The sequence below is a fragment of the Geodermatophilus sp. SYSU D00698 genome (assembly GCF_054050335.1).
On record NZ_JBJGZD010000005.1, the window covers coordinates 112296 to 226895 of the forward strand.

Consider the following 114600-nt stretch of genomic DNA (forward strand, 5'->3'; position numbering starts at 1 on the left):
GGACCCATGCGCCTGGAGAACTCCCTCGCCCTGCTCACCAAGGGCTACGCCTGGCTGCCCGACCTGCGCCGCGCCCGCGGCCGGCACGCCGTCGGGACGCGGCTGGGCGGCCTGCCCGCGGTCGGCATCGAGGGTCCCGAGGCGGCGCGGTTCCTCTACGACGAGGACCACGTGCACCGCGCGCACGCCATCCCCGAGCCGGTGCAGGGCACGCTGTTCGGCAAGGGCGCGGTGCACACCCTGGACGGCGAGGCGCACCGGGTCCGCAAGGCGATGTTCGTCCGGGTGCTCATGGACCCCGCCGCGATCGACGCGCTCGCCGAGCGGGCCGGCGCCGCCTGGGACGGCGCCGCCCGCGAGTGGTCCGGCCGCCCGGAGTTCGTGCTGTTCGACGAGTCGGCGCGGGTGATCGCCGGCGCGGTCACCCGCTGGGCCGGGATCACGGTCGCCGACGACGAGGTGCCCGCGCTGGCCCGCGACCTGCTGGCGATGGTCGACGGCTTCGCCACCGGCGGGCCGCGGCACTGGCGCGCGCGGCGGGCCCGCGGCCGGCGGGAGGAGTGGCTCGCCGGGATCGTCCAGCGGGTCCGGTCCGGCGAGCTGGTCGTGCCGGCGGGGTCGGTGCTGCAGGTCGTGGCCGCGCACCGGGACGCCGACGGCGGGCTGCTCGACCCGCGGGTGGCCGCCGTCGAGCTGCTCAACGTCATCCGCCCGACCACCGCCGTCGCCTGGTTCCTGGCCTTCTCCGGGCACGCGCTCGCCACCTGGCCCGACTACCGCGGCAAGCTGGCCGCCGCCGACGCCCCCTTCGCCGAGGCGTGGGCCCACGAGGTGCGGCGCTTCTACCCCTTCGCGCCGTTCATCGGCGGCCGGGCGCCGCAGCGGCTGGAGTTCGCCGGGCAGACGATCCCCAAGAACGCGATGGTGCTGCTGGACCTGTACGGGCAGAACCACGACCCGGACCTGTGGGAGGAGCCCTACGCCTTCCGCCCCGAGCGGTTCCTCGACCGGGGGATCGGCGAGTTCGACCTGGTGCCGCAGGGCGGCGGCGACCCGCGGACCAACCACCGCTGCCCCGGCGAGCAGATCACGGTCGCGCTGCTCGCCGCGCTGGCGCCCCGGCTGGCCCGGCTGCGGGCGGACTTCGCCCCCGGCCAGGACCTGACCATCCCGCTGCACCGCATTCCCGCCCTGCCGGCCAGCCGCGTGGTCATGCAGCCGCGCTGACCGGGTCCCTCCGCGCACGCTCGTGCTCTGCCCCGCCCGTGGGGGCAGAGCACGAAGAGAGGGCCGACGGGTGTCCCTCCACGCGCTCGTGCTCTGCCCCGTATGTGGGGGCAGAGCACGAGCGTCCGCGGAGGAGGGGTCACCGGGGGTCGAGCCACCAGAGCACGGCCTCGCCGTCGCAGCGGGCGGTCACCGCGATGCGGCCGTCGTCCCCGGCGTGCAGGTACCCGGCCAGCTCGTCGCACAGGCCGAGCGGCGCCCCCACCGCTCCCGTCCGGACGTCGACGACGACCACCGACGCCGCGGCCGACTCCTGCTGCAGCGTCAGCCACAGCGCCGTCCCGTCGAACTCGGCGTCGGTGACCGGCGTGCCGCGGAAGGCGCCGTCGGCGGTGAGCACCGTGGGCTCGGTCGCGCCCACGCCGACGGTCACCACGTGCTCGCGGTCGGCGCCGTCGGCGTCGGCGCCGCGGACCACCGCGTACACGGTGCCGTCTCCGACCACGACCAGGTCCTGGACCCCGGTGCGGACGAAGCCGGGCGTGAGGTCGACCGGCGCGCTCCGCGGCAGGAGGTCCGGCGTCAGGGGCAGCAGCAGGCTGCGGGCCGGCGCTCCCGTGTCGGGTCCCGGGGTCGTCGCGGCCAGGACCACGCGGGAGCCGTCGGGGGACACCGCCACCGCCCCGACCTCCGCGGAGGTGGGCTCGACCCCGTCGACGGCGAGGTCGACGTCCGCCGAGGCCCGGACCGCGCCGGTGGCCGGGTCCACGGCGAGCAGCAGCGGGGGACCGGCGCTGCGGGACACGGCCACGTACAGGACGCCGTCGGGGCCCAGGGCCGCGGCCGAGCCGGTGAGCAGCGCGTCCCCGGGGACGGCGACCGGGAGGGTGGCGGTGACCGTCCCGGTCGCCGGGTCGACGACCTGCAGCGCGTAGCCGACCGGTCCCGCGCCCGGCCACACCGGCCCGGCCACCACGGCCGCACCCCCGGAGCCGAACGCGGTGTCCGGGCGGGAGCCGGGCGCCAGCTCCGCCGTCGCCTGGACCGTCGTGCCGTCCGGGCCGACGACGGCCAGCGCGGCGCCCGGCGCGGTGCCGTCCGCGGTGCCGTCCGCGGTGCCGTCCGCGGTGCCGTCCGCGGTGTCGTCACCGGCCAGCACGACGAGCGTGGTGCCGTCCGGGCCGGCGGAGACCCCGCGGGCGTCGGTGCGGTCGCCGGCCGGGACGGTGCCGGGCGCGGACACGGTGGTGCGCGCGACCTCGGCCGCCGGCGTGGCGGACCAGGGCTCGGCCGCCGGGCCCGGGGAGCATGCGGTCGTCGCGAGCAGCGCGGCGGGGAGCAGGGCGGACACGGTCAGCAGGCGGGAGCGGGACACACCGTCCACCCTCCGGACCGCGCTTGCACCGCACTGCGCCCGCGGTTGGACCCCGCTAGGCCGCCTCGGCCGCCAGCCGGCCGAGCACCGCGGGCAGCGGGCCGGGGGAGAGCACGGTCAGCCGCTGGGTGGCGCGGGTGAGCGCGACGTAGAGGTCGTTGAGCCCGCGCACGCCCTCGTCCAGCACGCCCTGCGGGTCGGCGACCACCACCGAGTCGAACTCCAGGCCCTTGGCCTCGCCCGGGGTGAGCACCACCGGCCCCAGCGAGGAGTCCGCGCCCGGCCCGGACTGCACGTCCGGCCGCAGCGCCGCGAGCGCCGCGACGACGCCGGCGACCCGGCTCGGCGGCACGAGCACCGCCGTCGTCCCCTCCCGGCCGGTGAGGTCCGCGGCCACCGCGGCGACCCGCCCGGCCAGCGCGGACTCCCCGGTGACCTCCGCGACCGGCGGCGTGCCGCCGGTGCGCACCGACCGCGGCGGCCGCAGCCCGGTGCCCGTCGCGGCCAGCACGTCGGCGGCCACCGCCATCACCTCGGCCGGGGTGCGGTAGTTGACGGTCAGCTCCTCCAGCCGGAACGCGTCGCCGACGTGCGGGCGCAGGACGGCGTCCCACCGCTGCGCGCCGCCGAGGCTGCCGGTCTGCGCGACGTCGCCGACGACGGTCATCGACCGGGTCGGGCAGCGGCGCACCAGCAGCCGCCACGCCATCGGCGAGAGCTCCTGCGCCTCGTCCACGACGACGTGCCCGAAGGTCCACGTGCGGTCGGCGGCCGCCCGCTCGGCGGTGGTGCGCAGGTCCAGCTCGCGCTGCCGGTCGGCGAGGTCCTCGGCCGAGAGCAGGTCGCCGGCACTGAGCACCTCGGCCTCCAGGTGCTCGTCCTCCAGGTCCACCGACCGGGAGCCGTGCAGCACGTCGAGGGTCTCCTGGGCCCGCTGCAGCGCGCGGCGGCGGTCCCGGTCGGCGCGGGCGCGCTGCGCGCTGTCGTCGAAGCCGAGCAGCTCCTCGGCCTCCTCCAGCAGCGGGACGTCGGCCGGGGTCCACTGCACCGGTGACGCGGCGCTGCCGCGCGGGCGGTGCAGCAGCGCGCGGTCGGCGTCGGACCAGCCGGGGGTGGCCGCGGCGATCCGCGCCGGGTCGGCGAACAGGTCGGTGAGCAGCCGCTCGGGGGTCAGCACCGGCCACAGCTCCGCCAGCAGCGACCGCACGCCCGGGTCCTCGCTCACCTCGCGGCGCAGCGCGGCGACGTCCTCCCGGTCGAGCAGACCCGCGCCGCCGTCCACGTCCCGGCCGAGCCGGTCGGCGTAGCGCTTGGTCAGCGTGTCGACGACGCGGCGGACGAACACCGGCCGGGCCAGGTTGTGCAGCGGGTCCGCGCGGCGCGCCGCGTTCTGCGCGCGGGTGACGTCGATCGGCCGCAGCCGCAACGCGAACCCGTCCACCTCGACCTCCCGCGGCGCGGCGGGCACCACCTGCCGGTCGGCGATGGCGGCGCGCAGCACGTCGACCATCTCCAGCCGGCCCTTGACCGCCGCGCTCTCCGGCGGCTCCTCGCCCCGGGCATCCAGGCCCGGGCGCAGCTGCCCGAGCCCGGCCAGCAGCACGCCGGTCTCGCCGAGGGAGGGCAGCACATCGGCGATGTAGCGCAGGAAGGTCGGCGTCGGGCCGACGACGAGCAGGCCGCGGCGGGCCAGCCGCTCGCGGTGCGTGTAGAGCAGGTAGGCCGCCCGGTGCAGCGCGACGGCGGTCTTGCCGGTGCCCGGCCCGCCCTGGACGACGAGCACGCCCGCGGCGTCGCTGCGGATCACCCGGTCCTGCTCGGCCTGGATGGTGCGGACGATGTCGGTCATCCGCCCGGTGCGCGAGGCGTCGAGCGCGGCCAGCAGCGCGGTCTCGCCGGTCAGGCCGGAGCCCATGACGCCGTCGGTGAGCACCTCGTCGTCGAGGCGGACGACGGTGCGCCCGCGGGTGCGGATGTGCCGGCGGCGCACGATGCCCAGCGGCTGCACCGGCGTCGCGACGTAGAACGGCCGGGCCGCGGGGGCCCGCCAGTCGACCAGCGCCGGGTCCTGCGCGGGGTCGTCGCCGGGCAGGCCGATCCGGCCGACGTAGAGGGCGCCGCCGTCGTCGGCGCGGTCGATGCGGCCGACGACCAGCCCGGCCTCGGCGGCGTCGAGCGCGACCACCCGCTCGCCGTGGAAGCGGACGGTGGCGTCGCGCTCCTGCAGCGCCTGCGGGTCGACGGCCGGCCAGGTGATCGCCTGCCGCCAGCGGGTGCTGGCCAGCTCGCGGGCCGCGTCCAGCCGGCGGTACAGGTCGGTGACGTACTCCTGCTCGAGGGCCACCTCGGTGTCGAGGCCAGCGGTGTCGAGGCCTGCGGTGTCGAGTTCTGCGGCGTCGAGGTCGGGGTCGGGGACGACGTCGGACGGGCTCGCCGGCAATGCACTTCCCTCTGCTAGAATGGTCGGCAATCTCTCTTCGGTGCCATTCCGGCGCCATTCCTGACGCGCGCGGCAATCGACCATCCTGCGCCTGTCCACCCCCCGCTGTCACCTCTGCGCCGCGTGTCGGCGGGAGGGATCCACCACGGGCGCGGCCGGCCGGGCCCCCGTGGCCCCGGCCGGCCGGACTCCGGATGCGTGCGGTCAGAACAGGCCGGCCAGCTCGCGCAGCGCGGTGGTGACCGTGTCGCCGGTCCACTCGTGCGCGGTGTCCCCGGTGGCGGTGTCCCCGGCAGAGGTGTCCTGGGCGGCGGTGAACGTGCCGCCGTCCGCCGGCTCGATCCCGCTGTCGTCGGAGTCGGAGGTCAGGCCGTAGCCGTACTCGACCGACACCTCCCAGTAGATCCAGCCGTCGGCCTCGGCGAAGACGTAGGTCACCGACGCGTAGGCGTAGGAGGTCGGGGCCATCGGCTCGGACCAGTCGGCGTACCCGTCGTCGTCGACGTCGTAGGCGGCGGCGTCCAGGTAGCCGTCGAGGTCGGAGTCGGCGCCCCACACGTCGGGCAGGCCGTTGCCGGTGGTGTCGACGCCGACCTCCTCGACGTAGCCGTCCTCGTCGCCGTCGAAGGCGAAGGTGTCGGCCCAGCCGTCGAGGTCGGTGTCGACGGCGACCTGCTCGACGTAGCCGTTCTCGTCCCAGTCGACCGCCCAGGTGTCCTCGTAGAGGTCGCCGCTGTCGTCGAAGGCGTACAGGTCGACGTAGCCGTTGGCGTCGGTGTCGTAGGCGTTGTAGGCGACCGAGCCGGCCGACGCGGTGCCGGCGGTGGCGAGCACGGCGGCGAACGCGGTCGCGGGGACGGCGGTGCGCAGCAGGGTCCGGGTCAGGGCGGTGCGGGTCAGGGCGGTGCGGGTCATGGCAGTGCCTCCTCGGTGGTCGAGCCGCTGTCCGGCTCGCTGCGAGGACGCTCCCGCGCGCCTCCTGTACGGGACTGGGCACCGACTGGAGGCCCGGCTTGCACCCGCGTCCCAGTGCGCTGCCAGTGGCTCGTGGCGTGATCGGTGGGGAGCCGGGGGAGACCGTGCCGTCCCGCAACCCGCAGGACACCTCCCCGACATCCCGGCTGCCTACCGTCGGAGGCTCCCGGACGACAGGGGAGAACACCATGTCCACGACCACGACCGAGCGCCCCACCGAGCGGGCGTCCTGGACCTGCCCGAACTGCCACGGCGAGACCACCACGGCCAAGAAGCGCTGCCGGGACTGCGGCACGTCGCGCTTCTGACCCCTGCGGGAGCGGGCTCGTCGTCGCGCCCGCTCCCTCGGCCCGCCCTCAGTGCGAGGGCGGGGCACCCCGCAGCCGGACCACCGCCGCGCGGTAGCGCGCCCGCCCGGCCAGCCGCCAGACCAGCCGGGTCCCCCGGCCCAGCCCCGCCATCAGCCGCGCCTGCTCCGCCGGTGCGGCGTCCTCGAGGGCCAGCCCCAGCACCGTCAGCCGCTCGCGCGCCGACAGCGCCGGCCGCGCGGCGTGCACGATCGCCGTCCACTCCCGCGCCGGCAGGTGCGCCTCCAGCAGCGGCAGCAGCTCCCGCTCCTCGGCCGCGGTCTGCGCGTCCACGACGGCCGCGAGGTCCAGGCAGGCCAGCGCGAAGGCGTCGCGGGCCGGCGGCGTGCCGGCGACCGCCCACTGCCGGGCGGCGGTGGACAGGTCGCGCAGGCGGTTGTCGACGGCTGCGCAGCGGGTGGTCCACGCGGCGACCCGCGCCCGCGCGGGCCCCGCGGCGCCGGCCGGCACCGCGCGCTCCAGGGCCGGCCACAGCAGCTCGCGCTCCACGGCGTGGTGACCCAGCAGCACCCGCCCGACGAGGTCGGCGTGCCGGGTCAGGGCCGCGGTGCGCGCGGCGTCGCCGGGCGGCGCCCAGGTCGCCAGCTCGGCCAGGGTCCGCAGCTCCCGGCGGACCAGCCGGTGCAGGACGCGCTGGGAGTCGCCGGCCCGGGTCGCGGCGGGCACCTCCGCGGCGGGTGCGGGGGGACGCAGGGAGGTCGGGACGGCGGTCACGGGGCACCTCCGGTGCAGCTCACGGGGGGAGGGACCGGACCGGTCTCGTCCGGGACGGGGGCAGGGTAGGAGCCCGCCGGGCCAGGGGACAGGGGTCCGTGCGCGACCGGGCGGGGACAGGGACGCCCGCGTCCGTTACCGTCCCCGGGGTGACGGTGGTCACCCGGAACTGCGTGCGCGTGAGCGGGCCGGAAGGGGCCCGGCCGATGGTGCTCGCGCACGGGTACGGCTGCGACCAGACGATGTGGCGGGCCCTGGTGCCCGAGTTCGCCGTCGACCACCGGGTGGTCACCTTCGACCACGTCGGCGCCGGCGGGTCCGACGTCTCCGCCTACGACCCCGTCCGCCACGGCTCCCTGCGCGGCTACGCCGAGGACCTCCTCGACGTCGTCCGGGAGCTGGACCTGACCGACGTGGTCCTCGTCGGCCACTCGGTGAGCGCGATGATCGGCGTGCTGGCCGTGCGGGCCGACCCCGGCCGGTTCGGGGCGCTGGTGATGATCGGCCCGAGTCCGCGCTACGTCGACGACGAGGACTACACCGGCGGCTTCAGCCGGGCCGACGTCGTCGCGCTGCTGGAGTCGCTCGACAGCAACCCGGCGCAGTGGGCGGCGGGACTGGCCGCGGTGGTCGCCGGACCGGACCACCCCGACGTGGCCGCGGAGCTGGCCGCGAGCTTCTGCCGCACCGACCCCCGCATCGCCCGCGACTTCGCCCGCGTCACGTTCCTCTCCGACAACCGCGCCGACCTCCCCGCGCTCCGGGTCCCGACCCTGGTGCTGCAGTGCTCCGACGACGCCATCGCCCCCGAGCCCGTCGGCCGGTTCGTGCACGCGCAGGTGCCCGGCAGCGTCTTCACGCGGCTGGCCGCCACCGGGCACTGCCCGCACCTGTCCGCGCCCGAGGAGACGACCGCGGCGATCCGCGCCTTCCTCGGGGGCCCGGCCGGCCCGTGACCGACCCCGCACCGCCCCCGGACCGGCTCGAGCAGCAGCAGCCGGAGGGTCTCGCGCGGCTGCTGGAGGAGGACCCCGCCGACCTCTACGAGAACGCCCCCTGCGGCTACCTGTCGATGGTCCCGGACGGGCGGGTGGTCAAGGTCAACCGCACCTTCTGCACCTGGACCGGCCGGGAGCCCGGCGACGTCCGCGGCCGGCGGCTGCCGGACCTGCTCAACGCCGGTGGCCGGGTGTTCTACGAGACCCACCTCGCGCCGCTGCTGCGGCTGCAGGGGGCGGTCCGCGAGGTGGCGCTCGACGTCGTCCGCGCGGACGGGTCGGTGCTGCCGTGCCTGCTCAACGCGGTCGAGGTCCGCGACGAGGACGGGCAGCCGCTGCTGGTGCGCGCCACGGTGTTCGAGGCGACGTCGCGGCGCCGCTACGAGCGGGCGCTGCTCACCGCGCAGCGGGCGGCGGCCGAGTCGGAGGCGCGGGCGCGGACGCTGCACCAGGTCGTCTCCGAGCTGGCCGCGGCGGCGTCGGCCGAGCAGGTCGCCGAGGTCGTCGTCCGCCGGGCGCGGGCGGCGGTGGAGGCCGGCGGCGCCGCGCTGTGGCTGGCCGTCCCCGGGCCGGAGGGTGCGCCGCTGCCGGTCGCCCTGGCCGCCAGCGACCACGTGGCGCCGCCCCTGCTCGGCGAGCTGGCCGCCGCGGCGCGGGACGGCGCGGAGCTGGTCCGCACCGGCGGGGTGCGGTCGGTGCCGGTCGGGCCGGCGCTGCGCGACCGGTGGCCGGGACTGGCGGAGGCGATGGTCGAGGCCGGGCAGGAGGCGGTCGTCGTCGTGCCGGTGTCGGCCGCCGACGACCGGCACCTCGGCGCGCTGGTGCTGGTCCTCGGTGTGACCGACGACAGCGAGCTGATCAGCCTGACGGAGCCCGGCGCGCGCGGCTCCCTGGCGCCGGCCGACGCCGACCTGCTGGCCACCCTCGGCCGGCAGGCCGGGCAGGCGCTCGAGCGGGTCCGGCTGCACGAGGAGACCGTGCGGCAGGCGGCCCGGTCGACGTTCCTGCTCGAGGCCGCCCGGCTCATGGCCGCCGGGCACGGGGTCACCGAGACGATCGCGGAGCTCGCCGAGCTGACGGTCCGCCGGCTGGCCGACGTCTGCGTCGTCGACGTGCTGACCGAGCACGGGCTGGTCGAGCCGGTGGTCGCGCACGCCGACCCGGCCCGCCGCCCCCTGGTCGAGGAGCTGCGCGACGTCCACCTGCCCCGCCGCGACGGCTCCCACCCGAGCGTGCGGGCGATGACCCAGCACCGCACGGTCTGGCTGCGCGGCGGGGCCGACGCCGAGCTCGCCCGGGCCACCACGAGCCCGCGGCACCGGGAGGTCACCCGGGCGCTGGAGCTGGCCGACCTCGTCTGCGTGCCGCTGGTCGCGGAGAACCGGCCGCTCGGGGTGATCTCGCTCGGCGCCGACGTGCGCCGCGGCCCGTTCAGCGAGGCCGACGTCGAGACCGCCGAGCAGCTCGCGCTGCAGATGTCGCAGGGCATGGACGTGGCCCAGCGGCACGAGCTGGAGGAGCGGACCTCGCACACGCTGCAGGCCAGCCTGCTGCCGCCCGCGCCGCCGGAGGTGCCGGGGTACGCCGTCGCCGTCCGCTACCTGCCGGCCAGCCGCGGTGCCGACGTCGGCGGCGACTTCCACGACGTCGTGCCGCTGCCCGGCGGCGAGGTGGCGCTGGCGGTCGGCGACGTCGTCGGTCACGACGTGACGGCCGCGGCGACGATGGGCCAGCTGCGCAGCGTGCACCGCGCGCTGCTGGTGGACCGGCCGGGGCCGGCGGCGCTGGTCGACCGGCTGCACGGCAGCTGGCCGCTGCTGGGCCTGCCGCGGATGGCCACCGCGCTGTTCGCCCGGCTGCACCCGCCCACCGGCGGGCTGCGGATCGCCTCGGCCGGCCACCTGCCGCCGCTGCTGGTCGAGGACGGGCGGGCCGGGCTGCTCGACGTCCGCCCGGGCCGGTTGCTCGGCGCCCCGCCGGGTCCCGCTCCGGAGTGGCGGGGCCGGCTGCGGCCCGGCGCCACGCTCGTCCTGTTCACCGACGGCCTGGTGGAGAGCCGCACCGCCGACATCGACGCGGGGCTGGACCGGCTGCGCGCCGTCGCCGCCGCGGCCCCCGGTGACACGGACCCGGACGCCCTCTGCGACCGGCTGCTCGACGCCCTGGCCGGGCCCCGCCGCGCCGACGACGTCGCCCTGCTCGTGCTCACGCGGCTGCGGGTGGAGGGTCTGGCGGGCGGGGGTGAGGAGGCGGACCATCGCAGCCACCGCCCCACCGGCGGGGCCTTGCGCGAGGAGGCGGCCGTGGAGCAGACGCGCAGTGAGCTGACCGACGTGCTCGAGGGCGCGACCGGGGACGTCTCGGTCTCCGGTGACGCGATGCGCTGGACGCCGGGGCCGGCGGAGCCGCCCGAGCCGGCCCCCGGCTTCCCGGGGGTCGACGTCGCGGCGGGGCTCGGCTCCGTGCTGGGGCTGGACCCCGTCGCGGTGCGCCGGCTGGTCTCCGGCGCCGTCGACCGGCTGACGACGGTCGCCGGCGACGTGGCCGGCGGGCTGCGCCAGCTCGCCCGGGACGCGTTCCCCGGCGGCGACGACCGCGGCTGACGGCGTCCCCGCCCGGCGGCCGGAGGGGGTCCGACACACCCCGGCGCGGGTGTTCCACCGCTGCGCGCGGTAGAACCGACGCGAACAACTGCCACGCCGACGTGGGGACGTGTCCGTCATGAGCAGCAACCAGTTGACCCTGGCGCCCGCGCCACCGTCCGAGGCGGCCGAGCGGGTCCGCCTGGAGGTCCGGGAGTTCCTCGCGCAGGAGCTCGCCGCGGGGACCTTCACCACGCACGTCGACACCTGGCTGTCCGGCGTGGACCCGGAGTTCTCGCGCAAGCTCGGCGCCCGCGGCTGGCTGGGCATGACCTGGCCCAGGGAGTACGGCGGCCACGAGCGCACCGCGCAGGAGCGGTACGCCGTCACCGAGGAGCTGCTCGCCGCCGGCGCGCCGGTGGCCGCGCACTGGATCGCCGACCGGCAGTCCGGGCCGAACCTGCTGCGCTACGGCACCGAGGCGCAGCGCAAGGAGATCCTGCCGCGCATCGCCGCGGGGGAGTGCTACTTCGTCATCGGCATGAGCGAGCCCGACAGCGGCTCCGACCTCGCCTCGATCCGCACCCGCGCGACCCGCAACGCCGACGGCGACTGGGTGGTCAACGGCGCGAAGATCTGGACGTCGAACGCGCACCACTCCCACTACGGGATCGTGCTGGTGCGCACCGGCCCGCCCGGCGAGGGCCCGCGCGGCAAGCACCAGGGGCTGACGCAGCTGCTGGTCGACCTGTCGCTGCCCGGCATCACGGTCAACCCGATCCGCATCCTCGACGGCGGCCACCACTTCAACGAGGTGGTGTTCCAGGACGTCGTCGTCCCCGGCGACATGCTGCTGGGCACCGAGGGCGCCGGCTGGCACCAGGTGACCGCGGAGCTGGCCTTCGAGCGGTCCGGCCCCGAGCGGTTCCTCTCCACCTGGCCGCTGCTGGCCGAGTTCGGCCGCCGCGCCGCCGCCTCCGGCGACCCCGCGCAGCTGGCGGTGCTGGGCCGGCTGTCCTCGCGGGCGCTGGCGCTGCGCCAGCTGTCGCTGCGGATCGCCGCCGCGCTCGACCGCGGGGAGCTGCCCGACATCCCGGCCGCGCTGGTCAAGGACATGGGGACGACGTTCGAGCAGGACGTCGTCGACGAGGTGCGCCGGGTGGTCGACGTCCCGGCGTCGCTGGACAGTCCCGACCCGCTGGGCCGGGCGCTGGCCGAGGCACAGCTGCACGCGCCGGGCTACACGCTGCGCGGCGGCACCAACGAGATCCTCAAGGGGATCGTGGCGCGAGGGCTGGGGCTGCGCTGATGGCATCCGACCAGGACCTGGTGGTCGAGACCGTCCGGGACATCCTCACCGGGCACGAGCCGTTCGTCCTGACCGCCGAGCGGCCGTGGGACGAGGGCCTGTGGAGCACGCTGGCCGAGGCCGGGCTCACCGGCGTCGGGCTGCCCGAGGAGGCCGGCGGCTCCGGCGGCGAGCTCGCCGACGCCGTGGCGGTCGTGCGCACGCTGGCGGCCGGTGCCGGCGCGGTGCCGGTGGCCGAGCAGCTGCTGGTGGCCGGGCCCGCGCTGGTGGCCGCCGACCTCGACCTCCCCTCGCCCGAGGAGCCGCTGACGGTCGCCGTCGACGGGACGGTCACCGCCGAGCCCTCCGACGACGGCGACGGCCCCGGCCGGTTCACCCTCTCCGGCACCGCCACCGACGTCGCGTGGGCCGGCGTGGCCCGGCACGTCGCGGTGCTGGCCACCGCCCCGGCCGGGATCGAGGGCGCGGTGCTGGCCGTCGTGGACGCGGCGGGGCTGACGGCGTCGCGGGCGGTGAACCTGGCGGGGGAGCCGCGCGGGTCGCTGGTGCTCGACGGCGTCGGCGCGCGCGGTGCGCTGCTGACCCCGGCGCAGGCGGCGGAGGTCCGGGCCCGCTACGCGCTGGCCCGCGCGGTGCAGATCTCGGCCGCACTGGAGCAGGTGCTGGCGTGGACGGTGCAGTACGCCGGCGAGCGGCAGCAGTTCGGCCGGCCGCTGGGCAAGTTCCAGGCGATCCAGGTGGAGCTGGCGCAGATGGCCGGGGAGGTCACGTCGACCGCCGCGCTGGTCGACGCGGTCGTCCAGGCGCTGGGCCGCGGGGAGGCGACGGTCGGGCTGGCCGCGGCCGCCGCGAAGGTGCGCGCGGGGGAGGCCGTCGAGCGGGTGGCCAAGCTCGCCCACCAGGTGCACGGCGCGATCGGCTTCACCCAGGAGCACCGGCTGCACCACCTCACCCGGCGCTGCTGGTCCTGGCGCGACGAGGCCGGCAGCGAGCTGACCTGGTCGCGTTTCCTCGGCGCGGGCCTGGTCGCCGCCGGCCCGCAGGACGTCTGGCCGGCCTTCACCGCCGTCGTGTGAGCCGCCTGCCCGCCTCCCGTGTGGGAGGCGGGCAGGGCCCTCACACCGTCTCGGGCACCCTCAGGTGGGCGAGGACGAGGTCGAACTCCTCGGCGTCGGTGATCTCGAGCTTCATCGCCCGGGCGAAGTCGTCCCGGGAGGCGCGGGCGTGGGCGCGGCCGGCGTCCATGTCATCGCGGTCCTCGAAGGTCACCGCGGACGCGGCTCGGCCGCTCTCCCGGTCGACCATGAGGCTCACGCTGCAGAAGCCGGGGTAGTCCTCCATCCGCGGCACCATGACGCTGCGGTAGGCGTCCAGCACCCGGTCCAGCCCGGCGGGGTCGGCGCGCCACCAGGTCACCCGCGTGCACGCGCCCGACGGCGCCTCCGAGCGGCGGTGCATGACCGCGACCTCCCACTCCTGGACCGTGACGTCCCCGCCGAAGACCTCCGCGGCCTGGTCCCGGAGCGCGCGCACCCGGTCGGCGCTGGCCCGCATCGACTCGACGTCGCGCCAGGACGAGGTGACGACGGCCCGGCCGCTGGCGCGGTCGGTGAGCATCGACAGGCCCACGAAGCCGCGCATGTCGGCCAGCGCGGGCATGACCTCGTCGCAGACGAACGCGATCCCGTCGTCGAGCCTCTCGGGTGTGCCCGCGACGGAGGTCGAGCGTGCGTACATGGCCGCTCCTCTCTGGGGCGGCGCTGCCCGGGCGGCACCGCCGCGGGCGTCAGCCTGCTCCGGCGGCGGCCCGCCGGGAAGGGGGGCACCCCGGCGCGGGACGTCCCGGACCGTCGGTGAGCCCGCGGATACTGGGCGCATGCAGACCGCGCTCGTCCTCGTCCACGACGCCGACGCCTCCCGCGGGCACCGGCTGGTCGGCACCCTGCGGCCGGCGCTGGAGGCGCAGGGGCTGACGGTCGTCGTCGGGACGACGGTCGGCGACTCGCCGCTGCTCACCGAGCTGCCCGACCCCGCCGCGCTGCGGACGCTGGTGGTGATGGGCTCGGGCGCGGCCGCCTACGACGACACGGTGCCGTGGCTGGCCGCGGAGCTCGCCTACCTGCGGCGCGCCGTCGACGCCGGGACGCCGGTGCTCGGCGTCTGCTTCGGCGGGCAGGCGCTGTCGCGGGTGCTCGGCGGGGTGGTCACCCAGGCGCCGGCGGGCGAACACGGGTTCCTCGAGGTCGAGACCGCCGACCCCGCGCTCGTGCCGGCCGGCCCCTGGTTCGAGTACCACGGCGACCGGTTCACCGTGCCGCCCGGCGCGGTGGAGGTCGCGCGGACCGACCGTGCGGTGCAGGCGTTCACCGCCGGCCCGCACCTCGGCGTGCAGTTCCACCCGGAGATCGACCCCGGCGCGTTCTCGGCCTGGGAGGAGACCTGGGAGCTCACCGGCCCGCCGCCGCCGGAGGCCGCCGCGCTGGTGCCCGGGCTGCGCCGCGAGATCGCCGAGCGGGAGCCGGAGGCCGCCGCGGCCTGCGCCCGGCTCGTCGAGGCGTTCCTGGACCGGGCCGACCGCGTCCGCCCGGCGGAGGACGAGACGGCGGCCTGAGCCCGGGCGCGTTCGGCAGGATGGGCGCCCGTGAGCGCTGACCGGCACGGGCACACCCACCGCCTCGACCTCGCCGACGCCACCGTGCGGGAGTGGGACGCGACCGTCGTCGCGGCCGACCCCGAGCAGGGCATCGTCCTCGACCGCTCGGCCTTCTACCCGGGCGGCGGCGGGCAGCCGCCGGACGAGGGCGTGCTGCTGTGGGGCGGCGTCCGCACCCGGATCGCCGGCACGCGCAAGGGCGACGAGCTGTACCTGGTCCCGGTCGAGGGCGACCCGGTGCCGCCGCCGGGCACCGCCGTCCGCGGGGCGCTCGACGACGAGCGCCGGACCGCGCTCATGCGCACCCACTCGGGGCTGCACGTGCTCACCGGCGTGGTGCTGCGCGACTTCGGCGCCAAGGTCACCGGCGGCAACATGGAGCCGCTGACCGCGCGGATGGACTTCGACCTCGCCGAGGTGCCGGCCGACTTCAAGGACCGCGTGGCCGAGGCGGTCAACGCCGAGATCACCGCCGACCGGCCGATCCGGGTGCGCACGCTCCCGCGCGACGAGGCGTACGCGATCCCCGACCTCATCCGGACGGCGACCGACCTGCTGCCGCCCGACATCGAGCAGGTGCGGATCGTCGACATCGTCGGCCTCGACCTGCAGGCCGACGGCGGCACGCACGTCGCCTCGACGGCGATGGTCGGCCGCGTCGAGGTGGTCAAGATGGAGAACAAGGGCCGCGGGTTCCGCCGGTTGCGCATCCGCGTCATGTGATCCGGCGAGGTCCCGGTACGCCCCGTTGCCGTGATCGACGAGCATTCCGGATGGAGTCGTTCTACTCTTCGTCCGTGCGGGAGGGGACTTCCACACGGGGGTCGGTGAGCAGCGCCGGAGTCGCTGGCTGGCCCCGTCGGGTCCTCCTCCTGTTCGGCCTGGTGGCCGGCATCTACGCGCTCCTGGTGGTCGTCTCCTCCACGGCCCGTGCCGAGGAGCTGCCTGCTCCGGACGGGTCCCCCCTCGGCGGCGTGGTCGAGGAGGTCACCGCGACGGTCGACGAGGTCGCCGTCGAGCCGGTGGTCGAGCCGGTCGCCGACGTTCCCGCGGAGACGCCCGAGCCCGCTCCGGAGCCCGAGCCTGCTCCGGAGCCCGTCGCCGACGTTCCCGCGGAGACGCCCGAGCCGGTCAGCGCCGCGCCCCTTCCGGTCGTCGAGGACGTCGTCGCTCCGGTGGTCGAGACGGTGACCGAGCCGGTGGCTCCCGTGGTCGAGACCGTCGTCGAACCTGTCGTGGAGACCGTGACTGAGCCGGTGGCTCCGGTGGTCGAGCCGGTGACCGAGCCGGTGGCTCCGGTGGTCGAGACCGTCGTCGAACCTGTCGTGGAGACGGTGACTGAGCCGGTGGCTCCGGTGGTCGAGCCGGTGACCGAGCCGGTGGCTCCGGTGGTCGAGCCGGTGACCGAGCCGGTGGCTCCGGTGGTCGAGCCGGTGACCGAGCCGGTGGCTCCGGTGGTCGAGCCGGTGACCGAGCCGGTGGCTCCGGTGGTCGAGACGGTGACCGAGCCGGTGGCTCCGGTGGTCGAGACCGTCGTCGAACCTGTCGTGGAGACCGTGACCGAGCCGGTGGCTCCGGTGGTCGAGCCGGTGACCGAGCCGGTGGCTCCGGTGGTCGAGCCGGTGACCGAGCCCGTGGCTCCCGTGGTCGAGACGGTGACCGAGCCCGTGGCTCCCGTGGTCGAGACCGTGACCGAGCCGGTGGCTCCCGTGGTCGAGACGGTGACCAAGCCCGTGGCTCCCGTGGTCGAGACGGTGACTGAGCCCGTGGCTCCCGTGGTCGAGACGGTGACCGAGCCGGTGGCTCCCGTGGTCGAGACCGTCGTCGAGCCCGTCGTGGAGACCGTGACCGAGCCGGTGGCTCCGGTGGTCGAGACGGTGACCGAGCCGGTGGCTCCTGTCGTCGGGCCGGTCGTGCCGGTGGTCGAGGGCGTGGTCCCGCCGGTGGTCGAGCCGGTCGTGCCGGTGGTCGAGGGCGTGGTCCCGCCGGTGGTCGAGGTGGTCACCGGTCCTGTGGCCCCGGTGGTCGAGCCGGTGACGCCGGCGGTCGAGCCGATCACGCAGCCGGTCGTTCCGATCGTGGAGTCGGTCGTCGAGCCGGTCGTGCCGGTGGCCGAGGACGTCGTCCCGCCGGTGGTCGAGGTGGTCACCGGCCCAGTGGCTCCGGTGGTCGACGCGGTGGTCGAGCCGGTGGCACCCGTGGTCGAGCCGATCACAGAGCCGGTTGGCCCGATCGTGGAGCCAGCCGCGCCGATCGTGGAGACGGTGACCGACCCGCTCGTCCCCGTTGTCGAGGACGTCGTCACCCCGGTCCTGGGACCGGTCACTCCCGTCGTCGAGGACGTCGCCGCACCGGTGGTCGGCACCGTGATCGACCCGGTCGCGCCCGTCCTCGAGACGCTCCTCGATCCGGTCGCGCCTGTCGTCGACACGGTCACCACGCCTGTCGTTCCGGTGGTCGAGGTCGTCACCGGGGCGGTCGGCCCGGTCGTCGACGCGGTGGTCGAGTCGGTGACGCAGCCGCTCGTGCCGGTGGTCGAAGCTGTCGCGCCTGCGGTCCAAGCCGTCGCGCCCGTGGTGGAGACCGTCGTTGCGCCCGTGGTGGAGACCGCTGTCGAATCCGCGGCGGTGGCGGAGGCTGTCGCGCCGGCGACGGAGGTCGCTGCCCCAGTGGCGGAGGCCGTCACGCCGGTGACCGAGCCGGCCGCCGAGGCGGTGGCCCCGGCGGCCGCCGGCACCGCCACCGCGCAGGTCACGACCTCGTCCTCAGCTCCGGTCGCCGAGACCGCCCCCGCGGTCGGGACCGCGACCACCCAGACCGCGCGGGCTACCGGGCTCGCCGTCGCCCCGGCGACCGTGGCCGTCCTGCTGACCGCCCCGCGGGCCGAGTGCGGCGCGGCCGACGACGCCACCGCGGCCCCGGCGGCCAGGACCGTGCAGCGGCAGCACTCCACCGCTCCCCGGCCCGCCGCCCCGCCGCGCGGGAACGACCTCCCCACCGAGCCCACGGCGCCGGTGGCCCCCGAGCCGAGGCCGATCGCGCCTCCGGCGCCCACCATGTCGGCCTCCACCTGGCTGGCCACCCTGGCCGCGATCTGCCCGTCGGGCGTGCCGGCCACCGCTCTCTGCACCGTCCCGGCACCGGCGTCGGCCCCCGCCGTCGCCGCCGCCGTCCTGCGCGACCCGTCCTTCTCTCCCGACTGACCTCCCTGCCAGGCGCGCACCAGCCGCCGGCCGAGGTCGGGGACCCTCCCGCACCGCACCGCCGACTGGGCGCTGCCTTCCCGGGCGTGACCCCGACCTGGCCACCGCTGGGCCGGGGCCACCGGGCGGGGAGGTATCGGGGCTGGGGGTTACGCGCACCGAGCGGTCGCGCGGCACCCCTGACCTCCCCGCCCGACACTCCGGACGACGGGGGCGGTGGCGACACCGGCGCCCCGCCCCCGTCGACCGATCCGACCGCGACATCCGCGGGACGCCTGACGGCCACGTGCACGACATGTCCGTGTGCTAGTTATGACGTCATGACGACTCCGTGTGTGCTGCGCCCGCTGCCGGACCGCGCCACGGTCGTCGACGTGTACGGGTCCCGCTTCCTGCTCGAGTGGCTCGACCGGGACACCCTCGCCACCGCCGCGGCGACGGCCCGGTGCAGGGCCGAGGTGGAGCAGGTCGAGGTCCGCGCGGCGAGCTGAGGCGCGGAGATCACTGGCGCTCGGTCGACCTGTCGGGCACGGTGCCGCTCGTGCTCCCGTGGATCGTGATCGCCCTGGTCCTGCTCGTCTTCACCGCGATGTTCACAGCCGCCGTACGCGCCGCTCGGCGGGGTGGTGGCCGGCGCTCCGGCGGTGACGGCGGAGGCTGGTACGGCGACGGCGGCAGCTGGAGCGGTGACTCCGGCGGCGGACACCACGGCCACCACGACGGCGGCGGTTGGGGCGGCGACTCCGGCGGCGGCGGGGGAGACGGCGGCGGCGGAGGCGGCGGCGGGGACTGACCGGCTCGGCTCCTGCGGCGAGAGCTGGCGCCGCGGGCCGCGCCGGTCCACAGTTCACGCATGACAGCCCTGGCCGTGCTCGCCGTCGTGGTGGCAGCCGTCTTCCTCATGGCCTACGCGATGCAGCGCTCCCGAGCAGGAGCCGCGAGCCGTCGCACCGTCGGGGGGCACACCGGTCGCGCGCACGGCCCTGGCGTCGTCACCGCCGGTGGGTTCATCGCCGGCACGGACGCGGGCGGCGGCTTCGACGGCGGCTGCGCCGGCGACGGCGGCGGCGGGGGCGGGGGCTGCTGACCCCGACCTCCGGGCCCGCGCGGGCCCGTCCGTGACCGGCCGCTAGGGCCGGGGCCGGCGCTCGTCGTCGGGCCGGTGCCCTATGCCGCCGGGACCGTGCGACGCCGGCACCTCCTCGCCGGCGGCCACGGGCCCGGGCGGGGTCCCGTCGCCGAAGGGGGAGCCGCCGAGCTCCTCGCGCCCGTGCGGGGTCAGCCAGTTCGACGTGTCCGGCCCCATCGGGATGACCTGCGTCGGGTTGATGTCCGCGTGGACGACGTAGTAGTGCTCCTTGATCTGCGGGAAGTCGGTGGTGTCGCCGAACCCCGGCGTCTGGAACAGGTCGCGCGCGTAGCCCCACAGTGCCGGCATCTCGGTCAGCTTCTGCCGGTTGCACTTGAAGTGGCCGTGGTAGACGGCGTCGAAGCGGGCCAGCGTGGTGAACAGCCGGACGTCGGCCTCGGTGATCGTGTCGCCCATGAGGTAGCGCTGCGTCGACAGCCGCTCCTCGAGCCAGTCCAGCGCCGTCCACAGTCGCTCGTAGGCCTTGTCGTAGGCGCGCTGCGAGCCGGCGAAGCCGCAGCGGTACACGCCGTTGTTGACCTCGGTGTAGACGCGCTGCATCACCTCGTCCATCTCGTCCCGCAGGTGCTCGGGGTAGAGGTCGGGGGCGCCGTCGCGGTGGTGGGCCGTCCACTGCGTGGAGAAGTCGAGCGTCATCTGCATGAAGTCGTTGGTGACGACGGCCTTGGTCGGGACGTCGACCATCGCCGGCACGGTGATCCCGCGCGGGTACTCCGGGTCGCGGGCGAAGAAGGCCTCCTGCAGCCGCTCGTAGCCGAGCACCGGGTCGCGCCCGCCCGGGTCGAGGTCAAAGGTCCAGCTGCGCTCGTCGTGCGTGGGCCCGCAGATGCCCATCGAGAACGCCGGCTCCAGCCCCAGCAGCCGGCGCACGATCGCGGCGCGGTTGGCCCAGGGGCAGGCGCGGGCGATGACCAGCCGGTAGCGGCCCGGCTCGACCGGCCAGGGGCTCGAGCCGTCGGCGGTGATCCGGTCGGTGATGTAGTTGGTGTCCCGCGTGTACTCCTGGCCGCTGCTGACGTAGCCGGATCCCTGGTCGTCGCTCACACGATCAACTCTCGCCGACCGCGCCTCCCACCGCCCGGCGGACCGGGGTGACCCGCAACTCCTGTGCCGCCTGGGGCCGCGCCTCCTGCGGACCGGCACTCCGGCCCCACCCGTCCCACCCGGCGACGACGCGGTCGTCCCCTGCCCGGTTCCGTCCCGTCCCCGTGATGGCATCCGGAACGGAACGGTCCACGGACGACGACAGGTGGGACATGGGACTGAGCTTCTCGGTCAAGCTGGCGCCGGGTGTCCGGGTGCGCGCCTCCAGCCGGGGCGTGCGGACCAGCATCGGGCCGAGAGCGGCGCGCGTGCACGTGGGGGGTGGGCGCACGTCCTTCTCCACCGGCGCCGGGCCGTTCACCTACTCCACGTCGGCGGGAGGCGGCAGCCGCAGACGCTCGACGGCCGGCCGTCCCTCACCGGCCGCGTACCAGCGGCAGCTCGCGGCCGCGGCGAGGGCGGCCGAGGAGGCGGCGAAGGAGGAGGAGGCCCGGCGTCTGGCGGCGATGTTCGCGGAACTGCTGAGCGTGCACCGCGCCGAGTTCGACCGGACGCGGCACCCGGTCGCGCCGCCGGCCCCCGAGCCCGACGTCGACGCCGTCCGCGCCCGGCACCGCGAGGCGGCGACGGCCGGCCTCGGCCTGTTCCAGCGGGCCGCGAAGGAGGCGGCACGCCGGCAGGCGGACGTCGCTGCGGAGGCCGAGATCGCGGCCCTGCGGCAGGAGGCGCAGCGGGAGCGGGCCGACCTGCAGGCCCGTCTCGACGAGTGGTGGTGGGCGCTGTCCACCAACGACCCGGACACGGTGATCGCCGCACTCGCCGAGGCGTTCGAGGACAACGAGGCGGCCGCAGCACCTCTCGGTGTCGACGGCGACGAGGTGGCCCTGGTCGTCCTCGCGCCGCCGGAGACCGTCGTCCCCGAGCGCCTGCCGGTCACCACCCAGGCGGGCAACCTCAGCCTGCGCAAGCTGCCCAAGGGCGAGCGGGCGCAGCTCTACACCGAGGCCGTGATGGGGCACGTGCTGGTGACGCTCAAGGAGGCGCTCGCGGTCGCGCCCGCGATCCGCTCGGCCCGGGTGGTCGCGCTGCGCGCCGCGGGCGCCGACGCCTACGGCCGCCCGCGGCTCGACTGCCTGCTCGCCGGCCACTGGACCCGCGCCGCCCTCACCGGCGTGCAGTGGTCCACGGCGGACGCCTCCACGATCGCCCGGGACACCGCCGCGGAGCTGCTGGTCGACGTCAAGGCCAAGGAGCTGCGGCCGCTCGACCTCACCGGCCAGCCGGGCCTGCAGGCGCTGCTCGACGTCGTCGACGTCGACGAGCTGACCGCCTGACCCCTTCGCTCGTGCGGTCGTGCTCTGCCCACGACTGTGGGCAGAGCACGACCGCGCGCGGGACTACAGCCGGGACGTCGTCGCGTCGTCCTCCTCGCCGCCGAAGTACTGCTCCAGGACGGCGCGGAACACCGGCTGCCCGGGGTCGGCGTGCGCGAACAGCGTCATCGACGAGCGCAGCTTCACCGCGTCGACCGGCCCGAGCACCGCGGCGGCGTCGGAGCCGGGCAACTCGGTGAGCGCCTGCGCGGACTCGACCAGCCGCGGGCCGAGCACCGGGTGGACGAGGTAGGCGCGGGCCTCGTCGAGGCCGGAGATGGCGAACCGCTGCGCCGTCGCGCTGCGGCCGAGGCCGGCGACCTGCGGGAAGACGAACCACATCCAGTGGCTGGTCTTGTGCCCGGCGCGCAGCTCGGTGAGCGCCTGCGCGTACGTGTCGGTCTGCGCCTCGACGAAGCGGGCCAGCCGGTACGGGTCGTCGGCGGAGGAGGTCATCGGTCGTCTCCCGGGGTGGTGTCGGCGGGGTCGTCGGCGGTGCCGAGGGTGATGGCGGCGTTGACCAGCGCCAGGTGGGACAGCGCCTGCGGCACGTTGCCCAGCCAGTCGCCGGTGGCCGGGTCGAGCACCTCCGGCAGCAGGCCGACGTCGTTGGGCGCGGAGGCCAGCAGCTCCTCCATGAGCACGCACGCCTCCTCGCGCCGGCCGCACAGCGCCAGCGCGGAGACCGTCCAGAACGAGCAGGGCAGGAACGCGCCCTCGACGTCGGCCGCACCGGTGAACCGGTGCAGGTACGGGCCGGTGCCCAGCTGCGCGCGCAGCGCGTCCAGCGTCGAGCTCATCCGCTCCCCGCGGTCGAAGCCGCTGATCGCGTGCAGCACGATCGAGGCGTCCAGGTCGGTCGTGCCCGGGTACCAGACGTAGGCGCCGCGCTCGTCGTCCCAGGCGTTCTCGTCGACCCACCGCACGATCCGCTCGGCCTCGTGCCGCCAGCGGCCGGGGTCGCCGGGGATCTGCCCGCGCTCGGCGAGCTCCACGGCCTTGGTCAGCGCCTGCCAGCAGCCGAGCTTCGACGTCGTGTAGTGCCGCAGCTCCGGCAGCTCCCACATGCCCGAGTCGCGCACCTGCCAGCGGTCGCAGGCGAGGTCGGCGATGCCGGCGAGCATCCGGCCGGTCTCGGCGTCGAGGACGTGGCCGCTCTCCACGTAGAGGGAGATGAAGCCGAAGACGTCGCCGAAGACCCCGAGCTGCAGCTGGTCGGCGGCGGCGTTGCCCACCCGCACCGGGCCGATGCCGCGCCAGCCGGGGACGTCGGCCACGTGCACCCCGCCGCTGCGGCCGCCGTCGACGGTGTAGCAGACCCGCGGCTCGGGCCCGTGCCGGCGCATGACCGTCAGCAGCCAGCTCAGCGCGGCGTGCGTCTCCTCGCGCAGGCCGAACCGGGTCAGGGCGATCAGCGCGTAGGCGGAGTCGCGGACCCAGGCGTAGCGGTAGTCCCAGGTGCGCCCGCCGGCCGGGCCCTCGGGCAGCGACGTCGTCGGGGCGGCGACGATCGCGCCGGTCGCCGAGTGCAGCAGCTGCTTGAGGACGAGCGTGCTGCGGCAGACGGCGTCGGCCCACGGCCCGTCCCAGGCGAAGGTCTCCATCCACGCCGCCCAGTTGCGGACGGTGCGGTCGACACCGGCGTCGATCACCTCCGGCGGCGGGAGGAACAGCGGCTCGTCCTCGGTGCCGACGACGGCGAGCAGGTGCTGCGAGCCCTCCTGCGTGGTGAACGTGACGTCGATGCGGCGGTCGGCGGCGGTGACGTCGTCCGCGTTCAGGGTGCGGACGGCGAGGGTGAGCCCGGCGACGCGCAGCACCGGCCCGTGCGCGGTCTCGTGCACCCACGGGGCCACGGTGTTGAGGCAGGTGCCGGGGCGGACGGCGGCGCGCATGCGCACCGTGCCCTCCAGCCCCTCGACGCGGCGGGCCAGCTCCGACCACGGCAGCCGCCCGGCGACGCCGGTGGTCAGCGCGTCGGTGACGCGGACCCGGCCGGTGGGCGTGGTGAACGTCGTCCGCAGGACGTTCGTGTCGCCGGCGTAGCCGCGGCTGACGGTGAACTCGCCCTCGGGGCACAGCTCCAGGCAGCCGCCGTTGTCGGTGTCCAGCAGCGCGCCGAACACCGGCGGGCCGTCCATCTCGGGCAGCGGCAGCCAGTCGATCCGGCCGTCGCGGGCGACCAGGGCGAGGGTGCGGCCGTCGCCGATGGCGGCGTAGGTGCGCAGGTCGGCGTAGCCGAGGTCGTCGCGCTCGGTGACCGCCGAGTCCTCGCCGGCGCCCCAGCGCAGGCTGTCCACGCGGACGGCGCCGGGGCGCGGGACCTCGGTGCGGTCCGGGTCGACGCCGGAGTCCTCGGGCGCGGGCGGGATGCCGGGCATCGGGCGGGCGGTGGATCGCGCGGTGCCGGTCACGGGTCGCCGGTGCCCGGGCCGGGCCCGGGCGACACCCGGGTGGCCGCGCTCACAGGAGGACGATCGGCGCACGTGAGCTCGACCGTCTTCGACAGCACCGGCATCGAGACCGGCCCGGACGGCGTCCGCCGCTACACCGGCCTGGCGCCGAACCTGCCCGCGCTGCTGTCCGCCACCGCCGCCCGCGTCCCCGGCCGCACCGCCGTCGTCGAGCCGGGCGGGCCGTCGGTGACCTGCGCCGAGCTGGAGGTGCGCGCCCGGGTCGTGGCCGGCGGGCTGCGCGCGGCCGGCGTCGGGATCGGCGACCGGGTGGCGCTGCGCATCGGCAACGGCCTGGCCTGTGGCGCCGTTCGCGCGAGCGGCTGGCGGACGTCAAGGTGCCGCAGTTCGTGAAGGTGCTCGACGCGCCGCTGCCGCGCAACGCGGGCGGGAAGGTGCTCAAGCACCCGCTGCGCGCGACGACCGACTGGACGCCCGTCCCGCGGTAGGCGCTACCGCGGCACCACCGTCACGGGACAGCGGAGGCCGGGCGCCCGCGCGAGACGCCGGTCGGCCGTGACCACTGGGCAGCCGAGCGCCTCGGCCAGCGCGACGTAGGTGGCGTCGTAGGCGGTGAGGTTCTCCCGCAGCTGCCAGACGCGGTCGAGCAGTCCGGTGACGGGGTGCCGGGCGGCCCCGAGGCGGCGCCAGGTGTCGAGGGCGGCCCAGCCCTGAGCCGGCGTCACGGAGCCGGCCGCCGCGGCCCGCCGCAGCGCGCGGGCCACCTCGGCGTCGACGAGGTGGGGCACCTGGATCCGCTCCCGCCCGAGCAGGTCCCGGGCGGCGCCGGCGTTCAGCAGGCCGGAGACGACCGCCGAGGCGTCGGCGACGATCACCGCCCCGCGCGCTCGGCGCCCAGGTCGGCGACGACGTCCTCGGCGGGGACCCCGAGGTCGGGCAGCGCACCGAGGAGCGCGGGGTTGTCCGCGCGGCGGGACGCCTCGGCCAGCTCGCGCACCGCCAGCGCACCCACGGACGTCGCCTCGCGGGCGGCGAGCCGCTCCAGCCGCTCGACGACGTCGTCCGGGACGTTCCGCAGGTACAGCGTCCTCATGTCGCAGGATGCTAGCAACCTGCAAGCAGGGCGCGCACGGCTCAGGCGGCGCCGGCCTCCGCCTCGCGGTGGGCCTCGGCCTGCTCGGTGAGCGTCCGGGCGATGGCCCGCACCGCGGCGCCGGTGACCGGCACGCGGCGCCGCTCCACCCGCTCGGGTGCGCTCCGTCGCTCGGCCGGAACGAGGCGCGGGGCGGGGACGGCGGCGGGACCGGTGCCCCGCGGAGGGAGGACGTCGCGGCACCAGCGCTCGCAGTCGGCCAGCAGGTTCCCGGTGGTGAGGGGAGCGGCCATGACCGTCTCGAGCCGGGTGCGGGGGTGCATGCGGTCCTCTCGTCCCTGGGCCGTCGTCGCGCCCGTTCCCTACTCGTATCGGCAGGCCGGGCGTCAGGCGGAACGGCGCGCCGGTGCTGCAGTCGATCATCGTCCGTGTGCCGCTCGCACCGGCGTGTCCGCGCGTGTCGCGTGCACGCAGACGATGATCAACAGGCGGCGGCGGGTCACGCCGGCAGCAGCGCCTCCAGGCCCTGCTCGGAGTCGGCGGCGATCGCCCGGCCGACGGCGACCGCGTGGGTCATCCGCAGCGATCCGGACAGCCACAGCAGGACGTCGTGCAGCCGCACCCGGCCGAGCGGGCGGCCGAGCAGCCGCGCCGTCGCCGCCTCCAGTGCGGCGAACGCGCCGGCGTTGGCGGTGAGCTCGCGGTGGACGATCGCCGCGGCCCCGCTGTCGCCCTCGCGCAGGTGTCCCCACAGCTGGCGGCGGGTGTGCCCGTCGGTCAACGGCACCAGCGCGGGGGAGCGGTGGTGCAGCGCGGCGACGACGTGCCGCGCCCCCGGCCCCTCCGCCACCGACCGCAGCGACGCCCCGACCGTGCCCGGCTCCATCAGCACCGAGAACTCGTCGGCGGGCAGCTCCCACAGCGGTCGCCCGGCCGCGCGCGCGAGCGCCGCGGCGTAGTCCGGCCAGACGTCGTCGAGCCGGCCGCGCACCTCCCGCCACCCCGCCGGGTCGAGCCGGCCGTGCAGGCCCTCGGCGAGCAGGACGTCGCGGTCGGTGGGGCCGTCGCCGGTCGCGGGCGGCTGACCGTCGAAGCGGTCGAAGGCGTAGGCGAGCACCTGCACCCACCGGCCCTGCGGCACGCTGGGGGAGCGGAAGAACAGCGGACGGCGGCCGCGCGCGTACCCCAGGACGGCGGCCAGTGCGGTGGCCAGCGGGATCGGGTCGGGCCCCGCGCTCGGGAGCACGAGGGCAGCCGCGTCCGGTCCGACCGACACGGGCCCATTGAACTCCGTTGGGGGCTCGGCGCGGCCGAAGCGGGAGGACGCGCGCCGGGGAGTCGGTCGTACCCCGGCGCGCCGCTCATTCCCGGGGACGGCGGCGGTCTGCCCTGGCATGACGATCGACCTGGGACCCGCAGCGGCCGCCACGGCGGGGGTCGTGGCCGGGATCCGCGACGACCAGCTCACCGCCCCCACCCCGTGCGACGGGACGACCGTCGCCGGGCTGCTCGGCCACCTCGCCGGGCTCGCCTACGCCTTCCGCATGGCCGCGGAGAAGACGCCCGTCGACGGCACCGCCTCCACCGACCCCGCACACCTGCCCGCCGACTGGCGCACCTTCGTTCCCGCGCAGCTCGACGCGCTGGCCGCGGCCTGGCGCGACCCCGCGGCGCACGAGGGCATGACGGCGGCCGGCGGGGTGGACATGCCGGGGGAGGTGGCGGCCGTCGTCGCGCTCGACGAGGTCGTCGTCCACGGCTGGGACCTCGCCGCCGCGACCGGCCAGCGCTACGAGGTCGCCGACGCGGACGCCGACACCTGCCGCGCGTTCGCCGAGTCCTTCGGCGACGACCGCCCGCCGGACCTGTACGGCCCGGTCGTGCCGGTGCCCGCCGACGCCCCCGCGCTCGACCGGCTGCTCGGCGTCACCGGCCGCGACCCGAGCTGGAAGCCACCGGCCTAGCCGAACCGCCAGAGCACCGGCTCGCCGCGGCAGTCGCTGACCACCGAGGCGCGGCCGGACCCGTCGACGTCGGATCCGTCGACCGCGCCCGCGTCGCACAGCTCCACCTCGGCGACCACCTCGCCCGCCGCCAGGTCGACGCTGCGCTGCAGCACCCGCGGCACCTCGCCGTCGGCCACGGTGTCGACGAGCGTGGCCCTGTCCCCGTCGACCGTCACCAGCGCCGGCAGGTCACCGGGCACGGTGGCCAACACCTCGGAGCCGCGGGTGATCGAGACGTCGCCGGACCCGCCGACGGTCGCGTACACGTCGCCGTCGACGACGGTCAGCGGGCCGGCGGCACCCGGGCCGGTCGGCACCTCGCCGATCATCTGCAGCGCAGCGTCGACGATCACGACGGAGGCGCTGCGCCCGGTGTCCGTGGCGACGACGACCATGCCGTCCCCCGAGACGTGCAGGTCACGCGGCGTGCCGGGCAGCGCGACCTCGTCGCGGACGACGCCGCTCTCGGGGTCGACGGCGACCAGCCGGTGCGCGCCGTCGATGCCGCTGAGCGCGAGGAGCAGCACGCCGTCCAGAACGACGGCGTCGAGCGCCGAGACGTCGGCGGCCCCGAGCGTGCCGACCGGCTCCGGCGCGTCGACGCGCCGCAGGTCCGCCTCGACGAGGGCGACGCGCCCGGCGGCGAACCCGACGACCACCACGCCCTCGCCGTCCGCGGCGATGCGGGTGAGGCCGGGCCGCTCGGAGTCGAGGCCGCGGAGCGGGACGGCGGTGACGGTGCCGTCGGCGGCGACGTCGGCCAGGGTGAGCGGGCCGCCGGGCGGCGCCAGCAGCGCGACCGACCGGCCGTCGGCGGTGGCGGCCACGTCGAGCACCTCGGCGTCCGCGCCCGCGACGTCGGCCAGGGACACCGTCGTCGGCCCCGGGATCGCCGTGCCCGCGATCGCCCCGCCACAGCCGGTCAGCAGGAGAGCGGCGAGCACGAGCCCGGGGCTGGGGCGCATGCCGGCGAGTGTGTTCTCGACGTGAGGACGCCGACAAGGAGTCGTGGCGCGGCCTGGCGCACGAGCGGGCCTGTGAGCTGGTCAGTCGTAGGGGTTCGTGAGGACGGCGGCGGCCTCGACGACGTCGAACGTCACCGGCGGGCCGTCGGTCGTGGTGGTGCCGGGGACGTCGGCCGGCGCGCTGCCGTCGACGGTGAACGTGGCGCCCCAGGTGACGGTGAGCGACGCGGTGTACGTGCCCGAGCGGTAGAGGTGCTCGGTGGCCTGCTCGGGATAGGCGCCGCCGGGGACGGTCGTGGTGAGCGTGGGCGCGGCGGGGTCGCCGGTGCGCCAGGTGTAGCGCTGCGCCTCGGCGACGATGACGACGGCGTAACCGCGGACGTCGACGGTGAAGGTCTGGGTGGTCGGGGCGTCGGTCCAGAAGACGACCGGCAGCCCGGCCAGGCCGCGTCCCGGCGGCGCGTGCGAGGTGGTCAGCTGCGGCAGCGGCAGCCGCTGGAAGTAGGTGAACACCTCCTCCGGCGACGGCGGCGGGTTGAGCGCGGTGATGTCGATGCACGCCGTGCGGAGCGTCTCCCACGCGCCGAGCAGATCGCCAGGCCCGAAGCCGGGAGTCACCGGGATGACTGCTGTGCCGTCCGGACGCACGACGGGGCGCTGTTGGACGGAGAGATAGCGGACGACTTGCCCTGGTTCGGCGGGGCAGTCCTGGAAGTCGATGGCCGTGCAGGCGCCCTCGCGCTCGTCAGTCAAGGCGCAAGGCTGGATCAGTCGCCAGACGTAGTCCACGGCAGCGGCCCCACCACCGCTCACCAATTGGTTGACCGCTCCGCCGGAGTACTCGACAGAGGCCGCTCCGTCAGCCACACCGGTCGAGCCGCAGTCGTCGAATGAACAAGCCAAGGCTGATGACCCGACCGAGGCTGTCATCCACGCGACCAACGCAAGGACTGCGGTGATGACCGCCAGAGGACGTCTCACCCGAGTTGGAAGGACGTGACGCGCCACGAGCGGGCGCTCTCGTCCCACTCCAGGTAGAGACCCGAAGAGAGCCGCGGCGCCGGATCGGACTGCGCCTCAAGGACTGCGCCCGAACTGTCAACCAATGAGACGGGCTCTCGTCGTGCGCTGAAGGAGTACTGCGCAATTGGGCCGTCGAATGCGGGCTGAGCCACGGCGGTGATGGTCACCTCCCCGCCGACGTACCGGTTCCCTGCAGCGGCCGCCTCGTCGTAGTTGTTGGCGATGCGCCAGCACTCGTCGCACTCGGGACCGAGGTCCCGCAGTGGCTGCCCGGCCGGGATGGCGCGCTGCCGGTTGAGCAGGTCGATCCAGTAGCGGAGGAAGGCCTCGGCGCCGGCGGCGTCCTGGGTGCGGGCCTCGGGCGGTACGGGGAAGTCGGCTGGACCCACCACGGGCAGCGCCTCGGTGGTGGTCGCGGGCGCCGACGTCGTCGGCAGGCTCGTGCTCGGCGCCTCGTCGTCAGCAGCTGAGCAGGCGGGCAGCAGCAGCGCCGCGCCGACGACCACTGCGATGAGGCTCGTCCGTCCGGTGCCGGGGTTCCGCACGATCGCGGACGATAACCAGAACAGCACCGCTCCGGATCGCACCCTGGGGACAACCCACCCGAACGGCTACCCGAGCACGAACGCGGTGGTCGACGAGTTGTCCCCTCCGACGCACGCGCCGATGACGGTCAGCCGGTCGTCGGTGAGCGCCACCCGGCCGAAGGTGCCCTGCCCCTCGCACAGCCGGCCGGCCGCGAGCTGCTCGCCGCTGGACAGGTCGAGCGTGACCAGGCCGGACTCCACCTCGAACCCGGCCACCGCCAGGTAGGCGACCCGCCCGTCGGGGGAGAGGGCCAGGTCGGCCGGGGCGCGGTCGGTGCCGGGGATGGGGTGCGCGGCGGTCACCTCGCCGTCCTCGACGACCGTCACGCGGAACGGGTCGTCGCCGTGGACGGTGAGCGTGACGACCGCGTCGCCGTCGTCGGTCAGCCGCAGCGCGGACGGGATGCTGGCCGGGCGGTCGGAGGCCAGCTCGACGAGCTCGGCCCGCCCCAGGTCCTCGGTCCAGGTGCCCAGGACGGCGACGTCGGCCAGGTCGAGCGCGCGGGCGTCGCTCATGAGCGCGACCGGCCCGTCGGGTCCGGCGGCGAGGGTCTTGACCGTGAGGCCGGGGTCGAGGTCGGCGGTTGCCTGCACCGCGCCGGTGGCCGGGTCGAGCGCGGCCAGCCGACCCCCGCCGGTGACGTACAGACGGCGGCCGTCGGGGGAGAGGGCGGCGGTGTCCCCGTCGACGCCCAGCTCGACGGTGCCGACGCCCACGGTGGTCAGCCGGCCCGGGCCGAGGACGAGGACGGCGCCGTCGGGCCCCACGAACAGCTGCTCGCCGGGGCCGTCCAGCCGCTGCACGTCACCGACGCCGTCCCCACCGACCGGCGCCAGGTAGGTGACCGACGGGTCGGCGCTGTCGGCGAGCAGGACGAGCGCGCCGTCCGGACCGGCCGCCAGGTCGAGGACGTCCACGCCGGAGGGCGCGACGGCGTCGAGGTCGGCGGTGCCGAGGAGCTCGGTGAACGTCGTCGGCGCGGGGCTGGGGTCGCCCTCGACGCCGGTGCAGCCCCCAGCCAACAGCGCGACAACGGCGAGGACGGCGGCGGGGCGGGCGGGCATGTAAGAGCTCCGGAGGTGGGGAGCCGAGTGTGGGACCGGCCCGCGCAGGGCGGCAACACGGCGTCGTGGTCTGATGCCTGCGGATGGTCCCCGGGCCCGCGGGCCCCGATCCGGAGGTGCGCTCGTGGCTGACGCCGAGGTCCTGCTCGAGGTCGACGGCGGCGTGGCGGTGGTGACGCTCAACGCGCCCGACCGCCGCAACGCGCTGACGCCGCAGATGGCCGGCGAGCTGATCGACGTGTTCGACGAGGTGGACGCCAAGCCGGAGGTCGGGGCGCTCGTCGTCCGGGCGGTGGGGAAGTCGTTCTGCGCGGGCGGCGACGTCGCGACGCTGACGAACGCCGGCAAGGACCCGGCCGCGCCCGACGCCTACGAGGGCATGGGCCGCATCTACGACTCCTTCTACCGGCTGGGCCAGGTGAAGGTGCCGACGATCGCGGCCGTCCGCGGCTCCGCCGTCGGCGCCGGGATGAACATGCTGCTGGCGGCCGACCTGCGGATCGTCGCGAACGACGCCCGGCTGCTGGCCGGCTTCCTCAAGCGCGGCCTGCACCCCGGCGGCGGGCACTTCGTCATCCTGTCCCGGCTGATCGGCCGCGAGGCCGCCGCGGCGATGGTGCTGTTCGGCGAGGAGATCAACGGGACGAAGGCCGTGGAGCTGGGCCTGGCGTGGGAGTCGGTGGACGACGCCGCCGTCGAGGACCGCGCCCTCGAGCTGGCCCGCCGCGTCGCCGCCGACCCGGAGCTCGCCCGCGTGGCCGTGGGCAACTTCCGCAGGGAGGTCGTCAACGGTGCGGTGAGCTGGGAGGTCGCCACCCAGTTCGAGCGCCCGGCGCAGATGTGGTCGATGCGCCGGTCCGCCAAGGACTGAGACCGCTCACACCGCCTCGGGGACGTGCAGGTGGGCGAGGACGAGGTCCATCTCGGCGACGTCCACGATCTTGGCGCCCAGGGCCTGCGCGAACTGCTCGCGCAGGGACCGGGCGTGCCGGCGCACCAGCCCCGCGGCGTCGCGGTCCTCGAAGCTGGTGACGCTGACCGTCCGGCCGAGGCGCCGGTCGACCAGCATGCTGACGCTGCAGAAGCCGGGCAGCTCCTGCAGCTTGGGCAGCAGGTTGTGCCGGTAGGCGTCGAGCAGGTCGTCGAGGTGGTTCGGCGCGATGCGGGCCCAGGTGACCTGCGCGCCGGCGCCGTCCCCGGCCGGACGGTCCCGGTGGAGGACCGCGATGTCCCACTCCCGGACGTCGGCGTGCCCGCCGCCGAGGGTGTGCAGCAGGCGGTGCTGGACGGTGCGGTCCTCGGCGGCGGTGGCGCGCATGGCCTGCTCGTCCCTCCAGGCGGTCGCGACGATGCAGCGGCCGCTGGCGCGGTCGGCGAGCATGGAGAGGCCGACGCAGCCGTCGGTGTTCTGGACCATCGGCAGGACGTCGTCGCGCACGTAGGCGATGGCGGCGTCGATACCGGCCGTGTTGCCGCGGATGCTCGTGGACCGTGCGTGCATGCGCCGCTCTCCTGACCTTGCGGGGACGCCCCTGCGGCGTCACGGCTCAGCCTGTCGACGCTCGGTGCGCGAGGCAATGGCCCAGCCGTCGGGCAGCCTCCCCGCGCCGGTCCACGTCAGTGGACGGCGCGTTCCTGCCCGGCCCAGTAGGGCCGGCGCAACTCGCGCTTGAGCACCTTGCCGACGGGGGAGAGCGGCAGGGCGTCGACGACGTCCATCGACCGCGGCGTCTTGTACCCGGCGAGCCGGTCGGCGCAGAAGGCCCGCAGCTCCTCGAGGGTGACGGTGGCGCCGGCCGCCGGGACGACGACGGCGTGCACCCGCTCGCCCCAGGTCGCGTCGGGGACGCCGATGACCGCGCAGGTGGCCACCGCCGGGTGCTGGGCGAGGACGCTCTCCACCTCGACCGAGTACACGTTCTCCCCGCCGGAGATGATCATGTCCTTGATGCGGTCGGTGAGGTACAGGTAGCCCTCGTCGTCCATCCAGCCGGCGTCGCCGGTGTGCATCCAGCCGCCGCGCAGCGCCTCGGCGGTCTCCTCCGGCCGGTCCCAGTAGCCGAGCATCACATGGCCGCCGCGGACCACGATCTCCCCGACCTCCCGGCGGGGGAGCTCGACGTCGTCGGGGCCGACGACGCGCACCTCGGCGTGCGGGGCGGCGCGCCCGACCGAGCGCCGGTGCGCCGGGTCCTCGTGGTCCTCGGCCGTGAGCAGGGTGGCCACCGGGGCGACCTCGGTCATGCCGTAGGCCTGCAGGAACCGGGCGTTGGGCAGCGCCTTCATCGTCCGGCCGAGCAGGGCGTCGGACATGGGGGAGGCGCCGTACATCACCCGGCGGACGCTGGTCAGGTCGAACTCGTCGACCCGCGGGTGGTCGACCACGAGCTGGATCATCGTGGGGACCAGCAGCACGTCGGTGACGCCGTGCTCCTGGACGGCGGTCATGACCGCGACCGGGTCGAACACCGGGATCATCACCTGCGTCCCGCCGACCACGACGGCGCCGACCCAGTTGGAGAAGGCGGCGAGGTGGAACATCGGCGCCGAGTGCAGGCCCACCCGGCCGGGCGGGAAGTGGTCGGTGGCCAGTCCGCCCATGGACGACGTCAGCAGGTTGTCGTGGCTGAGCATGACGCCCTTGGACCGGCCGGTGGTGCCGCCGGTGTAGAAGACGCCGGCGAGGGCGTCGCCCCCGCGGCGGACGTCCTCGACCGGCTCGTGCGCCTCCACCAGCTCCTCGAAGGCGAGCATGCCGTCGGGGGTCGGGCCGTCGCCCGCGTGGACGACGTGCTCCAGGCGCGGGTGGGCCGCCCGGATGGGCTCGGTGTACGCGGCGAAGACGTCGTCGACGATGAGGACCCGGGCGTCGACCTCGGCGAGGGAGTCGGCGATCTCGGGGACGCTCCACCGGATGTTGACCGGGACGACGACGCCGCCGGCCCACAGCGTCGCGCCGAGGAACTCGTGGTAGCGGTCGGAGTTCAGGGACAGGACGGCCGCGCGCTCGCCGTCCCGGATCCCGAGCTGCTGGAGAGCGGCGGCCAGGCGGGCGATCCGGTCGACGGACTCGGCGTGGGTGCGGGTGCGGCCGGCGCAGACGGTGGCGATCTCTCCCGCGCGCTGCTGGACGTGGCGGTGCAGACCCTGGGTGACGTACACGGTGCCGACCTCCCGATCCGGGTGGGACCCGGAGCGTCGCGACGACGGGTTCCGCGGCGACAGAGGCGGATGGCCCTGGGGCCGCGGGACGGGCCGGGCGCGCGCCGCGGGAAGGCGCGGTCCCGCCGAGCTCGAGGCCACCATCGAGGAGGGCCGGCTCGGCGCCTCGACGTCGAGGGGTGTCCCGGTGGCGCAGCGTGTTCCGTCGGTAACGCTCGGCCGCTAGGGTCGCCGCGTGTGACCGCCGCCGTCCCGACGCCCCGCCTGCCCGACTTCGCGCCGGCCGGCGTCCCGCTGCCCGATCCGCGGGCGGCCGTCGCCGAGGCGGCTCGCCTGGCCGCGATCGCCAGCTACCGGCTGCCAGGGCACGCGGGGGTGTCCGACCTCGACGCCGTCGTCGCGTACATGGCGCGGACGGTGGAGGCGCCGATCGCGGTCATCGACCTGGTCGGCCCGGACGAGCAGTGCTTCCCGGCCGAGCGGGGCGCGGGCGTGCCGTACTCGCACGTGCCCGACGAGCTGTCGTTCTGCGCGTACGTGGTGGCGCTGCGGGCGCCGCTGCAGGTGACCGACGCGCTCGACCACCCGGTGTTCCGCGACAACCCGGCCGTGGCGGCCGGCGCGATCCGCTCCTACCTCGGGGTGCCGCTGGTCGACGAGGACGGCTTCGTCCTCGGCTCGCTCGGCGTCTTCGACGACGAGCCGCGCGCGTTCTCGCTGGCCGAGCAGGCGCTGCTGGAGAACCAGGTGCGGCTGGTGCGCAGCGTGCTGTCGTTGCGGCGCCAGGTGGCCGCGCACCGGTGGGACGGCGAGCTGCTGGCCGCGCAGGGCCGGACGCTGGAGACGGTGGCGGCCGGGCTGCCGCTTGAGTCGGAGCTGGACACGCTGGCGTCGTCGACGGCTGCGCTCGCTCCGGAGGTCGATGCCGAGCAGGCCGCGCGGCTCCAGGAGACGGTGGACCGGCTGACCGCGGTGGCGACCAGGGCCGACGGGTGGAAGCAGGCGCTGCTGCGGTCGGCGCGGCAGGACCCGCTGACCGGGCTGGCCAACCGCAGCCACCTGCTCGACACCGGCCGCGCGGCGCTGGCGGTCGGGGGAGCGGTGCTGTTCGTGGACGTCGACCGGTTCAAGGAGGTCAACGACCGCGGCGGGCACGCGGTGGGGGACCAGCTGCTCGTCCGGCTTGCCGACCGGCTGCGCCGGCACGTGGAGAGGGAGCTGCCGGGGGCGGTGGTCGGCCGGCTGGGCGGGAACGAGTTCGTGGCGGTTCTGCCCGGGGTCGATGCGTCGACGGCGGAGGCCATCGGGCACGGGCTGGCTGCCGTGCTCGTGGACGAGGTGGAGGTGGGACGGCGGACCGTGCGGGTGTCGGCCTCCATCGGGCTGGCGATGGCTTTGGCCGGGACGACGCTGGACGAGGTCCTCTCGCTGGCGGACCGGGCGATGTACGGCGCCAAGGAGCGCGGCCGCGGCGTCCTGCACATAGTCAGCGCTGAGGACGTGTAGGCCAGAAGGCCGACTCCCGCGAACTGACACTTCCGTCCAACACGGGATCCGTCCTTACTTGCTGTGCTGTGAGCGCCTTGGGCCCCAAAAGGAGCTAACCTCGGAGGTGCCGCGCAATGGAGTTCTTTCAGGCGAGAAATCGCCGATGTCGACGCCCCCCGACCAAGATTCTGTCCATCACAAAGCGCGCCAGATGAGCGGCAACTATTGTCATCCGGTCAGCGCTTCCAGCTTCTTGACCATCCGCTTGTTCTTGGCTCGACCGACCTGGATGTGAGCCATGTAGCACCTCGTGACCGATTCATGGAAGCCGTCGCTATGCCACGGGTGCGAACCCTTGCTAAGGATGCTGGACACCTGGTGGGCAAGCTGGCGCGGCAGCCATTTCCCTCGAAGCAGGGAAGACTGCTGCCCCGCCATGTACACTGCATCAATTTTGGCCAGAATTTTACTGCGTAGAGTCTCGAAAGCGTCAGCGCTAAGCACACTTGTTTGCTTGATCGCAACCTCTGCGGCCGCGAGTGCAGAGGGATTAGGCGTCCTGGCAAACCGCCCCGTATGCACCTTGCTTGTATCATGAGAAAATCCGACCCAGCATCGGGCGCGCGTTGCTTCGGCCACGTAGCAAAGCTCGATCCAACTGCGCCAATCGTTCGCTAGTTGGGTCCTCCAGTCCCCCAGGTTCCGCACGACAACCTCAGCGCTGCGCGCATCCAGCGAGGCGGAATTCGCCAAGGCGTTCACTTCGTGACTAGTGTGAAAAGCTTGCGCCTCCGTGTCTGCATATTCCGTATAAATCACGTGCGGTGAGCGTCGGCGACCACCAGTGATGTGCTGCGCGTCTCTATCGAGCACGAAGGCGACAGATCGTCGGCCTCGAGCATTGGACTGCGACAGTTTAGAAGAACGCTTCGCGTGGTCGAAGATTGCCAGCGCAGAAGTCTTCCCTCCGGCTGAGTTGTCGCCCAGGACTTGGCCAACCGTCCTCACCTCGAAGCCTCTTTGAGACAAGCGTGCACTGCCGTCGCAGAGCCGTTGAGTGAAGTAGCGGTCGTAGTTCTTGCCTTCCACCACTATAAAAATGGCGTACCGCTGACTCATGCGGACTCGCCGCAGAAATCCATCAATTGAGTAGTGTAAGCGTCGCTTTGAACTCATATCTCGTAGACGTACCTATCTGCCAGTCGCGCCATAACCTCGGGTGAGTGGGTCGCCATGATGAGTTGGGCGTTCTCGTTTACGGTCTGCAAACACTCGACGAGGCGACTTTGCCAGTCGACATGTAGGGATAGTTCAGGCTCATCGATAAGTACAGGGTTAGCGTCCGCAGCAAGGGTTTCCAGCAGCAGCTGCAAGAGTTGCTTTTCTCCACTGGAGAGCGATTCCAAAGGAATTGGCTCGCCGTCGAGGGTGATTCCCACTTCGCCCGACAGGGCAACGACCTTGCCTCCGCTATAGAGGTCGGACAGGAGGGACTCTATTCTGCGCTGGGGTTCCTGAGCTGACTTGATGCCGCGCTGCACTTCTCGAATCTCGGCTACCACGTCGGTGACTACCTGATTCTGGGTATAGCTGTCGCGGAAGTCGTCGAGCGAGAGTTGCAGGATGCGGCCAAGTCGCTGCGAGGCGAAAAACTCCTGGACAAGCTTGTATGCTTCCTCGGCCGTCTCTCTCTTCTGTCCTCGCGGTGGTAGCGCGTTGCCTCCTAGGAGAACGGACCGCAGAATTCCGGCCAGTCCCTGATCCTGCGCTTCCCTAATGCGCAACAGCGCACGGTGACTATAGGACCTCCACACTTCTTGAATTTGCTCCGCGAATAAGCGGTCGAAGGCCGCCTCATCGATCAGTTCACTTGCTGTCCGGCGCCGGCCACCTCGACCGCGGCCTTCGCTAACGCGAGAAATCGGTAGGTAGCCATGGCGGATATTGCTCGCGCCATCTATCTCGGACGAACTGTTCCAACGTATAGCGCTCTTGCTGTCGTCGACAGCGCCTTGGAATGTGAAGTAGAATTGACGAGCCGAGTCGTCGTCCACATCCACGGTCGGGCGTGCCGCTTCTAGTTCTCGTCGAGATATACGCCTCTTGACTTGCCGACTGCCTGTTCTGCCGCGACCTAATGAGAGAACTACCTCTGCCGAATCGAATGGTACGCGAAGCAGAGAAGTGGCATCGTTAACTAGTGCGCTATGAAGAATCTTTAGCAGTGAAGTCTTGCCTGATCCATTAAAACCCCAGATTACGTTGAGGTCTTGCTGGAAGTTGATCGTCAAGGGCTTTCTTCTGCCTGCGAGTCCATCAACGCGTGCGCTGAGTATCGATGCCATCAAGTCCTCATCTTGAGAAAGTGGTTAGGTTTAGCGGGGGCGGGGGCGGGTAGATATGCGAGAAGCATTGGGCGGTTCACGTCCGTGTATCCGCATGCTTGCGGCGTGCGGCCTTCCACGTCTGGGTGCTGATTATCTTCTGGACGGCATCGGCAAATCCCTCGTTCTCGAGGAGGGCCTTGAGGAGCTTGTTGGAGCTCTCCTGGTTGGCGAAGAGCGCGCCGGCGATGTCGTCCTTCTTGATGGTCATCGAGAACTGTTCCTCGGTGTTGTCCGCGGCGCGCTGCTGGACGTCCTCGTCGTCGGACAGCGTGCTGGGGACCCCGACGTAGATGAGCAGGCTCTCAGCCTGGCTGAGGTCGATGCCGTGGGCGGCGTTGAAGGTGTCGATCAGCTCCGAGAGCCGGATCATCAGGGCTTCCTCGAGGCTGCTGCCGCGGCCGGCGCCGGTGTAGGTCTCGATCTGGCCGTCGTCTGCACCGGGGGTGTTGCTGCCGCTGGTGACGGTGCCGGCCGAGTGGCCCACGAAGGCGAGCTCGGTGGCCCCTAGGTCGATGGCGCCGGACTCCCTGTTCGGGGCCTTCAGCTTGGCCAAGAGCAGCTTGCCGTAGAGGTAGAGGCTCTCCAACTCGTCGTCGGTGAAGAGCATGACCTGGCCGAGAAAGGCGTAGGCGCGCACAAAGGCCTTGAGTGCGTCGCGAAGGTCGTCGAGCTCGTGGTCGGGGAGGTTGCTGGCGCGGACGACGGCGGGGTCGACGTTGGCCGTCACCGTGGCGTGGGCGGCGTCGTGGCCGAGGAGTAAGGCGGCGACGGCCTTCTGCTGCTCCTCGGGGTCGATGACGTGGTGGTCCTCGATCCGGGTCTGCAGGTTGTAGAGCAGGTTCGGGTCGGTCTCCTCGGTCCAGCTGGACTCGTAGAACGGCGCGAACTGCTCCCGCATCTCCTCGGCGGTGTTGCGGAAGTCGAGGACGAACGTGTCCTCCTTGCCGGGGTGGATGCGGTTGAGCCGGGACAGCGTCTGCACCGCCTTGACGCCCTCAAGCTTCTTGTCCACGTACATCGTGTGCAGCAGCGGCTCGTCGAAGCCTGTCTGGTACTTCTCCGCGACGATCAGCAGCTGCCCCTCGTCGTGGAAGCGCTGCTTGGTCTGTGTCTCCGGGAAGCCGTTGAGCCCGGACTCGGTCACCGGGTCGCCCGGCCCGTCGGCGAGGCTGCCGGAGAAGGCGACCATCGCGCGGATCCCGGTGAGCTGTCTCTTCTCCAGGTACCGCTGCACGGCGGCGAGGTAGCGGACGGCGTGCAGCCGGCTGCCGGTCACCACCATCGCCTTGGCCCGGCCACCGATCTTGCCGGCGGTGACGGTGCGGAAGTGCTCGACGATGATCTCGGCGCGCTGGTCGAGGTTGTTCGGGTGCAGGTCGACGAACCGGGCCAGCGCGACGGCCGCCTTACCCTTCTCCACCTCGGGGTCGTCGCTGGTTAGCCCGTTGGCCAGCCGGTAGTAGCGCTTGTAGGTCACGTAGTTCTTGAGGACGTCGAGGATGAAGCCCTCCTCGATCGCCTGCCGCATCGAGTACAGGTGAAACGGCTCGTAGATCGTCGTCCCGCCCTCTTCCCGCGGCGTACCGAACAGTTGCAGGGTCTTGCCCTTGGGCGTCGCGGTGAAGGCGAAGAACGACAGGTTCGGGCTCCGCCCGCGAGAGACGGCGGATCCGGTGAGGACGGCGGCCAGCACGTCCTGCTCATCGGGCTGGGCGGCCTCGGCGGAGGTGGCCTCTGCCTCGGCGGCGGCGAGCGGATCACCGCCGCCGAGCACCTTCTTTAGGCTCTGCGCGGCGTCCCCGGACTGCGAGGAGTGCGCTTCATCAACGATGACCCCCACCCGCTTGCCCTCGATAGTGGCGTCCTTGATCACCGGGAACTTCTGCAGCGTGGTGATGATGATCTTCGTCTTGGCGTCGGCGAGGGCCCCCTTGAGCTGCTGGGAGTCCTGGTCGATGCGCTGCAGCAGGCCCTGGACGTGCTCGAAGCCGGAGATCGTCGCCTGCAGCTGGGCGTCGAGCACCCGCCGGTCAGTGATGATGACGACCTTGTCGAACACCAGCTCGTCGGTGCCCAGCCCGGCGTCCGGCGCGAGCTGGGCGGGGTCGCTGGGGGAGTGCAGATCGGCCAGGCGGTGGGCCAGCCAGGCAATCGAGTTGGACTTCCCCGACCCGGCGGAGTGCTGCAGCAGGTAGCTCTGCCCGGCCCCGTGGATGGCGGCATGCCCGGTGAGCTTTTCGACGACGTCCCACTGGTGGTAGCGGGGGAACAGGACCTTGCGGGTGCCGTGCTTGGCGATCTCCTCCTGCACGTAGCGGTGCAGCAGGTCCAGCCAGGTGTCACGGGCCCAGACCTGCTTCCACAGATAGGCGCTGCGCTGGCCGGACGGGTTGGGCGGGTTGCCCTCGCCGCCCCTGCGCCCGGCGCCGGCCGAGCCCTGGTTGAACGGCAGGAAGACCGTGTCGGGTCCGGCGAGCTTCGTGGTCATGAAGACCAGGTCGGGGTCGACGGCGAAGTGCGCCAGGCAGCGGCGGGCGAAGATCCGGTCGGCCGGATTGCGCTGCTTGGGGTCACGGTACTGCGCCTTGGCGTGCCGGACAGTCTGCCCAGTGAACTGATTCTTCAACTCGGCGGTGGCGACAGGGATGCCGTTGACCGACAGCATCAGGTCGAGCGACTGGTGCGGGCTGCTCTCGCTGTGGTGCAGCTGCCGGTACACCAGCAGCCGGTTCTTCGAATATTTCTCGACCAGCTCAGGAGTGAGCCCGTGCGTAGGGCGGAAAAAGGCCAGCTGAATGCGCTGGCCACGCTCCTTGACGCCCTTGCGGAGGACGTGGACGACGCCGTGTGCGTCGATCTCGTCGGCGATGCGCTTGGTGACCTTCTGGACGACGGCGCTTCCGTGCTGCTGCTCCAGCTTGACCCACACCTGCGGCTGGGTCTCCCGCACGAAGCCTATGAGCTGGACGGGGTCGAGACCGAGGTCCTTGTCGTACTCGGTGGGCGAGCCGTGCCGCCAGCCGTTCGCAAGGAGATGGGCCTCGATCGCGCTCTCGAAGTCGGACTCGGTGTGGCCTGCCATCACGCCACCGCCCGAGCCGCGGTGACGTCGAACTGCCCGCTGACGGCCGCTGTGATTAGCGCCTGTTTTCGTTCTTCGATCAGCGGAATATGCCTTTCGACCATCTGCCGAGCCTGATCCGCTTCCAGCCTGACCTTGTCAAGGATATCGACGATTACCTGCTGGTCCGGCAGCGAAGGCGCGGGAAGATGCACATCTCTTATTTTCCCCGCCTCCAGGTGTGGGTGCAGCGCTCCTGTGCGCTCGCGCAGCAGAATCTCTCGCCCCCAGTCGCTTTGCAATGTATGCCAAAGAAACCTTGGAACAACTAACGACCGATCAACGCGAGCGATGAGCAGTGCATGGCAGCTCGCACCGACGAACTCTTCGCCGACGAGTGCGCTTTCGCCCAGGGCCCCCGTTTGAACGATGAGTAGGTCGTCGATACGGAGCCGGATTCGTGGCCGCTGTGCAACCCATTCCTGCGGCACGTAGTAAGGCCGCCGATCAAAGTCGATGCCGCCGCGCTTGATGTGAAGTGACTGGAGATATGGGACTCCTTCGTCAACAAGCAGGTCGCGGGTAGGGCCCACGTATCCGTTCGTCAGTTGATCGAGAAGCTGACTAAGGCGTAGCCAGCCGTGCTCCTCTTCTGGGCGATCCAAGCCAGCCGGCTTGATGGCTGACACTTCCTGCAAGGTCTTGAGGTACTGCGCGTCCATCCACTGCGACAGCAGAGTTGCTTGCTGCTGGCGAAGCAGAAGTGCGCGGTCCAGTAGAGCCACCTGCTCGTCCAGGAAGTGGGCTAGGCGCCGCTGAATGTCGAGTGACGGCAGTGTCAAGGGGATCGTTCTGAACTGGTCCCAAGCAAGATCGAACTGCGCTGGGGGCATATACTTCGAGCGCCGACCCATCTCCATCAAGTAGGGCTTGCTGCGCAAGAGATAGTGAAGGAAACGGGGCTCTACGACACTTCGATCAGGCTCAAGCACCCAGTATGCGGGGCTGACGATGCCGGCGTACGGAGAAACGGCGAGAGCGCCGTCTCGAGCGGAGAGCTTGTTCACTACGAGGTCGCCCGCTTCGACACCTCGGTACCCCGTGAGATCCTCAGACGGAGCACGACCTTCGGATAAGTCCCGTGGGCGCACACCGAAGGCCGCGGACATCGACAAGAGTTGCCGATTGGGGACGTTGAAGAGTTCTCGGGACTTCAGGACAGTCCAAGCTGGCAACGCTGCCCATGCTTTGGGAGTCGGCAGGTTCATCGCTTGAGTCCTGCCAGGACCTGCTGAATCTCGGCCTCCACCGCTTTCAGCTCGGCGTCGATTTCTGCGAGCGGCCGCGGCGGAACGTACTTGTAGAAGAACCGGGTGAACGGGATCTCGTAACCGATCTTGGTCTTCGTGTGGTCGACCCAGGCGTCGGGTACGTGCGCCAGCACCTCGCGCTCGACGTACTCGTCGACGTCCTCGGTGAGCGGCACGTTCTCGCTGTCCCGCAGGTCCGGGTCGGGCAGCGGTGAGCCCTTCTTGTCCGTCACCACCGGCGCATCTGGGTCCGCAACCGCCGCCGCCGCGAGGACCGCCTTCTTCAGCGCGGGCGTCAGCCCGATCTGTCCGCGGGCGGTGCACGCGTTGAGCAGTCGCTTCGTGAACGCCGCCTCCGTCTCCTCCGAGACGCCCACCAGATCGGCCAACGCCCCGAGCACGGCTTCGTGGGTCTTGCGCGCGGCGTCGTCCCCGACCGAGAGCGCCACCACCGGCTTGGCCGCGCGGACCGCCTCAACGGTCTCCTCGGTCACGGTCCAGCGGCGGCGCAGCGGCCGCTCGACGGTGATCCGGCGGAAGCCGAAGGTGTCGTTGTCGAAGACCTTCCCCCGCTCGTCGTCCGCACCGTGCATGGCCTCGGTGTAGAGCTGGGTGACCTCGGCGATGTGGTGGTCGTCCAGGAACTTGCGCTTGTCACCGAGGGACTTGCGCATCTTCGACCACTCGCCGCGGGCGTCGACCAGCGCCACCTTGCCCTGGCGCTCGGGGCGCTTGCGGTTGGTGACGATCCAGACGTAGGTGCTGATCCCGGTGTTGTAGAAGAGCTGTTCGGGCAGGGCGACGATGCCCTCGAGCCAGTCGTTCTCGATGATCCAGCGGCGGATGTTGCTCTCGCCGGACTCCGCCGCACCGGCGAATAGTGGGCTGCCGGAGAAGACGATGGCGATGCGGCTGCCTCCGTCCTCGGCCGGCTTCATCCGGGCGATCATCTGCTGCAGGAACAGCAGCGAGCCGTCCGAGACACGAGGGAGCCCGGCGGAGAACCGGCCGCCCGGCTGCGCCGCCTCGGCCTTGATCGCGGCGGCCGACTTGTTCCAGTCGACCCCGAACGGCGGGTTCGCCAGCAGGTAGTCGAAGCGCTTGTCGGCGTGCCCGTCGGCGGTGAGCGTGTTGCCCAGCACGATCCGCTCCGGGTCCTGTCCCTGGATCAGCAGGTCCGACCGTGCGATGGCCCACGTCTCCGGGTTGAGCTCCTGGCCGAACATCTCCAGCCGGGCCTTCGGGTTCAGCCGGGTCAGGTACTGGTCGGCGATGTTCAGCATGCCCCCGGTGCCGCATGCGGGGTCGTAGATCGAACGCACCGGCGCCGTCCCGGTCAGAACGTCGGAGTCCTCGCCGAAGAGCAGGTTGACGATCAGCCGGATGACCTCGCGCGGGGTGAAGTGCTCACCGGCCGTCTCGTTGGAGAGCTCAGAAAAGCGCCGCAGTAGCTCCTCGAAGATGTAGCCCATCGCGTGGTTGGGCACGACCTCCGGCCGGAGGTTGAGCTCGGCGAACTTGCCCAGCACCAGGTAGAGCAGGCCGGCCTCGTCGAGGCGCGTGATCTGCTCGTCGAACCGGTACTTCTCCAGCACCTGGAAGGCGTCGGGGGAGAAGGCGCCGATGTAGGCGCGCAGCTGCTGCGCCAGGTTGTTCGGGGAGTCCAGCAGCTTGGTGAACGTCAGCGGGCTGGTGTTGTAGAACGGCACGCCTGCCGCCTGCTTGAGCAACAGGTCCGGGGTGTCGGTGATCCCCTTCAGCTGCTCGGCGCGGGCCAGCACGGCCGGCTTGGTCTCCTCCAGGACGGCGTCCAGCCGACGCAGCACCAGCAGCGGCAGGATCACCCCGCGGTACTCCGCCGGCTTGTAGTCCCCGCGCAGCAGGTCCGCGACCTGCCACACGAACTGGACCTTGCCCTCGAACCCGGTTGTGCTGTCGGACTGCATGTTGCTGTCGTGCTCCCCATGACGAGCGGTACGGCGACCGTCACGGACCGCCAAGGACACCCTGCCTGACCGCGGGCGCCGGACCAACATCATCACGACGTCGTTCCGAGACGAACGAGTGACGCACGGGCCATGTGCGACGCGTGACGCTGACGAGGTGGCGAGTTGTCACGAATAGGCGGCCAGGGGCGACGCGGATGCGACCGTCTTGCGCGTGGGCTTCCAGACGCCGCAGTACAAGCTGAGTGATCTCCTGCAGAAGGTCGGTGACGGCCGCATCCAGTTGCCCGACTTCCAGCGGGGCTACAAGTGGGACGACGAGCGCATCCGCGCCCTGTTGGTGACGATCACGCTCGGTCACCCGCTCGGCGTCGTCATGCTCCTGCAGACCGGCAACGACCAGGTGCGCTTCAAGCCCAAGCCGGTCGAGGGCACGTCCGTTGCAGCCGAGGTCGCGCCCGACCACCTGCTCCTCGACGGCCAGCAGCGTCTGACCTCCCTCTATCAGGCGCTCACCGGTGACGGCGTCGTCGCTACCAAGGACGTCCGCGGCAAGCTCATGGACCGGCGGTACTACCTCGACCTCCGGCTGGCGGTCGACGACCCCAGCCGGCGCGACGAGGCTGTTCGGTCTCTCCCGGGCGACGGGATCATCCGCACAAACTTCGGCAAGGACGTCGTCCGCGACGTCTCGACGCCGGAGAAGGAGCGCGAGCACGGGCTCTTCCCGTTCCGGCTGATCACCCAGCCCACCGAGGCCTTCGCCTGGCTGCTCGCGCTGAACGACGCGGACCTCGTTAACCGCTTCCACACCCAGGTCTTCACTCCAACGCAGAGCTACGAGATTCCGGCGATCGAGCTTGATAAGACGACGACGAAGGCAGCCGTCGCCACCGTGTTCGAGAAGGTCAACACCGGCGGGCTGCCGCTCAACGTCTTCGAGCTGCTGACCGCTGTCTTCGCTGGCGACAAGGCCTACTTCGACGAGTACGAGACGGACTTCCGGCTCAACGACGACTGGGCGGCGACGAAGGCCCTCTTCGCCAAGCACCCGGTACTGACCGGCGTCGCGAACACCGACTTCCTTCAGGCCGTGACGCTCCTGACGACTCACCAGCGCCACCGGGCCGACACCAGCGACCGCCCGGTGGCCATCTCGGCGCGCAAGGAGGACGTCTTCCGCCTAGGACTGCAGGACTACCTGACCTGGGTCGGGCCGCTGCGCGAGGCGTTCGTTTGGGCGGCGACCTTTCTCGCCGACCAGCACATCCACGAGTCCGCCTTCCTGCCGTACCGCACGCAGCTGGTTCCCCTCGCAGCGATCAAGGTGCTGCTGGGCGACGACGCCGACCTGGTCGGCGTCCGCAAGCGCATCGCGCAGTGGTACTGGTGTGGGGTCCTCGGGGAGCTCTACGGCGGCGCTGTCGAGACGCGGTTCGCCCGGGATGTCGAGCAGGTGCCCGCATGGGCCAGCGCCGCGCTGACCCCGGACGCACCCGTGGCCGCGCCGCGAACCGTCGCCGACGGCACCTTCGTGGAGTCGCGGCTGCTGTCGTTGCGCACCCGGAACGCCGCGGCCTACAAAGGCATCTACGCGCTGCTCATGGCCGGCGGCTGTCGGGACTGGAAGTACCAGCAGGCCTTCGACCAGGTTCAGTACGCCAACCTGGCTGTCGACATCCACCACGTCTTCCCGCGGGCCTGGTGCATCGCTAACGGCATCGACCCGGACCTGCGCGAGAGCATCGTCAACAAGACGCCGCTCGGTGCCGCCACCAACCGGTTCATCGGTGGCGCCTCGCCGGCCAGCTACATGCCGAAGCTGCAGAAGAGCGCCGGCATCAGTGCTGAGGAGCTCGACGAGCTCGTCGCAACCCACGAAATCGAGCCCGCGGCGCTCCGCAATGCCGACTTCACCGGCTTCTTCCTCGCTCGCCGGGCGGCCTTGCTGCGGCTGATCGAGGCCGCCATGGGCAAGACCGCGCAGCGCGACGTCGACGCGGACGTCCTGCTAGGTGGCGATGAGGCTCCGGCCGGATTCGAAGGTGAGCAGCTCGTCGAGGACGGCGACACAGATGACGCGGTTCTCGCCGACGTCTGACGACCCTTCGGTAGACGCGCCGGTGCATGAGGCCATGTGAACCTGAGCGGTCGACCGCTGAAGGCGTAGCGGCATGCGACCGCAGGTTGCGAGCGGGTCGACTCGCGTCTCCCGGCGCTCGGTGCCACACGGTCGAGTGAGGCCAGCGACGGCGAGGCAGTTGCGTCGGCGTCTGGCAAATACGGTCCAGTCAGTTTCGGGAGGTCGATGTGATTGCAGTCGGGGCGGCGGTCAAGCGTCGTGGGTCCGGTGATGTGGGTGTCATCGTCGGGTCGACGGCGGGAACCTTCCGCGTCGCCTTCGGCGGGTCAGTCGTCATGGTCGACGTATCGGAGCTGGAACTCGCCCCACGCAACCCTGCGGAGCTGCTGAGCGACGGCCAGCTCGGCGACTCGCAGGATCACGTCCTGCGCATCCAGGCGCAATATCTGCAGCACGCCTATCGGCACGATCCTCTGGCGAGCCTGACGAACGCGCGCATCGAGCCGCAGATGCACCAGGTGTTCGTGGCTCATCGCGTCACGAACAAGCTGCGCCCGCGGATGATCCTCGCGGACGAGGTCGGCCTCGGTAAGACGATCGAGGCGGGACTGATCATCAAGGAGCTGCGCGCGCGAGAGCAGATCTCGCGTGTCCTGATCGTCAGTCCGGCGAGCTTGACGCGGCAGTGGCAGTCAGAGCTCGCGTCCAAGTTCAACGAGCAATTCGAGATCATGGACGGCGATGCCGCCCGGTATCTCGGTCGAGACGGGGTCAACCCTTTCGCCGCACGCGACAACGTCATCTGTTCGCTCCCGTTCGTGGCGAACGAGAAGCGAGCGGCCCAGGTGATCGAGGCGGAGTGGGACCTCGTCGTCTTCGACGAAGCGCACCGGGTTCGCCGCACGCCGCAGAAGGAGACGGCCGCGTATCGCCTGGCCGACGAGCTCAAGGAACACGTGCACGGGCTTCTCCTGCTGACCGCGACCCCCGTGCAACTGCACCCATACGAGCTCTACTCGCTCATCCAGCTCGTCGAGCCCGGTACGTTCCGCAACGAGAGGGCCTTCGAGAAGCAGCGGCTCGAGATCCCGCAGCTCAACGACCTGATGAAGCAACTCGAGAAGTGGGAGACGCTCGACGCGGCTGAACGTGCTTCTCTCTTTCACCGAGAGAAGCGCCGACTCGGACGGGCCGGCTCTCACTCCCTGACCGACCTCGACGACGAGCACAAGCTCTCCGAGGTCATCGACCGTGTGGTCGGGCAGCACCCGCTGGCCAACGTCATGGTGCGCAACCGCAAGACCGAACTGGGACTCGCTGGACGCCGCAAGGCGAGGACAGAGCTCGTCGAGCTGACGGCACTCGAGCAAGAGCTCTACGCGGACGTGACGGAGTACATCCGGGAGGGATACAACCGCGCCCGCAACAACAAGAACAGCGCGGTGGGCTTCCTCATGGTCGCCTACCAGAAGATGCTCACGAGCAGCTCACATGCGCTACGTAAGAGCTTCCGTCGGCGGATCGAGGCCCTCCGCGGGGAGCAGAGCAAGGTCCTGGCTCGTGCGCGTGCGGCGGTCCGGGTCGTCGACGAGTTCGGTGATGACCCCCAGGAGTTGAGCCTCGTCAGCGACGACGCCGCGGGGGCCCTGGTCGACGCCGGCTACATCGACCTCGAGATCCGGCAGCTGACTGACCTGGCCGCCCGTCTCGACCACGTACGAGACAGCAAGATGACCAAGGCTGTGACCGTGTGTCAGCGGATCCTCGAGGATCCAGACGCCAAGATCGTCATCTTCACGCAGTTCGTGGAGACGCAGGTGTTCCTTGCGCAGGTACTCCAGACCAATGGCATCAGCACGGCCATCTTTAACGGCGCGCTCGACGCTGACGAGAAGGAGCGGGCTGTCCGCCAGTTCCGTGAGTCAGCCTCGGTGCTGATCAGCACGGAGGCGGGTGGCGAGGGACGCAACCTCCAGTTCGCCAGCCATCTCATCAACTACGACTTGCCGTGGAACCCGATGAAGGTCGAGCAGCGCATCGGCCGCCTCGACCGCATCGGCCAGAAGCGCACGGTGAACATCTACAACCTGATTGCCAGCGGGACGCTCGAGGAGCGCGTGCTCGAGGTCCTCGCTGACCGCATCCGCTTGTTCGAGGAGTCCATCGGAGCCCTCGATCCGATCCTCGGCAGCGTGGAGAAGGACATCGAGCGCCTCGCCCTCTCCGGCGAGGCGGAGATCGCGCGCGACTTCTCCGCGTACTCCGAAGAGCTGGAGAAGCAGGTGCGACAGGCCCAGGCCGTCGAGAAGCGCTGGGGCGACTTCGTGCTCGACAGGGCGAGCTTCCGTCGCGATCAGCTCAACGAGCTCCAGCAGCACGCCGCGATGGCGACCCAGGCTGATGTGGCGGCCTTCTGCCGCGGCGTTCTCGATCACCATGGCGGCTTCGTGACCGAGCACGACGATGGAGGCGACTCCGTCGTGCTGTCGGCGCGGGCCATGAACAGGCTCGGGCTCCAGCAGACCAGCTTCCGAGGCGTCTTTGACACGGCCGAAGCGCTTCGTCGGGACGATCTCGACTTCTTCGCGTTCGGGCATCCCCTGGTCGACAAGCTGGTCGCCTTCGGAGCTTCGCTCGACGACGGTGCGGTGGGTGCGCGCTACTCGACCACCGTGCCGGCAGGCACGTGGATCGAGGTCGTCTATGAGGTGCGCGTTCGGGGGCTCACCGACAGCGGGGCGCTCGTGCGGCACCTGGTCGGCGAGGACCTCGAGGTCCACAGCGAGCTGTTGACCCAGCGGCCGGACGACGCTCCGGCTCACGCCGACACACCCAACTGGGGGGCAGCCGCCGTGATGGCGAGCCAGAGCGCCTGGGATGCCGAGTTCAGTCGGCAGCGACAGCAGCGGCTGGTGGAGTTCGAGGAGGTGAGGCAGCAACTCCTCGAGCGTGAGGAGCGCTTGTACGCCTACCGGCGTGACCGGCTCGAGCTCCAGGTGACGCAGGACCGAGAATGGCTGGACGCACGGAACGGGCCGGACATCAGTCCCCGTGACCGCCGCGTCCTCCCTGCCCGAAAGGGAAAGCTCGCGAAGAACCTGGAGCGCCTGACGGAGCTCGAGGACCGTTTCCAGATCGCCTGTGACGAGATCCGGCAGCGGGAACTGCAGATGGACTCCAGCGTCGCTTGGGCCGCCGTCGTGGTCGGCTTATGAGCCGGGCGGTTGCTTACGGCATTGATTTCGGGACCAGCAACAGCGCCATCGCTGCCGCCTACCAGGACGGTTCGACGAAGGTCATCGCCACGGAACGTTCAGGGGCGCCGGCACTGCGTTCGCTCGTCTACCTGCACCGGGACGGCAACCGCCTGACCGGCGAGGACTCGGTACGGGCTTACCTCACGACGGCGACCGCACAGACGTCCTGCGGGCGCTGTTCCCTCGTCGACCACAGTCGTCACGGCACGTACACCAGCTGCCGGCAGCACCGCAGCGGAGGCAGTTGCCGCGACAGCCGACTCTTGGCTCAGGTCAAGCGTGACCTCTCGTCGGACCATCTCGACAGGACGAACAGCTGGTCACGGGACTTCCGGTTCACGGAGTTGGTGGCCGTCGTCCTCAAGAAGCTGAAGAAGACGGCTGATCGCGCGACCGGGCAGGATGTCCGCCGCGTCGCCATCGGTACGCCAGTCCGCTTCCCGGGGGTGGAGCAGGACCCCAAGCGACTTCAGGAGCTCGCAGAGGAGCGGTTACACCAGGCCGCGAGGCTCGCCGGCTTCACTCACGTCGATCTCATGCCGGAGCCGCAGGCAGCGGTGACGGTTGAGGACATCAGCGATGGCTTGATCGTCTGTACGGACTTCGGGGGTGGGACGTTCGACGTCGCCGTGCTGTCCAAGCGTCGCAACCGTGGAACGGTCCTGGCTCTGGGCGGCCAGGCCATCGGCGGAGAGTCCTTCGACAGCCGGCTCTTCAACCTCAAGGTCCGGTCCGCACTCGGCCTCGACGGACCAGCTAGCGCAGCGAAGCGGACAGGACTGCCGGGGTGGTTCCGCGCCAACCTGAGTTCGCTCTCCGGATGTCAGGACCTCCTGCATGACCAGCGAGTCGGCCCTGTTCTGCGGGACCTGTCAGCCGACGGTGGCCGAGCGACTGCCGAAGCGGTGCGTGAGCTCTTGTACGGCGGCCAGGCGTGGGCCATGCACCAGGCCGTCGAACAGGCGAAGATCGCGCTGTCGAGCTCTCGCAGCGGTCGCATCGTCCTTCGGCGGCCACCGCACCTCGACGTCGATGTGACGGTCGATCGGGCGGAGTTCGAAGAGGCAATTCAGGATGAGCTTTCAGCGGTTCGCGCTTGCATCCTGGACACCCTGGAAAGGGCTGGAGTAGCACCTGACCAGGTCACCTATGTGACACGCACGGGTGGCTCCTCGCGGATCCCCGCGTTCGAGAGGCAGCTGCAGGAACTGTTCGGGAAGAGCAACGTGGTCGACCGGGATGCGTTCACGACGGTGGTCACCGGCCTGGCGCAGTACGCGTACGGTTCGTGGAGCAAGGGTGCTCTGCGGTGACTGAGCCCTTCATCCCAACGGGCCTCGAGTTCGACGAGGGAGACCTCCCTATACAGGACCCGCTCCGACCGCCTGGAGTGAGCCCTGCGACTACCCATGAGGCCGCCGCACGCCGAGTCCGCGACTTCGTCCTCGATGTGAGCCCGTCAGTCGACGACGACCTCCGGGCCCCCTGATGCCGCAAAGGCACCGACGCCCATGTCGACGATGTCCAGCTAGTAGTGCGCTCACGATGACCCGTCGCCTCATCCGGAAATCGGTGCGACGAAGGCCCCATCAGCCCCACATTGCTCAATTGTCACGTTCGCCGTCCGCGGCCAGCCGGTCGCCATCTTATGCGGGCTTATCGGTACGGTAGGGCAACATGGCGGACCGATCGTTACCGGATCCCGGCCGGTCGGCACCGCGCTCCGCGGGTGACTCGGATCCCGGAGGCGTGCAGCGTTGAGCAGAACGGAGGGAGGCTCGTGTCGCCTGCATACATGGTCGTTAGTCGGGCGCTTCCTTCACTGTGCAGACCGTCCACTGTGGCAAGAAGGGTGGACATTGACACTGCTCAGTACACGCCGCCGGCTATCGAACTCTCTAGGCCTGGCTCACCAAGTCGCCTCACTTTCTCGCGCAACCCGGCGACGTCGGGTCCGGCAGTTTGACTTACTCTGGAACCGTTGCTTCGCAAGTCGCGGCTCAGCCGCCTATTGGACCTTCTCCGCCTGCGCAACAGGAGCTACTCCATGAGTGAACACACGCTTGTCGACATCCAGCCAACGCCCAACGTCCTCCTGGCGTTGACACGTACGCCCATCGCTCCACTTGATGCCTTGTGTGAGCTGATCGATAATGCTATCGACTCATTCCGGGCGGCTGAGCTCGAAGGTATAAAGGTCCCCTTCCGGCAGGTCTTTCTTGAGCTCCCAGGCCAATCCGAGGTGAGCCGGGGCGAAGGATTTCTGCGAGTACGGGACACCGGCTTGGGTCTGACGGAGAAGCAAATCGCAGACGCGTTGCGAGCTGGTTACTCCTCAAAGAACGCGTTCGACACGCTCGGCCTCTTCGGGATGGGATTCAACATCGCGACCGGCAAACTCGGGCGCGTTACGAAGCTCGTCTCCGCCCGCCAGGAAGACGAGTACGCACTGGAGGTCGTTGTCGATCTCCCCAAGTTGATCGAGCAAGGCACGTTCGAGGTGCCGGCGCGACGCGTCGACAAGCCCCATGGACTCGAACGGGGCACGATCGTTGAGGTTCGGGAGTGGTGGCCGTCCGGGGATCCGAACAACGCCTTCATCCGCAAGCTGGCCGGTATGGCCAAGGCTGTCGTGCGCCGCGAGCTGGCGCGCCGGTACGCGACTCTGATCCGAGGCGAGGATGGACCGCCTGCTCGGATCTCGGTGAACGGTGACCTGGAGCCAGCCTTTGAGCATTGCGTATGGGATGGAAGTCGCTTCGTTGAGCGAACTGGGTACGGCCGAATCCCCGCGCGGATCGACTTTGATGAAGAACTCACCACTTCGTCGCGCTGTCTTCGTGACGGCACCCTCCTAGGTGGTGCTGCGTCCTGTCCACGATGCGGGGGGACAGATGTCCGTGAGGTCTCCGAGCGCATCTGGGGATGGGTCGGCATCCAGCGGTATGACGACCAGAACAACTTCGGCATCGACCTAATCCGGAACGGGCGGGCGATCCGGATCGGCGAGAAATCGGCGTTTTTTGATTACACCGACGAGGACACCAAGCGGTCGGAAAAGGAATACCCTGTCGACCAGCAGTACGGTCGGATCGTCGGCGAAGTGCACCTCGATCACGTGCCAGTCGACTTCTCCAAGCAAGATTTCCAGCGCACCAGTGATGAGTGGCACGGCGCCATGCAGTACCTCCGGGGCGGATCGCTGCTGCCCAGTCGGTGGCCCGCCGACGAGCGGAATACGAGTCCGGTGTCGCGCCTATTCCAAGGGTACCGAAAGGTCAGGAACTTCGGGCTCGCGGACATGTACATGGGTCGCTACAACCCTGCTCGCCAAAAGACCGAGCGTATCTCCCGCGACGTCGAGCGGGACTATCTCGAGAAGTTCGAAGCGCGCCAACCCGGCTACTATGATGATGCCGAATGGTGGAAGCTGGTCGAGACAGCGACCGACAAGCCCATCGAGGCACTTCCCGAGTGCCCCGAGTGCGGCTATCAGAATGCGCCGACGGCTGAGATTTGTGATGGGTGTGCTCACATCCTCAAGCCAAAGTCGTGCGTCAATGGCAGCTGCGGCGCTCAGCTGCCGGTCTCCGCTCTGAGCTGTCCCCTCTGTGGCACCTCTCAGGTGCCGACCATCATCGCCCCCTGGTCCTGCCCATTCTGTGCCAAAGTGAATGAGGGTGATGAAGCTTCATGCGAGCAGTGTGCCCGGCTTAGAGGCGCCCCACATCCCGCTGACCCCGAGGCACTGGACGAGGACTCTTCGGAGGAGTCAGAACTCAGCGTCACGGGACTTGCTCTCGAGCTAGTGCGGGGCGGTGCCAGTGCGGCCGTGGACGTGTCGGTACGCATGGTGTCTCGAGAGATCATCCCGGCATACGGCGCGGACCCGGTGCCACTGATCTCCCGGAAAGAACTCCGCAAGATCACCATCTACGTCGATCCGTCGCATGCTGCATTCGTCGATCTCGGAATGCGCATCGAGGACGCAGTGGCTGCAGAAGTTGCGCATTTCATCTACGACTCCTATTCCTCTTTAACTGGAGCGCGAGGGCACGCGACGGCGAACCTGATGACGCAGGTGTTGAAGCGGGCCTGGCCTGACCGGGTCGCCGAAGCTCCCGACGCGGTGAGGAGTGAGATCTCGTCACTGTTTGCGCAGGTCGCCGATCGCCTCGTGGGCATAGATGAAGTCGCCGACTTCTACACGGAATTGTCCGTGGACGAGCAGCGACGACTTGCCGACAACATGCTGTCTTCGGGCGTCGACATGGCGAACTTCACCGACGCCGTCAGGGGGGGTGAGTTCCTGCGGTACGCCGACCTTCCAGTTCTGGTCAAGTTATACGACAAGTTTCCGCAGGTTTGGTTCGACGGGCGCGTCTGGGAGGATGCGTGGCCGGCGGACAGCATGGGTCTCGTGCTCGCGGAGGGCATCCGGCAGGAACTGAAGGACAAGTACTTGCGATGCCTGCAGGACTGTGCGTCCTACATGAAGTACCAATCACCTGAGCGACTGATCCTCGTCCGCGCGAAAGCGGCGCTCGATTACCTGTCGACCAAGCTGCGATGAGTCAGCGTCTGGTCACAGACCTTCTTGTGAGTGGTACGGGCTGGCAGGCGCTCGAGCGCATGGTCATGCGTGTGCTGATAGCACGGGATTACCGGCACGTGCGGCTCGCCGGGATGTCCGGGGACGGCGGCGCAGACGTGACAGCCACGAAGGGCGGCCGCCGGTGGCTCTTCCAGGTCAAGCGCTGGCGGTCGAAGGTCGGCCTCGACGTCGTGGAAGAGACGCTCGCGGCTTGCTCGAGGTACTCCGCAGATGTCCCCGTGATCGTCTCGAACAACGGATTCGAGGCTTCGGTGCTGGCGCGCCAGCGCCAGCTGGCTGATATCGGCGTGCCGCTGCAGCTCTGGGATCGTCAGCGACTGCGGCGACAAGCCGAGCTCGCGGAAGAGGATCCGCTCGTGGTTCGCGAGCCGGAGGCCTTCGAGTTGCGGCAATACCAGCGGGACGCCGTCGAGCGGGCAATGAGTGAGTTCGTCGAAGGTCACAGGAGCGCGCTGGTGGTCCTGGCTACCGGACTCGGCAAAACCTTCGTTGCTGCCGAGTTCTTTCGTCGCCTGTCTGCTCTGCGTCCCGGTGCCAAGGCACTGGTCCTCGCGCACCGCAATGAGCTCGTCTACCAGCTGGAGAAGGCCTTCTGGCCGGCGCTTCGCGCTTCGCAGGCCACCGTAGTCTGGAATGGGTATGAGAAGCCTGACCGGGAGGTTCTCGAGCATGCCGACTTGGTCTTTGCCTGCGTGGACAGCGTGTCAGCTCATCTGGCGGCCGGTGGGACGCTGCCCGACTTCACGTCGATCATCGTCGACGAATGTCACCACCTCGGCTCGGGAATGTACGACCGTGTCCTGAGCGACCTCTCGGCCGGTGAGGGGGGCGCCTTCCTGCTCGGCATGAGCGCCACTCCGTGGAGGCCGGACGGTGCCTCACTGGACCGCTGGTTCGACCGGCCTGTGGTCGACATCGACATGGTGCGGGGCCTTCGCGAGGGATTTCTTGCGAACATCGACTACCGGATGTTCACGGACAACATCGATTGGGAGCGGCTCCAGGGGCTGGATGGTCAGATGTTCACCCCGAAGGCCATCAATAGGCGACTGTTCATCGAGGAGTGGGACGACGCTGTTGTCGAGCGACTCGCGGAGACGTGGGGTGAGCAGGAGACGCCCAAGTGCATCGTCTTCTGCGGAACGATCGACCATGCGGAGCGAATGGCGAGCAAAATCAATGCTCTTGCGTTCACCGGTGCGCGGGTCATCGCTTCTCGAGGATCGAGCGGTGCCGTCATGACACCCGTCGAACGTGCGCGTGTGTTGTGGGACTTCGCTGAGGGGCGGGTCGGCGTCCTCTGTGCAGTCGACGTCTTGAATGAAGGTGTTGACGTGCCTGACGTCAACATCGTCGTGTTTCAGCGTGTGACGCACAGCCGAAGGATCTTTGTGCAGCAGCTTGGCCGGGGCCTGCGCCTAGCGCCTGGGAAGCGGCGGGTCATTGTCCTGGACTTCGTATCCGACATCCGGCGCTTCGCCGCCGGCTTCGAACTGCAGGAGTCGTTGCGGCAGAAGAATAGTGCCGGACGAGTGCGGTTAGGAAACCAGGTCTCTTTCAGAAGGGCCAACATGGAGGACGTGCGCGGTGCTCAGTTCCTCAGAGAGTGGCTCGGGGATCTAGCCGCTGTTGAGGCGGCGGGGGAGGACGTCCACGTCCTGAAGTACCCGCCAGTGGTCGACTTCGCGTGACGAGAGAGGGTGGATGTTGATGGTGTCGGTACAGGGCGATGCGTCGTGGTGGCGTCTTCGTGGAGAGTTGAAGACGGCCTACGAGGACCTGGTTCAGCTCCTGGGTGACGAAAGCCGGTTCCAGGATCTCCTGGATGCATACCTGAAGACGAAACGACTGTCTGCCACGGCTTACCAGGCGCTCATCCTGAGGTCCATTCCTGATCACAGCATGACCTGGGCCGCCGTCCGGCAGTCTCTCGATCAGGGCATACGAGAGCGATTTGCCGGGCTTGTGCCGGACTGGGCGCTCAAGGTTCCTTACGGCTCGAAGACTCACGAGCAGCTCTTCTGCATCCTCATTGATCGGCGGGGAGAGCAGGTGCCGGCTGATTACTTGCGGATCGTCACGGCGGATGCTGTGCACGCGGAACGACGCGTCCGAGAGCTGCGAGAGCTGGGATTGGGGGTCGTTGCGCTGAAGTCCGGCGGGGAAGACGCGTACTCCCTCAAGAGTGCTGACGTGGACCTGAGTGTCGTGCCGACGATCGTGGCCAATCAGATTCGGGCGAACAAGAAGATCTCCGAGTCCGAGCGGAGAGCGTTGCAGGAGATCGTCGACGGTCAGGACTGAGGCCGTCTGCGCCGTAAGGGATCTCAGGGACGCGGGCGGGGTCGGCCTCCTCGGGGCGGTGGCATGCCAGCACATGCACGTTCCTAGGAGGCTGACCCGAGCGACCCGAGCGACCCGAGCGACCCGAGCGACCCGAGCGACCCGTGCGGCCGTGGCTACGTGATTGCTCTGGGTGTCGCTGCCCGGGGTCGACCTTGCTCGCCGATCAGCGGGCCGCTCGAAGTGTCAGTGGCCGTTCGTACGGTGCCTGACATGTCGACGGCCTGGAGCACGGTCTGCAGTGCGGCCTCCAAGGTCTCGTGCTCCCAGACGCGGACCACCGTCCAGCCCGACGCCTTCAGGGCCGAGTCGGCTCGCCTGTCCCGCTCGACGTTCCGCTGCAACTTCGGAGACCAGTACCACTGGTTTCGATCGGGCTGCCGTCCGTGTTGGGGGCAGACATGCCAGAAGCAGCCGTCGACGAACACCGCGACCTTCCGTCGCGTGAAGACGATGTCCGGGCGGACGCGGGCGTTGGGCAAGTCCAGCCGCAGGTCCTTGCGGAAGCGGTATCCGCGTGCATGCAAGGCTGAGCGGAGCAAGCGCTCAGGTCGCGAGTCGACTCTTCTGTTGGCCTGCATGTTGCGCGAACGGCCGGCGTTCAGCGGCATCGGCCGACCAGCTTCCTGGCCTCCGTCATCGGCTGTGGGCACGACGACAGTCTGCGCGTCGGGAGCTGAGGACCGGGGACAGTGACGGAGGATGGGTCCGGCCTGCCGGATGTTCAGGTGAGTGCCACCGAGGGAGAGTTGTGACCGAGTTGAACGTCGTCGAGATCTGCGCTGGAGCGGGCGGGCAGTCCCTGGGGCTACACCTGGCTGGCTTCCGGCACGAGCTTGCCGTCGAGCTGGACGAGACCGCAGCCACCACACTGCGCAACAACCTCTCCCGGTTGTCCCCGTCAGCGGACCCGGCGGAACTCGTCGCAGTCGGTGATGTCGCCAACCCTGAGGTGTGGAAGCCAGAGGACTACGACGGGCAGGTGGCCCTGCTGGCCGGTGGGGTCCCCTGCCCGCCGTTCAGCATCGCGGGGAAGCAGCTGGGAGCGGGGGACGAGCGCGACCTGTTCGCCTGGGCGGTCAACCTGACCGGACGGGTGCAACCCGAGGCACTACTCCTCGAGAACGTCCGCGGTCTCAACGACGCTCGTTTCGGCGGGTACCGGCAAGCCGTCATCGATCAGCTCCAAGACCTCGGCTACCGGGCCGACTGGAAACTGCTGCACGCCAAGGACTACGGCGTCCCCCAGCTGCGGCCGCGCATGGTCCTCGTGGCCCTACGTCCGGAATACGTCGACTACTTCGAGTGGCCTGAGCCGAAGCCCACAACCCTTACCGTGGGAAGTGCGCTTGCTGATCTCATGGGTGCGAACGGGTTCCAGTACATCGATAAGTGGGTCGAGCGGGCTGATGCAATCGCTCCCACCATCGTCGGCGGAAGTAAGAAGCACGGCGGAGCCGACCTGGGGCCAACCCGCGCCAAGCGAGCGTGGGAAGAGCTCTGGGTGGACGCCCACGGGTTGGCTGATGAAGCTCCCGGGGAAGATTGGGACCCCGCCCTTCCAAAGCATCGGCGCGGTCCCAAGCTGACGGTGGACATGGTGGCCCGCCTGCAGGGCTGGCTCAACGAGCCTGACTACGAGTGGCACTTCACCGGCCGGAAGACCAGTCGCTATCGGCAGGTCGGAAACGCGTTCCCGCCGCCGGTGGCTCGGGCTGTCGGCGAGAGCATTGCGCGCGCCCTGCGGAAGGAGAAGGTGGCCGGAACTCCCCGCGCAGACCTCAAGATGCACGATGAGGTCTACCACGTCATGCGCGATGCCGAGGACTTTCTCACGCCCTACCGCATCTCGCAGTTGTTGGGTGGCCGACTGTCCATCGAAGACGTCGAGAAGCGGATCGCGCACCTGCGTCGCGACTTCGAAGTTGAGGAACGCGGCAGCGGTGGTCGCACGTCATACCTGCTTGGTGAGTGGCGTGCATTCCAGGGGCAGGTGGACCACAAGCGGCACGAGGCGTTTGCCGCGCGGCGCAGTCGGGGCCGGATCAGCTGAGCCGAGGAGCCCTGCGACCTGAGGTCACAGGGCTCCTCAATGGCCGTACCACCAACCGATCATGTCCTCAAGTGCTCCCGCGATCTGTCTCTTCCGGCTGTCCGATAGTCGTCGCTGTCAGGTGCAGCACTCATGACCATGACTTGGGTGCCGTTCGACGCCGACCGCGGCCACCAGCTCGCCCACGGCGCGCTGCAGAGCCGCGGCGATTGAATGCTCGGGCAGTCGCTCGGCGACGGCCCGTTCGACGCTCGTGTAGTACCAGAGCAGCTCGTCGCGGGAGGCGTTGAACGTCGACCAGAAGCGGTCGGTGGCGCACGTCGTCCTGCTCCCTAAGGCGGTCGTCGCCCCGGTCGCTGAGGAGGGACCGGGCGGCGTCCAGCTGCGCCCGGTGGCGGAGGCCACCGGCCTGCCCTTCGACCACGACGGCATCGTGGAGATGGCGGTCGCCCGGGTCCGGGCCACCTACGCCGAGCGGCCGGATCCGGAGCGGCTGCTGCCGGAGCCATTCACCCTGCGCGACCTGCGGCGGCTGCACGAGGCCGTCGCCGGCCGGCGCCTGCAGCCCGACGTCTTCCGGCGGCACGTCAGGGACCACCTCGAGAGCACGGGGGAGATGACCCGCGGCTCGGTCGGGCGGCCGGCCGAGCTCTTCCGGCACGGCTGACGACCGGTCGGGGTGGCGTCTGTGGTTCGTGGGACGTGTCGGTTCCCGACGTCCGCCGGACCGGCCGCTGCCCGTGTGACGGTCGCGCCGTGCTGCTCAGGAACCAGGTGACCGCGTGACCGCGGCAGAGGACGCGCTCCTCCCGCGGCTGTTCGACCGGATCGTCGAGGCGTGCGGGTCGGGGAGCCTGGGCGACCGCGCCGGCGACCTCGTGCTCGCCGCCTACCAGGGCGACGCCGAACTGGCTGCCGCCGTCGCCTCCACCGGCCCCCGCGAGGAGCCCGAGGCACCGGCGGCTGCGGTCGTCGACGTCCCGCGCACCTACCTGAAGAGCATCACGGTGTCGGGTTTCCGCGGCATCGGCCCCGAGAAGTCCCTCCGGCTGCAGCCCGGCCCCGGCCTCACGCTCGTCGTCGGTCGCAACGGCTCGGGCAAGTCGAGCTTCGCCGAGGCCGCCGAGATGGCGCTGACCGGCAGCAACGCCCGCTGGAAGGACCGGGCCGCAGCCTGGACGAGCAGCTGGCGCAACCTGCACAGCAGCGACGTCGACCCGTCGGTCGGCGTCGAGCTCGTCGTCGACGGCCGGCCGGGCGTCACCAGGGTGCTGCGCACGTGGGCCGGCGACGACGTCGAGGAGTCGCAGGCGTCCGTGCAGCAACACGGCGGCCGGCGCGAGCTGCGCGAGCTCGGCTGGGACGAGGCGCTGGTGTCCCACCGGCCGTTCCTCTCCTATGCCGAGCTGGGCGCGATGCTCTCGGGCCGGCCCTCGGACCTCTACGACTCGCTGTTCCGCATCCTCGGCCTGGAGCGGGTGGTGCACGCCCAGACCCGGCTCAAGGCCGAGTGCAAGCGGCTCAAGGACGCCGAGACCTCGGTGAAGCAGGCGCGCAAGGTGCTGCTGGCGGACCTCCAGGGCGTCGACGACGACCGGGCCCGCCGGGTTGCCGCCGTCCTCGGCCAGCGCACACCCGACCTCGACGCCCTCCGCGAGGTCCTGCGTGCTGAGACGGACCCCATGGCCGACCTCGCGCCGCTGCGCGCCTGGGCCGCCCTCCCCGTTCCCGACCCCGACGCGGCGCTCGCCGCCGCCGACAGGCTGGAGGCCGCCGCGGCCGCCGTCGCCGGCCTGACCGGCGACGACAGCGAGCAGGCCCGGCGGCTGGCCGGCCTCCTCGAGGCGGCACTGGTCCACGCCGGACACACGGCGACCACCGACTGTCCCGTCTGCGGCGCGGCGGACCGCCTGGACGACGCCTGGCGCACGGCCACCCAGGGCGAGGTCGCCCGCCTGCGCGCGCAGGTCGGCGTGGCCGGGGACACGCACCGCGAGCTGCGCGCCGCCCGCGCAACCGCGGCTACCGCTGTTCCGTCGCCGTCTCGCCTGGTGGAGAACGTCCCGGCCGGCGTGCCGGGGGAGGGGCTGGCCGAGCGCTGGGGGGCCTGGGCCGCCGCCGCCCGCGACGACGACGCGTCGGTCGCAGTCAGTGCGCTCCGCGAGGGCACTACTGGCCTGGTCACCGCCCTGCAGGACGCCGTGGCGGCCGCGCGCGCCGAGCTGGGTCGCCGCGAGGACGTCTGGCAGCCGCTGGCGCAGCGTCTCCGCGAACACGTTGACGCGGCCGAGGCGGTCTTCCTCGCCTCCGACGTCTGCGCCGACCTGCAGGCGGCCGAGAAGTGGCTGAAGGCCCAGACCGACGGCCTGCGCGACGAGGGGCTCGCGCCGATCGCCGAGCGGGCCGCCCGGACGTGGCAGGAGCTGCGCCAGGAGTCGAACGTCGACCTCGGGCCGGTCCGGCTCGAGGGGAGTGCCACCCGCCGTCGCGTCGCCCTCGACGTGACCGTCGACGGCGAGGCCTCGGCCGCGCTCGGCGTCATGAGCCAGGGCGAGCTGCACGCACTGGGCCTCGCGCTGTTCCTGCCGCGCGCCATGCTCGAGCAGAGCCCGTTCCGCTTCCTCGTCATCGACGACCCGGTGCAGGCCATGGACCCGGCCAAGGTCGACGGCCTGGCGCGGGTGCTCGCCGAGGTCGCCGGCACCCACCAGGTCGTCGTCTTCACCCACGACGACCGGCTGCCGGAGGCGGTCCGCCGCCTGCAGCTGGGCGCCGCCATCTGGGAGGTCACCCGCCGGGAGCGCAGCGTCGTCGAGCTGCGGAAGTCCGAGGACCCGGTGGCGCGCTACCTCGACGACGCCCGCGCGGTCGCGCTCACCCGCGACCTCGGCGAGGCGGCCCAGCGGCTCGTCGTCCCGGGCCTGTGCCGCTCGGCGATCGAGGCGGCCTGTCACGAGGTGGTCCGCACCCGGCGGCTGGCGTGGGGTGTGCGGCACGCTGAGGTCGAGGAGGCCCTCGCCGGTGCGCGGACGACGACGGCGACCATGGCGCTCGCGCTCTTCGACGACGCGGCCGAGGGCGGTCAGGTGCTGCCCACCCTGGACAGGCGCTTCGGCCGCCGGGCCGCGGACGCGTTCCGCTCCTGCAAGGAGGGAGCGCACGGCGGGCACGACGGCCTGATGGCCGACCTGGTCAGGGACGTCGAGCAGCTGGTCGCCAGCGTGCGCCAGGCGGCGTTCCGGTGACGGCCACGCTCCCCGAGCGCGACGACCTCGCCGGGCCCGCGGACGAGCTGCTCGACGACGCGGACCGGCTGCTCGCCGGCGAACTGAACGCCCGCGGTGGCTGGTGGCCGCGGGCGACCGGCTTCCTACTCCGCGCTGTGCTCGAGCGCGAGCTCGCCGCGTATTGGGAGCGGGTCGCGCCAGGCGTGGAGAAATGCTCGATGCGTGCGCAGCTCGCCGTCCTCCGGCGACCGGAGTACGCCGGCGCGCGGATCACCACCGACGTCGCGGCCGCCTGGCTCGCGCTGAGCCGGGCCTGCCACCACCACGCCTACGAGCTGGCGCCCACGCTCGCCGAGCTGCGGGGGTGGGCCCAGACGGTCCGCGCCGCGACGGCCTCGTTGCGACGGTTGGCAGCCGGCGCTTCCAACTGACGCCGTCGGCGGTGCGTCACCCGGCTAGCGGCACCCGTGGAAGACCTGCTCGCGGTACTCCGTCGACACAGAGCCGCTGGGCCTCCAGCTGGGGCTCGTCGAGGCCGGGGCACGCGCCTGAGTGAGATGGAGTGCGGGCGACTTCAGGTTCCCGGTCGACTTAAGAAACGTTCACTTCCGCCGATGAGCTGCCGAGAGCAACAGGCGGGAGTTCCGGTTGCACTCGGTCATCACAGGGCCCGGTGCATGGCGACCGGTCGTGACGGCCAGCGAAACACCTCTCATAGGAGTCATCATTGACCGACCCGATCATGACCCCTCCGGCCGGCGCGTTTCCCGGCACTGATTGGTATCCGCCACCAGACCCGATCCGGGCGCCAGGCGGCTGGTCGCCCGGGATCGTGCCAGGGGTGCCACATCTGCCGGCCAAGAGAAGTCGGCGTGACTTCATTCCTGTCGGAGTCGGAGTCAGTCTCGTCACCGCAATAGGGATCGGCGTCGCGATCGTGGGCTCACCGAGTTCTTCAACGTCCAGCAGTGCGGCCGCTTCCTCAAGTAAAAGCGTGGCCGCTTCTTCGAGCGACGCAACTGAGTCCGGACCCACGGACTCCATGTGGAGCGAAGCTCCAGAGTCCATTGCCTCGCATCGTGATGTCCCCTCGACGAGCGCGACTCGATCGACAGGGGGCAGTGGATCAGCGACGGTCTTCATCCGACAAGCCCGCGGGGTGAGCGGTGATGGATGGCCGTTCCAGACTGACGGCAACCTGGTGACGCTTGGAAGGGAAATCTGCGGTTTGCTTCAGGCGGGTGCCTCCGCGCAGACTGTTGCGGACGCCCTGATTGACGGTGGTTCGGGGGCGAGTTCGCAGGAAATCGTCGACCTGGTCAACGCAGCGGGGCGCAGCCTCTGTTGACCACGTCGCCATGCGGGTGGCCTGTCAGCCTCATGGCGCTAGCTCACGGTACGAGCTGGCCCGCTGGTCGTGGCTTCTCACGGCCACAACATCAGGGACGGTCGAACGGCTCTCGTTGACCGCCACCCCCTAGCAGACTGCGGGGGCGTCGCCCTCGAAGTAGTTGTCGTGATGCTGTGACGGCTGATACGCCTCGCCGACAGGGCAAGGGCCGCTCGGATGCGCGGGCGGCTTCTCTCGTCCATGAGAGTGAGCCCTTGTCGGGCTGGTGCTGCTCGTTGTCGCCCCGCCCGGTGGTCCACGGATGCGGTCTCACACGGTCAGCGGCAGTCCGTGGAAGACCTGCTCTCGGTGCCAGGTGACGTGCCGGACGGCGGGCGTCGGGGTCCCGGGACGCGGCTGTAGCCGACGGCCGTGGAGGTCGTAGACGGTGCGGCCGTGCGGCGTGCGGGCCGAGAACCGCTGGGACACCACGAGCGTCAGGTCGTCGTAGAGGCCGAGGACGCCGCGGTCGAACAGCTTGTGGTGCAGCGAGCAGAGCGCCAGGCCGTTGTCGAGCTCGTCGGGCCCGTCGACGGTGAACCACCGGATGTGCGCCGCCTCCAGGCCGACCGGAACACCTCCGACCTGGCCGTCGAAGCCGCAGAAGGCACACTGCCGGTCCCAGGCCTCCAGCACCAGAGCCGGCCACGCGCTGCTCCTGCGTCGGCTCGTCGCAGGCGCGACCGTGCCGCTGTGCAGGAGTTCTGGGTCGAGCCCGACGGCGACCAGCACGTCCGGTGCGACGGTGGCGGGGAAGTGCGCCTCGACGAGCCCGCGGGCGACTTCGTCCACCAGAACTGGGCGCGACTGCAGCGCCGCCTCCAGGGACGCCTCGAACCGCCCAGTCACGCCCAAGCGCAGGGGCGTCACCTTGTCCATGGGCACGTCCTGGTCGAGCGTCCAGACGCCGTCGGACCGCAGCCGGGTGAACGGGAAGGCGGCGCTCTGCGCCCTGCCGGTCCTCGACGGCGGACCGAACTCCTGGATGAGATCCGCCAGCTCCTGCTCCGCGATGTCCCACGGCAGCTTGCTCGAACCGCTTGCCGCGAGCCGGCTCAGGGCCAGGAGGACCAGCAGCGGCTTGCGCGGTGAGCGGCGCCCGTCCTGCTGGTGCTGCCGAAGAGAGGCCAGCTGCTCCAGGACCTCACGGCCGTCAACCTCGGTAGTCGCCACGGCTACCCACTATCGCCGAGCGACGTGCACACACCTGGGTGAACCCGCAGCGTGACGCTCAAGGTCGTCGTCCGGGTCCCCGACGTCGGTGTGATGACCGTGCTCTCCGTCCAGGTGCTCGCGACCTCCGTCGTCGACTCGACCGATGTCCTCGGCGGCCTGCTCGACGGCCTGGTGCGTCAGCTCGCCGCTGAGCCCTGGCTCGGCGTCCTGCTCGTCCTGCTGCTGGTGCACGCGGCGATCCGGAGGATCCCCGGCCTGGTCCACGGACGACGGCAGCGCGATCCCCAGCGGTGCTTCCTCCGGGAGGACAAGCGGGTGATCCTCGGCCGCGCGGGTCACCGGTGCGAGCACCACTCGCTCCTCGGTGGTCGGTGCCGCGCCACCGAGGACCTGCAGGCCGACCACGTCCACCCGCACAGCCGCGGCGGTGCGACGCGCGTCGAGAACGGTCAGGCGCTGTGCCCGCGGCACAACGGGCGGAAGGCGGCGCGCGTCCCGTGGACCTGGGAGCTCCGTCGGCTCGAGCGCCGGCGGGAGGCCTACTTCCCGCCCGGCATCCCGACCGGAGTCCTGCGGCACGGGACCGCGGATGTGAGTCCGCACGCAGTTCCTTGAGCATCCGGCGCCTCGCCTGACCCGTACGGGTGAGGCGCCGCTGCCTTTCGTCGGTCCCGCCCGGTACCAATCCCGAGGACTCCGATCCGATCGGGTTCCGTTGGTCCGACGGTGTGCTGACAGGCGGGTGCGACCCGCGACGGGGGAGAGATGTTCCGGAGACCGCTGCGCCGCGATCCGCTCGTCGTCGGCTGGGCCGTGGTCCTGCTGCTGGCCGCCTTCGTCGCGCTCAACGCCAACACCGAGTGGAGCGGCTCCGTCGAGCCCGAGCGCGTCGCCGGCTTCATCATCGACCTCGCCACGGCGTTCCTCTGGTCCTTCTTCCTCCTGCTCCTCCTCGCCTGGCTGCGCGCCAGGGGCTGGTTCGGCGACGCCGCCGGCCCGGCGCCGAAGCACCCGAAGCCCGAGCAGCCCCGGTCCGCCCTGCCCTGGACCGACCGCTGGATCCGCGACTGGCGCCAGGAGGCGGCCCAGGGCCGCCCGGCCGGCGACGCCGAGCCCGAGCTGCTGGCGTGCCGGCACGGCGTCCCGGCCGGTCCGGTGCCCGACGGCCAGGTGCCCGTCCTGCGCGCGATCTCGGTCAGCCACACGATCGTCCGGCCGGGCTCGGAGGTCCTCGTCACCTGGTGCTTCGAGCACGCCCGCGACGTCCTCGTCGACGGCCACCCCGCGCACCCGCCGTGCGGCGAGGCGCTCGTCCGCATCGACGCCAGCCGGCGGGTCGACGTCACCGGCCGCAACCGCTTCACGACGACGCCCGCGGCCACCCCGGTCGTCGCCGCCGTGGCCGTTCCACAGCTCGACCTGCCGAGCGTCGCCGCGCCGCCGCCGGTGTCCCTGCGCGCCGACGTCGCCGCCACCGTCGGCGCACCCTCGCCGGTCACCGACCGGCTCGACGCCTTCTGGGCCACCCAGGACGCCCTCCGCCCCCGGATCGAGGTGTCGCCGCGCCTCGTCGGCGTGCCCGACTCCCTCCTCGACAGCCTCCGGCGTGCCGGAAGGAAGGACACCCCGTGAGCCGCCGCCGGTCCCTCCGCGCCGTCGTCGGTGAGCAGCTGCTCACCGTCGCCGGCGCCAACCGCGAGGTCCTGCAGGACGCGCCCAAGGAGCGCGGCAAGCAGGTCGCGATGGGCGCCGTGCTCGTCTGCACCGCAGCCCTCGCCGCGGTCTCCGCGAGCTACGCGCTGTACGTCGCGCTGCACCTGTGGGTGCCCGTCGCGGTCCTCGGCGGCCTCGCCTGGGGCCTGGTCATCCTCAACCTCGACCGCTGGCTGGTCGTCTCCACGCCGCGGCTGAAGAGCAAGGTCGGCACGATCGCGATGGCGCTGCCGCGCGTGGCCCTCGCCGTCCTCATCGGCGCAGTCGTCTCGACGCCGCTCACACTCGCCGTCTTCAGCGCCGAGATCGACACCGAGGTCGAGGTGATGGCGGCCGAGGCGGAGGACGAGTTCACGCAGCAGCTCGCCGAGGACACCCGCTACGCGCAGCTGCCCGCCATGCGCGAGCAGATCGCGGCGCTGCAGGCCGACATCACCGACGGCGTCACTCAGGCCGACGTCGCCGAGGACCCGGCCGTGATGGCGTTGCAGGAGCAACTGACTCGCAAAACCGAGGAATTCCAGGAAGCCGAGCAGGACTACCAGGACGAGCTCGACGGCTCAGGCGGTACCGGCGTCGCGGGTCTCGGCCCGGTGACGACTGCTAAGAAGGATCGCCGCGATCAGCTCGAGCGAGAGGTCAACGACCTGACGCAGCAGCTCGCGGCGCTGAAGGCCGAGGTGCTCCGGCAGCTCCAGGCGGAGGAGGTGCAAACCACCGCCAACCAGCAGAGGGAGCTCGAGCGCCTGCAGGCGTTGGTCGCCGACGCCGAGGAGCAGCGCGCCGAGGACGTCGCGGCGCACGACGCGGCCGTCGACGACAGCGACGGCATCCTCGCCCGGATGACCGCGATGGAGCGCATCCAGGACGACGAGCCGACGCTCGCGACGGCGCACGCGCTGCTGTTCGCGTTCCTCACCGCGCTCGAGTGCCTGCCGATCCTGTTCAAGACGATGCTCGCGCTCGCCCCGCCGTCCCTCTACGAGCGGCTGCTCGCGCTGGGGGAGGAGAAGGTCGAGGAGCGGGTCCGGCTGCGGATGCAGACCGAGTACGAGGAGGCCGAGGTGCTGGCGAAGTCGGCGCTCGCGGCCGCCGAGGCGCGGGCGGCCCGCACGCTGGAGGCCGAGTCCCGGGCCACCGGGCTGGTGCTGGAGGCGCAGCTCGAGGTGACCCGGCAGGGCGTCGAGCGCTGGAAGGACCAGCAGCTCACCCCGGCCGGCAGCACCGGGCTCGGCACGAGCTTCGTCAAGCAGCCGCGTCCCGGCCCGCGACCCGACCCGTGGCCGGTCGGGACCCAGAACTGACAGGAGACCTGATGACCCTGACCGAGCGGACGCTGTGGGCGCTGGCCGCGGCCGGCTACCCCGCCGTCCCCGCGCACGACTACGACGCCGTCCACCGCACCTTCGGCCCGGCGTTCGGCCCGTGGCGACCGGTCGTCGTCGGCCGCGAGGGCGGTCCCGTCACCGTGCTCGCCGCCGGCGGGAACACGGACCCGCTCGCGGCGCTGACCGCCGTCGCCGAGGAGTGGCGCGCGCTGGGCGACCGGCCGGCGCAGGTGCCGCTCGCCCCGTGCCCGGAGCACCCGGCCGCCGGCGACGTCGCCCGCAACGCACCTCAGGGGCTGCTCCTGCGGCACGGCCTGGCCCGGCTCGACGGGCACGCCGGCGACGTCGACGTCCCCGCCGACCTGCCCCTGGAGCTGCGGCCGCGCCGGTGAGCGGTCACAGCCACGCCTCGATCTCGTCCAGCTGCGCGTGGGTGAGCCCGACGTAGAGGTCCGGGGCGACCACCAGGACGTGCGGGTGGGCGGCCAGCCAGTCGCCGGTGTCCTCCGCCTGCTCGGCGAGGTCGTCGTCGATCCACACGATCCGCCGGTCCGGCTCGGCCGCGGCCACCTCCTGGGCGACGGCCAGCTTCCACCAGCCCGACTCGCCCCAGAGCGGGCCGAGGAAGCCGGTCGGCGCGGAGTCGGTGCGGGCGTGCACCTTCAGCCCGCGCGGCAGGCCCATCGGCTCGGCCAGCAGCCGGTCGGCGTCCGTGGTCCAGGTGGTCAGCCACTGGATCTCGACCCGGCCCGACTCGTGCAGCTCCCGCAGGCGGGCGGTGACGGTGGGGTCCCAGGACAGCACGAACCCGTTGAACGTGCCCCGCCGCCAGCCGTCGGGCAGCGTGCGGACGGGCGCGTTGAGCACGCCGTCGACGTCGAGCAGCAGGATCGGACGGTCCCCGGTCGAGCCCATGGCCGGTTCCTACCCCCGGCGACGGGCGTGCGGTCGGGACGGCGGTACCCCGGTGACCGCGAGGGCGCCGGAGCCCGGCTCCGCCGGCACGAGGGATCGACGCCCGCGGACATCACGGGTCCGCACGTTTCCGACGACGGCGCAGCGAGTCGGTATGGCGCCCGGGCACTCCCTCCGCTTTACTCCCCGGGCCGCCGACAAAGGAGTCTCCCGTGGTCGCTGTGCGCATTCGGGGCAATGTGCCGACGAGGCGTTCCGTCGTGACGTTCGTGGGACTCGTCGCCGTTTCCGCGACATTGACGGCGTGCGGTCAGGGACGTTCCGTGGAGGCGTACTGCGACGTCTTCTACGGCGAGGGTCAGGAACTGCGGGACGCCTGGACCCAGGCCGGCAACTCCGATGACCCGCTGGCGGGCATGGCGGCCGTGTTCTCCGCTCCGCGCGACCTCGCGATCTTCTTCGGTCGGCTCGCGGAGGTCGCTCCCGACGAGATCGAGCCGGACGTGGCGGCGCTGCGCGACGCGTTCCAGGAGCAGGCGGACTCCCTGGGGAGTCAGGCGGGCGAGCTCGTGGACAACCCGCTGGCGGCCCTGGCCGGTGCGTTCGCGGCCGGGTTGTCGACCAGCGGCGCGGAGCAGCGGGTCAACCAGTACACCCTCGACAACTGCGGTCCTCCGCCGACGAACTGACGGAGGACGCCGTTGCGGGCCAGGACACCTACAGGGAACGAAGGAGACGTGCCGGAGTGGTCAACCTCAGCAAGGGTCAGACGGTCTCGCTGCAGAAGCGGGGCGGAGGGTCGCTGACGCAGGTGCGCATGGGGCTGGGCTGGGACGCCGCCCCGCGACGGGGCCTGTTCGGCAAGACGAAGAGCCAGTCGATCGACCTGGACGCGTCGGCCCTCCTCTTCGATACGGGGGGGCCGGCTGGTCGACCAGGTGTGGTTCCAGCAGCTGCGCAGCAGGGACGGATCGGTGCAGCACACGGGGGACAACCTGACCGGCGAGGGGGAGGGGGACGACGAGTCGATCCTGGTCGACCTCCAGCGCGTGCCCGGGAACGTCAGCCAGATCGTCTTCGTGGTCAACTCGTTCACCGGCCAGGACTTCAGCCAGATCACCAACGCGTTCTGCCGGCTCGTCGACTCCACCGCCCACGACGCGGAGCTCGCGCGCTACGACCTCTCCGGGTCGGGGACGCACAACAGCCAGGTGATGGCCAAGCTCAGCCGGAACGGCGGGTCCTGGAGCATGACCGCCATCGGTGCCGTGGCCAACGGCCGGACCTTCCAGGACCTGCTGCCGACCGTGGCGGGCCACCTCTGACGGATCCCGTCGTACCGCCCGTCGGCTGCCGACCGGAGCAGCAGCCGAGCGGGGATCCGTGGCGCGCGGCCACGGATCCCCGCTCGTCAGCGGATGACCGGGCCGGTCCTCACCAGTAGGCCGAGTCCCGGTCCGTGGCGACGAGCCGCTGGGCGTTGAACTCCCCGCAGGTGAGGTCCCCGGTGCTGCTGCAGCCGGTCAGGCCGCCACGGGGACGAGGACCAGCCCGAGAACGGCGATGGTGCGGTGGTGTCGAACGGTCATGGCCGCGCCCCCGTGTCGTGTCGTCGCCCGGTCCACCGCGGCGCCGGAATGCGTCCGCGGCCCGGCGCGGCGGACAGTGAAGCGCACCCGGTCACCGCCGACAAGCATTCCCGGAAGGGCCTCCGCCGGCTCGCCTGAAGTGTTGTCCGCATGTCGATCCGGGAATGCCGTCACGCAATGTCTCGCGCCGGCGAGGTGGTGCTGATAATCGCGCGAGCGGGTGCCTCCTCCGCATTCCGGCGCGCCGTTGCCCGCCGAGCGCAATCCCGGTGAGTGCGACTTCCCGCGGGTGGTAGTTCCCGTACCTGGTGTCAGGGGATGCGCGCCGATCCTCGGCGTCGTCCACACCCCGTTCGTCTCGTCCGGCTCTCGGTCCGTGCGCACGAGTCACAGGCGTCCCGCGATCACCCCTGCGGGGCGGGAGGTCGTGGTGCTACCGGTCACGGTGCGGCAGCATCCCGACCCGGTCCGCCACCGTTCCGGATCGACCGGCTCCGCGCCGTGCGGTGCGGTGACCCGCCGCTTCAGCAGCCGCGAACACCACGGGAGAAGAACACCATGACCGTCGTCCTCGCCAAGGGTGGGAACGTCTCGCTGTCCAAGGAGGCCCCGGGCCTCCGCGCCGTCAACGTGGGTCTCGGGTGGGACGTCAACACGTTCTCCAACTTCGAGTACGACCTCGACGCCTCGGCGATCATGCTCGACGCCAGCGGCCGGGTCACCCCGGACGACTCGGGCTTCGTCTTCTACAACAACCTGCGCAGCCCCGACGGCTCCGTCCTCCACACCGGCGACAACCTGACCGGTGAGGGCGACGGGGACGACGAGATGATCCAGGTCGACCTGATGGCCGTCCCGCAGTTCGTGCAGAAGATCGTCTTCCCGGTCTCCATCCACGACGCCGACAACCGCCGGCAGAACTTCGGCGGCGTCCGCAACGCGTTCATCCGCGTCGTCGACCAGGTCACCGGCCGGGAGATCACCCGCTACGACCTCACCGAGGACGCCTCCATGGAGACCGCGATGGTCTTCAGCGAGCTCTACCGGCACAACGGCGACTGGAAGTTCCGCGCCGTCGGCCAGGGCTACGCCTCCGGCCTGCGCGGCATCGCGCAGGACTTCGGCGTCAACGTCGCCTGACCCGGCCCTCGGCGGTCCGGCCCGGCAGCGACGAGCGCGGGGCCGGACCGCCGGCCTGAGCCCCTCCTCAGAACAGGCAGGTCATGATCGACTACACCCGCCCGCCGAAGCAGAAGCCGGTCGGGGTCTCCCTCGGCAAGGTCACGCTGACCAAGGCGGCGCCGTCCGTCTCGCTGTCCAAGGCGCAGGGCGCCCGCGGGCGGATGCGCGTCAACCTCAACTGGGACCAGCGTCCGGGGCGCGGGTTCTTCGGCAAGGCGGAGGCGGTCGACCTCGACCTCGGCTGCCTCTGGGAGACCACCGACGGGAACAAGGGCGTCGTCCAGGCGCTCGGCAACGCGTTCGGGGACCTCGACTCCCCGCCCTACGTCCTCCTCGACGGCGACGACCGCTCGGGCAGGAACGCCGGTGGCGAGAACCTCATCGTCAACCTCGACCACCTCGACGAGATCAGGCGGATCCTGGTGTTCGCGTACATCTACGACGGCGCCCCGAACTGGGCCGCGGCTCGAGGTGTCGTGACGCTGTCCGCCCAGAACGACAGTGAGATCACCGTCGACCTCGACGAGCACGCCGACAACGCGCGCTTCTGCGCCATCGCCATGCTGACGAACCAGCGGGGCGAGCTGCACGTGCAGCGCGAGATGCGCTACCTGCAGGGCAGCCAGCGCCACTTGGACCAGGCGTACGGCTGGGGCCTGCGCTGGACGGCCGGCAGCAAGTAACCCGACTCCCCACACCCACCCGCGACCGCCTCCGCTGCGGTTCCCTGAAAGGCGTCCCTTGATCCGCTACTTCGGCTTCTCCGTCTTCCTGACGGCGGCCGCCCTCGTCACCGCCGTGCTCTTCGGCGGTCCCGCCGCGCTCCTCGCCGTCGCCGTCCTCGGCGTCCTCGAGGTCTGCCTGTCCTTCGACAACGCCGTCGTCAACGCCAAGGTCCTCCGGAACATGAGCCCGCTGTGGCGGAAGCTGTTCCTCTACGTCGGCATCTTCATCGCCGTGTTCGGCATGCGGCTGCTGCTGCCGATCCTGCTCGTCTCGGTGACGGCGCAGCTGTCCATCCCCGAGGTGTGGGACCTGGCGCTCACCGACCAGGAGGCCTACGCGGAGAACGTCGAGGCGTCCGCCGAGGCGATCTACACCTTCGGCGGGATCTTCCTGCTGATGATCTTCCTGAACTTCGCGTTCGACGAGGAGCGCGACGTCCACTGGCTCGCCTGGCTGGAGAAGCCGCTGGCCAAGGCCGGCAAGCTGCCCTACCTGTCGATCGTCATCGCGCTCGCGGTCATCTACACCGGCTCGCAGATGGCCGACGACGACAAGTACGGCACCGTCCTGCTCTCCGGTCTCGCCGGCCTGTTCACCTACCTGCTGATCGGCGGGCTCAACGAGCTCATGGAGTCCGACGACGACGACGAGGACGAGGAGTCGACGCCGTCGGCCACCGGCACCGCCACCAAGGCGGTCGCCGGCGCCGGTGCCGCCGCGTTCCTCTACCTCGAGGTGCTCGACGCGTCGTTCAGCTTCGACGGCGTCATCGGCGCCTTCGCCATCAGCAGCGACATCCTGATCATCGCCCTGGGCCTCGGCATCGGCGCCTTCTGGGTGCGGTCGCTGACGATCTTCATGGTCGACCGCGGCACGCTCGAGCAGTACCGCTACCTGGAGCACGGCGCGATGTGGGCGATCGGTGTGCTCGCGACGATCATGATCCTGGAGCTGCGGTTCCACATCAGCGAGTACGTCACCGGCCTCACCGGCCTGCTGTTCATCGTCGCGGCGGTCGTCGCCAGCGTCGTCGCGCAGCGGCGGGAGGACGCCCGCGAGGTCCCCGCGGCATCGTCCGACGAGGACCCGCAGCCCGAGCGGGAGACCGTCTCGGTCTGACCGCCTCCCCTGCACGACCCGGTGCCCCGGCCGCCTCGCGCGGCCGGGGCACCGGCGTCCTCAGCCGACGAGGACGGCGAGGTCGGCGGCGAGGTTCTCGTCCTGCTCGCAGGCGACGGTGGCGGCGACCGTGCGCCCGTCCGCGGCGAGCGCCAGGGGCGCGGGGATCCCGTCCGCGCACAGCTCGACGTCGGCGACGGTCTCGCCAGTAGTGAGCTCGACGGTGGCCAGGCCGACGCCGGCCCCCGGCCGCCCGTGCACGAGGTACACGTGCCGCCCGCCCGGCTCGACGACGAGGTCGGTGCCCGAGCCGGGCAGGACCGCGGTGGCCTGCACGGCACCGTCCCGGACGGTCACCAGCCGCGGCTCGCCGGTGTCCCACTCGCCCGCGACGACCGACGCGACCGCGGTCCCGTCGGCGAGCACGGCCAGCGCGTAGCCGGTGCTCTGCTCCTCCTCGACCAGCTCCACCGGCTCGCCGGCGGGCAGCAGGTCGGCGTCGTACTGCGCCAGCACGACGCCGTCGACGTCCCCCTCCGCGTCGCGGTCGACGGTCACCAGCGCCGCCAGGCCGCCGTCGGGACGCAGGGCCACGTCCCGCGCGACCGCCCGGCCCGGCGTCTCGACCTGCAGCGGCGCGCTCGCGGTGACCTCGCCGGTGGCGACGTCGACGGTGACCAGCCGGCTGACCGTGTCCCCGTCGACGTACCACTGCAGGCTCGCGTGCAGCGTCGTGCCGTCGGGGGAGAGGACGCCGGTGCCGGTGTCGGGAGTGCCGAGCTCGGCGTCGGCGGCGATGCGCCGGACGTCCGGTTCGTCGCTGCCTGGCTCGAGGACGGCGAGGGCGAGGTCCTGCTCGCGGCCGCCGCCGCTGGTGTCGGCGGGCACGATCGGCGCGAGGGCGACCACCGTGCCGTCGGGCGCGACGTGCACCTCGCCGAGGTCGAGGGCGGGCGGCCCCTCGGTCACGGTGCCGACCACCAGGCCGCCGTCGCCGGGGACGAGCTCGACCAGGACGCTGCGGTGGTTGCCGGCGAGGTCGCCGGTCATGAGGACGACGAAGCCGCCGTCCGGGGTCGCGGCGACGTCGGAGAGGCGCACGTGCCCCTCGACGTCCGCGTCGACCTCCACCCGGCCGAGGACCTCGGTGAGCGGTCCGGCGGCGGCCGGCCCGGCCGGCTCGGCGACGCCGACGACGGGGGTCGAGCAGCCGGCCGCGACGACGGCGGAGGCGAGCAGCGCGGCGGCGCCGGGACGGGACGAGCGCATGGGTGAGAGCTCCTGGGGTGCGTGGGCTGTTGCCCGCACCCTCCGGCCCCGCCCTTGCGGGCCCCTTGCGTCCGGCTTCCCGCGCGGAGGTCAGCCGATCGTCGTCACCGGACACCGCAGGCCCGGTGCGCGCGCCAGCCGGCGGTCGCCGGTGACCAGGCCGGCCCCGAGGATCTCCGCGAGCGCGACGTAGACGCCGTCGTAGGCGGTCACCGCGTGGCGGAGCTCCAGCGCCCGGTCGAGCAGCGGATCGTGTCCGTGCCGGACCACCGGCAGCTCCCGCACCGCGTCGACCGCACCGCGTGCGGCGGCGTCGCTCAACCGCCCGCCCAGCGCGTGCCGACGGACGGCCGAGAGCACCTCGACGTCGAGGAGGTGCGGGGCGTGGGGCTCGTCCCCGAGCATCGCGTCGCGGGCGGCCTGCCCACCCGGGCCGGCGTCCAGGAGCGCCGCGACGACCGTCGAGGCATCGACCACGATCACCGGCCGTCGCGGTCGGCCCGGATGCCCTCGACCACCTCGTCCATCGGCAGCGGGATCCGCAGCGCCGCGGATCGGGCGAGGACCTCGGCCATCGGCGACCGCTCACCGACGCGGCGCAGTTCGCGCAGCACGTAGTCGGACAGGGACATCCCCGCGGCGGCAGCGCGGCGGCGCAGCTCGGCGTGCAAGTCGTCGGGCACGTTGCGGACCTGCAGCATCTTGCCCATCCGCCGAGGCTACATGCGATCCGCATGCGCGAGCACGGTCGCGGGGCCGGTCCTCCGGTCGGTCAGGAGGCCTCAGGCGGCCTCCCCGGTCGACATCGAGTTGCTCGTACCGGACCGCCGTCAGGTGAGCCGGGGACCGTGCCCTCCGTACGTACGTGAAGTCGGCGACGACCGTCCGCGGGATCCCGTCGTCCGGCCGGATCGCCACGGCCAGGTCGTCCATCCAGCCACGGCCGTCGAGATCGTCCAGACCGACGGCGGACGGGGAGGCCAGGACGCGCTCGGCAAGAGCGGGCGGTCGGCCTCGCTCCACTTCGGCCGCGGACTGCGGAGGCCGCCGGCCGGCAGCAGGCGAGGCACCCACTCGACCAGCGGCCGACAGGCCGGCCAGGGTTCCTCACCAGCGACGGGATGCTCGGCCGGCTCGGCCACGCCGGTGACGGCGGTGGAGCAGCCGGCCGCGAGGACGCGGCGGCGAGCAGTGTGATGGTGGGACGAGCGCATGGGGGAGTGCTCCGGAGCTGCCTCGGGCTGTTGCCCGCACCCTCGGCTGCCGCGATTGCGGCGCCATTGCGTCTCGCCAACGCGGGTGACCGCCCCGCGCGCCGACGCCGTTCCGGTATCGGCAGGCGTCAGGGTGTCGGTGAACCGACCACCTGAGGAGCACCGTGCGCATCGGAACGTGGAACCTGCGGCTCTGTCCGAGACCGTCGTCGGAGAAGGGCCAGAGGATCTCCGCCTGGCTCGATGACCAGAAGGCCGACCTCTGGTTGCTGACCGAGGTGCACCGTGACTGGGATCCGCGTGGTGGCCGTTTCCTCGCCTCGCCGCCCCGGAGCTTCGACGGTGACAAGCCGAAGCGGTGGGCCGGCATCGAGACGGGTCTGCCCGTGACCGCGTTGCCGGCCGGCGGTGAGCACCCGGGGGAGGAGGGGCTCGTCCTCGCCCGCGTCGACGTCGACGGCACGTCGGTCCTGGTCGCCTGCTCGGTCCTGCCGTGGAAGGGGGCTCATCAGTACTGGCACGGGCTCCCGACCGGTCACTTTGCTCAGTTCCACCTCGTGCTCCAGCACCACGTCGAGCGGATCCGCGGTGAGCGCCGTGCCGGTGAGCCGCTCGTCTGGGGTGGGGACTTCAACCAGCAGCTCCAGCGCCCCCTCGACGGGGCCACGGTCAAGGGGATGGCCGCGCTCCAGTCCGCGTTCGACTCACTCGGGCTGGTGGCCCTGACCGCGGGGGCCGAGCACCTCAACGGTCGGATGCGCTCGATCGACCACCTCGCTGTCAGCAAGCACTTCGACGGGAGCGCCGCACAGACGCACCGTCCGACGTGGCCCGACGGGAAAAACCTCAGCGACCACGCGGCCTACACGGCCGACGTCGTCCTGCCCCGGACATGACGGAGGCCGTCCCGCCGCGGTGGTGAGCCGCAGTGGGACGAACCGAACCCCGCGTTCGGGCCGTCACGTCCAGGGAGCCGTGCCCGCCCGGAGACGTCCGGAGATCGGCTCGACGTCGTCGAGCTGCCCCGAGGCGATGGCCATCACGAGCTCGTAGGCATCGTCGTTCGACAGGGTCAGTTGCATGCCGTTGAGGCCGTAGAAAGCGATGGTCGCGGCGAGCGAGAGCCGCTCGTGGCCGTCGACCAGCGGGTGGTTGCGGGCGGTCGAGTGCAGCAGCGCAGCCGCCTTGTCGTGGATGGACGGGTAGGCGTCCTCGCCGAGCGCCGTCGCCTGCGGTCTGGCAGCCGCCGCCCCCAGCAGACCGATGTCACGGACCTCGAAGGCGCCGAGTGTTCGCCCGGCGACGTGGAGCAGATCGTCGAGGTCGAGGTGGATCACCGGCCGAGCCGCTCCAGGGCTTCGGCACAGCGGGGAGTTCCCGGTCGAGGACTCGATCGAGCAGCTCACGCTTGCTGTTCCGCTCGACGTAGTCGCGGACCGCCTGCCGCGCGACGTCCTGCATCGAGCGGCCCTCGAGTTCTGCTCGTCGTCGCAGAGCCTCGGGCTCCTGCTCGGTCAGGCGCACTGTCATGGCCACATTCCAGAGGTGCCGCCGGTGATACCAGAGCGACATGACACAGGCCGTCCTGCCGCGGCGGCCGCCCGCTGCAGCACGGCCCTCCTCGGGAGGGCGTCGGAGGGTGATGAACTCGATCTCGTCGGCCTCGTCGCCGGCGCTCTGGAGGACGACATCGATGACGTCCTGCTGGTCGACCCGATGGTCGTGGCCGGTCCCGGCGCCTGACGACACGCCAGGACGGAGTCGGATCGTTCCGTAGCGTGGCGGCATGGAGACGCCGGACCCGCAGCTCACGGCCCTCGTGGAGCGGTACGGCGACCACGTCGAGCGCGGGGCGACGGTGGTGGTCCCCCAGGGGCGGGAGATCCACCTCGGCGACATCGAGGCCCGGAGTGTCCTCTTCCGCCGCGACGACGGGCTCTACCAGGTCGACCGCTTCGACCGGGGGGAGCAGTGGTTCGAGATGGAGGCGGAGGCGCTCGCCGAGATCGAGCTCCTGATCGCCGAACGCTTCGGCTCCTCGGTGCACCGTCACCCCGACGCCTGGCGCTTCGACGTCCTGCAGCGTGCCGACGGCCGCGTCGAGGTCCGCCAGGACGGCCGCCTGCGGGCCGCCTTCGCCGACCTGCACGGCGCCCGTGCCTTCTCCGGCTTCGCCGCCCTCACGCCGGCGGAGCTGGTCGCCACGCCGCCGCGGGTCGGCTACCGGGGGTGGGTGCCGCCGGTCGACGACGAGACGCGCGCCCTGGTCGACCGGCTGCGCCACCTCCGCCCGCTCGCCGTCGACGAGTACCGCTGCGAGGTCCCCCTCGACGGCGTGCGGAACGGGGCCCGCCTGACCCGGGTCGGCGGCGTGTGGCACGTGTGGGAGGGCAACGACTACTCCGTCCCGGACCCGCCGACCCTCATGACGACGGCGGTCGACGTCCTCGAGCACCACCTCCGCCTCCGGTTCGCGGGCGAGCCGACGGCCGGTGAGCCCGTCGGGCAGCTCGTCCGGGACGGCGTGGTGGTGGCCCGCGGTGTCGGCGTCACCACCGGACTGGTCCGCGCGCTCGAGGACGGCGTGGGACGCGTGTGACGACCGGGTCCTGACCGCCGGCGGGACTGCCGATGCCTCGGGGGAGCGGCGGACGAACCACGACCCCCGGCGCTCGGGGAGTGCACGACATGGCTGGACGACGACGGCTCCAGGACCGCCTCGCGGTCCTCGGCGGCGCGCGGCCCGACCTGCTCGAGGCGGCGCCCGGCGCGCGGCCGCGGTTCGCCGCGCTCGGCGGGGTCCTGCTCAGCACCGGCGGCCTCGCCGTCGCCTCGGCGTCGTTCGCGCTGCACATGGCCCTGGGCGTCTGGTGGCCGTTCGCGCTGGTGCTCGGCCTCGGCTGGGGCGCCGTCGTGGTCAACCTCGACCGGATGCTGCTGGTCGGCATGGCGCACGACGCCTCGCTCAAGCGCAACCTCGCCCTCGCCGTCCCGCGCGTGGGGCTGGCGCTGATCCTGGGCGTCGTCGTCGCGACGCCCCTGACGCTGCAGGTGTTCCACAAGGAGATCGACGCCGAGATCACCGTCATGCAGGCCGAGGCCGCGGACGCGTACCGGCAGTCGCTGGAGGCCGACGCGCGCTTCGCCGGCCTCGACGAGCTGCAGGAGCGGGTGACGCAGGGGCAGGACGTCGTCGCCACGGGCGGGCAGAGCGACCCGGCGCTGGCCGCGGTGCAGGCCGACGTCGCGGCGAAGCAGTCCGCCTACGACGCCGCTCTGGCCACCCAGCGCGACCTCGAGGCGCGCGCCCAGTGCGAGCTCGACGGCACCTGCGGCACCGGCGACCCGGGCACCGGCGACGCCTACGTGCAGGCCCGCGCGGCCGCCGACGCGCAGGCCGGCGTCGTCGCCTCGGCCCGTGCGGCCCTGGACGACGCGCAGGACGCGGCGTCCGACGCCGAGTCGCGCAGTGCCGACCTCGCCGCCGCCTCGCTGGCCACCGACTCCGCCGAGCTGGCCCGGCTGACCGCCGAGCTCGACCGGCTGCAGGCCGCGTTCGACGCCACCAACGAGGGCTCCGGCGGCATCCTGCTGCGGCTGGAGGCGCTCGACCGGCTCAGCGACCGCAACGCCACGCTCGCCGCGGCGAAGTTCATGCTGTCGCTGCTGTTCATGTGTGTGGAGATCCTGCCGGTGCTCATGAAGGTGCTGCTCAACTTCGGCCCGCCGACCGCCTACGACAAGCTCGCCGCGCTGCGCGACAGCGGCGACGTGGACATCGAGGAGATGCAGCAGCAGTCGCGGCGCACCGTGGCCGAGGCCAAGGAGGAGATGCTGGTCATGGCCGAGCAGGAGCGGCTGGACCGGCAGAAGGCCGCCATCCGCGCCCGCCACCTCGCCGCGCTCGCCCAGGCGCGGGTGGAGGCCGAGGAGGCCGCCCGCCCGGTGCCGCAGCCCGCGGCTCCGGTCGACGAGCCCGTGCAGAAGCTCTGGGACACCGGGCCGATCCGCCTGGCCCGCTCGGCCGCGCGCACGATCCGCCCGACCCGCCGCCCGGCCGGCCGGGTGACCTCCGGTGTCTGACACCGGGACGACGGCCTGGGGCCCGCTGCCGCCGGCGCGCATCCTCAGCGGAGACGAGCCGATCGACGGCGCCGGGGCGAGGCTGCGCGACTTCTGGGCGTGGGCCTACTCGGACCTGCGGACCAACACCGTGCGCCCGATGCTCGCCGAGTACCTGGTCGCCCGGGCGATGGAGGCGGACCTGCGGCCGCGCGTCGAGTGGGACCCGTACGACGTGCTGACGCCGGACGGGCTGCGGCTCGAGGTGAAGTCCGGCGCCTACCTGCAGGCATGGGAGCAGTCGAGGCTGTCGTCGATCACCTTCGGTGGCCTGCGTGCCCGCGTCTGGACCGACGGCGGTCCCGTGGGAGAGCCGACGTACAACGCTGACGGCTACGTCTTCGCGGTCGTCACCGCGAGGGAGCACGCGAGCTACGACGCACTCGATCTGGCCCAGTGGTCCTTCTGGGTGCTGCCGCGGTCGGTGGTCACGGCGACCGGGCAGTCGAGCATGGGACTGGCGCGGGTCGAGGCGCTGGCCGGCCCGCCGGTGCGCTACGCGGAGCTGGCCGGCCGCATCCGCGAGGTCGTGGTCCCCGAGGCCTGACCGCGCCCGGTCACCAGGAGCTGGTCGGCTGCAGCACGGCCTCGGTCAGCGCCTGGGTGCGCAGGTGCGTGACCTGCTGGTACTCGGGATCGGCGACCATGCGGCTGAAGGCCTCACGTGAGGGATAGCGGACCAGCAGCACCGCGTCCCAGTCCTGGCCCTGCTCGGCCACCAGCGGGGTGCCGCCGTCGCCCGCGTAGAGGACCTCACCGCCGTAGCGGGGGAGGAAGGTCTCCGACAGCGCTCGGGCGTACTGGTCGTACGACTCGCGGCCGCCCTCGGCAAAGCGCAGCAGGTTGAGCATCACCACCGGCCCACCCGGATCCTCCTGCAGGTACCGCTTGAGGTCAGCTCCACGCGGGTCGACAGCCATGCGGCGACGCTAACAAGGGTGGTCCCACACCGGAGCCCGGCGAACGTGCTCCGGCCGGTTCACTCGTTGACGTCGGCGATCCCGCTGCCGTCGAGGTCGGAGCCCGGGTCGAAGCACCCCCGGACCTCGTCGGAGGACCAGCCCGGCGGACACCCGCCTCCGGCGTCGATGACCGCCTGCGCCTCGGCGGCCTCCTCGGCCGCGAGGTCGTCGTCCGCGCGGGATGACGCTGACCGCGCGGCGCGGCAGGACACTGGGACGGTGCTCGAGCTCGACCACGTGCTCTGCATGGTGGGTCCCGAGGACGCCTGGGCGCCGCGGCTGACCGCGGCCGGCTGGGAGCTCGACCCCGGGACGGCGCACCCCCGTCAGGGCACCCGCAACCGGCGGCTCCTCCTGGCCGGGCACTACCTGGAGCTGGCGTGGGTCGAGGACCGCGCCGAGGCGCGGGACAACCCGCTGCGGCTGGACCGCCGGGCCGACTGGGCCACGACGGGTGCCAGCCCGTTCGGGATCGGGCTCCGCGGGCGACTCCCGCCGGAGCAGGAGCCCGCCTTCCGGCCGTACGCCGACCTCGGCTTCCCGATCTGGGTGCACCGCGACGACGAGCGCCACCCCGCACGTCCCCTGGTCTTCGTGCTCGACCTCCCGCCCCGTCGGCCCGCCGGGTCCACCTCACCGGCGGGTGCCCTCCAGTGCGTGCACCACGCCGGTCCCGCCGCGGCGGACGTCCCCTGCTACGCGGGTCCGCGCCTCGTGCACCGGCCGGGCCGGCACCGGCTGGAGCTGGTCGTCGACGCCGGTCGTCCCGTCGAGGTGAGCGACCTGCTGGCCATCCGGGTCACCGACGTCTGACTACCGCTGAGCCGCGAGGCGTTCCAGTGCGGCGGTGAACGACTCGTTCCACAGCCCGAGGTGCGGCCAGCGCTCGGCGACGTGCGCCGTCGCCTGCTCCGGCGTCATCCCGTGCTCGCGCACGAGCCAGGCGCGCAGCACCAGCCCGGTCCGCGACGCCCCGCCGTGGCAGTGCACGAGCACCCGGTGGCCCTCGGCGCGCAGGGCGGCGAGGTCGTCGAGCACGTCGGCCAGGACGACGTCGACGTCGACGTTGTGGCTGTTGTCGGCGATGTAGGCCATCCGGTGCAGCGTGTGCGGGAACGGCTCGGCCAGCCGGCACAGGCTGATGACGGCGAAGTCCTCCTCGGAGTACCGCGCGCCGTCGAGGTTGCCCGCCCAGATGCCCGGCAGCACCTCGGCCGGGCCGATCCGCGGGATGACGCCCGTCTCCGCCTGGAAGAACTCCTTGCCGTCGAGCGCGGCGGCCAGCGACAGCAGGTCGGGCAGCCGCCACACGCGGTCCCCGTGCCCGGGCACCCGGCCGTGCACCACCGACGCCCAGCGCATCGGGATGCCGCCCATCCCGTACACCGCGCCGGCCAGCCCGCCGGCCACGCAGGCGACCGTGTCGGTGTCGCCGCCGAGGTCGACCACCAGCCGCAGCACGTGCGCGAAGTCCCGCCCGTGCCGCAGGGCCCACAGCGCCTGGCCGAGCGTCGGCCACACCGCGCCGTTGGACTCGGTCGCCATCGACGGCTCCCAGTCCGGCGCCAGGACGGCGGCCCAGCGGTCGCGGTGCTCGTCCGCGACGAGCGCGAGCGCCGCAGGGACGGCGGCCAGCGGGTCGCCGCCGTCGAGCGCCACGCGCATCAGCTCGTGGAAGACCGCGCAGCCCTCGCCGGCCGCCGGGTCGCCGTGGGTGAGCGCCGAGAGCCGCCGGGCGGCGTCCACGGTGGCGGCGGTGCCGGACCGGGAGAACCAGATGGCGGCGGGCGTCGTCCGCATGAGCGAGCCGTTACCGGCCGCGCGTCCGGTGCGCGCGAAGTGCTCGGCCGCCGCGCGGTCCCAGGGCAGACCCGAGTCGAGCACCGCCCGGGTCTGCACGCCGACGTCCGGCGGACCGGCCGCCGCCCAGGCCGCGAACCGGTCGAAGACGTCGGCCTCGTCGAGCCCGTCCCGCTCGATCAGCGACTGCGCCACGAGCAGCGCCATCTGCGTGTCGTCGGTGAACTCGCCCGGCTCCCACCCCAGCGACCCACCGCCGCACATCTCGGTGGTGGACCCACGAGCGTCCGTGGGGAAGCGGGCGGAGAACGCCCCGGCCGGGCCGAACTCGAACGGCGCCCCGAGCGCGTCGCCCACGGCCGCCCCGACGAGCGCGCCGGCCACGCGGTGGGAGCGGTGCAGTCCTCGGGTCACGCGCGCCTCCTCGACATGGCGCACCGACGCTACCGGCGCGGAAGACACCGATCGCGGCCGCCGCATGAGACCGTCCCGTCTCGATGTACCGCACCGACGGCTCCCTGGTCCTGAGCCCCACCGACCTGACCCGCCACCAGGCCTGCGCACACCTCACGACGCTCAACCTCGCCGTCGCCGACGGCCGGCTCGAGCCGCTCGCCGAGGGCCCGGGCGACCACGCCGCGCTCATCGCCGACCTCGGCACCGAGCACGAGATGCGCTACCTCGACGCGCTCGAGGCCGAGGGCCGCAGCGTCGTCCGCATCCCGGCCCGCTTCGACGCCGCCGGCCGCCGCGAGGCCGAGGCGATGACCCTGCAGGCCATGCGCGCCGGCGTCGACGTCGTCTCGCAGGCCGCGTTCTTCGACGGCGTCTGGGGCGGCGCGGCCGACTTCCTCCTGAAGGTGCCCACGCCGTCGGCCCTCGGGAGCTGGTCGTACGAGGTCGCCGACGCCAAGCTCGCCCGCCGCGTCAAGGTGCCCGCCCTGCTGCAGATGGCCACCTATGCCGAGCGCCTCGCCGTCCTGCAGGGCAGGCAGCCCGACCGGATCTGCGTCGTCACCGGCGACGGCGTCACCAACCCGTGGCGGCTGGTCGACGTCGCCGCCTACGCCCGCCGCGCCCGCGCCCGGCTGACCGCCTTCGTCGCCGACCCGCCGGCCACCGAGCCCGTCCCCGGCCCCTACTGCAGCCAGTGCACGTGGAAGCCCAAGTGCGACGCCGAGCTGCAGGGGGCCGACGACCTCTCCCTCGTCGCCGGCATGCGCCGCGACACCCGCGACGCCCTGCGCGCCGCCGGCGTCACCACCCTCGAGCAGCTCGCCGAGGCCCCGCCCGAGACGCTGAAGGCCGCCCGCATCGGCGCGGCCACCCGCGCCCGGCTGCAGGAGCAGGCGCGCCAGCAGCTCGACGAGCGCCGCACCGGCGTCCCCAGCCGCACCCTGCTCCCGCCGGCCGGGGGCCTCGGCCTGCTGCGGCTGCCCGAGCCCAGCGACGGCGACCTCTACCTCGACTTCGAGGGCGACCCGCACTCCGCCGACGGCGCGGGCCTGGAGTACCTGGCCGGCGTGGGGCGGCGCGACGGCAGCTTCACCGCGCTGTGGGCGCACGACCCCGCCGCCGAGAAGCGGATGGTCGCCGACCTGATCGACCTGGTCCTCGATGCCTGGCGCGCCGACCCCGGCATGCACGTCTACCACTACGCCGCCTACGAGGTCAGCGCGCTCAAGCGGCTCACCGGCCGGTACGGCGTCCGCGAGGCGGAGCTCGACCAGCTGCTGCGCGCCGAGCGGTTCGTCGACCTCTATCCGGTCGTCAAGCAGTCGATGCGGATCAGCAAGGGCTCGTACTCGATCAAGAAGGTCGAGGCGTTCTACGGCCGCGAGCACACCGGCGACGTCGCCGACGCCATGGGCAGCGTCATCGCCTACGAGAAGTGGCTCGCCGACCGGGACCCGCAGCGCCTCGTGGACATCGAGCTCTACAACAAGGACGACGTCGACTCGACCCGCGAGCTGCACGACTGGCTGGAGACCCAGCGCGAGGAGCTCGAGCGGGAGTTCGGCGGCCAGACGCGGCCGGTGCTGTCCGAGACGACCGGCCCGGCCGAGCGGTCGGAGGCCGAGACCGAGGAGCTCGCGCTGGTCGAGCGGCTGCAGGTGGCCGGCCACGGCCTGCTCGGCGACCTCGTGCAGTGGCACCGCCGCGAGGCGCGCCCCGGCTGGTGGGAGTTCTTCAGCCGCAAGGACCTCGACGACGCCGCCCTGGTCGAGGACGGCACGGTGCTCGGCGGGCTGTCGGCGCCGGTCGAGGTCGGCACCGAGAAGCGGTCGAAGCTCTACGCGTTCTCGTTCCCGACGCAGGACACGAAGCTGTCGGTGGGGTCGAAGGTGGTCGACGTCGACACCCGCACGCGCGTCGGGGAGATCCGCGAGCTCGACGCCGTCGAGGGTCGACTCGTCGTCAAGTCGACGAAGGAACCCACGCCGCGCGCCCTCGGCCCGGAGGGGCCGATCGACGACAAGGGCATGCGCGAGGCGATCGCGGCGACCGCGCTCGACGTGCTCGCCGGCCGCGACTGCCTCGGCCGGGCGCTGCTCGAGCGGCGGGTGCCCTCGGACTGCCGGCGGCTGCCGGGGGAGGAGGCCGGCGACGCCGTCGTCCGGCTCGGGCTGCGGCTCGACGGCAAGGTGCTCGCCGTGCAGGGCCCGCCCGGCAGCGGCAAGACGCGGGCGGCGTCGCGGCTGATCCGGGCGCTGCTCGACGCCGGCAAGAAGGTCGGCGTCACGGCGACCTCGCACGCCGTCATCGGCAACGTGCTGTCCGCCGTCGGCCGGCCCGCGCTGCAGAAGTGCGAGGAGAAGCAGGCCTGCGGCGCACCGGGCGTGGAGTGGTCGCGCGACGGCAAGGAGGTCGCCTCGCGGCTGCTGGAGGGCGACGTGTCGCTGGTCGGCGGGACGGCGTGGTTCTGGACGCAGCCCGACCTCGCCGAGGCCGTCGACGTGCTCGTCGTCGACGAGGCGGGTCAGTTCGCGCTGGCCAACGCCCTCGCGGTGGCGCGGGCGGCGAGGTCGCTCGTGCTGCTCGGCGACCCGCAGCAGCTGGCCCAGCCGACCCAGGCCGTGCACCCCGGCGACTCGGGGCTGTCCGCGCTGGAGCACCTGCTCGAGGGGCACCCCACCGTGCCGGAGGGCCGCGGGGTCTTCCTGGACACGACCTACCGGATGCACCCGGCACTGACCGCGTTCGTGTCCGACCTGGCGTACGAGGGCCGGCTGGAGTCGGCGGCGCTGCGGGAGCGGATCACCGTCCGGCCCGGCGGGCTGGTGTCGGGGGCCGGGCCGGCGGTGCGGTTCGTGGAGCACACGGTGGCGGCGTCGGCGTCGTCGATGGAGGAGGCGGCCGAGGTGGCCGCCGTCTGGGAGTCGCTGCAGGGCGTCGGCTGGGTGGACGCCGAGGGCGCCGAGCGGCCGATCGGCCCGGACGACGTGCTCGTCGTCGCGCCGTACAACAACCAGGTGGCGCTGATCCGGTCGCTGCTGCCCGACGGCGCGCGGGTGGGCACGGTCGACCGGTTCCAGGGGCAGGAGGCGCCGGTGGTCGTCTACTCGACGACGTCGACGTCGGCCGACGAGGCGCCGCGCGGGGTGTCGTTCCTGTACGACCTCAACCGGCTCAACGTGGCGGTGTCGCGGGCGAAGGCGCTGGCGGTGGTGGTGATGAGCCCCCTGCTGCTCGACGCCCAGGTGCGGACGCCGGAGCAGCTGCGCCAGGTCAACGCGATGTGCCGGCTGGCCGAGATGGCCGGTGTCTGACACCGCGGAGCTCGCCGCCCTGGTCGGGGTGGCGCCCGACGTGCTGGTGCGGGCGCTCGGCGACGGCTGGACGGAGGTGGCCGGGCCGCCGCACCAGCGGTGGTTCGTGAGCGGGGAGCCGGCGCAGGTCGCGGTCGGCTGGGACGGGTTCGGCTTCACGCTGGCCCGTCCCGAGCCGCGCTGGTCCGGGCCCGCCGAGTTGGTGTGGGAGTTCGTGGCCGACCGCCGGTTCTCCTCCGACGAGGTGCTGTACGAGCGCGCACAGCTGGCCGAGGCGGCGGAGGAGGTCGCCCGCAGGCGGCGGCGGACCTTCCGCTGGTGCCCGGTGTGCCGCCAGGTCAACGCCCGCGAGCACGTGCACGACAACACCGGGCTCTGCTCGACCTGCGCGGAGCGCCACCTCGGCGTCCGCCACTGAACCGACGCGGGGCCGATCGCCCTCAGCGGTTCCTCGTGAGGCGACTGGGACGGCCGGGGGAGACGTGCCGGACCGCGCCACCGGGTCCCACGGCGCCCAGGGATCCGTCCTTACCGTCGTCCGGAGTCCGCGCCCACGCGGGCCGGAGCGGACAGGAGCACCATGGCCGAGCAGTTGCGTCCCGACATCGCCGCCGCGGCGGCGCGCATGTCGTCGACGATGGGCAGGAGGAAGGAGATCCGCGGGCTCGCCGCCCACCTGTGGCCGGGTGAGCGGGTCGAAGCCCTCGCTCCTGCCGTCCTCGGGACCAGCCAGGGCCTGCTCGCGCTCACGGACCGCCGCGTCCTCTTCGCCCGCGACGGGTGGGGTGGTTCCAGCATCGACGAGTACCCCCTGCTGCGCCTCGGCTCGATCCTGTGGGACGCCGGTGTCCTGACGGGGAAGCTGACCGTGCAGGACGGCGGCCGCAAGGTCACCTACACGTCCGTGCCGAAGGCGGACGGCGGCCCCTTCGTGGACCAGGTCCGCTCCGCGGTCAGTGCGCTGCTCGTGCCGCCGGCGCAGGCGGCTCCGGCGGACCCGTTCGTCAAGCAGGCGCCCGCCCCGGCTCCGCAGCCGGGCACTGCCGGTGACGGCGGCTTCCCCGCGGTCGTCGAGCAGTTGCGCCAGCTGGCCGAGCTGCGGGACGCGGGCGTCATCACCATCGCGGACTTCGAGGCCAAGAAGGCCGAACTCCTGGCGCGGATCTGACGTCGTGACCGACAGCGTCATCTCCGTCGTCCGGTCGGACGGCCCGGTCACCCGGCGGGAGCGGCGGCGGCAGTCGGACTTCCGCGAGCAGGTGCTCGGCCTGCCGGCCGGCACGTGGAAGGGCCGGCCGCTCGGGAACCACCTCCGCGAGGAGCACGGCGACCGCAACTTCCTCTCACCCGAGGCGGCGCGGTACGCGCGCGCACGCGCCGAGGTCGTGCGCGAGGAGGGAGGTCAGCTCGAGCGCTCGCGGCTGTTCACCAACATGCTCAGCTCGATGCCACTGGCGTTCAGCGTCTTCGGGCACCTGCGCGCCCACCGTGAGGCCGCCGCGGTCGTGATCGGCCGTCTCCTGGACCTGCCGGTGACGGGACTCGAGCGGGTCGACGTCGGCGACCGCGTCATCGACGGCATCGAGTGCGAGTGGGCGCCGGCCCCACGCGAGCACCTCGGGGACGGGTCGGCCTTCGACGCCGTGCTGTCGGCCCGGCTGGCCGACGGCCGGAGCCTGCTCGTCGCCGTCGAGACCAAGTACGTGGACGGCTTCAGCCGGGATCCCGGTCCGGAGAAGGACGGGCGGCGCCGGGAGAAGGACGCCAGCTACCGCCGGCACTGCGAACGGTTCGGCATGGCCGACGGCGCCTTCGACCGCCTCGGCGAGTACCCGACCCGGCAGCTGCTGCGGAACGTGCTGCTCACCGAGAGCGTGCGCCGCGGCGGTTCCGCGGGTGGTCTGGAGTGGGACGCGGCGGTGACCCTGGTCCTCGCCCGGGACGACGACGAGGGCGCCCGCGAGGTGGTGCGCCGGCTCGACGCCGACCGCGGTGCCCTGCCGACGCGCGTGCTCTTCCGCGGACACGGCGACCTCGCGGACGCCGCGGCGGCGGTGCCGGAGTTCGAGGGCTGGGCAGCGCTCTTCCGCCGCCGCTACCTCCCCTGAGTCAGGCGGCAGGAGAGAGCAGTGGCGCCGGGGTGGTGATCTCGGTGCCGTCGGGGCGCCACGTGCGCCATCGGCCGGCCGGTCGTCGTTCCACCCGGAAGCCGTGGTGGACCTCGGTGTGGTGGCGCTCGCACAGCAGGGCTGCGTTGTCCAGGCTGGTGTCGCCGCCGTCGATCCAGTGGACCAGGTGGTGCACGTCGCACCACCACGTCGGGGCGCCGCAGCCGGTGGACACGCACCCGCCGTCGCGCAGCTCGGCGGCCTTGCGGATGTGGCGGCTCATCAGCCGCTGCTCGCGGCCCAGGTCCAGCGGGGCGCCGTCGGGGCCGAACACCACCCGGGAGACGGCGCCGTCGCAGGCCAGCCAGCGAGTCCGGGCGGCGGAGACGGTGGCGCCGAAGGCCATCCGCCCGGCGTTCGGGTTCCCGGCCGGGTCGACCAGGTCGGCCAGGTCGATGACGACGGCGATCTGCGGCCTGTGGCCGCGCAGCGTGGGCAGCGACCCGTCGGCGTGCTTGGCCAGCGTCAGTGACCGGCCCTCGGTGGGGTCGGGCTCGGGCCCGTAGGGATCGAGGTCGTCGAGGTAGTGCTGCACGACCTGCACGAGGTCGGCGTGCGGCTGCTCGACCGCCACGCCGGTGAGCACCGCGTCGATGACGGCCAGGTCCACCCCGGCGGCCGCGGCGGTGAGGCGTTCGGGGGTCACCGCCTTCGCGGCGACGGCGACCTGCTCGGCGGACACCAGACCGGCGTCGTGGGCCTCGGCGAGGGCGGGCAGGTGGTCCAGCGCCCGGCCGCTGCGCACCAGTCGGGCAGCGGCGGCGTCGGAGAGCCGGCAGTGCCCGCGCAGCACGAACCCCCAGGTCAGGCGCCTGACGATGGCGGCTGACCGCCGACCACACCCGCCACCACAGCAGCTGCCGCGTGGCCGATCCGGACGGCGTCCAGCACGGGCACGCCCGCGCGCCAGCCGGTCAGCAGCCCGGCCGCGAACGCGTCCCCGCAGCCCGTCGTGTCGCGCGGTCCACCCGCGGGCAGCGGCTCCACCGGGACCTCCACCGTGCCCGCCGCCGTGACGACCCGGGTCGGCCGGGCGCCGGCGTGCACCAGCACCAGCGGCGGCGCCCAGGCGGGCAGGGCGCCGTCCAGGCCCAGGGCCGCGGCCTCCGCGGCGTTGCAGCAGAGCACGTCCGGACGCAGCCCGGCGAGCAGCTCGACGTAGCCATCGGCACCGTGCCGCTCGATGCGGGCGGCCGCGGCGACGTCCGCGCTCACCGGCACCCCGAGGTCGTGCGCCGTGCCGGCCGCGGCCCGCACCACGTCGGGGAAGCGCAGCAGGTCGTAGCCGTCGAGGTGGGCGACGGCGGCGCCGGCGAACCACTCCGGCCGGACGTCGGCCGGCTCCAGGCCGCCCTCGCCGCGGTCGGTCAGCACCGTGCGCTCGCCGTCGGGGTGCACGAGCACCGTCGACAGCGGCGCGCGCCCGCGGCGGACCACCGCGAGCTCGACGCCCCTCCGAGCGAGACCGGCCAGCAGCCCGTCGGCCAGCGGGTCGGCGCCGGCCCAGCCCGCGAACCGCGCCGGCGCACCCAGATGGGCCACGCCGGCGGTGACGTTGGCGGGGGCGCCGCCGGCCGTCGTCGTCCGCTCGACCCGCTGCTGGCCGCCGGCCACCAGCGGCGCGGACAGCTCGAGCAGCTGGTCGGCGACGAGCTTGCCCACCGCCACCACCGGCCCGGGGCCGGCGGGCCGCGGCCAGGCGGGATCGCCGGCGGACACCACCCGAGGACGGTTCGGTGCCCCCGGCCGGGCGAGCCGGCCGGGGACACCGTTCCGCGCGTCAGGCGACGCGGCGCGCGCCCACGTACTCCGGCATCGAGTCGAGGCTCACGACGGCCACCGGCTTGCCGGCGGTCGAGGCGTGGACCATCTGGCCGTTGCCGATGTACATGCCCACGTGCGACACGGGGCTGTAGAAGAACACCAGGTCGCCCGGCTGCAGGTCGGCCTTCGCCACCGGGGTGCCGAACGTCGACTGGGCCTTCGAGGTGCGCGGGATCGAGACGCCCGCCGCCTGGTAGCTGTAGCTGGTCAGGCCCGAGCAGTCGAACGAGCTCGGGCCGGTGGCGCCGTACACGTACGGGTCACCGACCTGGGCCAGGGCGGTGTCGACGGCGGCCTGGGCCGCGCCGTTGGGAGCGGCCGCCGGTGCGGCGGCGACCGTCGCGGTACCCCCGTCGCCCGCGGCGGCCGACGCCGGGAGGGGTGAGAGGGCGATGCCGGCTCCGGCGAGGGCCGCGACGGCGATGCCGCGGAACGAGCGACGGGCGGTGGACGTGCGTGCAGTCGTCATCGACGACGGTTCTCCTGTTCTCCGCGACCGCCTACCGGGTTAGCTGACGGGTTCGGGCGGAGGAGTCGCCCGGCGCGACGGCGCGCGCTTCACCCCAGTGCTCACGTGGGTCCCCGGTCCGGGCGCCGGCCGGTTGCCGGCCGCCTGGTTCGGCGTGTCCGGCGGGTGTCACACGGGAGGTGACTGAGGGCCGGCCGGACCGCGACGACGGTAGGGAGGGGTGTTGCAGCGTTCAACCGGATCGCGTCCGCGCCACGCCCGGACGCGAGTCGCGGACTTGACGCGGGCCGCGGATCCGAATCGCCCGTTCCACCAGCGCAGGAGCCGTCCCCTCCGCCGCTCGACCTCCGACACGCAGGCGCCGACACGCCGTGGCGGACGAGAAAGGACGCAGCGGTGCGCCCGCACAGCGCGTCAGCGGCCCACCACGACGGGAGCGGGAAACCCCGGGGATCGCGACGGTTGCGCCGCCCGTTGACGGGGCACCGGAACCAGCAGTCGAGAGGAGGGAGTCCCCCCATGGGCATGATGAGGAACCTGATCGCCTCGGGCGTCGCCGCCAAGGTCGTCCAGGAGCTCCGGAAGCCGCAGAACCAGGCCAAGATCAAGCAGTTCATCCGCGACTTCCAGGCCAAGAACGCGAAGGGCGGCAAGGGTCAGGCCGGTCGCGGCTACTGACCTGCGAGCGCGACCGCGGCCCCCGTTCCTCACCCGGGACGGGGGCCGCGGCGTGTCCGGGGGGACCGGCGGGGCGACCGGGGCACTTCGTGACCGTCCCGCTACGACGCCGTCCCGGATCTCCCGGACGGCGACCGCCGACCGTGTGAGGCTCCTGGCGTTCCTCTCGCGGCACCGGGTCGCAGCCCGGCTGTGGGGCGACCGGCGCACGCGCCGCTCTCGATCTCCACGGGGTGTCCCATGACCCAGCTCGCCTCTGCCGTCCGTCCGCTCCGCCGGCTCGCCGCCGTCCCGGTCCTGCTCTCCGTCGGCGTCCTCGCCTCCGGGTGCGGGAGCGACGAGACCGCGGCGGCGTCGGACGCGTCGACCTCCTCGGCCACCAGTGCGTCGGCCTCCGCGCCGGCTCCCGAGTCGACGCCGGCGCCCGCGCCGGTCCCGTCCACCACCGCCGCCCCGACCACCCCGGCCCCGACCACGCCGGCCGCGCCGGTGGTCGACTTCGCCATGCCGTCGGTGGTCGGGATGACCCTGCAGGACGCCCAGGACCTGATCCAGGCCAACGGCGTCCTCCTCAGCCTGTCCCACGACCTGCTCGGCACCCGCAACCAGGTGCTCGACGCCAACTGGAGGGTCTGCACGCAGAACGTCCCGGCCGGCCAGCGGGTCACCGGCGCGGCGGAGGGGACGATCGACCTCGGCGTCGTGAAGCTCGAGGAGAGCTGCCCCTGACCACCCGTCGCGGGGCGGACGCCGACCGCCCGAGCCGTGTCCGGGGCGCCGGGCCGGGTACCCCGTGCCCCGACCGGGGTGAGCCCAGCCGTCCGGTCGGAGCACGGCTGAGGAGGTCCGCGATGACCCAGGGTCCGCCGAACGGCGGCTCGGACGGCCGCACCGACGACCACGTGCTGCCCGGTGAGCACCCCGACGAGAACGGCGTCGCCGACGACGCTCCCGAGCAGGGACCCCGCGCTGCCCAGGGACCCATGGGCAGCGGGGACCGCCCCGGCTTCCCCGGCGCCGCCGAGGGCACCGGGATGGGCCAGGCGGAGGACTGACCGGCGCGCGCCCGTGCTCCGGCTCCACCGTGGGGCGGAGCACGGGCACGCTCCGCCCTAGGCCCGCGCGGCCGTCGCGGGGGGACCCAGCGGCACCGGGTCGGGGCCGGCGACGATGCGTGCGGTCACCGTGCCGATCCGCTCGACCGTCACCGCGACCTCCACGCCCGGCCGCAGCCACGGGTGCTCCTCCTCGCCGTGCAGCGACCGCAGCTCCAGCAGGCACCCGGTGCCGACCGTGCCGCTGCCGACCACGTCACCGGGCCGCAGCTCGGTGCCCCGCGAGGCGTAGGCGAGCATCTGCCCGAACGACCAGTGGATGTCGGCCCAGCTGCCGCCGCCCTGCTCGACGCCGTCGACCGCGGCCGCCATCCGCAGCGCGTAGCCGGCGCCGGAGCGGTGCGGCTCGAGCTCGTCGGGCGTGACCAGCACCGGGCCGAGCGTCGTCGCGCCGTCCTTGCCCTTGGCCGGGCCGAGGCCGACCTGGGACTCCACGCCCTGCACGTCGCGGGCGCTCCAGTCGACGAACACCGTGTAGCCGGCGATCGCGGCCTCGGCCTGCTCCGGCGTGAGGTCCGACCCGCCCCGGCCGACGACCGCGGCGACCTCCACCTCGTAGTCGAACGCCGCCGAGCCGGGGGAGACAGGCACCGGCTCGCCGGTCCCGCGCACCGCCGCGGGGTTGGTGAAGTAGAAGACCGGCTGCTGGAACCAGACCGGCGAGACCTCCCGGCCGAACGCGGCGGCGGCGTTGCGCGCGTGCTGCTCGAAGGACAGGAAGTCGCGGACCGACGGCGGCCGCGGCACCGGCGCGCGCAGCACCAGCCCGTCCTCCGGCACCACCTCGGCCGGGGTGCGCTCCGCCGCCGCGGCGAGGTCGGGCAGCAGGTCGACCAGCGCGGCGTCGAACCCGTGCACCTCCCCGTCGCGCAGCAGCCCGGCCCGCTCCGCGCCGTCGGACGGCGAGACGTAGGTGACCCAGCGCATCAGCTCTCCTCCCTCACGCCCGGCAGCCGATGGGGCCGCCGTGGAACGCCACCATGTCCGGCCAGATGGCGGTCAGCGGCAGCCGCTCGCCCGGCGGCCGGCCGTCGAGCTCGGCGTAGGCGCGGTGCAGGTTGCCCACCAGCCGCTCGGACTCCTGCCACCCGGCGTAGGGGTTGTCCGCGTGCCGGCGGGCGGTCTCCAGCGGCGACCACCCGGCCGCGTGCCCCTCGCGCGCGGTGGCGTCGACGAAGGCGGCGTAGCCGGCGAGGTCGTCGAGCAGCCGGGGGACCTCGTCGCCGCGGCACACCGGGCCGTGCCCGGGCACCAGCACGTCGGGCTGCAGCGCGCGCAGCGCCTCCACCGCCCGCGGGTAGCGGGCGACGCTGCCCTCCGCGAGGAACGGCTGGCCGCCGGCGAAGGCGACGTCGCCGGCGAAGGCGACCCGCTGCGCCGGCAGCCACACGACGACGTCGCCGCGGGTGTGCGCAGGCCCCACCGCGTGCAGCTCCACCGCCCGCTCGCCGAGGTGCAGGGTCAGCGCGCCGGTGAACGTGAGGTCGGGCGGGCGCACCTCCAGGTGCCCGTAGTCCGGGCCGGTGAGCACCTGCGCGGCCAGCAGCCCGGCGGCGAGCTGGTCCTCCCTCGCGTGCACGTGCCCGACGACCGGGGTGTCGGCGGGGACCAGCCAGTTGCCGAAGGTGTGGTCGCCGTGGTGGTGGGTGTTCACCAGCGCCCGCAGCCGGCCCGGCGCCACCGACCCGACGGCGGCCAGGAGCGCGCGGTTGCGGGCCTCGGTCGAGGTGGTGTCCACCATCAGCCCCGTGCCGTCGTCGCCGGTGACGACGCCGGTGTTGTTGATCATCCAGCTGCCGTCGGGCTGCACGTAGGCGAAGACGCCCGGTGCCACCTCCTGCAGCGCGGCGGCCTCGATCGACGTCGTCACGCCGTCACTCTGCTGGAGCCCAGGTGGCACCGAAAGTCGGCAGGCTCCTCGCCCGGCGTGCTCGTGCTCTGCCCCCGACCGGGGGCAGAGCACGAGCGGGCGCGGGACCTCAGTCGCCCTTGACGTTCACCACCTGGCGCAGCGTGTGCCGGACCTCGACCAGGTCGGCGGCGTCGGCCATGACGACGTCGATGCTCTTGTACGCCTCGGGGTGCTCGTCGAGGAAGGCGTCCGAGCGGCCCCAGGCGATGCCGGTCATCCGCCGGTCGAGGTCGGCCCGGCTGAACCGCTTGCGCGCGGCCGACCGGGAGAACGCCCGCCCGGCACCGTGCGGCGCCGAGGTCAGCGACGCAGCGTCGCCCTTGCCGACGACGACGTAGGACGCCGCGCCCATCGACCCCGGGATGAGCCCCCACTGGCCCCGGCGCGCCGCGATCGCGCCCTTGCGGGACAGCCACACCCGGCGGCCGTAGTGGGTCTCCCGCTCGGTGTAGTTGTGGTGGCACTGGACCACCTGCTCGCGCCGGACCTCCTCGGTCAGGAACCGGGACACCTGGTCGGCGACGCGGTCCATCATCTCCTCGCGGTTGAGCGCGGCGAACCGCTGCGCCCAGTGCAGTGCCTCGATGTACGCGTCGAACTCCGGCTCGCCCTCCTCCAGGTAGGCGAGGTCGCGGTCGGGGACGACGACGCCGCGGGCCCGGGTGCGCTCCTGCGCCACCCGGATGTGCTTCGACGCCAGCTTGTTGCCGACGCCCCGCGAGCCCGAGTGCAGGAACAACCACACCCGGTCGGCCTCGTCGAGGGACACCTCGATGAAGTGGTTGCCCGAGCCGAGCGAGCCCAGCTGCAGCGGCCAGTCGCGCACGACGCCGTCGGCCTGGTCCGCGCCCGGGAGCGCGCGGAGCTCCTCGACCCGCGGCGCGGCCGTGTCGCGGAGCCTGCGGTTGTAGCGGCCGGCCGACAGCGGGATCGCCCGCGAGATCTGCTCGTGCAGCGTGGCCAGGTTGCGGCCGCGGACGTCGTCGCCGGTGAACTGGGTGCGCACGGCCATCATCCCGCAGCCGATGTCCACCCCGACCGCCGCCGGGATGATCGCCCCGTCGGTCGGGATGACCGAGCCGACGGTCGCGCCGAGCCCCAGGTGGGCGTCGGGCATGAGCGCCACGTGCGGGTGGATGAACGGGAGCGAGGCGGTGCGCTCGGCCTGCTCGCGGGTCGCGTCCTCGAGGATCGACGCCCAGCTGAGCAGGCGTCCGCTGATCTCCTCCATCGTCCTTTCTCTTCTCCTGAGCGGGGCCCGGTCCCCGCGGCGTCGTGGTGGGCCGGGGCAGTCAACGCGCTCGGCTCGCGCGCCGCGACCGCATTACCCGGGGACCCCGCGGCGGGGAACTCCCTCGGCTTCCGGGCGGCGCGGCACTAGCCTCGGCACCCTCGCGCGACCACCTCGCCGTGGCGCGCGGCGGCCCCCGTCCGCGCTGCGGTGCCCGCCCACCGTCCGAGGGGAGACCGACATGACGACGACGCTGAGCGCCGCCGAGCTGGCCGAGCGGTACCTGCGCGGCTGGCAGGACCACGACGGGGACGCCGTCGCCGCGACCTTCGCCGACGACGGCGTCTACACCGACCCCTCGTTGCCCGAGCCCCTGCCGAAGGGCGCGGTCGCCGGGTTCGTCTCCGGCTTCCTGGCGGCCTTCCCCGACCTGACGCTGACCGTCGAGGACGTCGTCGGCGAGGGCTCCCGGGCGTACGTCCGCTGGCGCCTGCAGGGCACCAACAGCGGCGTGCTGCCGGGACTGCCGGCGCCGACCCAGCGCCGGTGCGACGTCCCGGGGGTCGACCTGATCGAGGTCGGGCCGGACGGCATCACGCGCGTCGTCGGCTACTTCGACCAGAAGGGCTTCTTCGAGCAGCTGGGCCTGCGGGTGGACGTCGCCCCCGGCTGAGCCGTGGGACCCCGGCGTGCCGTTTCCGTTCCGCCGGGCCCGGGCAGCCCTCGTGCGACCGCTGGACCCGACAGTGAGGACGCCCGCGATGCAGGTCGGACTGAAGCTCGCCACCGAGGCCTTCCCGCCCGGGGAGGTCGTCCGCCAGACGGTGCGGGCCGAGGAGGCGGGCTTCGACTTCGTCGAGATGAGCGACCACTACCACCCGTGGCTCGACGTCCAGGGGCACAGCGGCTTCACCTGGTCGATGCTCGGCGCGATGGCCGCGAGGACCGAGCGGATCGGCCTGGTCACCGGCGTGACCTGCCCGATCATCCGGTACCACCCGGCGGTCATCGCCCAGGCCGCGGCCACCGTGCAGATCCTCGCCGAGGGCCGGTTCACCCTCGGCATCGGCGCCGGTGAGCGGCTCAACGAGCACGTCGTCGGCACCGGCTGGCCGGCGGTGCACGTGCGGCACGAGATGCTCCGCGAGGCGCTGCAGATCATCCGGCAGCTCTGGCAGGGCGGCTACCAGACCTTCGAGGGCAGGTACCTGCAGCTCGAGGACGCCCGGGTGTTCGACCTGCCGGACGAGCTCCCGGTCATCGCGGTCGCCAGCGGCGGGCACAACGCCTCGGAGCTGGCCGCCCAGTACGGCGACGGGCTGTTCGCCACCGAGCCGCGCGAGGACCTCGTCGGCGCCTTCCGCGACGCCGGCGGCAAGGGCCCGCTCTACGCCGAGGTGCCGATGGCGTGGGCGCAGGACGAGCAGTCCGCCGTCGAGGAGGCGCTGAAGACCAGCCGCTGGGCGCTCACCGGCTGGAAGGTCATGAGCGAGCTGCCCAACCCGGTCAACTTCGACGCCGCCAGCCAGACGGTGAGGGAGGACGACATCCGGGGGCAGTTCTCCGTCGGGCCGGACCCGGAGAAGCACCTCCAGCAGGCGCAGCCCTACGTCGACGCGGGCTTCGACCACCTCGTCCTGCAGAACGTCGGCCCGGACCCCGACGGGTTCATCGACGCCTGCGCCGGCGGGCTCATCGAGCGGGTCAGGGAGCTCAAGCCCTCGGCGTGACGGCTCTCGTCAGGACACCGTCCCTGCCGGGTTCCGCAACGGACCTGCCAGGGTGCGCGGCGGGCGGGGGAGGAGCGGACGGACGGCGGCACACTCACCGACCGTGACCGCCTCCCTCCCCGCCCTGCCCGACACCGCCGCCTGCCGCCTCGCGCGGGAGGTGGTGGAGCAGTTCAGCTCACCGGCGCTGGTGAACCACTGCCTGCGGTCCTACCTGTGGGCCGCCGACCACGCCGCCCGGCACGGCATCGCGTTCGACGAGGAGCTGCTGTTCGTCGCGGCGATGGTGCACGACATCGGCCTGGTGCCGGTCTTCGACAGCACGACCGTGCCGTTCGAGGAGGCCGGCGGGGCGGTCGGCTGGGTGTTCGCCACGGGGGTGGGCTGGCCGGCCGCGCGGCGACGCCGGGTCGCGGAGGTCGTCGTCGCGCACATGGCGCCGGAGGTCGACGTCGCCGCCGACCCCGAGGGGCACCTGCTGGAGCTGGCCACCGGCCTCGACATCTCCGGCCGCGACCCGGACACCTGGCCCGCCGGCCTGCGCGCCGCCGTCCTCGCGGAGTACCCGCGGCTGGGCCTCATCGGCGAGTTCGTCGCCTGCTTCGAGGACCAGGCCCGCCGCAAGCCGGACTCGCCGGCCGGCCGGTTCTCGGCGAACGGCTTCGCCGCCCGCGCCCGGGCCAACCCGCTCGACAGGTAGTCGCTCTCCGGCCCCCTGCAGGGACCCGCCCCGAGCCTGCCAGCGGTGGGGGGCAGGGGGTCCTTCGTCAGCTGCGGTCGAGCAGGCGCAGCGACGGGCGGCTGCTCAGCCGCTTCTCCAGGCTGACGCAGTGCCGGCCGTCGGGGTCGAGGCGGAAGTCCAGCCGGTCGACCAGCGCCTGCATGAGCGTGAGCCCCGCGCCGCGCTCACCGTCGGGGCCGGCCCGGGTGGCCGCCTCCTCCGGGTCGAAGCCGGTGCCGTCGTCGACGACGGTGATCCGGCACAGCGCCCGGTCGATCTCCACCGACACCTGGTACCCGGCGTGGTCGCCGGCGTGCTGGACGACGTTGGCGCAGGCCTCGGTGAGCGCGAGCGTCGTCTCCTCGACGACGGCCCGCTCGATCCGCAGGTGCTCGAGCGCCTGCCGGCACAGGCCGCGGACGAAGGGCACGCTGTCGACGTCGACGGGCAGCCGGACGGTGAACGCGATGTCCATGCCGAGCCCCCTCCCGTGACGGCGCGTACGCTCCTCGGGTCCGTTCCGGGTACCGAGGGAGCCTGATCGTGCTGTTCGCCGTCGACCGCGTGGCGGTGAACGGGCGGCCCGCGCTGAGGGTACGCGGTGAACTGGACATCGCCACGGTGGCGCTCCTCGCCGCGTACGTCGACGACGAGCTGGCCGCCCACCCGCGGTCCCTGGTCATCGACCTGACCGCCACCGTCTTCATGGACTCCTCCGGCGCCCGGCAGCTGGTCCGTGCCGCCAAGCAGGCCGCCGCGGCCGGGACCGCGCTGCAGGTCGTCTGCCCGCGGGACAACCAGCCGGTGCGCCTGGTCATCGACCTGCTGGACCTGTCCCGCCTGGTGCCGGTCGTGGAGTCGGCGAGCCTGACCGACGGGGAGGTCGGGTCGTAGGGTCGGCCGCGATGAGCGCCGCCCCGACCCTCCCGTCCCCGGCTCCCGACCCGCTCCGCCGTGTGGTCGACGACGAGGCGCTCGCCCGCTGCGCCGAGGAGCCGATCGCCGTCCCCGGCGCGATCCAGCCGCACGGCGCGCTGCTCGCCGTCACCGAGCCCGACCTCGCCGTCGTCATCGCCTCGGCCAACGCCGCCGCCGTCCTCGGCACCGACCCCACCGGCCGCACGCTGGCCGACCTGCTGACCCTCGCCGAGCTCGACCGGCTGCGGGCGGCGCTGGCCGCGGACCTCGCCGAGGCCGACGCGCTGCGGGTGGCGCCCGCCGGCACCGAGCTGGACCTGGTCCTGTCCCGCAGCGGCGACCTGCTGGTCACCGAGTGGGAGCCGGTCGTCGGCGCCGGGCAGGCCGGCGCGGCCTGGCACCGGCGGCTGCCGACCGTGCTGCAGCGGCTGTCCGCGCCGACGTCGCTGGAGGGGCTGACCGCCGTCCTGGCCCACGAGGTGCGGGCGCTGACCGGCTTCGACCGGGTGATGGTCTACCGCTTCGACGCCGAGTGGAACGGCGAGGTGGTCGCCGAGGACCGGCGGGCGGACCTCGAGCCCTTCCTCGGCCTGCACTACCCGGCCGGTGACATCCCCGCCCAGGCCCGCGCCCTCTACGCCACCAACTGGATGCGGCTGATCCCCGACGCCGCCTACACGCCGGTCCCGCTGGAGCCGCCGCTGGTGCCGGGGACGGGGCGGCCGCTGGACCTGTCCGGCGCGGTGCTGCGCAGCGTCTCGCCGGTGCACCTGGAGTACCTGGCCAACATGGGCGTCACCGCGTCGATGTCGGTGTCGCTCATCGACCGCGGGAAGCTCTGGGGACTCGTCGCCTGCCACGGCTACAGCGGCGCCCACCGCCCCTCCTACGCCGACCGCACCGCCGCGGAGTTCCTCGGCCGCACCGCCTCGCTGCTGCTGCACACCACCGTCGAGGCCGGCGAGCGCGACCGGGTGGTCGCCGTCGCGCAGCGGGAGGCGGAGCTGGTGGCCGCGATCGGCCGCACGCCGCGCACGCCCGCGGCCGCGCTCGTGGACGGGGACCTCACCGCGCTGGACCTGCTGCCCGCCGCCGGCGCCGCGGTCCGCCTCGACGGGCGGTTGCACCTGCTCGGACGCACCCCGCCGGCCGAGAGGGTCGCCGCCGCCGTCCCGGCGGTGCTGCGGGCCGGCGGCGCGACCGACCGGCTCACCCTCGCGCTGCCCGGCTTCGAGGACCTCGCCGACGACGCCAGCGGCGTGCTCGCCGTCGAGGTCGGCGGCGGGCGCGGCGACTTCCTGGCCTGGTTCCGCCCCGAGACCCCGCGCGAGGTCAGCTGGGGCGGCGACCCGCACACGTCGAAGGTCACCGACGGGCGGCTGTCCCCGCGCCGGTCGTTCGCCCGCTGGACCGAGACCGTGCGCGGCACCGCCCGCCCGTGGCGCGAGCACGAGGTCGCCGCCGCCCGCGCGCTGGCCGGCCACCTCGGCGAGGCGCGGCTCGCCCGCGCCGGCGAGGACGACCGGCTCTCGGCCGCGCTGCAGCGCACCCTGCTGCTGGAGGAGCTGCCCAAGGTGCCCGGCGTCGCGCTCGGCGCGCGGTACCGGCCGAGCGAGGCCGACGTCGTCGGCGGCGACTGGTACGACCTGGTGCCGCTGCCCAGCGGCCGGCTGGCCGTGGTGCTCGGCGACGTCGCCGGGCACGGCCTGACCGCCGCGTCGGTGACCGCCCAGCTGCGGCACGCGCTGCGCGCCGCGCTGCTGCGCGACGAGGGCCCGGCCGCGGCGCTGGCCGAGCTCAACCGCCTGGTCGCCGCGCTGCTGCCAGGGGAGATGGCGACCGCCCTCGTCGTCCAGCTCGACCCGGCCGGCGGGGCGCTGGCGCTGGCCAACGCCGGGCACCTGCCCGCCGTGCACGCGCACGACGGCGCCGCGCGGCTGGTCACCGACGGCCGCGGGCCGGCGCTCGGCCTCCTCGACGACGCCGACTTCCCCGAGGTGGAGCTGCGGCTGGACCCCGGCGACCGGCTGCTGCTCTACAGCGACGGGCTGGTCGAGCGGCGCGACCGCCCGCTGCCCGAGGGCCTGGAGGCGGTGCGCGCGGCGGTGGCGGGCCTGGGCGGGGAGCCGCAGGAGGTCGTGGACGGCGTCGTCGCGGCGCTGGACCCCGCGGGCACCGACGACGTCACCGTGGTGGGGCTGGCCCGGGTCTAGCCCGGGGCGCCGCCGCGGACGAGGTAGCGGTAGGCCGGGGAGTCCGGCGCCAGGTGCTGGATGCGCAGCGGGCTCGCGGCGATCCGGTCGAGCAGGCCGGGCAGCGCGGAGGCGGTGCCGAGCTCGATGCCGGTGAGCGCGGCGCCGGTCTCCCGCTCGTCCCGCTTGACGTACTCGAACAGCACGATGTCGTCGTCGGGGCCGAGCACGTCGTCGAGGAAGCGGCGCAGCGCGCCGGGCTCCTGGGGGAACTCCACGAGGAAGTAGTGCTTGAGCCCCTGGTGCACCAGGGATCGCTCGATGACCTCGGCGTACCGGCTGACGTCGTTGTTGCCGCCGGACAGCACGCAGACCACCGTCTGCCCCGGCTCGACCCGCACGGTGCCGCCGGTGAGCGCGGCGGAGGCCAGCGCGCCCGCGGGCTCGGCGATGATCCCGTCGACCTGGTACAGGTCGAGCATCTCGGTGCAGACCCGGCCCTCGGGGACGGCGACCAGCTCGGCGCCGCAGTCGCGCACCAGCGGGTGGGTGACCGCCCCGGCCCGCCGGACCGCGGCGCCGTCGACGAAGGTGTCGATCTCCGCCAGCTCGACCGGCCGCCCGGCGGCCAGGGCCGCGGCCATGCTCGCCGCGCCCGCCGGCTCCACCCCGACCACCCGGGTGCCGGGGGCGGCCTGCGCGAGCCAGGTGCCGCAGCCGGCCAGCAGCCCGCCCCCGCCGAGCGGCAGGACGACGACGTCGGGCGCGCGGCCGCCGAGCTGGTCGAGCACCTCCACCGCGACGGTCGCCTGCCCGACGACGACCGGCCGGGCGTCGAACGCCGGGACCAGCGTGGCGCCGGTCGTGCGGGCGTGCGCCGCGGCGGCGGCCGCGGCGTCGTCGTAGGTGTCGCCGGTGACGACGAGCTCGACGGTGTCCCCGCCGAGGGCCTGGATGCGGGCGCGCTTCTGCCGCGGCGTCGTGCCGGGGACGAAGACCGCGCCGCGCACGCCGAGCGCCCGGCAGGCGTACGCGACGCCCTGCCCGTGGTTGCCGGCGCTCGCGCACACCACGCCGGCGGCGCGGGCGGCGTCGTCGAGGCGGCTGATCATGTTGTACGCGCCGCGGACCTTGTACGAGCGGCCGACCTGCAGGTCCTCCCGCTTGAGCCACACGTCGGCGCCGGTGAGTGCGGAGAGCCGCTCGTTGCGCTGCAGCGGCGTGCGCTCGGCGACCCCGGCCAGCCGCCCGACGGCGTCGCGCACGTCGGCGGCGAAGTCCCGGATCGCGGTCGCCTCGGTCGTCCCGGCGGTGCTCACGGTGCTCCATCCTCCCCGCAGCCGGGGTGCTCCCGCGGACGGTCGTGCTCTGCCCACACCTGTGTGCCGAGCACGACCGCGTGGCGGAGAGGTCAGCGGGCGGTGAGCCGGCCGTCGTCGCCGGCGGTGACGCGGCCGGCGGCGGTGACGCGGGCCAGCGCCCGGGCCAGCAGCGGCGCCAGCGACGGCGTGCGGCGGCGGTAGCCGAACACCTCGCCGGTGCGCAGGAACAGCTCGTCCTGGGTCAGGCCGTCGGACGCGCGGCACAGGGCGACCATCGCGTTGCCGACCTCCTGCACCGGCACCTGCTCGAGCGGGCGCGCGGTGCTGGTGGCCTGGCGGCGGAACGCGGTCCAGGTCTCCCGGTCCAGCGTCCCGGGCCAGACGACGTCGCCGTCGAGCGAGCCCTCGGGCAGCAGGGCCAGCAGCGCGTCGCGGCGGGCCTCGCTCACCCGGGTCAGCCCGAACGCGCCGGCGGCCAGCCGCGCGAGGCGGTCGCGGTGCACCGGCCCCTCCGCCTTGAGCCCGGCGGTCAGGACGCGCCGCACGAGCCGGGCGTTGCGCGGGTCGGCCAGGTCGTCGAGGACCTTGCGGTCGCCCGCGGGCCTGGGCGCCCACGCGCGGAACCGCAGCTCCTGCGCGGGTTCCTCGACGGGGTCGGGGACGACGGTCAGCGGCACCGGGGTCACCGGCACCGGGGTCACCGGCACCGGGGTCACCGGCACCGGGGTCACCGGCACCGGGGTCACCGGCACCGGGGTCACCGGCGTCGTCACCACCGGGGCCTCGACCGGCGTGTGCCGCGGCACCGGCAGCGCGGTGACCGCGGCCGACACCATCGAGCGCAGCGTCGGCAGCCCGCGGGACTCCGGCTCGGGGTCGGGCTGCGGCCCGGTCCCCGGCTCCGGCTCCGGCTCGGCGACGGGGAGCTCGACGACGGGGGCGGGGACGTCGTCCACCACGGTGGGGGCGGCGGCCGGGGGAGCGGGTGCCGGCTCGGGGACCGCGGCCACCGCCGCGACCAGGCGGTCCAGGACGGCGTCGCGGTCGCGCAGCCACGAGGGCAGCCACACCCGCTCCACCGCGGGCCAGCCGAGCATCCCGGACAGCACCTCGACCGGGAGGCCGTCGCGGTCGCCGACGGTGCGGCGGCGCGCCCACTCGGGGCCGTCGAGCAGCACCGCCATGACCGGGCTGTCCGGCGTGGCGGCCCGGGCCACGGACAGGTCGACGCGGAACTCCGACAGGCCGACGTCGGTGCGCACCGCCAGCCCGCGCCCGCGCAGCGCCGCGGCGATCTCCTCGCGGTGCCGGTCGGGCACCGACGGCCGCCGGGCCTCGCGGGGCAGCGCGTCGGTGCCGAGCGCCGCCAGGTCGAGGTAGGCGCGCAGGTGCTTGATGCCCAGCGACGACGTCTGCTCCGCGCGCAGCGCCGACGGGTCGAAGGAGGAGAAGACGACGACCTGCCGCCGGGCGCGGGTGATCGCCACGTTGAGCCGGCGCTCGCCGCCCACCCGGTTGAGCGGGCCGAAGTTCAGCGGCAGCACGCCGCGGTCGTCGGGGCTGAAGCCGGTGGAGAACAGCACGACGTCGCGCTCGTCGCCCTGCACGTTCTCCAGGTTCTTGACGAACAGGCCCTCGCCGTCGGTGCGGTCCAGCGCCTCGGCCAGCCGCTCGTCGCCGGCGTCGCGCAGCAGCGACTCGATGTAGGCCCGCTGCTGGGTGTTGAAGGTGACCACGCCGATCGACGGCACCGCTGTGGCGTCCCCGCCCGTACCCGCGTCGAACCGGCGGCGGACCTCGGCGACGACGGCCTTGGCCTCCATCGGGTTGGTGCGCAGCAGCCGGCCGGCGCCGGCGCGGTGGAAGGTGCCCTGCACGCGGACCAGCGAGATGCCGCGGCCGTCGACGTCGGGCGAGGGCCGCCCGTGGGTGGGCGCCGGGAACGACGACAGCCGGTTCTCGTAGTAGTGCGCGTTGCTGAACGCGATCAGCGACTCGTCCTGGCTGCGGTAGTGCCAGGACAGCCAGTGCCGCGGCACCCGCGCCTGCACGCACTCGGAGAGGATCGACTCCTCGTCCTCGACGGCGGTGCCGAGCAGCTCGGCGAGCTCGTCGTCGAGGACGGACACCGGCTCGGCGAACGACGTCGGCGGCATCTGCTCGCTGTCCCCGACGACCACGGCGGCCCTGGCCCGGCCGAGCGCGCCGACGGCGTCGGCGACGCGGATCTGCGAGGCCTCGTCGAAGACCACCAGGTCGAACAGCCCGGCCCGCGCGGGGAAGAACCGCGCCACCGAGTCGGGGCTGACCAGCACGCACGGCATGACCGCGGTGACCAGGTCGCCGTACTCGGCCAGCAGCGCGCGCACGCTCAGGCCCCGGCGGGAGCGGCCGAGCTCGCGCTGCAGCGCGCCGAGCCGGTCGTCGGCGGTGCCGTCAGAGGCGAGGCCGAGGTCCCGGCCGGCCAACACCTCGGCCGGCAGCGCGGCGGCCAGGTGCCGGCGCACCGCGCGGGAGGCGGCGGTGAAGCGGGTGATCGCCCTGCCGTGCGCGGCCTCGTCGAAGCCGTCCAGCCCGGTGGCGGCGCGGCGCTCGGCCGACGACGCGGCGGCCAGGCCGTGCTCGAACGCGCGCGGGGCGTCCTCGGCGGGCAGCCGGCCCGACACCAGCGCGGCGCGGGCCTCGGTGAGCCCGGCGGCGCGCAGCGGCTCGAGGGTGTCGAGGAACTCCGCCCAGCGGCGCAGCGAGATGAGCCCGCTGTGCTCGACGCCGCGCTCGGGCCGGGTCATCGCCCAGCGCAGCACCACGCCGTCGTCGCCGCACCAGGCGGCCAGCGCGGCCGGGGTGCTGGAGCAGACCCGCAGCAGCGCGTCGAGCCCGTCGCGCAGCCGGACGACGGCAGCGGCCGCGGCGGCGTCCGGCCCGGGCCCGGCGACGACGTAGCGGCGCAGCGCGACGGCGAACTCGCGGGCGCTGTCGACGACCGCGCCGGCGCGGCGCAGCCAGGCGACCTGCCCGTCGAGCAGCGTGGGCTCCAGCAGCGGGTTCCACCCGGCCGGCACCGACAGACCGGGGATGACCGAGGCGCGGGCGGCGATCCCGGTGGCGGCGGTCTGCAGCCGCCACAGCGAGGCGGTGAGCTCGGCGACGTCGCGCAGCTTGACCGTCACGCCCGGGCGCAGCACCGGCGCGAGCTGCGCGCGCACCGCGCGCAGCCCCTGCCGGCGGGCCCACCAGCGGGCGGCCTGCGCGGTCTGGGCGGCGACGTAGAGGTCGGCCAGCGGCAGCGCCAGCGCCTCCGGGGTCGCGAGCTCCAGCCCGGGGTGGACGGCGGAGGTGAACGCGGCGACCTCGCCGAGCACCGTCGTCGTCGCGGTCGTCCAGCGCTCGGTGGGCACCTCGTCGAGGACGTCCATGCCGATCGTGGAGCCCACCGCCGGACCGGACAGCAGGTGGGCGAGGTCGTCGAGGTCGCCGGGGGTGCGCACCTCGCGCAGCGCCCGCGCCAGGTGCTCCTCGGCCGGCAGCGCGCGCATGGCGGCGTCGACCTCGGCGGCGGCGGCCTGGGCGGCGCGCAGGTCGACCCGCGCGGTGTCGACGAACGCCCACGGGTGCCGCGGCGAGGGGCGGACCAGGTCGGCGACGTCGGGCAGCAGCGCCAGCGCGCGGCGCACCTCGGCCAGCGTCGCGGCGGGCGCGGCGGCGGCGAAGGCCTGCGGCACCGGCAGCTGCGGGACGTCGTCGCCGAGCGCGAGCTGCGCCGTGCGCGCGGAGTAGTACGACAGCCCGGCGGCGTTCGGCGCGTGCAGCCGGTCGGCGTAGCGGGCCAGCGTGCGGCGGGCGGCGCGCAGGTCGTCGCCGTCGGCGGCCAGGCCCTGCTCGTCGACGGCGACGGCGTGGTCCAGCGCCGCGCGCACCCGGGCGCGGACCTCGGCGGCGCGGGCGCCCCGGTCGTGCAGGTCGAGCGCGAACGGGCCCATGCCGACCGCCTCGAGCCGCCGGGCGACGACGTCGAGCGCGGCCCGCTTCTCGGCGACGAACAGCACCCGCTTGCCGTCGGCGACCGCGCGGGTGAGCAGGTTGGTGATGGTCTGCGACTTGCCGGTGCCGGGCGGGCCCTCGAGCACGAACGTGCGCCCGGCGACGCCCTCGGCCACCGCGCGCAGCTGCGAGGCGTCGGCGGGGACGGGGCAGCGGGCGGCCAGCTCGTCGAGGTCGACGTCGGCGGCCGCGGCCGGCACCGGGTCGGTGAACGCCTCGGTCGGGGCGTGCACCAGGTGGTGCACCAGCGGGTTGGCGGTGAGCTCGGCCCAGTGCTCGTCGAGGTCGCGCCACAGCCGGTACTTGGCGAACTGCAGGACGGCGAGGTCGGCGGTCGCCTCGACGCGGAACGGCAGCCCGGCGTCGGCCAGCGCCTGGCGGACGGCGGTCAGCGCGGTGTCGACGTCGAGGCCCTCGCCGTCCAGCCCCGGCACCGTCAGGCCGTGCACCTGGCGCAGCTTCTCCAGCAGGCACCAGTTGGGGCTGGCGGCGGAGGACTCGTCGGCGGTGAGCCGGTAGGCGCCGGTGCGGCCGGCGGGGGAGAGGACCACCGGCAGCAGCACCAGCGGCGAGCGCAGCGCCCGGCCGTCGAGCTCCCAGGCCAGGCTGCCGATCGCGACGTGGAGGTTGTTGGCGCCGGTCTCCTCGCGGACCGTCCGCGCCCGGTGCGCCAGCCCGCGCAACCGGGGCAGGTAGCCGCCCTCGGTGACGTCGGCGTGCACCGCGCGGCGGTCGACCAGCGTCTCGCCGAGCAGGCCGACCGGCAGCTCGCGGGCCGAGCGCACGCCGCGCTCGACGTGCACGGCGGCCAGCCGGTCGCTGGGCAGCAGGGTGAGGGCGTCGTCGCCGGTGAGCAGGTCGGCGAGGCCGGCGAGGTAGGCGTCGGGGACGACCAGCGGCAGGCCGGCGCCCTCGGTGTAGTTGATCAGCCGGTTGCGCAGGCTGAGGTCGAGCAGGGCGTTCTTCCACTGCTGCACCCGCGGCGGCACGCCGGGGCGGCCGCCGGCGACCGGGGCGGCGTGCCGGCCGGCCGGGCGGGCGGCGGGGTCGTGCTCGGCCGCGCGGTACTCGACGACCTGCACCGAGCCGTCCGGGCCGCGGGTGCGGGCGGGCAGCGGCAGGATGCCGTCGCGGCGGGCGCGGTGGACGTCGGTGACGCCGACGACGCGGTCCAGGGGGCCGGGCAGCCAGGCGTCGTAGGCGGCGCGGTGCAGCCGGTCGGCGTCCGGCTCCTCGGCGCTGCGGCTGGTCAGCAGCGTCGTCTCCACCAGCCGCACCAGGCCGAGGTCGACCAGGTTGACCAGCGGCGCGACGTCGGTGGTCGCCGCGCTCTCCGCGGTGCGCTCCTCGCGCCAGTAGCCGAGGAAGGCGTGCCCCTCGGCCACCCACAGCAGCGGCCGCACGCCGGCGGCCTCGAGCGCGGCGGCGAGCACGACGACGGTGTCCAGGCACGTGCCCACCCGGCCGTCGAGCACGTCGCCGGGGGTGCGCACCTTCTGGCCGATGTCGGCCCAGCTGGCCGGGGGCTCGCTGTAGCGGATGCCGCGGGCGCGCACGGCCGCGGCGATCGCGGCGACGATCTCGTCGACCCGCTCCGGACCGGCCTGGTAGCCCTGCACCGACGGGTCGTCGGTGCGCTCCTCGAGCACCGCGGCGGCCTCGGCCAGCAGCGCGGTCACCGCGGGGTGGTTGGGCAGGACGTGCGCGGCGAGCATCTCCAGCGCCAGCGGCACCGGGGTGGCCAACCACTGGCTGGCGGCGAGCACCTGCACCGGGACGGCGGTGCCGGCGACGTCCACGCCGTCGACCGCGACGTCGATCTCGATCGACCCGGGCCGCTGCTCCTCGATCTGCAGCATCGCGGCGGGGTCCATGACCAGGCCGACGTCGCTGAGCACGGTCGTGGTGCCGGCGTCGAGGTCGACCAGCAGCTCGACCGGGCTGCCGATGGGGCCCTCGGCGTCCTGGACGCCCAGGCGCACGGTGGCGCCACGGACCGCCGCGCCGTGGTTGGTGAACGCCAGCCGCGACACGACCGGCACCCGGTTGTGCGCGAGGGCGTAGGAGAGCACCGGCGTGCTGGTGGCCGAGATCGCCACGGCAGCCCGGACCCCGTCGTGCGGATGCGGGCGGGTGTCCGTGGTGCTCATGGCGTCCTGTCTACCGGCCCGGACGGACCGGTCCGGTCATCCGCGTGGAGCGTCTGGGGCGGGTGTGACGGGAGCGCCGAGACGTTGCCGGGCGGGCACGGGGGAGCGGGTCGGTGGCCGGAACCGGGTCGTCCCGTCCGTACGTTCGGCCGGGTGCGCACCGCTCCCGAGCCCCCGCCCGACGGCCCGTCCGACGGTTTGCTGGACGGGCTCTCCGACGGGCTCGACACGGACCGGCTGCCCACCTCCTCGCGGCACCGGGCGGCGCGGCCGGCGTCGCGCCGGCGGTGGCTCGCGGTGCTCGGTGCACTCGCGGTGCTGCTCGCCGTCAGCTGCCTGGCGGTGCTGGTCGCGCCGGCCGTGAGCGGGACGGCGGTGGACGCGGCGCCGCCCGTCGTGCGGACGGCCGCGCCGAGCGACCCCGTCGCGCGCCCCGCGTCGCCGCACCCGTCGTCGGCCGCGCCCCCGCCGTCCCCGACCTCCCCGGCCGCCGTCCCGGAGGGAGTCGCCGGGGTGCCGGCCGCCGTCCCGGCGGCGACGCCCGCTCCGACGACGGCCGCGCCCGTCCCGACCGCGGAGCCCACGGTCCCCTGCGACGACCCGCCGGGCCGGGGCCAGGACGGCCGCGGCCACGGCCGCGGCAACGGCGACCGGGGCCCGCGCTGCCCGTGACAGGCTGAGCCGGTGCCGAGACGGAGCGCGGGGGTCCTGCTGTACCGCCGCGCGCCGCGCGTGGAGGTGCTGCTCGGTCACATGGGCGGGCCGTTCTGGGCGAGGAAGGACGACGGCGCCTGGTCGTTCCCGAAGGGCGAGTACGCCGACGGCGAGGACCCGCTCGCGGTCGCGCACCGCGAGTTCGAGGAGGAGCTCGGCAGCCCGGTGCCGGCGACGTCGCTGGTGCCGCTCGGTGAGCTGCGGACCAGCGGCAAGGTCCTCACCGTGTGGGCCGGCGAGGGCGATCTCGACGCGGACGCCGCCGTCAGCAACACGTTCACGATCGAGTGGCCGCCGCGGTCGGGGCGGCTGCAGGAGTTCCCCGAGATCGACCGCGCCGCCTGGTTCGGCGTCGACGAGGCGCGGGCCAAGCTGGTGAAGGGCCAGGTGCCCTACCTCGACCGGCTGCTGGACCTGCTCGCCGGCTGACCCTCGCGCCCGTCGTCGACCTGCTGCCTCCGGCCCGCCGAGGCAGCAGCAGGTCGACACCCGGCGACGGGACGGCGGTCGCCCGCGCTCGTTCGGCTCGACCGACTCTGCCAGGGCGAGCGGGAGTCCACCTGCGGCTCCCACCGCACCGGCCCGGCCGTCCCGGGCCGCCACGTCCCCTGGACGACGGGGCCGCGGACGGGGGCGCTCACCGCGCTCGCGGGACCGGTGACGGACGCGGCTTCGACCCGGCCAGCCGGCGTGCCCAGGTGAGGGCGTCCTCCCGCCAGGCGTCATCGCGCTTCCCCCCGTCGGAGAACGTCCCCGACGGCTTGCGCGGCGCCTGCTCGGTCAGGACCCGGACCAGGTCCTCGATGCCGATCCGCGGGTCGCCGCGGAGCAGCAACCGGCCGGCGATCGTCTCGGCCCAGACGGTGTTCCGCTCCTCGCCCTTCTCCGTCAGCCAGCCGGCCGCCCAGTCCTCGCGCAGCCACCAGCGTGCCCGCGCTCCGCGGCAGAGCAGGTGGGCGGCGAGGAGGGTGCGCGAGCCGGGGTCGGTCTGCTCGGCGTCGAGCCGGGCCCAGCCGTCGCCCCAGGGCATGGCGTCCTCCCACGTGGCCTGTGGCAGCTTCTCCATCGGCAGCACGCGGACGTCGACGCGCAGCAGCGCCTCGGCGACCGGGATCCACGCCGACCGGGGCGCGCCGAGCCGTTGCGGCTCGGTGAGCAGGTGCAGGAGCTGGGCCCTGTCGGTGACGAGCACCTCACCGGGGGGGATGGCAGCCGCCGAGGGCGCGGCCGGGTCCCCGGCCACGGTGACCGGCGTCCCGCCCGTGGGCACCGACGTGGCGGCCGGCTCCTCGAAGCGCCGGTGCCGCTCCACCACGTGCTCGACGTTGCGGGGCACCACCTCGCGTTCGTGCAGGCGCACGGCCGCCGCACGGGTCTCCGGTGAGGGAGGGGTGCGCTGCAGGACGGTGGCGAGCGCGACGGCGAACGGCACCTCGGCCGGTATCGCGTCCATGAGGACGGTCGCCGTGGGGACGTCGAGCGAGTTGCGCGGATACGCGTCGTCGGCAGCCCGACTGGCCCAGCGGTCGATGGCGGTGCCGTCGTTGACCGCCCCCGAACGCACGGTGCCGAGGAAGGCCGCGGCCCGCTCCAGCGGCGTGACGTCCCGGTCCCGGCGCACGTACAGCCGGTAGGCGGCGCGTTCCCACTCGACCGGTCCCGTCCCGCGCAGCGCCTCGGCCGTCAGCTCCCCGGCCGGCAGCGAGAGCGATCCGAGCCACTCGTGCGTGGCCGCCGACAGGTTCTCGCCGGGCAGCTCGATGCCGTGCTCCAGCTGTGGTGTCGCGGCCAGTTCCCGGGTCAGCGAGTCCCACAGCCAGGAGGGCACCGGCGGCCAGCCGCGGCGGACCGGATCGGCCGCCGGTTCCACCAGCCTGGGCACCACCAGTTCGCGGGCCAGTTCGACCGCCCGCAGCCGCAGCTCCAGGGGACTGGAGACGTGGTCCATCACGGCGGCGACCGCCAGGAGCGCCCCGACCGGGTCGTCGGCCTGCGGTACACGGCCGAGCGCGTCGGCGACGGCACCGCCGAGATCCGTCCGGAGCGCCGGAGCGACCTCGATCGGCCGCTGCGGCAGCGTGTGCGCGAGCCGCTCGAAGTCCGCCGGCGTCTCGAGTGCGGCGAGGACCGGACGGAGCAGCGCCCGCTGTGCCAGCGGGCTGTCGGGATCGGACGTGAGGCGCTCGCGGATGCGGGCGGCGGCGTCGGAGCCGGGGGCGGCGTGCCGCTCCACGCACTCCAGGACCCGCTCGAGGACCTCCTCGGCGTCCACGCGCGCCGGCCAGTGCGCGGCGGCCACCTCCGCGGCGTCCGCGCCGAAGAACTCCGCCAGGTCGTCGTCGAGCAGGACCGCGGCACCCAGGGCCCACATCGGCCGGTCGGCGGTCGAGTTCCCCACCGCGGCGGCGAGGGCCTCCACCTGGTCGGTCACCACCGGCAGGAACTCGGCGCTGATGACCGACTCGGCCAGCCGCGCCCAGGGCCCCGCCGTCAGGGGAGCGCCGTCGTGGAGGGTCCAGCGCCCCAGGCCCGCGCGCACCGGCTTCTCGTCGTCGCGGAGCACGGTGAACCGGCTGCCCGGCAGGGCCGCGGCGGCCGCGGCGTCGGCCGCCGGCACACCGACGACGGCGAAGCGCCAGCCGGTGGCCGTGCGGGGATCCCGGAGCCGCTCGTAGGTGCTGAACGGCAGCCGCCACGCCGACGTGGGCAGCAGGAGCCGCCCGGCCAGGTGCAGCCAGGTGGCCACCGAGGAGAACGACCCGTCACCGACGACGACCAGCGGGCCGGCGCCACCGAGGAACCGCTCGACCGCGGCGAGCACGAGCTCGCGCTGGTCCGGGTGGGCGCGGGTGAAGGCCTCCAGGGCGGCGGCGTCGAGCGGTCCGCGGGTGAGGTCGCGCAGGTGCTCGTCGAGCAGGGTCTCCTCGGCCGCCTGGGCGCCCAGCGGCCGCTGCCACAGGGCGGCGTCCCACAGGTCGGCGGGGCGCAGGGGACAGCCCCGCCCGTCCGCCAGCCCGTCGCCGGAGACGACCAGCCCGTGGGCGAAGGTGTTCGGCCGCCCCGAGTAGTCCGGCCCGGCCGCCACGATGGAGCTCAGGCAGGCCAGCGGCTCGGGCCCGTCGAGCACGTCCAGCCGCAGGCAGTGCGGCAGCGCGTCGACGTCGGCCTTCGAGGCCAGCTCCGGCAGCGGCGGCGGCACGAACCCGCCGACGTTGCGGGCCGCCGCCCGGATGACGTCGTCGGACACCGGCCCGACCTTGGAGATGGCCGACACCTTCCAGCCGGCGCCGGTGTCGAAGGGACCGGGCCGGCGCGAGGCCGTGTAGGTGAACTGCGCGCGCAGCATCGCCGTTCCCCTCAGCGGCCGGGCCAGCGGCCGGCGACCAGCCAGCGCAGCGGGTCGGGCACGCGGAAGGAGGACACCCCCGCCTCGGACAGGGTCGCCCCGGCCGGCGAGTGACCCAGGGCGGACAGCGAGAAGTACTCGACCCGCGCGAAGGAGTCCTCGGCCAGCGTGAGGAACTGCATGGCGTTGAGACGCAGCAGCAGGCTGCGGGTCTCCTCGTGCACCTGGTAGCGGTCGTACGGGTCGAAGGCCAGCGAGTCACCCGCCGTCGGGTCGTGCATCAGCGCGGACCCGCCGTTGAGCAGCTCGGACAGGTCGGTGCCGGGCGTCCCCACCGCCTCGTGGATCCCGTCGAGCTTGCTGACGGCGACCATCAGCGGCATGCCGAGACGCCCCGCCTCGTTCGTGCGCCGCCGGATCTCGGTGATGACGTTGTTGAGCACGGTGAGCGGGTTGCCGGCCACCGGCGGCAGCGGGATCTGCCCCTCCAGGAAGTTGCGGACGTCCTCGATCTGCAGGGGATCGAGCAGGAACAGCAGCGCGTCGCTGCGCGCCATCGTCGGGCCGTAGGGCGCCAGGGCGCCGGGGCGCTCGGTGTCCTCCCCGGCGACGTCGTAGAGGGCCAGGGTGCGCGCGCGCCCGCCCCACTGGTCGAGCGTCATCAGCATCGGCGTGAGCAGGTCGGGGTTCTGCTCCACGGTCATCGTGGAGGGCAGCGCGTACCCGTCCGTGAGGGACTCGCGCATGGCCTGCAGCCGGCCGACGGTGTAGGAGTCCAGCGGCGTCGCCGGGGCGCCGGTCGCCGGGCCCCACACCTTCTCGACCCAGTCGCAGAGGCGGACCAGGAACGTCGTCTTCCCGGTGCCGCGCGCGCCGACGACGGTGACGGTCACCGGGTCGGTGGCGGCCGCCTGGGACTGCAGCGGCGAGTGACACGCCTTGCAGACGACCTCGCGGGACGGCGTGCTGCAGGTGGGGCACGCGACGCTGTCCATGCCCGGCGCGGCCGCGGCGAACAGCGGCCGGTCCTCGGTCGACTCGCCGAGGAAGCCCGACAGCACCGGGTCGAACGCGGGCGGGCAGCTGCCCGTGCAGCGGAACAGCGTGGGGTGCGCGTCCTGGGTGGTGCCGCAGGTGACGCACCGGAGCTGGCCCGGCGCGAGGGGCGCGGGCGCCGGGCCCGGCGGGCGCGGCACGGTCGGCGGCGGGACGACGGCGGGCCAGCCCGCCCGCTCGTGCTGGGCGAACAGCCGGGTGTAGCCGGGGCCCTCGGGCGGCAGCTCGCCCACCGGCGTCCACTGGTGCGGCACCAGGGTGTTGCCGCGGACGTCGATCGTGAGGTCGGGCTGCCGCTCCAGGTCCCACGGGTTGAGGGGCATGCGGTCCTGCCGGGTCACGAACGCCACCCGGGCGGCGTCCTGCCAGGGCCGCTCGACGTAGAGCGACAGCTGCCGGCGGCGGCCGATCCGGCCGACCTTGTCGACCCGGTAGTAGAGGACCCAGCGGCCGGGGTAGGTGACCACCGTCGTCGGGCCGTGCGTCCACACCCCGCCCGACCGGACCGAGCCGCGCAGGTGCAGGTCGCAGCCGTTGACCGGCAGGTTCTCCAGGCGCATGCCGCCCAGCCGCCGGTACTCCTGCTCGGAGATGCGCACCGCCGGGGTGCCGTCCGGGGGGCCGCCGATGCCTCCGCGCTCCACCTCGACGAAGGTGGCGCCCACCGGCCAGGCGAAGCGCAGCAGCTGCCACCCCACCCGCTCGGTGAGCGTGACGTCGCGCGGGGCGCCGAGCAGGTCGACGACCGCCGCCGGCCCCACCGCCGCCTGGTCACCGATCAGCGTGACCGGCGTGTACGCGCGGCGGGCACCCTCGGCCTGCCGGAACGGGATGCCCGGCACCATGGACACCGGCCCCTCGGCGAGCACCGGCTCGCCCACCGGCCGGCCCAGGGGCAGCACGTCGAGCTGGCCGCGGCTGATGACCCGCCCGGTGGCGGCGTGCTCGGGCTTGTCGCCGGCCTCGTAGACGACGACGGTGCCGAGGTCCGGCGTGGTCCACCGCAGCTCGACCCGCGCCATCGCCGTCTCGCCGGAGACGGTCGCGGTCAGGTCGGTCACCGGCTGCGGGACCGCCGGGATGGTGGCGACGGCCTCGATGCCCGTCGACAGGTGGGTCACGGAGCCCTCGGTGAACTGGGTGAGGACCCGGTACTCGTAGCGGCGGCCGGGGAGCACGCCGGTGTCGCGGGCGTAGGCGGGGGTGCTGCCGATCTCCCGCGCGGCGTCGAAGGTGGGCGGC

The 114600-nt window shown here is 73.2% G+C and carries 99 protein-coding genes, 2 pseudogenes and 1 riboswitch (1 of these 102 cut by a window edge); of the genes and pseudogenes, 56 read left to right on the top strand and 45 right to left on the bottom strand.

Translation table 11 applies throughout. From position 1 onward, the window contains the following. The first annotated feature begins 6 nt into the window (after positions 1 to 6). Complete coding sequence (locus tag ACI8AB_RS06570) at positions 7 to 1227, top strand: cytochrome P450 (protein WP_456949433.1); 1221 nt, start codon at positions 7 to 9, stop codon at positions 1225 to 1227. Between the two features lie 139 nt (positions 1228 to 1366). Here ACI8AB_RS06570 and ACI8AB_RS06575 read toward each other — a convergent pair whose 3' ends face one another. The 4 genes from ACI8AB_RS06575 to ACI8AB_RS06590 form a co-directional block, all read right to left on the bottom strand. After that, entirely contained in the window at positions 1367 to 2602 is a 1236-nt protein-coding gene (locus ACI8AB_RS06575; protein ID WP_456949434.1) for a hypothetical protein, read from the bottom strand. 55 nt (positions 2603 to 2657) lie between these two features. Continuing rightward, positions 2658 to 5042 (bottom strand): HelD family protein, encoded by a 2385-nt coding sequence (locus tag ACI8AB_RS06580; RefSeq protein ID WP_456949435.1) that lies wholly within the window; start codon positions 5040 to 5042, stop codon positions 2658 to 2660. A gap of 204 nt (positions 5043 to 5246) precedes the next feature. Further along, positions 5247 to 5957 (bottom strand): hypothetical protein, encoded by a 711-nt coding sequence (locus ACI8AB_RS06585; RefSeq protein WP_456949436.1) that lies wholly within the window; start codon positions 5955 to 5957, stop codon positions 5247 to 5249. A 416-nt stretch (positions 5958 to 6373) separates the two neighbouring features. After that, positions 6374 to 7099, bottom strand: a complete 726-nt coding sequence (locus ACI8AB_RS06590) for a hemerythrin domain-containing protein (protein WP_456949437.1) — start codon at positions 7097 to 7099, stop codon at positions 6374 to 6376. A 149-nt stretch (positions 7100 to 7248) separates the two neighbouring features. Here ACI8AB_RS06590 and ACI8AB_RS06595 point away from each other — a divergent pair, with 149 nt between their 5' ends. The 4 genes from ACI8AB_RS06595 to ACI8AB_RS06610 all read left to right on the top strand — a co-directional run bounded on the left by ACI8AB_RS06595 (position 7249) and on the right by ACI8AB_RS06610 (position 13064). Further along, positions 7249 to 8055 carry an alpha/beta fold hydrolase gene (locus ACI8AB_RS06595; protein WP_456949438.1) on the top strand — a complete coding sequence of 269 codons (807 nt, stop codon included), beginning with the start codon at positions 7249 to 7251 and terminating at the stop codon, positions 8053 to 8055. Then, positions 8052 to 10700, top strand: a complete 2649-nt coding sequence (locus ACI8AB_RS06600) for a SpoIIE family protein phosphatase (RefSeq protein WP_456949439.1) — start codon at positions 8052 to 8054, stop codon at positions 10698 to 10700. Before ACI8AB_RS06595 ends, ACI8AB_RS06600 begins: the two co-directional genes overlap by 4 nt. Before the next feature lie 118 nt (positions 10701 to 10818). After that, positions 10819 to 11988: an acyl-CoA dehydrogenase family protein gene (locus ACI8AB_RS06605; RefSeq protein ID WP_387988718.1), complete on the top strand. Its 1170-nt coding sequence runs from the start codon at positions 10819 to 10821 to the stop codon at positions 11986 to 11988. Further along, complete coding sequence (locus ACI8AB_RS06610; protein ID WP_456949440.1) at positions 11988 to 13064, top strand: acyl-CoA dehydrogenase family protein; 1077 nt, start codon at positions 11988 to 11990, stop codon at positions 13062 to 13064. Before ACI8AB_RS06605 ends, ACI8AB_RS06610 begins: the two co-directional genes overlap by 1 nt. A 40-nt stretch (positions 13065 to 13104) precedes the next feature. Here ACI8AB_RS06610 and ACI8AB_RS06615 read toward each other — a convergent pair whose 3' ends face one another. Continuing rightward, on the bottom strand, positions 13105 to 13725 hold the full coding sequence (locus ACI8AB_RS06615; protein ID WP_387988720.1) for a hypothetical protein: 621 nt from the start codon (positions 13723 to 13725) through the stop codon (positions 13105 to 13107). A 139-nt stretch (positions 13726 to 13864) separates the two neighbouring features. Between ACI8AB_RS06615 and ACI8AB_RS06620 the strand changes: the two genes are divergently transcribed. From ACI8AB_RS06620 to ACI8AB_RS06645, 6 genes are all read left to right on the top strand, one after another. After that, a complete protein-coding gene (locus ACI8AB_RS06620; protein ID WP_456949441.1) occupies positions 13865 to 14599 on the top strand; it encodes a type 1 glutamine amidotransferase in 735 nt (244 codons plus the stop codon). A 30-nt stretch (positions 14600 to 14629) separates the two neighbouring features. After that, positions 14630 to 15364: an alanyl-tRNA editing protein gene (locus tag ACI8AB_RS06625; protein ID WP_456949442.1), complete on the top strand. Its 735-nt coding sequence runs from the start codon at positions 14630 to 14632 to the stop codon at positions 15362 to 15364. Positions 15365 to 15468: 104 nt separating this feature from the next. After that, the gene (locus ACI8AB_RS06630; RefSeq protein WP_456949443.1) at positions 15469 to 17844 is read left to right on the top strand and encodes a hypothetical protein; all 2376 of its coding nucleotides are present in this window, start codon (positions 15469 to 15471) and stop codon (positions 17842 to 17844) included. A gap of 320 nt (positions 17845 to 18164) precedes the next feature. After that, positions 18165 to 18335, top strand: coding sequence for a hypothetical protein (locus ACI8AB_RS06635; RefSeq protein ID WP_456949444.1), 171 nt, complete (start codon positions 18165 to 18167; stop codon positions 18333 to 18335). 50 nt (positions 18336 to 18385) lie between these two features. After that, positions 18386 to 18637 (top strand): hypothetical protein, encoded by a 252-nt coding sequence (locus tag ACI8AB_RS06640; RefSeq protein ID WP_387988727.1) that lies wholly within the window; start codon positions 18386 to 18388, stop codon positions 18635 to 18637. 60 nt (positions 18638 to 18697) lie between these two features. Next, complete coding sequence (locus tag ACI8AB_RS06645; RefSeq protein WP_456949445.1) at positions 18698 to 18931, top strand: hypothetical protein; 234 nt, start codon at positions 18698 to 18700, stop codon at positions 18929 to 18931. Positions 18932 to 18973: 42 nt separating this feature from the next. Here ACI8AB_RS06645 and ACI8AB_RS06650 read toward each other — a convergent pair whose 3' ends face one another. Next, complete coding sequence (locus ACI8AB_RS06650) at positions 18974 to 20038, bottom strand: glutathione S-transferase family protein (RefSeq protein ID WP_456949446.1); 1065 nt, start codon at positions 20036 to 20038, stop codon at positions 18974 to 18976. A 212-nt stretch (positions 20039 to 20250) separates the two neighbouring features. Here ACI8AB_RS06650 and ACI8AB_RS06655 point away from each other — a divergent pair, with 212 nt between their 5' ends. Continuing rightward, on the top strand, positions 20251 to 21372 hold the full coding sequence (locus tag ACI8AB_RS06655; RefSeq protein ID WP_456949447.1) for a DUF4236 domain-containing protein: 1122 nt from the start codon (positions 20251 to 20253) through the stop codon (positions 21370 to 21372). Positions 21373 to 21435: 63 nt separating this feature from the next. On the opposite strand, the gene ACI8AB_RS06660 is transcribed toward ACI8AB_RS06655, so the two are convergent. Next, positions 21436 to 21867 (bottom strand): DUF1810 domain-containing protein, encoded by a 432-nt coding sequence (locus ACI8AB_RS06660; RefSeq protein WP_456949448.1) that lies wholly within the window; start codon positions 21865 to 21867, stop codon positions 21436 to 21438. Continuing rightward, a complete protein-coding gene (locus tag ACI8AB_RS06665) occupies positions 21864 to 23825 on the bottom strand; it encodes a glycoside hydrolase family 15 protein (RefSeq protein WP_456949449.1) in 1962 nt (653 codons plus the stop codon). Before ACI8AB_RS06665 ends, ACI8AB_RS06660 begins: the two co-directional genes overlap by 4 nt. Positions 23826 to 23897: 72 nt before the next feature. Between ACI8AB_RS06665 and ACI8AB_RS06670 the strand changes: the two genes are divergently transcribed. Then, positions 23898 to 24218, top strand: coding sequence for an AMP-binding protein (locus tag ACI8AB_RS06670; RefSeq protein ID WP_456949450.1), 321 nt, complete (start codon positions 23898 to 23900; stop codon positions 24216 to 24218). A gap of 98 nt (positions 24219 to 24316) precedes the next feature. Here ACI8AB_RS06670 and ACI8AB_RS06675 read toward each other — a convergent pair whose 3' ends face one another. The 4 genes from ACI8AB_RS06675 to ACI8AB_RS06690 form a co-directional block, all read right to left on the bottom strand. Continuing rightward, positions 24317 to 24700, bottom strand: a complete 384-nt coding sequence (locus tag ACI8AB_RS06675; protein ID WP_456949451.1) for a type II toxin-antitoxin system VapC family toxin — start codon at positions 24698 to 24700, stop codon at positions 24317 to 24319. Beyond that, positions 24697 to 24918, bottom strand: coding sequence for a hypothetical protein (locus tag ACI8AB_RS06680; protein ID WP_456949452.1), 222 nt, complete (start codon positions 24916 to 24918; stop codon positions 24697 to 24699). Before ACI8AB_RS06680 ends, ACI8AB_RS06675 begins: the two co-directional genes overlap by 4 nt. Before the next feature lie 41 nt (positions 24919 to 24959). After that, positions 24960 to 25241: a hypothetical protein gene (locus ACI8AB_RS06685; RefSeq protein ID WP_456949453.1), complete on the bottom strand. Its 282-nt coding sequence runs from the start codon at positions 25239 to 25241 to the stop codon at positions 24960 to 24962. A gap of 176 nt (positions 25242 to 25417) precedes the next feature. Next, a complete protein-coding gene (locus ACI8AB_RS06690) occupies positions 25418 to 26194 on the bottom strand; it encodes a DUF6308 family protein (protein ID WP_456949454.1) in 777 nt (258 codons plus the stop codon). A gap of 118 nt (positions 26195 to 26312) precedes the next feature. Here ACI8AB_RS06690 and ACI8AB_RS06695 point away from each other — a divergent pair, with 118 nt between their 5' ends. Then, a complete protein-coding gene (locus ACI8AB_RS06695; RefSeq protein ID WP_456949455.1) occupies positions 26313 to 26882 on the top strand; it encodes a TIGR03086 family metal-binding protein in 570 nt (189 codons plus the stop codon). Here ACI8AB_RS06695 and ACI8AB_RS06700 read toward each other — a convergent pair. The 4 genes from ACI8AB_RS06700 to ACI8AB_RS06715 form a co-directional block, all read right to left on the bottom strand. Next, on the bottom strand, positions 26879 to 27889 hold the full coding sequence (locus ACI8AB_RS06700) for a hypothetical protein (RefSeq protein WP_456949456.1): 1011 nt from the start codon (positions 27887 to 27889) through the stop codon (positions 26879 to 26881). The genes ACI8AB_RS06695 and ACI8AB_RS06700 overlap by 4 nt on opposite strands. A gap of 81 nt (positions 27890 to 27970) precedes the next feature. After that, entirely contained in the window at positions 27971 to 28642 is a 672-nt protein-coding gene (locus ACI8AB_RS06705) for a hypothetical protein (protein WP_456949457.1), read from the bottom strand. Between the two features lie 224 nt (positions 28643 to 28866). Next, the gene (locus ACI8AB_RS06710; RefSeq protein ID WP_456949458.1) at positions 28867 to 29484 is read right to left on the bottom strand and encodes a hypothetical protein; all 618 of its coding nucleotides are present in this window, start codon (positions 29482 to 29484) and stop codon (positions 28867 to 28869) included. 39 nt (positions 29485 to 29523) lie between these two features. Then, complete coding sequence (locus ACI8AB_RS06715; RefSeq protein ID WP_456949459.1) at positions 29524 to 30564, bottom strand: hypothetical protein; 1041 nt, start codon at positions 30562 to 30564, stop codon at positions 29524 to 29526. 124 nt (positions 30565 to 30688) lie between these two features. Between ACI8AB_RS06715 and ACI8AB_RS06720 the strand changes: the two genes are divergently transcribed. Next, a complete protein-coding gene (locus ACI8AB_RS06720; protein ID WP_456949460.1) occupies positions 30689 to 31435 on the top strand; it encodes an enoyl-CoA hydratase-related protein in 747 nt (248 codons plus the stop codon). A 6-nt stretch (positions 31436 to 31441) separates the two neighbouring features. Here the strand turns inward: ACI8AB_RS06720 and ACI8AB_RS06725 are convergent, their stop codons facing one another. Both ACI8AB_RS06725 and ACI8AB_RS06730 read right to left on the bottom strand, forming a co-directional pair. Next, complete coding sequence (locus ACI8AB_RS06725; protein WP_456949461.1) at positions 31442 to 32065, bottom strand: hypothetical protein; 624 nt, start codon at positions 32063 to 32065, stop codon at positions 31442 to 31444. 116 nt (positions 32066 to 32181) lie between these two features. Further along, the gene (locus tag ACI8AB_RS06730) at positions 32182 to 33726 is read right to left on the bottom strand and encodes an acyl-CoA synthetase (protein ID WP_456949462.1); all 1545 of its coding nucleotides are present in this window, start codon (positions 33724 to 33726) and stop codon (positions 32182 to 32184) included. Positions 33727 to 33963: 237 nt separating this feature from the next. On the opposite strand from ACI8AB_RS06730, the gene ACI8AB_RS06735 reads away from it, so the two are divergent. Then, positions 33964 to 35232: a diguanylate cyclase domain-containing protein gene (locus ACI8AB_RS06735; RefSeq protein ID WP_456949463.1), complete on the top strand. Its 1269-nt coding sequence runs from the start codon at positions 33964 to 33966 to the stop codon at positions 35230 to 35232. Positions 35233 to 35442: 210 nt separating this feature from the next. Here the strand turns inward: ACI8AB_RS06735 and ACI8AB_RS06740 are convergent, their stop codons facing one another. From ACI8AB_RS06740 to ACI8AB_RS06765, 6 genes and pseudogenes are all read right to left on the bottom strand, one after another. Further along, positions 35443 to 36303 carry a hypothetical protein gene (locus tag ACI8AB_RS06740; protein ID WP_456949464.1) on the bottom strand — a complete coding sequence of 287 codons (861 nt, stop codon included), beginning with the start codon at positions 36301 to 36303 and terminating at the stop codon, positions 35443 to 35445. A gap of 83 nt (positions 36304 to 36386) precedes the next feature. Beyond that, a complete protein-coding gene (locus ACI8AB_RS06745; protein ID WP_456949535.1) occupies positions 36387 to 37268 on the bottom strand; it encodes an AAA family ATPase in 882 nt (293 codons plus the stop codon). A gap of 42 nt (positions 37269 to 37310) precedes the next feature. Beyond that, positions 37311 to 37559: pseudogene (locus ACI8AB_RS06750) on the bottom strand (AAA family ATPase); the annotation flags it as partial. A 76-nt stretch (positions 37560 to 37635) separates the two neighbouring features. Beyond that, the gene (locus ACI8AB_RS06755) at positions 37636 to 40683 is read right to left on the bottom strand and encodes a type I restriction endonuclease subunit R (protein ID WP_456949465.1); all 3048 of its coding nucleotides are present in this window, start codon (positions 40681 to 40683) and stop codon (positions 37636 to 37638) included. Further along, positions 40683 to 41729 (bottom strand): restriction endonuclease subunit S, encoded by a 1047-nt coding sequence (locus ACI8AB_RS06760; protein WP_456949466.1) that lies wholly within the window; start codon positions 41727 to 41729, stop codon positions 40683 to 40685. The genes ACI8AB_RS06755 and ACI8AB_RS06760 overlap by 1 nt, the downstream gene beginning before the upstream one ends. Before the next feature lie 197 nt (positions 41730 to 41926). Continuing rightward, positions 41927 to 43918 carry a type I restriction-modification system subunit M gene (locus tag ACI8AB_RS06765; RefSeq protein WP_456949467.1) on the bottom strand — a complete coding sequence of 664 codons (1992 nt, stop codon included), beginning with the start codon at positions 43916 to 43918 and terminating at the stop codon, positions 41927 to 41929. A 214-nt stretch (positions 43919 to 44132) separates the two neighbouring features. Here ACI8AB_RS06765 and ACI8AB_RS06770 point away from each other — a divergent pair, with 214 nt between their 5' ends. From ACI8AB_RS06770 to ACI8AB_RS06795, 6 genes are all read left to right on the top strand, one after another. Beyond that, entirely contained in the window at positions 44133 to 46019 is a 1887-nt protein-coding gene (locus ACI8AB_RS06770; protein ID WP_456949468.1) for a GmrSD restriction endonuclease domain-containing protein, read from the top strand. A gap of 209 nt (positions 46020 to 46228) precedes the next feature. Beyond that, positions 46229 to 49216: an SNF2-related protein gene (locus ACI8AB_RS06775; RefSeq protein ID WP_456949469.1), complete on the top strand. Its 2988-nt coding sequence runs from the start codon at positions 46229 to 46231 to the stop codon at positions 49214 to 49216. Further along, positions 49213 to 50571, top strand: coding sequence for an Hsp70 family protein (locus tag ACI8AB_RS06780; RefSeq protein WP_456949470.1), 1359 nt, complete (start codon positions 49213 to 49215; stop codon positions 50569 to 50571). The genes ACI8AB_RS06775 and ACI8AB_RS06780 overlap by 4 nt, the downstream gene beginning before the upstream one ends. A gap of 734 nt (positions 50572 to 51305) precedes the next feature. After that, positions 51306 to 53831: an ATP-binding protein gene (locus ACI8AB_RS06785; RefSeq protein ID WP_456949471.1), complete on the top strand. Its 2526-nt coding sequence runs from the start codon at positions 51306 to 51308 to the stop codon at positions 53829 to 53831. Further along, complete coding sequence (locus ACI8AB_RS06790; RefSeq protein WP_456949472.1) at positions 53828 to 55564, top strand: DEAD/DEAH box helicase family protein; 1737 nt, start codon at positions 53828 to 53830, stop codon at positions 55562 to 55564. Before ACI8AB_RS06785 ends, ACI8AB_RS06790 begins: the two co-directional genes overlap by 4 nt. A 13-nt stretch (positions 55565 to 55577) precedes the next feature. Further along, entirely contained in the window at positions 55578 to 56177 is a 600-nt protein-coding gene (locus ACI8AB_RS06795) for a hypothetical protein (RefSeq protein ID WP_456949473.1), read from the top strand. Between the two features lie 155 nt (positions 56178 to 56332). Here the strand turns inward: ACI8AB_RS06795 and ACI8AB_RS06800 are convergent, their stop codons facing one another. After that, positions 56333 to 56869 carry a very short patch repair endonuclease gene (locus tag ACI8AB_RS06800; protein ID WP_456949474.1) on the bottom strand — a complete coding sequence of 179 codons (537 nt, stop codon included), beginning with the start codon at positions 56867 to 56869 and terminating at the stop codon, positions 56333 to 56335. Between the two features lie 98 nt (positions 56870 to 56967). Here ACI8AB_RS06800 and ACI8AB_RS06805 point away from each other — a divergent pair, with 98 nt between their 5' ends. From ACI8AB_RS06805 to ACI8AB_RS06825, 5 genes are all read left to right on the top strand, one after another. Continuing rightward, the gene (locus ACI8AB_RS06805; RefSeq protein ID WP_456949475.1) at positions 56968 to 58269 is read left to right on the top strand and encodes a DNA cytosine methyltransferase; all 1302 of its coding nucleotides are present in this window, start codon (positions 56968 to 56970) and stop codon (positions 58267 to 58269) included. Positions 58270 to 58555: 286 nt separating this feature from the next. Continuing rightward, a complete protein-coding gene (locus ACI8AB_RS06810) occupies positions 58556 to 58936 on the top strand; it encodes an NrtR DNA-binding winged helix domain-containing protein (RefSeq protein ID WP_456949476.1) in 381 nt (126 codons plus the stop codon). A gap of 115 nt (positions 58937 to 59051) precedes the next feature. Beyond that, positions 59052 to 61514 (top strand): AAA family ATPase, encoded by a 2463-nt coding sequence (locus ACI8AB_RS06815; protein WP_456949477.1) that lies wholly within the window; start codon positions 59052 to 59054, stop codon positions 61512 to 61514. Continuing rightward, positions 61511 to 61927, top strand: a complete 417-nt coding sequence (locus ACI8AB_RS06820) for a hypothetical protein (RefSeq protein ID WP_456949478.1) — start codon at positions 61511 to 61513, stop codon at positions 61925 to 61927. The genes ACI8AB_RS06815 and ACI8AB_RS06820 overlap by 4 nt, the downstream gene beginning before the upstream one ends. A gap of 611 nt (positions 61928 to 62538) precedes the next feature. Further along, complete coding sequence (locus ACI8AB_RS06825) at positions 62539 to 62844, top strand: DUF732 domain-containing protein (RefSeq protein ID WP_456949536.1); 306 nt, start codon at positions 62539 to 62541, stop codon at positions 62842 to 62844. Between the two features lie 312 nt (positions 62845 to 63156). Here ACI8AB_RS06825 and ACI8AB_RS06830 read toward each other — a convergent pair whose 3' ends face one another. Beyond that, a complete protein-coding gene (locus ACI8AB_RS06830; RefSeq protein ID WP_456949479.1) occupies positions 63157 to 64059 on the bottom strand; it encodes a phosphorothioated DNA-binding restriction endonuclease in 903 nt (300 codons plus the stop codon). 51 nt (positions 64060 to 64110) lie between these two features. Here ACI8AB_RS06830 and ACI8AB_RS06835 point away from each other — a divergent pair, with 51 nt between their 5' ends. From ACI8AB_RS06835 to ACI8AB_RS06850, 4 genes are all read left to right on the top strand, one after another. Further along, positions 64111 to 64677, top strand: coding sequence for an HNH endonuclease (locus ACI8AB_RS06835; RefSeq protein ID WP_456949480.1), 567 nt, complete (start codon positions 64111 to 64113; stop codon positions 64675 to 64677). Positions 64678 to 64827: 150 nt separating this feature from the next. Next, entirely contained in the window at positions 64828 to 65694 is an 867-nt protein-coding gene (locus ACI8AB_RS06840; RefSeq protein WP_456949481.1) for a hypothetical protein, read from the top strand. Next, positions 65691 to 67079, top strand: a complete 1389-nt coding sequence (locus ACI8AB_RS06845) for a DUF4407 domain-containing protein (RefSeq protein WP_456949482.1) — start codon at positions 65691 to 65693, stop codon at positions 67077 to 67079. The genes ACI8AB_RS06840 and ACI8AB_RS06845 overlap by 4 nt, the downstream gene beginning before the upstream one ends. Positions 67080 to 67090: 11 nt before the next feature. Then, positions 67091 to 67495, top strand: a complete 405-nt coding sequence (locus ACI8AB_RS06850; RefSeq protein ID WP_456949483.1) for a hypothetical protein — start codon at positions 67091 to 67093, stop codon at positions 67493 to 67495. A 4-nt stretch (positions 67496 to 67499) separates the two neighbouring features. On the opposite strand, the gene ACI8AB_RS06855 is transcribed toward ACI8AB_RS06850, so the two are convergent. After that, complete coding sequence (locus ACI8AB_RS06855) at positions 67500 to 68018, bottom strand: HAD domain-containing protein (protein ID WP_456949484.1); 519 nt, start codon at positions 68016 to 68018, stop codon at positions 67500 to 67502. Between the two features lie 323 nt (positions 68019 to 68341). On the opposite strand from ACI8AB_RS06855, the gene ACI8AB_RS06860 reads away from it, so the two are divergent. The 6 genes and pseudogenes from ACI8AB_RS06860 (at position 68342) to ACI8AB_RS06885 (ending at position 72634) form a co-directional block, all read left to right on the top strand. Further along, positions 68342 to 68707: a hypothetical protein gene (locus ACI8AB_RS06860; RefSeq protein WP_456949485.1), complete on the top strand. Its 366-nt coding sequence runs from the start codon at positions 68342 to 68344 to the stop codon at positions 68705 to 68707. Positions 68708 to 68763: 56 nt separating this feature from the next. Beyond that, a pseudogene (locus tag ACI8AB_RS06865) lies at positions 68764 to 68925 on the top strand (TerD family protein); the annotation flags it as partial. 31 nt (positions 68926 to 68956) lie between these two features. Beyond that, positions 68957 to 69343, top strand: a complete 387-nt coding sequence (locus ACI8AB_RS06870; RefSeq protein ID WP_456949486.1) for a TerD family protein — start codon at positions 68957 to 68959, stop codon at positions 69341 to 69343. Between the two features lie 822 nt (positions 69344 to 70165). Further along, complete coding sequence (locus ACI8AB_RS06875; RefSeq protein WP_456949487.1) at positions 70166 to 70747, top strand: TerD family protein; 582 nt, start codon at positions 70166 to 70168, stop codon at positions 70745 to 70747. Positions 70748 to 70830: 83 nt separating this feature from the next. After that, positions 70831 to 71472, top strand: coding sequence for a TerD family protein (locus ACI8AB_RS06880; protein WP_456949488.1), 642 nt, complete (start codon positions 70831 to 70833; stop codon positions 71470 to 71472). Positions 71473 to 71530: 58 nt separating this feature from the next. Beyond that, positions 71531 to 72634, top strand: a complete 1104-nt coding sequence (locus ACI8AB_RS06885; RefSeq protein WP_456949489.1) for a DUF475 domain-containing protein — start codon at positions 71531 to 71533, stop codon at positions 72632 to 72634. 60 nt (positions 72635 to 72694) lie between these two features. Here the strand turns inward: ACI8AB_RS06885 and ACI8AB_RS06890 are convergent, their stop codons facing one another. The 3 genes from ACI8AB_RS06890 to ACI8AB_RS06900 all read right to left on the bottom strand — a co-directional run bounded on the left by ACI8AB_RS06890 (position 72695) and on the right by ACI8AB_RS06900 (position 74613). Next, positions 72695 to 73903, bottom strand: coding sequence for a hypothetical protein (locus ACI8AB_RS06890; RefSeq protein WP_456949490.1), 1209 nt, complete (start codon positions 73901 to 73903; stop codon positions 72695 to 72697). A 90-nt stretch (positions 73904 to 73993) separates the two neighbouring features. Next, positions 73994 to 74386 carry a type II toxin-antitoxin system VapC family toxin gene (locus ACI8AB_RS06895; protein WP_456949491.1) on the bottom strand — a complete coding sequence of 131 codons (393 nt, stop codon included), beginning with the start codon at positions 74384 to 74386 and terminating at the stop codon, positions 73994 to 73996. Then, positions 74383 to 74613, bottom strand: coding sequence for a FitA-like ribbon-helix-helix domain-containing protein (locus ACI8AB_RS06900; RefSeq protein WP_387988767.1), 231 nt, complete (start codon positions 74611 to 74613; stop codon positions 74383 to 74385). Before ACI8AB_RS06900 ends, ACI8AB_RS06895 begins: the two co-directional genes overlap by 4 nt. 668 nt (positions 74614 to 75281) lie before the next feature. Here ACI8AB_RS06900 and ACI8AB_RS06905 point away from each other — a divergent pair. Then, positions 75282 to 76013 (top strand): endonuclease/exonuclease/phosphatase family protein, encoded by a 732-nt coding sequence (locus ACI8AB_RS06905; RefSeq protein WP_456949492.1) that lies wholly within the window; start codon positions 75282 to 75284, stop codon positions 76011 to 76013. Between the two features lie 63 nt (positions 76014 to 76076). Here the strand turns inward: ACI8AB_RS06905 and ACI8AB_RS06910 are convergent, their stop codons facing one another. Next, the gene (locus ACI8AB_RS06910) at positions 76077 to 76454 is read right to left on the bottom strand and encodes a type II toxin-antitoxin system death-on-curing family toxin (protein ID WP_456949493.1); all 378 of its coding nucleotides are present in this window, start codon (positions 76452 to 76454) and stop codon (positions 76077 to 76079) included. 449 nt (positions 76455 to 76903) lie between these two features. On the opposite strand from ACI8AB_RS06910, the gene ACI8AB_RS06915 reads away from it, so the two are divergent. The 3 genes from ACI8AB_RS06915 to ACI8AB_RS06925 all read left to right on the top strand — a co-directional run bounded on the left by ACI8AB_RS06915 (position 76904) and on the right by ACI8AB_RS06925 (position 79786). Further along, entirely contained in the window at positions 76904 to 77716 is an 813-nt protein-coding gene (locus ACI8AB_RS06915) for a hypothetical protein (protein WP_456949494.1), read from the top strand. Between the two features lie 89 nt (positions 77717 to 77805). Then, positions 77806 to 79200, top strand: a complete 1395-nt coding sequence (locus tag ACI8AB_RS06920) for a DUF4407 domain-containing protein (RefSeq protein WP_456949495.1) — start codon at positions 77806 to 77808, stop codon at positions 79198 to 79200. Then, a complete protein-coding gene (locus tag ACI8AB_RS06925) occupies positions 79193 to 79786 on the top strand; it encodes a hypothetical protein (RefSeq protein ID WP_456949496.1) in 594 nt (197 codons plus the stop codon). Before ACI8AB_RS06920 ends, ACI8AB_RS06925 begins: the two co-directional genes overlap by 8 nt. A 10-nt stretch (positions 79787 to 79796) precedes the next feature. Here the strand turns inward: ACI8AB_RS06925 and ACI8AB_RS06930 are convergent, their stop codons facing one another. Together ACI8AB_RS06930 and ACI8AB_RS06935 are read right to left on the bottom strand one after the other, a co-directional pair. Beyond that, a complete protein-coding gene (locus ACI8AB_RS06930; protein WP_456949497.1) occupies positions 79797 to 80159 on the bottom strand; it encodes a DUF1330 domain-containing protein in 363 nt (120 codons plus the stop codon). 59 nt (positions 80160 to 80218) lie between these two features. Further along, on the bottom strand, positions 80219 to 80413 hold the full coding sequence (locus ACI8AB_RS06935) for a hypothetical protein (protein ID WP_456949498.1): 195 nt from the start codon (positions 80411 to 80413) through the stop codon (positions 80219 to 80221). 7 nt (positions 80414 to 80420) lie between these two features. Between ACI8AB_RS06935 and ACI8AB_RS06940 the strand changes: the two genes are divergently transcribed. Then, entirely contained in the window at positions 80421 to 81014 is a 594-nt protein-coding gene (locus ACI8AB_RS06940; protein ID WP_456949499.1) for a VOC family protein, read from the top strand. On the opposite strand, the gene ACI8AB_RS06945 is transcribed toward ACI8AB_RS06940, so the two are convergent. Continuing rightward, on the bottom strand, positions 81015 to 82415 hold the full coding sequence (locus tag ACI8AB_RS06945) for an ADP-ribosylglycohydrolase family protein (RefSeq protein ID WP_456949500.1): 1401 nt from the start codon (positions 82413 to 82415) through the stop codon (positions 81015 to 81017). 83 nt (positions 82416 to 82498) lie between these two features. Between ACI8AB_RS06945 and ACI8AB_RS06950 the strand changes: the two genes are divergently transcribed. The 4 genes from ACI8AB_RS06950 (at position 82499) to ACI8AB_RS06965 (ending at position 87879) form a co-directional block, all read left to right on the top strand. Beyond that, positions 82499 to 85771, top strand: a complete 3273-nt coding sequence (locus ACI8AB_RS06950; RefSeq protein WP_456949501.1) for a TM0106 family RecB-like putative nuclease — start codon at positions 82499 to 82501, stop codon at positions 85769 to 85771. Next, entirely contained in the window at positions 85764 to 86189 is a 426-nt protein-coding gene (locus ACI8AB_RS06955; protein WP_456949502.1) for a hypothetical protein, read from the top strand. Before ACI8AB_RS06950 ends, ACI8AB_RS06955 begins: the two co-directional genes overlap by 8 nt. Before the next feature lie 162 nt (positions 86190 to 86351). Next, the gene (locus ACI8AB_RS06960; protein ID WP_456949503.1) at positions 86352 to 86939 is read left to right on the top strand and encodes an SHOCT domain-containing protein; all 588 of its coding nucleotides are present in this window, start codon (positions 86352 to 86354) and stop codon (positions 86937 to 86939) included. Positions 86940 to 86943: 4 nt separating this feature from the next. Further along, entirely contained in the window at positions 86944 to 87879 is a 936-nt protein-coding gene (locus ACI8AB_RS06965) for a PGN_0703 family putative restriction endonuclease (protein WP_456949504.1), read from the top strand. A gap of 1 nt (position 87880) precedes the next feature. Here ACI8AB_RS06965 and ACI8AB_RS06970 read toward each other — a convergent pair whose 3' ends face one another. The 3 genes from ACI8AB_RS06970 to ACI8AB_RS06980 are packed head-to-tail and all read right to left on the bottom strand — an operon-like array spanning position 87881 to position 90232. Further along, positions 87881 to 88732 (bottom strand): DUF222 domain-containing protein, encoded by an 852-nt coding sequence (locus ACI8AB_RS06970; RefSeq protein ID WP_456949505.1) that lies wholly within the window; start codon positions 88730 to 88732, stop codon positions 87881 to 87883. Between the two features lie 11 nt (positions 88733 to 88743). Beyond that, positions 88744 to 89661, bottom strand: coding sequence for a carbohydrate kinase family protein (locus ACI8AB_RS06975; protein ID WP_456949506.1), 918 nt, complete (start codon positions 89659 to 89661; stop codon positions 88744 to 88746). A gap of 58 nt (positions 89662 to 89719) precedes the next feature. Beyond that, positions 89720 to 90232: a C40 family peptidase gene (locus tag ACI8AB_RS06980; protein WP_456949507.1), complete on the bottom strand. Its 513-nt coding sequence runs from the start codon at positions 90230 to 90232 to the stop codon at positions 89720 to 89722. A gap of 33 nt (positions 90233 to 90265) precedes the next feature. Continuing rightward, a riboswitch (cyclic di-AMP (ydaO/yuaA leader) is annotated at positions 90266 to 90350 on the bottom strand. 401 nt (positions 90351 to 90751) lie between these two features. Between ACI8AB_RS06980 and ACI8AB_RS06985 the strand changes: the two genes are divergently transcribed. The 3 genes from ACI8AB_RS06985 to ACI8AB_RS06995 all read left to right on the top strand — a co-directional run bounded on the left by ACI8AB_RS06985 (position 90752) and on the right by ACI8AB_RS06995 (position 91965). Then, entirely contained in the window at positions 90752 to 90910 is a 159-nt protein-coding gene (locus tag ACI8AB_RS06985) for a hypothetical protein (RefSeq protein ID WP_387988786.1), read from the top strand. A gap of 240 nt (positions 90911 to 91150) precedes the next feature. Continuing rightward, entirely contained in the window at positions 91151 to 91639 is a 489-nt protein-coding gene (locus ACI8AB_RS06990) for a PASTA domain-containing protein (protein WP_456949508.1), read from the top strand. Positions 91640 to 91761: 122 nt separating this feature from the next. Continuing rightward, positions 91762 to 91965: a hypothetical protein gene (locus ACI8AB_RS06995; protein ID WP_387988788.1), complete on the top strand. Its 204-nt coding sequence runs from the start codon at positions 91762 to 91764 to the stop codon at positions 91963 to 91965. A gap of 57 nt (positions 91966 to 92022) precedes the next feature. On the opposite strand, the gene ACI8AB_RS07000 is transcribed toward ACI8AB_RS06995, so the two are convergent. The 3 genes from ACI8AB_RS07000 to ACI8AB_RS07010 form a co-directional block, all read right to left on the bottom strand. After that, positions 92023 to 92952 carry a fumarylacetoacetate hydrolase family protein gene (locus tag ACI8AB_RS07000; protein WP_456949509.1) on the bottom strand — a complete coding sequence of 310 codons (930 nt, stop codon included), beginning with the start codon at positions 92950 to 92952 and terminating at the stop codon, positions 92023 to 92025. 13 nt (positions 92953 to 92965) lie between these two features. After that, the gene (locus tag ACI8AB_RS07005; protein WP_456949510.1) at positions 92966 to 93895 is read right to left on the bottom strand and encodes an MBL fold metallo-hydrolase; all 930 of its coding nucleotides are present in this window, start codon (positions 93893 to 93895) and stop codon (positions 92966 to 92968) included. Between the two features lie 109 nt (positions 93896 to 94004). Beyond that, complete coding sequence (locus ACI8AB_RS07010) at positions 94005 to 95168, bottom strand: RtcB family protein (protein WP_456949511.1); 1164 nt, start codon at positions 95166 to 95168, stop codon at positions 94005 to 94007. Positions 95169 to 95409: 241 nt separating this feature from the next. On the opposite strand from ACI8AB_RS07010, the gene ACI8AB_RS07015 reads away from it, so the two are divergent. The 3 genes from ACI8AB_RS07015 (at position 95410) to ACI8AB_RS07025 (ending at position 97598) form a co-directional block, all read left to right on the top strand. Beyond that, a complete protein-coding gene (locus ACI8AB_RS07015) occupies positions 95410 to 95841 on the top strand; it encodes an ester cyclase (RefSeq protein WP_456949512.1) in 432 nt (143 codons plus the stop codon). Between the two features lie 88 nt (positions 95842 to 95929). After that, on the top strand, positions 95930 to 96898 hold the full coding sequence (locus ACI8AB_RS07020; RefSeq protein WP_456949513.1) for a TIGR03557 family F420-dependent LLM class oxidoreductase: 969 nt from the start codon (positions 95930 to 95932) through the stop codon (positions 96896 to 96898). A 103-nt stretch (positions 96899 to 97001) separates the two neighbouring features. Next, positions 97002 to 97598: an HD domain-containing protein gene (locus tag ACI8AB_RS07025; RefSeq protein ID WP_456949514.1), complete on the top strand. Its 597-nt coding sequence runs from the start codon at positions 97002 to 97004 to the stop codon at positions 97596 to 97598. A 67-nt stretch (positions 97599 to 97665) separates the two neighbouring features. Here the strand turns inward: ACI8AB_RS07025 and ACI8AB_RS07030 are convergent, their stop codons facing one another. Next, positions 97666 to 98094, bottom strand: coding sequence for an ATP-binding protein (locus ACI8AB_RS07030; RefSeq protein ID WP_456949515.1), 429 nt, complete (start codon positions 98092 to 98094; stop codon positions 97666 to 97668). 68 nt (positions 98095 to 98162) lie between these two features. On the opposite strand from ACI8AB_RS07030, the gene ACI8AB_RS07035 reads away from it, so the two are divergent. Both ACI8AB_RS07035 and ACI8AB_RS07040 read left to right on the top strand, forming a co-directional pair. Beyond that, positions 98163 to 98513, top strand: coding sequence for an STAS domain-containing protein (locus ACI8AB_RS07035; RefSeq protein ID WP_387988796.1), 351 nt, complete (start codon positions 98163 to 98165; stop codon positions 98511 to 98513). 11 nt (positions 98514 to 98524) lie between these two features. Next, positions 98525 to 100750 carry a SpoIIE family protein phosphatase gene (locus ACI8AB_RS07040; protein ID WP_456949516.1) on the top strand — a complete coding sequence of 742 codons (2226 nt, stop codon included), beginning with the start codon at positions 98525 to 98527 and terminating at the stop codon, positions 100748 to 100750. On the opposite strand, the gene ilvA is transcribed toward ACI8AB_RS07040, so the two are convergent. Both ilvA and ACI8AB_RS07050 read right to left on the bottom strand, forming a co-directional pair. Next, on the bottom strand, positions 100747 to 102048 hold the full coding sequence (ilvA, locus tag ACI8AB_RS07045) for a threonine ammonia-lyase IlvA (RefSeq protein ID WP_456949517.1): 1302 nt from the start codon (positions 102046 to 102048) through the stop codon (positions 100747 to 100749). The genes ACI8AB_RS07040 and ilvA overlap by 4 nt on opposite strands. Before the next feature lie 92 nt (positions 102049 to 102140). Continuing rightward, positions 102141 to 108242: a DUF4011 domain-containing protein gene (locus tag ACI8AB_RS07050; RefSeq protein WP_456949518.1), complete on the bottom strand. Its 6102-nt coding sequence runs from the start codon at positions 108240 to 108242 to the stop codon at positions 102141 to 102143. Between the two features lie 153 nt (positions 108243 to 108395). On the opposite strand from ACI8AB_RS07050, the gene ACI8AB_RS07055 reads away from it, so the two are divergent. Both ACI8AB_RS07055 and ACI8AB_RS07060 read left to right on the top strand, forming a co-directional pair. Beyond that, positions 108396 to 108914, top strand: coding sequence for a hypothetical protein (locus ACI8AB_RS07055; RefSeq protein ID WP_456949519.1), 519 nt, complete (start codon positions 108396 to 108398; stop codon positions 108912 to 108914). Between the two features lie 12 nt (positions 108915 to 108926). Continuing rightward, positions 108927 to 109385: an NUDIX domain-containing protein gene (locus tag ACI8AB_RS07060; RefSeq protein WP_456949520.1), complete on the top strand. Its 459-nt coding sequence runs from the start codon at positions 108927 to 108929 to the stop codon at positions 109383 to 109385. Between the two features lie 208 nt (positions 109386 to 109593). On the opposite strand, the gene ACI8AB_RS07065 is transcribed toward ACI8AB_RS07060, so the two are convergent. Together ACI8AB_RS07065 and ACI8AB_RS07070 are read right to left on the bottom strand one after the other, a co-directional pair. Beyond that, positions 109594 to 112302 carry a GAP1-N2 domain-containing protein gene (locus ACI8AB_RS07065; protein ID WP_456949521.1) on the bottom strand — a complete coding sequence of 903 codons (2709 nt, stop codon included), beginning with the start codon at positions 112300 to 112302 and terminating at the stop codon, positions 109594 to 109596. Positions 112303 to 112313: 11 nt separating this feature from the next. Beyond that, on the bottom strand, positions 112314 to 114600 hold the 3' portion of the coding sequence (locus ACI8AB_RS07070) for a hypothetical protein (protein WP_456949522.1). It continues 1019 nt past the right edge of the window; only the last 2287 of its 3306 coding nucleotides appear in the window; the start codon falls outside the window, past its right edge; the stop codon is at positions 112314 to 112316.

Bases quoted from the DNA above. Each gene is read 5' to 3' on its own strand.
- ACI8AB_RS07000 (WP_456949509.1), bottom strand. From the start codon at position 92,952: ATGCGCTGGGTCACCTACGTCTCGCCGTCCGACGGCGCGGAGCGGGCC.
- ACI8AB_RS06880 (WP_456949488.1), top strand. From the start codon at position 70,831: ATGATCGACTACACCCGCCCGCCGAAGCAGAAGCCGGTCGGGGTCTCC.
- ACI8AB_RS06765 (WP_456949467.1), bottom strand. From the start codon at position 43,918: ATGCAGTCCGACAGCACAACCGGGTTCGAGGGCAAGGTCCAGTTCGTG.
- ACI8AB_RS06920 (WP_456949495.1), top strand. From the start codon at position 77,806: ATGGCTGGACGACGACGGCTCCAGGACCGCCTCGCGGTCCTCGGCGGC.
- ACI8AB_RS06680 (WP_456949452.1), bottom strand. From the start codon at position 24,918: ATGAGGACGCTGTACCTGCGGAACGTCCCGGACGACGTCGTCGAGCGG.
- ACI8AB_RS06995 (WP_387988788.1), top strand. From the start codon at position 91,762: ATGACCCAGGGTCCGCCGAACGGCGGCTCGGACGGCCGCACCGACGAC.
- ACI8AB_RS06950 (WP_456949501.1), top strand. From the start codon at position 82,499: ATGTACCGCACCGACGGCTCCCTGGTCCTGAGCCCCACCGACCTGACC.
- ACI8AB_RS07040 (WP_456949516.1), top strand. From the start codon at position 98,525: ATGAGCGCCGCCCCGACCCTCCCGTCCCCGGCTCCCGACCCGCTCCGC.
- ACI8AB_RS07010 (WP_456949511.1), bottom strand. From the start codon at position 95,168: ATGGAGGAGATCAGCGGACGCCTGCTCAGCTGGGCGTCGATCCTCGAG.
- ACI8AB_RS06615 (WP_387988720.1), bottom strand. From the start codon at position 13,725: ATGTACGCACGCTCGACCTCCGTCGCGGGCACACCCGAGAGGCTCGAC.
- ACI8AB_RS06610 (WP_456949440.1), top strand. From the start codon at position 11,988: ATGGCATCCGACCAGGACCTGGTGGTCGAGACCGTCCGGGACATCCTC.
- ACI8AB_RS06570 (WP_456949433.1), top strand. From the start codon at position 7: ATGCGCCTGGAGAACTCCCTCGCCCTGCTCACCAAGGGCTACGCCTGG.
- ACI8AB_RS06990 (WP_456949508.1), top strand. From the start codon at position 91,151: ATGACCCAGCTCGCCTCTGCCGTCCGTCCGCTCCGCCGGCTCGCCGCC.
- ACI8AB_RS07065 (WP_456949521.1), bottom strand. From the start codon at position 112,302: ATGCTGCGCGCGCAGTTCACCTACACGGCCTCGCGCCGGCCCGGTCCC.
- ACI8AB_RS06645 (WP_456949445.1), top strand. From the start codon at position 18,698: ATGACAGCCCTGGCCGTGCTCGCCGTCGTGGTGGCAGCCGTCTTCCTC.
- ACI8AB_RS06605 (WP_387988718.1), top strand. From the start codon at position 10,819: ATGAGCAGCAACCAGTTGACCCTGGCGCCCGCGCCACCGTCCGAGGCG.
- ACI8AB_RS06755 (WP_456949465.1), bottom strand. From the start codon at position 40,683: ATGGCAGGCCACACCGAGTCCGACTTCGAGAGCGCGATCGAGGCCCAT.
- ACI8AB_RS06585 (WP_456949436.1), bottom strand. From the start codon at position 5,957: ATGACCCGCACCGCCCTGACCCGCACCGCCCTGACCCGGACCCTGCTG.
- ACI8AB_RS06700 (WP_456949456.1), bottom strand. From the start codon at position 27,889: ATGCGCCCCAGCCCCGGGCTCGTGCTCGCCGCTCTCCTGCTGACCGGC.
- ACI8AB_RS07030 (WP_456949515.1), bottom strand. From the start codon at position 98,094: ATGGACATCGCGTTCACCGTCCGGCTGCCCGTCGACGTCGACAGCGTG.
- ACI8AB_RS06980 (WP_456949507.1), bottom strand. From the start codon at position 90,232: ATGACGACTGCACGCACGTCCACCGCCCGTCGCTCGTTCCGCGGCATC.
- ACI8AB_RS06785 (WP_456949471.1), top strand. From the start codon at position 51,306: ATGAGTGAACACACGCTTGTCGACATCCAGCCAACGCCCAACGTCCTC.
- ACI8AB_RS06685 (WP_456949453.1), bottom strand. From the start codon at position 25,241: ATGCACCCCCGCACCCGGCTCGAGACGGTCATGGCCGCTCCCCTCACC.
- ACI8AB_RS06850 (WP_456949483.1), top strand. From the start codon at position 67,091: ATGACCCTGACCGAGCGGACGCTGTGGGCGCTGGCCGCGGCCGGCTAC.
- ACI8AB_RS06875 (WP_456949487.1), top strand. From the start codon at position 70,166: ATGACCGTCGTCCTCGCCAAGGGTGGGAACGTCTCGCTGTCCAAGGAG.
- ACI8AB_RS07050 (WP_456949518.1), bottom strand. From the start codon at position 108,242: ATGAGCACCACGGACACCCGCCCGCATCCGCACGACGGGGTCCGGGCT.
- ACI8AB_RS07015 (WP_456949512.1), top strand. From the start codon at position 95,410: ATGACGACGACGCTGAGCGCCGCCGAGCTGGCCGAGCGGTACCTGCGC.
- ACI8AB_RS06635 (WP_456949444.1), top strand. From the start codon at position 18,165: ATGACGACTCCGTGTGTGCTGCGCCCGCTGCCGGACCGCGCCACGGTC.
- ACI8AB_RS06985 (WP_387988786.1), top strand. From the start codon at position 90,752: ATGGGCATGATGAGGAACCTGATCGCCTCGGGCGTCGCCGCCAAGGTC.
- ACI8AB_RS06725 (WP_456949461.1), bottom strand. From the start codon at position 32,065: ATGCACGCACGGTCCACGAGCATCCGCGGCAACACGGCCGGTATCGAC.
- ACI8AB_RS07020 (WP_456949513.1), top strand. From the start codon at position 95,930: ATGCAGGTCGGACTGAAGCTCGCCACCGAGGCCTTCCCGCCCGGGGAG.
- ACI8AB_RS06825 (WP_456949536.1), top strand. From the start codon at position 62,539: ATGTGGAGCGAAGCTCCAGAGTCCATTGCCTCGCATCGTGATGTCCCC.
- ACI8AB_RS06795 (WP_456949473.1), top strand. From the start codon at position 55,578: ATGTTGATGGTGTCGGTACAGGGCGATGCGTCGTGGTGGCGTCTTCGT.
- ACI8AB_RS06900 (WP_387988767.1), bottom strand. From the start codon at position 74,613: ATGGGCAAGATGCTGCAGGTCCGCAACGTGCCCGACGACTTGCACGCC.
- ACI8AB_RS06695 (WP_456949455.1), top strand. From the start codon at position 26,313: ATGACGATCGACCTGGGACCCGCAGCGGCCGCCACGGCGGGGGTCGTG.
- ACI8AB_RS06655 (WP_456949447.1), top strand. From the start codon at position 20,251: ATGGGACTGAGCTTCTCGGTCAAGCTGGCGCCGGGTGTCCGGGTGCGC.
- ACI8AB_RS06780 (WP_456949470.1), top strand. From the start codon at position 49,213: ATGAGCCGGGCGGTTGCTTACGGCATTGATTTCGGGACCAGCAACAGC.
- ACI8AB_RS06915 (WP_456949494.1), top strand. From the start codon at position 76,904: ATGGAGACGCCGGACCCGCAGCTCACGGCCCTCGTGGAGCGGTACGGC.
- ACI8AB_RS06790 (WP_456949472.1), top strand. From the start codon at position 53,828: ATGAGTCAGCGTCTGGTCACAGACCTTCTTGTGAGTGGTACGGGCTGG.
- ACI8AB_RS06930 (WP_456949497.1), bottom strand. From the start codon at position 80,159: ATGGCTGTCGACCCGCGTGGAGCTGACCTCAAGCGGTACCTGCAGGAG.
- ACI8AB_RS06715 (WP_456949459.1), bottom strand. From the start codon at position 30,564: ATGCCCGCCCGCCCCGCCGCCGTCCTCGCCGTTGTCGCGCTGTTGGCT.
- ACI8AB_RS06840 (WP_456949481.1), top strand. From the start codon at position 64,828: ATGTTCCGGAGACCGCTGCGCCGCGATCCGCTCGTCGTCGGCTGGGCC.
- ACI8AB_RS06960 (WP_456949503.1), top strand. From the start codon at position 86,352: ATGGCCGAGCAGTTGCGTCCCGACATCGCCGCCGCGGCGGCGCGCATG.
- ACI8AB_RS06890 (WP_456949490.1), bottom strand. From the start codon at position 73,903: ATGCGCTCGTCCCGTCCCGGCGCCGCCGCGCTGCTCGCCTCCGCCGTC.
- ACI8AB_RS06620 (WP_456949441.1), top strand. From the start codon at position 13,865: ATGCAGACCGCGCTCGTCCTCGTCCACGACGCCGACGCCTCCCGCGGG.
- ACI8AB_RS06660 (WP_456949448.1), bottom strand. From the start codon at position 21,867: ATGACCTCCTCCGCCGACGACCCGTACCGGCTGGCCCGCTTCGTCGAG.
- ACI8AB_RS06855 (WP_456949484.1), bottom strand. From the start codon at position 68,018: ATGGGCTCGACCGGGGACCGTCCGATCCTGCTGCTCGACGTCGACGGC.